Annotated in this window: 111 protein-coding genes and 3 tRNA genes (1 of these 114 running past the window's edge); 60 read left to right on the forward strand and 54 right to left on the reverse strand. The window is 64.3% G+C overall.

Features of this window, described 5'->3' with window-relative positions:
- From D618_RS0111190 to D618_RS0111205, 4 genes are all read left to right on the forward strand, one after another.
- The coding region (locus tag D618_RS0111190; protein ID WP_017671608.1) for a phosphomannomutase/phosphoglucomutase at positions 1-1,083 on the forward strand (1,083 nt) is incomplete at its 5' end.
- Between the two features lie 11 nt (positions 1,084-1,094).
- The gene (gene galE / locus D618_RS0111195; RefSeq protein WP_017671609.1) at positions 1,095-2,117 is read left to right on the forward strand and encodes a UDP-glucose 4-epimerase GalE; all 1,023 of its coding nucleotides are present in this window, start codon (positions 1,095-1,097) and stop codon (positions 2,115-2,117) included.
- Positions 2,114-2,953 (forward strand): class I mannose-6-phosphate isomerase, encoded by an 840-nt coding sequence (locus D618_RS0111200; RefSeq protein WP_017671610.1) that lies wholly within the window; start codon positions 2,114-2,116, stop codon positions 2,951-2,953. The genes galE and D618_RS0111200 overlap by 4 nt, the downstream gene beginning before the upstream one ends.
- Positions 2,950-4,008, forward strand: a complete 1,059-nt coding sequence (locus tag D618_RS0111205) for a mannose-1-phosphate guanylyltransferase/mannose-6-phosphate isomerase (protein WP_017671611.1) — start codon at positions 2,950-2,952, stop codon at positions 4,006-4,008. Before D618_RS0111200 ends, D618_RS0111205 begins: the two co-directional genes overlap by 4 nt.
- A gap of 457 nt (positions 4,009-4,465) precedes the next feature.
- Here the strand turns inward: D618_RS0111205 and D618_RS0111215 are convergent, their stop codons facing one another.
- From D618_RS0111215 to D618_RS0111225, 3 genes are all read right to left on the reverse strand, one after another.
- Positions 4,466-6,301: a methyl-accepting chemotaxis protein gene (locus tag D618_RS0111215; protein WP_152414670.1), complete on the reverse strand. Its 1,836-nt coding sequence runs from the start codon at positions 6,299-6,301 to the stop codon at positions 4,466-4,468.
- 151 nt (positions 6,302-6,452) lie between these two features.
- A complete protein-coding gene (locus D618_RS0111220) occupies positions 6,453-8,939 on the reverse strand; it encodes a TonB-dependent receptor (RefSeq protein WP_040370633.1) in 2,487 nt (828 codons plus the stop codon).
- A gap of 268 nt (positions 8,940-9,207) precedes the next feature.
- The gene (locus D618_RS0111225; protein WP_238550660.1) at positions 9,208-11,688 is read right to left on the reverse strand and encodes a TonB-dependent receptor; all 2,481 of its coding nucleotides are present in this window, start codon (positions 11,686-11,688) and stop codon (positions 9,208-9,210) included.
- A gap of 677 nt (positions 11,689-12,365) precedes the next feature.
- Here D618_RS0111225 and D618_RS0111235 point away from each other — a divergent pair.
- Positions 12,366-13,403: a DUF2332 family protein gene (locus tag D618_RS0111235; RefSeq protein ID WP_017671617.1), complete on the forward strand. Its 1,038-nt coding sequence runs from the start codon at positions 12,366-12,368 to the stop codon at positions 13,401-13,403.
- 1 nt (position 13,404) lies between these two features.
- Here D618_RS0111235 and D618_RS0111240 read toward each other — a convergent pair.
- Positions 13,405-13,491, reverse strand: a tRNA-Leu gene (locus D618_RS0111240).
- A gap of 136 nt (positions 13,492-13,627) precedes the next feature.
- Positions 13,628-14,533: an MJ0042-type zinc finger domain-containing protein gene (locus D618_RS19400; protein ID WP_026091574.1), complete on the reverse strand. Its 906-nt coding sequence runs from the start codon at positions 14,531-14,533 to the stop codon at positions 13,628-13,630.
- Positions 14,534-14,752: 219 nt separating this feature from the next.
- Here D618_RS19400 and ftsE point away from each other — a divergent pair, with 219 nt between their 5' ends.
- The 4 genes from ftsE to D618_RS0111265 are packed head-to-tail and all read left to right on the forward strand — an operon-like array spanning position 14,753 to position 17,638.
- On the forward strand, positions 14,753-15,484 hold the full coding sequence (ftsE, locus tag D618_RS0111250) for a cell division ATP-binding protein FtsE (protein WP_040370649.1): 732 nt from the start codon (positions 14,753-14,755) through the stop codon (positions 15,482-15,484).
- Complete coding sequence (locus tag D618_RS0111255; protein ID WP_017671620.1) at positions 15,484-16,380, forward strand: FtsX-like permease family protein; 897 nt, start codon at positions 15,484-15,486, stop codon at positions 16,378-16,380. The genes ftsE and D618_RS0111255 overlap by 1 nt, the downstream gene beginning before the upstream one ends.
- A complete protein-coding gene (locus tag D618_RS0111260; protein ID WP_017671621.1) occupies positions 16,377-16,907 on the forward strand; it encodes a YdcF family protein in 531 nt (176 codons plus the stop codon). Before D618_RS0111255 ends, D618_RS0111260 begins: the two co-directional genes overlap by 4 nt.
- 8 nt (positions 16,908-16,915) lie before the next feature.
- Complete coding sequence (locus D618_RS0111265; protein WP_343207531.1) at positions 16,916-17,638, forward strand: lysophospholipid acyltransferase family protein; 723 nt, start codon at positions 16,916-16,918, stop codon at positions 17,636-17,638.
- A 13-nt stretch (positions 17,639-17,651) separates the two neighbouring features.
- On the opposite strand, the gene D618_RS0111270 is transcribed toward D618_RS0111265, so the two are convergent.
- The 6 genes from D618_RS0111270 to D618_RS18255 all read right to left on the reverse strand — a co-directional run bounded on the left by D618_RS0111270 (position 17,652) and on the right by D618_RS18255 (position 23,616).
- Positions 17,652-18,626, reverse strand: a complete 975-nt coding sequence (locus tag D618_RS0111270) for a ParB/RepB/Spo0J family partition protein (protein ID WP_017671623.1) — start codon at positions 18,624-18,626, stop codon at positions 17,652-17,654.
- Positions 18,626-19,411 (reverse strand): ParA family protein, encoded by a 786-nt coding sequence (locus D618_RS0111275; RefSeq protein WP_017671624.1) that lies wholly within the window; start codon positions 19,409-19,411, stop codon positions 18,626-18,628. The genes D618_RS0111270 and D618_RS0111275 overlap by 1 nt, the downstream gene beginning before the upstream one ends.
- Positions 19,408-20,106, reverse strand: a complete 699-nt coding sequence (gene rsmG, locus D618_RS0111280) for a 16S rRNA (guanine(527)-N(7))-methyltransferase RsmG (RefSeq protein WP_017671625.1) — start codon at positions 20,104-20,106, stop codon at positions 19,408-19,410. Before rsmG ends, D618_RS0111275 begins: the two co-directional genes overlap by 4 nt.
- The gene (gene mnmG / locus D618_RS0111285; protein WP_026091575.1) at positions 20,106-21,956 is read right to left on the reverse strand and encodes a tRNA uridine-5-carboxymethylaminomethyl(34) synthesis enzyme MnmG; all 1,851 of its coding nucleotides are present in this window, start codon (positions 21,954-21,956) and stop codon (positions 20,106-20,108) included. The genes rsmG and mnmG overlap by 1 nt, the downstream gene beginning before the upstream one ends.
- An 89-nt stretch (positions 21,957-22,045) precedes the next feature.
- A complete protein-coding gene (gene mnmE / locus D618_RS0111290; protein ID WP_017671627.1) occupies positions 22,046-23,347 on the reverse strand; it encodes a tRNA uridine-5-carboxymethylaminomethyl(34) synthesis GTPase MnmE in 1,302 nt (433 codons plus the stop codon).
- A gap of 14 nt (positions 23,348-23,361) precedes the next feature.
- A complete protein-coding gene (locus tag D618_RS18255; protein ID WP_017671628.1) occupies positions 23,362-23,616 on the reverse strand; it encodes a DUF6489 family protein in 255 nt (84 codons plus the stop codon).
- 116 nt (positions 23,617-23,732) lie between these two features.
- On the opposite strand from D618_RS18255, the gene D618_RS0111300 reads away from it, so the two are divergent.
- Together D618_RS0111300 and D618_RS0111305 are read left to right on the forward strand one after the other, a co-directional pair.
- On the forward strand, positions 23,733-24,443 hold the full coding sequence (locus D618_RS0111300; protein ID WP_026091576.1) for a dienelactone hydrolase family protein: 711 nt from the start codon (positions 23,733-23,735) through the stop codon (positions 24,441-24,443).
- The gene (locus D618_RS0111305; protein ID WP_017671630.1) at positions 24,440-24,838 is read left to right on the forward strand and encodes a nuclear transport factor 2 family protein; all 399 of its coding nucleotides are present in this window, start codon (positions 24,440-24,442) and stop codon (positions 24,836-24,838) included. Before D618_RS0111300 ends, D618_RS0111305 begins: the two co-directional genes overlap by 4 nt.
- A gap of 41 nt (positions 24,839-24,879) precedes the next feature.
- Here the strand turns inward: D618_RS0111305 and D618_RS0111310 are convergent, their stop codons facing one another.
- From D618_RS0111310 to hemE, 6 genes are all read right to left on the reverse strand, one after another.
- The gene (locus tag D618_RS0111310) at positions 24,880-25,251 is read right to left on the reverse strand and encodes a hypothetical protein (RefSeq protein WP_017671631.1); all 372 of its coding nucleotides are present in this window, start codon (positions 25,249-25,251) and stop codon (positions 24,880-24,882) included.
- Positions 25,248-26,258 carry a hypothetical protein gene (locus D618_RS0111315; RefSeq protein ID WP_017671632.1) on the reverse strand — a complete coding sequence of 337 codons (1,011 nt, stop codon included), beginning with the start codon at positions 26,256-26,258 and terminating at the stop codon, positions 25,248-25,250. The genes D618_RS0111310 and D618_RS0111315 overlap by 4 nt, the downstream gene beginning before the upstream one ends.
- A 76-nt stretch (positions 26,259-26,334) precedes the next feature.
- Positions 26,335-27,006, reverse strand: a complete 672-nt coding sequence (locus D618_RS0111320; RefSeq protein WP_017671633.1) for a TerC family protein — start codon at positions 27,004-27,006, stop codon at positions 26,335-26,337.
- A gap of 37 nt (positions 27,007-27,043) precedes the next feature.
- A complete protein-coding gene (gene rho / locus D618_RS0111325) occupies positions 27,044-28,300 on the reverse strand; it encodes a transcription termination factor Rho (RefSeq protein ID WP_017671634.1) in 1,257 nt (418 codons plus the stop codon).
- 258 nt (positions 28,301-28,558) lie between these two features.
- Entirely contained in the window at positions 28,559-29,023 is a 465-nt protein-coding gene (locus tag D618_RS0111330; RefSeq protein WP_017671635.1) for a CopD family protein, read from the reverse strand.
- 57 nt (positions 29,024-29,080) lie between these two features.
- Positions 29,081-30,112: a uroporphyrinogen decarboxylase gene (gene hemE / locus D618_RS0111335; protein ID WP_040370658.1), complete on the reverse strand. Its 1,032-nt coding sequence runs from the start codon at positions 30,110-30,112 to the stop codon at positions 29,081-29,083.
- Positions 30,113-30,416: 304 nt separating this feature from the next.
- Here hemE and D618_RS0111340 point away from each other — a divergent pair, with 304 nt between their 5' ends.
- The 10 genes from D618_RS0111340 to D618_RS0111385 all read left to right on the forward strand — a co-directional run bounded on the left by D618_RS0111340 (position 30,417) and on the right by D618_RS0111385 (position 37,116).
- Positions 30,417-31,271, forward strand: a complete 855-nt coding sequence (locus tag D618_RS0111340) for a pyruvate, water dikinase regulatory protein (protein WP_017671637.1) — start codon at positions 30,417-30,419, stop codon at positions 31,269-31,271.
- A gap of 12 nt (positions 31,272-31,283) precedes the next feature.
- Positions 31,284-31,877, forward strand: a complete 594-nt coding sequence (locus D618_RS0111345) for a nucleoside triphosphate pyrophosphatase (RefSeq protein WP_017671638.1) — start codon at positions 31,284-31,286, stop codon at positions 31,875-31,877.
- 10 nt (positions 31,878-31,887) lie between these two features.
- The gene (gene aroE, locus D618_RS0111350; RefSeq protein WP_017671639.1) at positions 31,888-32,709 is read left to right on the forward strand and encodes a shikimate dehydrogenase; all 822 of its coding nucleotides are present in this window, start codon (positions 31,888-31,890) and stop codon (positions 32,707-32,709) included.
- Positions 32,706-33,344 carry a dephospho-CoA kinase gene (gene coaE / locus D618_RS0111355; RefSeq protein ID WP_017671640.1) on the forward strand — a complete coding sequence of 213 codons (639 nt, stop codon included), beginning with the start codon at positions 32,706-32,708 and terminating at the stop codon, positions 33,342-33,344. The genes aroE and coaE overlap by 4 nt, the downstream gene beginning before the upstream one ends.
- Positions 33,345-33,369: 25 nt before the next feature.
- Entirely contained in the window at positions 33,370-34,071 is a 702-nt protein-coding gene (gene dnaQ, locus D618_RS0111360; protein WP_017671641.1) for a DNA polymerase III subunit epsilon, read from the forward strand.
- A gap of 135 nt (positions 34,072-34,206) precedes the next feature.
- The gene (gene raiA, locus D618_RS0111365) at positions 34,207-34,770 is read left to right on the forward strand and encodes a ribosome-associated translation inhibitor RaiA (protein WP_026091579.1); all 564 of its coding nucleotides are present in this window, start codon (positions 34,207-34,209) and stop codon (positions 34,768-34,770) included.
- 206 nt (positions 34,771-34,976) lie between these two features.
- Complete coding sequence (locus D618_RS0111370; protein WP_017671643.1) at positions 34,977-35,438, forward strand: PTS sugar transporter subunit IIA; 462 nt, start codon at positions 34,977-34,979, stop codon at positions 35,436-35,438.
- Positions 35,425-35,907, forward strand: a complete 483-nt coding sequence (locus tag D618_RS0111375; RefSeq protein WP_017671644.1) for a PaaI family thioesterase — start codon at positions 35,425-35,427, stop codon at positions 35,905-35,907. Before D618_RS0111370 ends, D618_RS0111375 begins: the two co-directional genes overlap by 14 nt.
- Entirely contained in the window at positions 35,904-36,257 is a 354-nt protein-coding gene (locus D618_RS0111380) for a DUF1491 family protein (RefSeq protein WP_017671645.1), read from the forward strand. The genes D618_RS0111375 and D618_RS0111380 overlap by 4 nt, the downstream gene beginning before the upstream one ends.
- 199 nt (positions 36,258-36,456) lie before the next feature.
- Entirely contained in the window at positions 36,457-37,116 is a 660-nt protein-coding gene (locus D618_RS0111385; protein WP_026091581.1) for a cell wall hydrolase, read from the forward strand.
- Between the two features lie 367 nt (positions 37,117-37,483).
- Here the strand turns inward: D618_RS0111385 and D618_RS0111390 are convergent, their stop codons facing one another.
- The 3 genes from D618_RS0111390 to D618_RS0111400 form a co-directional block, all read right to left on the reverse strand.
- Positions 37,484-37,873 (reverse strand): UrcA family protein, encoded by a 390-nt coding sequence (locus tag D618_RS0111390; protein WP_017671648.1) that lies wholly within the window; start codon positions 37,871-37,873, stop codon positions 37,484-37,486.
- Positions 37,874-38,294: 421 nt separating this feature from the next.
- Positions 38,295-39,311: a sulfur carrier protein ThiS gene (thiS, locus tag D618_RS18260; protein ID WP_017671649.1), complete on the reverse strand. Its 1,017-nt coding sequence runs from the start codon at positions 39,309-39,311 to the stop codon at positions 38,295-38,297.
- A 66-nt stretch (positions 39,312-39,377) separates the two neighbouring features.
- Positions 39,378-39,755 (reverse strand): MerC domain-containing protein, encoded by a 378-nt coding sequence (locus D618_RS0111400; RefSeq protein WP_017671650.1) that lies wholly within the window; start codon positions 39,753-39,755, stop codon positions 39,378-39,380.
- 128 nt (positions 39,756-39,883) lie between these two features.
- Between D618_RS0111400 and D618_RS0111405 the strand changes: the two genes are divergently transcribed.
- The 13 genes from D618_RS0111405 (at position 39,884) to rplL (ending at position 48,149) form a co-directional block, all read left to right on the forward strand.
- On the forward strand, positions 39,884-40,951 hold the full coding sequence (locus D618_RS0111405) for a COX15/CtaA family protein (protein WP_017671651.1): 1,068 nt from the start codon (positions 39,884-39,886) through the stop codon (positions 40,949-40,951).
- Positions 40,948-41,298, forward strand: a complete 351-nt coding sequence (gene cutA / locus D618_RS0111410) for a divalent-cation tolerance protein CutA (RefSeq protein ID WP_017671652.1) — start codon at positions 40,948-40,950, stop codon at positions 41,296-41,298. The genes D618_RS0111405 and cutA overlap by 4 nt, the downstream gene beginning before the upstream one ends.
- Positions 41,298-42,101, forward strand: coding sequence for a hypothetical protein (locus D618_RS0111415; protein ID WP_017671653.1), 804 nt, complete (start codon positions 41,298-41,300; stop codon positions 42,099-42,101). Before cutA ends, D618_RS0111415 begins: the two co-directional genes overlap by 1 nt.
- Before the next feature lie 190 nt (positions 42,102-42,291).
- Positions 42,292-42,771: a 50S ribosomal protein L13 gene (rplM, locus tag D618_RS0111420; RefSeq protein WP_017671654.1), complete on the forward strand. Its 480-nt coding sequence runs from the start codon at positions 42,292-42,294 to the stop codon at positions 42,769-42,771.
- On the forward strand, positions 42,771-43,277 hold the full coding sequence (gene rpsI / locus D618_RS0111425; RefSeq protein WP_017671655.1) for a 30S ribosomal protein S9: 507 nt from the start codon (positions 42,771-42,773) through the stop codon (positions 43,275-43,277). Before rplM ends, rpsI begins: the two co-directional genes overlap by 1 nt.
- Before the next feature lie 202 nt (positions 43,278-43,479).
- Positions 43,480-43,555 (forward strand) — tRNA-Trp (locus D618_RS0111430).
- 199 nt (positions 43,556-43,754) lie between these two features.
- A complete protein-coding gene (gene secE, locus D618_RS0111435; protein WP_017671656.1) occupies positions 43,755-43,961 on the forward strand; it encodes a preprotein translocase subunit SecE in 207 nt (68 codons plus the stop codon).
- A gap of 45 nt (positions 43,962-44,006) precedes the next feature.
- On the forward strand, positions 44,007-44,543 hold the full coding sequence (gene nusG, locus D618_RS0111440; RefSeq protein WP_017671657.1) for a transcription termination/antitermination protein NusG: 537 nt from the start codon (positions 44,007-44,009) through the stop codon (positions 44,541-44,543).
- A gap of 255 nt (positions 44,544-44,798) precedes the next feature.
- Positions 44,799-45,230, forward strand: coding sequence for a 50S ribosomal protein L11 (rplK, locus tag D618_RS0111445; protein WP_017671658.1), 432 nt, complete (start codon positions 44,799-44,801; stop codon positions 45,228-45,230).
- Positions 45,231-45,235: 5 nt separating this feature from the next.
- Positions 45,236-45,934, forward strand: a complete 699-nt coding sequence (gene rplA / locus D618_RS0111450) for a 50S ribosomal protein L1 (RefSeq protein WP_017671659.1) — start codon at positions 45,236-45,238, stop codon at positions 45,932-45,934.
- 110 nt (positions 45,935-46,044) lie between these two features.
- Positions 46,045-46,851, forward strand: coding sequence for a transglutaminase family protein (locus tag D618_RS0111455; RefSeq protein ID WP_017671660.1), 807 nt, complete (start codon positions 46,045-46,047; stop codon positions 46,849-46,851).
- Positions 46,852-47,182: 331 nt separating this feature from the next.
- Positions 47,183-47,698 carry a 50S ribosomal protein L10 gene (gene rplJ / locus D618_RS0111460; protein WP_026091584.1) on the forward strand — a complete coding sequence of 172 codons (516 nt, stop codon included), beginning with the start codon at positions 47,183-47,185 and terminating at the stop codon, positions 47,696-47,698.
- A gap of 79 nt (positions 47,699-47,777) precedes the next feature.
- On the forward strand, positions 47,778-48,149 hold the full coding sequence (gene rplL / locus D618_RS0111465) for a 50S ribosomal protein L7/L12 (RefSeq protein WP_017671662.1): 372 nt from the start codon (positions 47,778-47,780) through the stop codon (positions 48,147-48,149).
- Between the two features lie 354 nt (positions 48,150-48,503).
- Here rplL and dapD read toward each other — a convergent pair whose 3' ends face one another.
- Genes dapD through queG form a run of 3 tightly spaced genes read right to left on the reverse strand, consistent with a single transcriptional unit; the run spans position 48,504 to position 51,176 of the window.
- Positions 48,504-49,346: a 2,3,4,5-tetrahydropyridine-2,6-dicarboxylate N-succinyltransferase gene (gene dapD / locus D618_RS0111470; protein WP_017671663.1), complete on the reverse strand. Its 843-nt coding sequence runs from the start codon at positions 49,344-49,346 to the stop codon at positions 48,504-48,506.
- On the reverse strand, positions 49,343-50,017 hold the full coding sequence (locus D618_RS0111475; RefSeq protein ID WP_017671664.1) for a pyrimidine 5'-nucleotidase: 675 nt from the start codon (positions 50,015-50,017) through the stop codon (positions 49,343-49,345). Before D618_RS0111475 ends, dapD begins: the two co-directional genes overlap by 4 nt.
- 13 nt (positions 50,018-50,030) lie before the next feature.
- Positions 50,031-51,176, reverse strand: a complete 1,146-nt coding sequence (queG, locus tag D618_RS0111480; RefSeq protein ID WP_017671665.1) for a tRNA epoxyqueuosine(34) reductase QueG — start codon at positions 51,174-51,176, stop codon at positions 50,031-50,033.
- A gap of 78 nt (positions 51,177-51,254) precedes the next feature.
- On the opposite strand from queG, the gene D618_RS0111485 reads away from it, so the two are divergent.
- Together D618_RS0111485 and D618_RS0111490 are read left to right on the forward strand one after the other, a co-directional pair.
- Positions 51,255-52,196, forward strand: coding sequence for an ATP-binding cassette domain-containing protein (locus D618_RS0111485; RefSeq protein WP_017671666.1), 942 nt, complete (start codon positions 51,255-51,257; stop codon positions 52,194-52,196).
- Entirely contained in the window at positions 52,189-53,382 is a 1,194-nt protein-coding gene (locus D618_RS0111490) for an ABC transporter permease (protein WP_026091585.1), read from the forward strand. Before D618_RS0111485 ends, D618_RS0111490 begins: the two co-directional genes overlap by 8 nt.
- A 59-nt stretch (positions 53,383-53,441) precedes the next feature.
- On the opposite strand, the gene phbB is transcribed toward D618_RS0111490, so the two are convergent.
- From phbB to D618_RS0111510, 4 genes are all read right to left on the reverse strand, one after another.
- Complete coding sequence (gene phbB / locus D618_RS0111495; RefSeq protein WP_017671668.1) at positions 53,442-54,164, reverse strand: acetoacetyl-CoA reductase; 723 nt, start codon at positions 54,162-54,164, stop codon at positions 53,442-53,444.
- 187 nt (positions 54,165-54,351) lie between these two features.
- Positions 54,352-55,884, reverse strand: coding sequence for a Do family serine endopeptidase (locus tag D618_RS0111500; protein ID WP_193746712.1), 1,533 nt, complete (start codon positions 55,882-55,884; stop codon positions 54,352-54,354).
- A gap of 142 nt (positions 55,885-56,026) precedes the next feature.
- Positions 56,027-56,878, reverse strand: coding sequence for a protease modulator HflC (locus D618_RS0111505; protein ID WP_017671670.1), 852 nt, complete (start codon positions 56,876-56,878; stop codon positions 56,027-56,029).
- Positions 56,878-58,014 (reverse strand): protease modulator HflK, encoded by a 1,137-nt coding sequence (locus tag D618_RS0111510; RefSeq protein WP_026091586.1) that lies wholly within the window; start codon positions 58,012-58,014, stop codon positions 56,878-56,880. The genes D618_RS0111505 and D618_RS0111510 overlap by 1 nt, the downstream gene beginning before the upstream one ends.
- A 362-nt stretch (positions 58,015-58,376) precedes the next feature.
- On the opposite strand from D618_RS0111510, the gene D618_RS0111515 reads away from it, so the two are divergent.
- From D618_RS0111515 to D618_RS0111530, 4 genes are read left to right on the forward strand one after another with little or no spacing between them, the layout of a single operon-like run.
- Positions 58,377-59,156, forward strand: a complete 780-nt coding sequence (locus D618_RS0111515; RefSeq protein WP_238550665.1) for an Mrp/NBP35 family ATP-binding protein — start codon at positions 58,377-58,379, stop codon at positions 59,154-59,156.
- A 2-nt stretch (positions 59,157-59,158) separates the two neighbouring features.
- Complete coding sequence (locus D618_RS0111520; RefSeq protein WP_017671673.1) at positions 59,159-61,462, forward strand: molybdopterin cofactor-binding domain-containing protein; 2,304 nt, start codon at positions 59,159-59,161, stop codon at positions 61,460-61,462.
- Positions 61,463-61,488: 26 nt separating this feature from the next.
- On the forward strand, positions 61,489-62,487 hold the full coding sequence (hemH, locus tag D618_RS0111525) for a ferrochelatase (RefSeq protein WP_026091588.1): 999 nt from the start codon (positions 61,489-61,491) through the stop codon (positions 62,485-62,487).
- Positions 62,478-63,254, forward strand: a complete 777-nt coding sequence (locus tag D618_RS0111530; RefSeq protein ID WP_017671675.1) for an alpha/beta hydrolase — start codon at positions 62,478-62,480, stop codon at positions 63,252-63,254. Before hemH ends, D618_RS0111530 begins: the two co-directional genes overlap by 10 nt.
- Here the strand turns inward: D618_RS0111530 and D618_RS0111535 are convergent.
- Entirely contained in the window at positions 63,251-63,658 is a 408-nt protein-coding gene (locus tag D618_RS0111535; protein WP_017671676.1) for an acyl-CoA thioesterase, read from the reverse strand. The two genes, D618_RS0111530 and D618_RS0111535, sit on opposite strands and share 4 nt — an antisense overlap.
- Positions 63,659-63,672: 14 nt before the next feature.
- Complete coding sequence (locus D618_RS0111540) at positions 63,673-63,999, reverse strand: hypothetical protein (protein WP_343207532.1); 327 nt, start codon at positions 63,997-63,999, stop codon at positions 63,673-63,675.
- Positions 64,000-64,103: 104 nt separating this feature from the next.
- Between D618_RS0111540 and D618_RS0111545 the strand changes: the two genes are divergently transcribed.
- Positions 64,104-64,532 carry a CBS domain-containing protein gene (locus D618_RS0111545; protein WP_017671678.1) on the forward strand — a complete coding sequence of 143 codons (429 nt, stop codon included), beginning with the start codon at positions 64,104-64,106 and terminating at the stop codon, positions 64,530-64,532.
- 186 nt (positions 64,533-64,718) lie between these two features.
- On the opposite strand, the gene D618_RS0111550 is transcribed toward D618_RS0111545, so the two are convergent.
- The 6 genes from D618_RS0111550 to D618_RS19885 form a co-directional block, all read right to left on the reverse strand.
- A complete protein-coding gene (locus tag D618_RS0111550) occupies positions 64,719-66,302 on the reverse strand; it encodes a helicase HerA-like domain-containing protein (RefSeq protein ID WP_017671679.1) in 1,584 nt (527 codons plus the stop codon).
- A gap of 133 nt (positions 66,303-66,435) precedes the next feature.
- Positions 66,436-67,353: an alpha/beta hydrolase gene (locus tag D618_RS0111555; RefSeq protein WP_152414676.1), complete on the reverse strand. Its 918-nt coding sequence runs from the start codon at positions 67,351-67,353 to the stop codon at positions 66,436-66,438.
- A gap of 46 nt (positions 67,354-67,399) precedes the next feature.
- Positions 67,400-67,591: a helix-turn-helix transcriptional regulator gene (locus D618_RS0111560; RefSeq protein WP_026091591.1), complete on the reverse strand. Its 192-nt coding sequence runs from the start codon at positions 67,589-67,591 to the stop codon at positions 67,400-67,402.
- Positions 67,588-67,992 carry a hypothetical protein gene (locus tag D618_RS18265; protein WP_017671682.1) on the reverse strand — a complete coding sequence of 135 codons (405 nt, stop codon included), beginning with the start codon at positions 67,990-67,992 and terminating at the stop codon, positions 67,588-67,590. The genes D618_RS0111560 and D618_RS18265 overlap by 4 nt, the downstream gene beginning before the upstream one ends.
- A 1-nt stretch (position 67,993) precedes the next feature.
- On the reverse strand, positions 67,994-68,431 hold the full coding sequence (locus D618_RS0111570; protein WP_017671683.1) for a hypothetical protein: 438 nt from the start codon (positions 68,429-68,431) through the stop codon (positions 67,994-67,996).
- 3 nt (positions 68,432-68,434) lie between these two features.
- Entirely contained in the window at positions 68,435-68,611 is a 177-nt protein-coding gene (locus tag D618_RS19885) for a hypothetical protein (RefSeq protein ID WP_017671684.1), read from the reverse strand.
- Positions 68,612-69,024: 413 nt separating this feature from the next.
- Between D618_RS19885 and thrS the strand changes: the two genes are divergently transcribed.
- On the forward strand, positions 69,025-71,037 hold the full coding sequence (gene thrS / locus D618_RS0111580) for a threonine--tRNA ligase (protein ID WP_017671685.1): 2,013 nt from the start codon (positions 69,025-69,027) through the stop codon (positions 71,035-71,037).
- A gap of 157 nt (positions 71,038-71,194) precedes the next feature.
- Here the strand turns inward: thrS and D618_RS0111585 are convergent, their stop codons facing one another.
- The 4 genes from D618_RS0111585 to D618_RS0111600 all read right to left on the reverse strand — a co-directional run bounded on the left by D618_RS0111585 (position 71,195) and on the right by D618_RS0111600 (position 78,437).
- Positions 71,195-74,425, reverse strand: a complete 3,231-nt coding sequence (locus D618_RS0111585) for a TonB-dependent receptor (protein ID WP_017671686.1) — start codon at positions 74,423-74,425, stop codon at positions 71,195-71,197.
- Positions 74,426-74,869: 444 nt separating this feature from the next.
- Positions 74,870-76,144, reverse strand: a complete 1,275-nt coding sequence (gene clpX / locus D618_RS0111590) for an ATP-dependent Clp protease ATP-binding subunit ClpX (protein ID WP_017671687.1) — start codon at positions 76,142-76,144, stop codon at positions 74,870-74,872.
- Between the two features lie 164 nt (positions 76,145-76,308).
- Positions 76,309-76,935 carry an ATP-dependent Clp endopeptidase proteolytic subunit ClpP gene (clpP, locus tag D618_RS0111595; protein WP_017671688.1) on the reverse strand — a complete coding sequence of 209 codons (627 nt, stop codon included), beginning with the start codon at positions 76,933-76,935 and terminating at the stop codon, positions 76,309-76,311.
- 122 nt (positions 76,936-77,057) lie between these two features.
- Positions 77,058-78,437 (reverse strand): MFS transporter, encoded by a 1,380-nt coding sequence (locus tag D618_RS0111600; RefSeq protein ID WP_238550661.1) that lies wholly within the window; start codon positions 78,435-78,437, stop codon positions 77,058-77,060.
- Positions 78,438-78,618: 181 nt separating this feature from the next.
- Here D618_RS0111600 and D618_RS0111605 point away from each other — a divergent pair, with 181 nt between their 5' ends.
- From D618_RS0111605 to D618_RS0111615, 3 genes are read left to right on the forward strand one after another with little or no spacing between them, the layout of a single operon-like run.
- Positions 78,619-81,093: a TonB-dependent receptor gene (locus D618_RS0111605; RefSeq protein ID WP_051041387.1), complete on the forward strand. Its 2,475-nt coding sequence runs from the start codon at positions 78,619-78,621 to the stop codon at positions 81,091-81,093.
- 8 nt (positions 81,094-81,101) lie between these two features.
- The gene (locus D618_RS0111610) at positions 81,102-82,238 is read left to right on the forward strand and encodes a glycoside hydrolase family 68 protein (RefSeq protein WP_017671691.1); all 1,137 of its coding nucleotides are present in this window, start codon (positions 81,102-81,104) and stop codon (positions 82,236-82,238) included.
- Complete coding sequence (locus D618_RS0111615) at positions 82,228-83,109, forward strand: ROK family protein (RefSeq protein WP_017671692.1); 882 nt, start codon at positions 82,228-82,230, stop codon at positions 83,107-83,109. The genes D618_RS0111610 and D618_RS0111615 overlap by 11 nt, the downstream gene beginning before the upstream one ends.
- On the opposite strand, the gene yghU is transcribed toward D618_RS0111615, so the two are convergent.
- The 3 genes from yghU to D618_RS0111630 all read right to left on the reverse strand — a co-directional run bounded on the left by yghU (position 83,110) and on the right by D618_RS0111630 (position 85,236).
- The gene (yghU, locus tag D618_RS0111620) at positions 83,110-83,997 is read right to left on the reverse strand and encodes a glutathione-dependent disulfide-bond oxidoreductase (RefSeq protein ID WP_017671693.1); all 888 of its coding nucleotides are present in this window, start codon (positions 83,995-83,997) and stop codon (positions 83,110-83,112) included.
- 196 nt (positions 83,998-84,193) lie between these two features.
- Positions 84,194-84,418 (reverse strand): hypothetical protein, encoded by a 225-nt coding sequence (locus tag D618_RS0111625; protein WP_017671694.1) that lies wholly within the window; start codon positions 84,416-84,418, stop codon positions 84,194-84,196.
- 122 nt (positions 84,419-84,540) lie between these two features.
- Entirely contained in the window at positions 84,541-85,236 is a 696-nt protein-coding gene (locus D618_RS0111630; RefSeq protein WP_238550662.1) for an alpha/beta hydrolase, read from the reverse strand.
- A gap of 254 nt (positions 85,237-85,490) precedes the next feature.
- Between D618_RS0111630 and D618_RS0111635 the strand changes: the two genes are divergently transcribed.
- Positions 85,491-87,002, forward strand: coding sequence for a YifB family Mg chelatase-like AAA ATPase (locus tag D618_RS0111635; protein ID WP_017671696.1), 1,512 nt, complete (start codon positions 85,491-85,493; stop codon positions 87,000-87,002).
- Positions 87,003-87,039: 37 nt separating this feature from the next.
- Here the strand turns inward: D618_RS0111635 and D618_RS0111640 are convergent, their stop codons facing one another.
- The 5 genes from D618_RS0111640 to D618_RS0111660 form a co-directional block, all read right to left on the reverse strand.
- A complete protein-coding gene (locus tag D618_RS0111640; protein WP_017671697.1) occupies positions 87,040-87,822 on the reverse strand; it encodes a 3-hydroxybutyrate dehydrogenase in 783 nt (260 codons plus the stop codon).
- Positions 87,823-87,940: 118 nt separating this feature from the next.
- Positions 87,941-88,294: an arsenate reductase (glutaredoxin) gene (arsC, locus tag D618_RS0111645; RefSeq protein WP_017671698.1), complete on the reverse strand. Its 354-nt coding sequence runs from the start codon at positions 88,292-88,294 to the stop codon at positions 87,941-87,943.
- Between the two features lie 15 nt (positions 88,295-88,309).
- Positions 88,310-88,852 carry a single-stranded DNA-binding protein gene (gene ssb / locus D618_RS0111650; RefSeq protein ID WP_017671699.1) on the reverse strand — a complete coding sequence of 181 codons (543 nt, stop codon included), beginning with the start codon at positions 88,850-88,852 and terminating at the stop codon, positions 88,310-88,312.
- Between the two features lie 70 nt (positions 88,853-88,922).
- Complete coding sequence (locus D618_RS0111655) at positions 88,923-90,779, reverse strand: ferrous iron transporter B (protein ID WP_017671700.1); 1,857 nt, start codon at positions 90,777-90,779, stop codon at positions 88,923-88,925.
- Positions 90,776-91,027 carry a FeoA family protein gene (locus D618_RS0111660; protein WP_017671701.1) on the reverse strand — a complete coding sequence of 84 codons (252 nt, stop codon included), beginning with the start codon at positions 91,025-91,027 and terminating at the stop codon, positions 90,776-90,778. The genes D618_RS0111655 and D618_RS0111660 overlap by 4 nt, the downstream gene beginning before the upstream one ends.
- A gap of 112 nt (positions 91,028-91,139) precedes the next feature.
- On the opposite strand from D618_RS0111660, the gene D618_RS0111665 reads away from it, so the two are divergent.
- Positions 91,140-92,735 (forward strand): NAD(P)/FAD-dependent oxidoreductase, encoded by a 1,596-nt coding sequence (locus D618_RS0111665; protein ID WP_017671702.1) that lies wholly within the window; start codon positions 91,140-91,142, stop codon positions 92,733-92,735.
- Between the two features lie 83 nt (positions 92,736-92,818).
- On the opposite strand, the gene tig is transcribed toward D618_RS0111665, so the two are convergent.
- Positions 92,819-94,417 (reverse strand): trigger factor, encoded by a 1,599-nt coding sequence (tig, locus tag D618_RS0111670; protein WP_017671703.1) that lies wholly within the window; start codon positions 94,415-94,417, stop codon positions 92,819-92,821.
- A 66-nt stretch (positions 94,418-94,483) separates the two neighbouring features.
- Positions 94,484-94,568: transfer RNA gene (locus tag D618_RS0111675), tRNA-Leu, on the reverse strand.
- Positions 94,569-94,697: 129 nt separating this feature from the next.
- Here D618_RS0111675 and D618_RS0111680 point away from each other — a divergent pair.
- Entirely contained in the window at positions 94,698-94,889 is a 192-nt protein-coding gene (locus D618_RS0111680; protein ID WP_026091593.1) for a hypothetical protein, read from the forward strand.
- Between the two features lie 7 nt (positions 94,890-94,896).
- On the opposite strand, the gene D618_RS0111685 is transcribed toward D618_RS0111680, so the two are convergent.
- Positions 94,897-97,827 (reverse strand): insulinase family protein, encoded by a 2,931-nt coding sequence (locus D618_RS0111685; protein WP_017671704.1) that lies wholly within the window; start codon positions 97,825-97,827, stop codon positions 94,897-94,899.
- A gap of 148 nt (positions 97,828-97,975) precedes the next feature.
- On the opposite strand from D618_RS0111685, the gene D618_RS0111690 reads away from it, so the two are divergent.
- From D618_RS0111690 to D618_RS0111745, 12 genes are all read left to right on the forward strand, one after another.
- On the forward strand, positions 97,976-98,551 hold the full coding sequence (locus tag D618_RS0111690; protein WP_017671705.1) for a NifU family protein: 576 nt from the start codon (positions 97,976-97,978) through the stop codon (positions 98,549-98,551).
- Positions 98,552-98,587: 36 nt separating this feature from the next.
- The gene (locus D618_RS0111695; RefSeq protein WP_017671706.1) at positions 98,588-99,187 is read left to right on the forward strand and encodes a malonic semialdehyde reductase; all 600 of its coding nucleotides are present in this window, start codon (positions 98,588-98,590) and stop codon (positions 99,185-99,187) included.
- Between the two features lie 11 nt (positions 99,188-99,198).
- Positions 99,199-99,858 (forward strand): tRNA (adenosine(37)-N6)-threonylcarbamoyltransferase complex dimerization subunit type 1 TsaB, encoded by a 660-nt coding sequence (gene tsaB / locus D618_RS0111700; RefSeq protein ID WP_017671707.1) that lies wholly within the window; start codon positions 99,199-99,201, stop codon positions 99,856-99,858.
- Between the two features lie 4 nt (positions 99,859-99,862).
- Positions 99,863-100,384, forward strand: a complete 522-nt coding sequence (locus D618_RS0111705) for a GNAT family N-acetyltransferase (RefSeq protein WP_017671708.1) — start codon at positions 99,863-99,865, stop codon at positions 100,382-100,384.
- A 169-nt stretch (positions 100,385-100,553) separates the two neighbouring features.
- A complete protein-coding gene (locus tag D618_RS0111710) occupies positions 100,554-100,982 on the forward strand; it encodes a MucR family transcriptional regulator (protein WP_017671709.1) in 429 nt (142 codons plus the stop codon).
- 164 nt (positions 100,983-101,146) lie between these two features.
- Complete coding sequence (locus tag D618_RS0111715) at positions 101,147-101,569, forward strand: Fur family transcriptional regulator (protein ID WP_026091595.1); 423 nt, start codon at positions 101,147-101,149, stop codon at positions 101,567-101,569.
- 7 nt (positions 101,570-101,576) lie between these two features.
- On the forward strand, positions 101,577-102,416 hold the full coding sequence (locus D618_RS0111720; protein ID WP_017671711.1) for a lysophospholipid acyltransferase family protein: 840 nt from the start codon (positions 101,577-101,579) through the stop codon (positions 102,414-102,416).
- A gap of 11 nt (positions 102,417-102,427) precedes the next feature.
- A complete protein-coding gene (miaB, locus tag D618_RS0111725) occupies positions 102,428-103,807 on the forward strand; it encodes a tRNA (N6-isopentenyl adenosine(37)-C2)-methylthiotransferase MiaB (RefSeq protein ID WP_017671712.1) in 1,380 nt (459 codons plus the stop codon).
- Positions 103,807-104,913: a PhoH family protein gene (locus tag D618_RS0111730; RefSeq protein WP_017671713.1), complete on the forward strand. Its 1,107-nt coding sequence runs from the start codon at positions 103,807-103,809 to the stop codon at positions 104,911-104,913. The genes miaB and D618_RS0111730 overlap by 1 nt, the downstream gene beginning before the upstream one ends.
- Positions 104,914-105,045: 132 nt before the next feature.
- Positions 105,046-105,540 carry an rRNA maturation RNase YbeY gene (gene ybeY, locus D618_RS0111735; protein ID WP_017671714.1) on the forward strand — a complete coding sequence of 165 codons (495 nt, stop codon included), beginning with the start codon at positions 105,046-105,048 and terminating at the stop codon, positions 105,538-105,540.
- A gap of 63 nt (positions 105,541-105,603) precedes the next feature.
- The gene (locus D618_RS0111740; protein WP_026091597.1) at positions 105,604-106,536 is read left to right on the forward strand and encodes a hemolysin family protein; all 933 of its coding nucleotides are present in this window, start codon (positions 105,604-105,606) and stop codon (positions 106,534-106,536) included.
- A gap of 49 nt (positions 106,537-106,585) precedes the next feature.
- Positions 106,586-107,767, forward strand: a complete 1,182-nt coding sequence (locus tag D618_RS0111745; protein WP_017671716.1) for a glycosyltransferase family 1 protein — start codon at positions 106,586-106,588, stop codon at positions 107,765-107,767.
- Between the two features lie 52 nt (positions 107,768-107,819).
- Here the strand turns inward: D618_RS0111745 and D618_RS0111750 are convergent, their stop codons facing one another.
- The 4 genes from D618_RS0111750 to pepN form a co-directional block, all read right to left on the reverse strand.
- Positions 107,820-109,145 carry a cystathionine gamma-synthase family protein gene (locus D618_RS0111750; RefSeq protein WP_017671717.1) on the reverse strand — a complete coding sequence of 442 codons (1,326 nt, stop codon included), beginning with the start codon at positions 109,143-109,145 and terminating at the stop codon, positions 107,820-107,822.
- A 197-nt stretch (positions 109,146-109,342) separates the two neighbouring features.
- Complete coding sequence (locus D618_RS0111755) at positions 109,343-110,746, reverse strand: DASS family sodium-coupled anion symporter (protein ID WP_017671718.1); 1,404 nt, start codon at positions 110,744-110,746, stop codon at positions 109,343-109,345.
- 163 nt (positions 110,747-110,909) lie between these two features.
- Positions 110,910-111,686, reverse strand: a complete 777-nt coding sequence (gene pgeF, locus D618_RS0111760; RefSeq protein ID WP_051041388.1) for a peptidoglycan editing factor PgeF — start codon at positions 111,684-111,686, stop codon at positions 110,910-110,912.
- On the reverse strand, positions 111,679-113,432 hold the 3' portion of the coding sequence (pepN, locus tag D618_RS0111765) for an aminopeptidase N (protein WP_017671720.1). 877 nt of this gene lie beyond the right edge of the window; 1,754 of the gene's 2,631 nt are visible here — the last part of the coding sequence; the start codon falls outside the window, past its right edge; it ends in the stop codon at positions 111,679-111,681. The genes pgeF and pepN overlap by 8 nt, the downstream gene beginning before the upstream one ends.

Genomic DNA, 113,432 nt, shown 5'->3' on the forward strand with positions numbered 1-113,432 from the left:
ATAACCGGCAGCCATAACCCCGCCAATTACAACGGCTTCAAGATGGTCTTTCAGGGCCGCCCTTTCTTCGGCGCGGATATCCGCAAGCTGGGCGAGATGGCGGCGAGCGGAGACTGGGACAGCGGCACGGGCACGTCGCGCTCGGTCGATATCCTCGACCGGTATATCGACCGACTGGTCGAGGATTTCGGTGGCACGGCCGCCCGTGTCGGCTGGGACTGCGGCAACGGCGCTGCGGGCCCTGCCGTCGAGAAGCTGATCAAGCGCCTTCCGGGCGAACACTTCACCCTGTTCACGGACGTCGACGGCAATTTTCCCAACCATCATCCTGACCCCACCGAGGAAAAGAATCTCGCGGACCTCAAGGCGCTTGTCGCCGAAAAGAAGCTCGATTTCGGAGTGGCTTTCGATGGCGATGGCGACCGGATCGGCGCGATCGACGGCCAGGGCCGCGTGATCTGGGGCGATCAGCTCTTGAGCATTTACGCCGAAGTGGTTCTGAAAGACCTTCCGGGCGCAACCATCATCGCCGATGTGAAGGCCAGCCAGGCTCTGTTCGATCGGGTCAGCGAACTGGGCGGCGTTCCGCTGATGTGGAAGACCGGGCACAGCCTGATCAAGTCGAAGATGAAGGAAACCGGCTGTCCGCTTGCAGGCGAGATGAGCGGCCATGTGTTCTTCAAGCACCGCTATTACGGGTTCGACGATGCGCTGTACGCCGCTGTCCGGCTAATCGAGGCGCAGACCGTGCTGGGCAAGTCTGTGACCGACATGCGCGGCGACATGGCCCCGATGATCAACACTCCCGAAATGCGCTTCCAGGTCGACGAGACGCGCAAGTTCGCGGTGGTGGACGAGATCCTGGCACGGCTGTCGGCGAGCGGCGCGGACGTCAACGCCACCGATGGCGCGCGGGTCAATACCGCCGACGGCTGGTGGCTGCTGCGCGCCTCCAACACGCAGGACGTTCTGGTCGCCCGCGCTGAAGCGCGTGATGCCGAGGGTCTGCAACGGTTGATGGAACAGATCGACGCGCAGCTGGCCGCATCGGGCCTGATACGCGGCGAGCAGGCCGGCCACTGAGGCACGCGCCCATGTCGGCCATCGCACAGTTTCGCACAACGCGCGGCATCCTGGTCACCGGGGGCGCTGGCTATATCGGCAGCCATGCCGTGCTGGCGCTCAAGGATGCCGGCTGGAAAGTCTGCGTGATCGACAATCTGGTCACCGGCTTTGCCTGGGCCGTGCCCGAGGACGTGCCCTTTTATCAGGGTGATATCGCCGATGGCGCGCTGGTCGCCCGGATCATCGCCGAGCAGGACATCGGCGCCATCCTGCATTTCGCAGGATCGGTGGTGGTGCCCGAATCGGTCAGCGATCCGCTCAAATATTACAGCAACAACACCGCCAAGAGCCGCGCGCTGATCGAATCGGCGGTGACGGGCGGGGTGAAGCATTTCATCTTCTCGTCCACCGCAGCGACCTATGGCACGCCCAACGTGGAAGGTCCGATCCCCGAGACCACGCCGCAGGTGCCGATCAATCCTTATGGCACATCCAAGCTGATGACCGAGTGGATGCTGCGCGATGTCGCCTTTGCGCATGATTTCAACTATTGCGCGCTGCGCTATTTCAACGTCGCAGGCGCCGATCCGCAGGGGCGCACCGGCCAGTCGACCGCAGGCGCAACGCATCTGATCAAGGTTGCGGTCGAGGCGGCATTGGGCAAGCGCGAGAGCGTTGCGGTGTTTGGCACCGATTTCGACACGCCCGATGGCACCGGCGTGCGCGATTACATCCATGTCAGCGATCTGGCGCACGCCCATGTGCTGGCGCTGGAGGCGCTGATCGACCAGCCCGACCAGTCGCATTTTCTCAACTGCGGCTATGGCCATGGCTATTCGGTGATCGAGGTGCTCGATGCGGTCGACCGGGTCACCAACCGGACGATCACACGGGAGTTTTCCGGTCGCCGCGCCGGTGACCCCGCCTCGCTCACCGCAGATAGCAGGGCGATCCGCAGCCGTTTCGGCTGGACCCCGGCGCATGACGATCTCGACACCATCGTGAGCCATGCGCTGGCATGGGAACGTCATCTGGGCGAACGATCGGCATGATTTCGCCCGCCACCGCCATCAAGCTGGCCACGCGGCACGTGGCCAAGCCCTGGGGCCGCACCAGCCTGCCCCAGCCCTTCGACAAGCCCGGCAGCGAGCGTATCGGCGAAATTTGGTTCGAGCCGGACGCCGATCTGGTGCTGCCGCTAATGGTGAAATACATTTTCACCAGCGAGAAACTGTCGATCCAGGTCCATCCCGACGACGGCCAGGCGCGCGAACGCGGCAGCAGCAGCGGTAAGGAAGAATGCTGGCTGGTGCTGGATGCCGAACCCGGCGCGCGGCTGGGTATCGGCACGCAGCGCGCGCTGAGCGCGCCCGAACTGCGCGAAGCGGCGCTGCACGGCGAGATCGAGGCGCTGATGGACTGGAAGCCGGTCGCTCGCGGCGATTTCTATTACATCCCCGCAGGCACCGTCCACGCGATCGGTGCAGGAATCAGCCTGATCGAGGTCCAGCAGAACGCCGACATTACCTATCGTCTGTACGATTACGGCCGCCCGCGCGAGCTGCATCTCGACGATGGCGTCGCCGTTTCGAACGCTGTGCCTTATGCCGACGCGCTGCATCGCACGGTGGATTTTGCTGCCGACCAGATGCTGGTCGACGGGCCGCATTTTCGCCTGATGCTGACCGGGAACGCGACGGCCGATCTCGAGGGTTACGGCCCGGTGATGGTCGTGCCGGTCGAAGGCAGCGTGGAAGTGGCCGAGGCCGATGGCATGATCCGTGCCGAAGCCGGAGAGTGTCTCGCGGTGGCCCCCGGCGCGCAGCTCCACGCCAGCGCCGACGCCCGGCTGCTGCTGGCACGGGCGTGCAAGGGAGCAGACGCATGAGCAAGATCACGCCCGTCATCCTGTCCGGCGGATCGGGCACGCGGCTTTGGCCGCTGTCGACCGATGCCAGCCCCAAGCAGTTCCTGGCGCTCGCGTCCTGCGCCACCATGTTCGCCGATACGCTGGCACGAACCGCGGATGCCGACCGGTTCGGTCCGGCGCTGATCATCGGGGCTGAGCGGCACAGCGCGCTGATGGAGACCGAGCTGTCGCAGCCCGGCTTTGCCGATGCACGGATCATTCTGGAGCCCAGCGCGCGCAACACCGCGCCTGCCATCGCGCTCGCCGCACTGGCCGCAGGCAGCGGCGATGCGGTGATGCTGGTGATGCCCAGCGACCATGTGATCCTCGATCTGCCCGCCTTTCTCGCTGCGGTCGATACGGCGCTGCCGGCCGCGCTCGCGGGATGGCTGGTTACCTTCGGCATCGAGCCGACGGGGCCGGAAACCGGCTTTGGCTATATCCGCATGGGCGATGTCCTTGGTGACGCGCCCGGCGTGCGGCAGGTGGAACGCTTCATCGAAAAGCCCCCCCGCGACAAGGCAGAGGCGATGCTCGCCGAGGGCAGCCATGCGTGGAACGCGGGCATCTTCCTGATGCGCGCCGACCGCTATCTGGCCGAGCTGGCGGAACACGCGCCCGAAATGGACCGCACCGCACGCGCCGCGCTCGACGGCGTGGACCTGTCCGACCGGTACATCCGCCCGCATGCCGATCGGTTTGCCGCCTGCCCTTCGGATTCGATCGACTATGCCGTGATGGAGCGCGCAACGCAGGTTGCCATCGTGCCCGTCGCCTGTGGCTGGTCCGACGTCGGCAGCTGGGATGCGCTGGCCGAGATCGGCACGCCCGATGACGCGGGCAACACGCTGTCGGGCGATGTCGTGGTGCTGGACACGCGCAACAGCCATATCCATGCCGATGGCATCACGGTGACCGCATCGGGCATCGACGACCTGATCATCATCGCCAATGGCCGCCATGTGATGATCGTCCCCAAGGGCCGCTCGCAGGATGTGAAGGCGCTGGTCGCGGAGCTGAAGGCGCGCGACTAATTGGCGGCGTCGCAGCGCTGAAAGCGCTCGCTTACAGCCAGCCCTCACGACGCAGCACAGGCTGCATCGCGCGGTTCACCGGCGCGGTCTGGCCACCGGCGAGATGCAGCTCCATCCGCCAGAACTGCACCGCCACCACCACGATCTCCAGCCAGCGAAGCGCCTGCGATGACAGCTTCGATTTCGGGGCGCGTCAGCTGGTCGAGGAGTTCGTTCCTGCAGTACGCTATCTGATCGGCACCACGCTCGATCTCGATGCCCGCGCCACCGAACTGCATGTGTTCGATAGCCGTCGCATCGCCGATGGCCGGTGGTCAGCTGCCGCAGCTCCGTGCCACTGCCGCTCAGCTTTCACGGCAGCTGGGTCTAGCGCGGCTTTCGCTTCAAGTCCGGACTGCCGAACGCAAAAACAACTGCGCCGATCGGGACCCCAAGGTCCGGATCGGCGCGGCTGTGATCAGAATTCGCTCCAGTCGTCCTCGTCGGCCTGCGGACTGAGCGCCAGGTTGCCGACTACCCTGGGTGCCGGGCGGGACTTGGCGACAGGGCGCGCGCTGCGCGATGGCGGGGCCGACCGGTTGATATGCGCCTGGCCCGATTTGAGCCGGAAGCGACCCACCAGCGAGGCCAGTTCGTCGGCCTCCGATGCCAGCGTGCGCGCGGCAGCCGTGGTCTGTTCGACCATCGCGGCATTCTGCTGGGTCATCTTGTCCATGTCGTTGACCGAGGTGTTGACACTGCGCAGGTTGGCAGACTGGGTTTCGGCCCCGTCGGCGATTTCTGCGATCAGCGTGCTCACCTCGCCAATGCGGCCCATGATGCGATCGAACATCTTGCCGGTTTCGGCGACCAGTCCAACGCCTTCCTGCACCTGTTCGGACGATGCGTTGATCAAGGCCTTGATGTCCTTGGCGGCATCGGCGGAACGCTGCGCCAGGCTGCGGACCTCGTTGGCGACCACGGCAAAGCCCTTGCCCGATTCGCCCGCGCGCGCCGCCTCGACACCTGCGTTGAGTGCCAGCAGGTTGGTCTGGAAGGCGATCGCGTCGATCACGTTGATGATCTGGCTGATCTCCTGCGAGCTCTTCTCGATCGCATCCATCGCGTTGACCGCCATGCCGACCACCCGTCCGCCCTCGTTGGCATCCTTGTGCACGGTGTCGATCTCGCTGCGCGCATTCTTGGCGCCGTTGGCCGATTCGCCGACCATGCCGGTGACCTTGTTCATCGCGCTCGATGCACCTTCCAGGCTGGCTGCCTGCGCTTCGGTGCGGTTCGACAGATCTTCCGACGCCGCGCGGATTTCCGACGAGCCGTTGTGCACGCTCTGGGCCGAAGCCGAGACACTCGACAGGCTGGTTTCCAGGCCTTCCACCGTGCGGTTGAAGGTGTGACGCAGCGCATCATATTCGGCCGCGAAAGGCTCGGCGATGGTGTAGGTCATGTCACCCGAAGCAAGGGCCTCAAGCCCCTTGCCCAAGGCTGCAACAACATTGGCCTGGTTCTGGTCGGATTTCGACTTGGCGACCGCGGCATCGCGGAACACGGTGACGGCGCGGGCCATATCGCCCAGTTCGTCTGCGCGGTCGACGTTGACGTCGATCTCGTTCTTGCCGGCAGCCAGGCTGTTCATCGCTGCCGTCAGGCGAGTGATGGGCAGCGCGATGCTGCGGCTCAGGGCGACGGCCAGACCGATGGCGATGCCGATCAGGGCGATCCCGCCGATGACCAGCGCCAGGACAGCCGAGGTGATCGCCGATTCCTGCCGCGCCGAGTTGCTTTCGATGCCCTTGAGCTCGTCATCGCGAATGTCGCGCAGCGGCAGCACGGCATTGCTGACCAGAACCGCCTTGCCTGCATTCTGCACGGCGGCGACAGCGTCTTCACGGCGACCCTTCTGGGTCCAGCCGATCAGCCGGTCGCCCCAGTTCTTGCGCCACGCCAGCGTTTCATCGCGCGATTCGTTGAGCAGCGACTTGTGCTTGGCGCTGGTCAGCAGCTTGTCCAGCTCCGAGGCCGCCGCATCATATTCGTCGCGGCCTTCGTAATAGGACTTCAGATAGCTGTCATCGCCGGTGACCAGATAGCCGCGGAACTGGCTGTTCTGGCGCAGCAGCGACGTTTCCAGCGTCTGGACCTTGCCATAGATGAGCTGGGAATAATTGTTCTCGTCCGTTGAAGACTGGATCATCCACAGGTTCACCGCAAACACGATCATCATGAGCGCGGCCGAGCTGCAGATCAGCAGGAAGGACAGGCTGAGCTTCCTTGGAATGTTCAATTTGGTCAGCATGATCAACCCTTTGTGACTTTGATTTGTTGAGTGCTACCCGCGAGGGGGAGACAGAGTGAACCAGGTACAAGCGTGCGAGCGCACCCCCTGCCCGCAAGGCGAACCGGCTTTCGGCGACCACGCGCCGGCAAGCCCTGCGAGCACGGACGCATCAGAAGAAGAACCGTGCGGAAGCAGAGACCGTGCGACCGTACATCGTCCGGCCCATGACCACGCCAGAGGCAGGGATCGCGCCTTCCGAAATGCTGGTGATGGCGCGTTCGTTCAGCAGGTTGCTGGCATTCACGCTCAGTTCGACCCGTTCCATCGGACGAAACTGGGCAAATGCCCCGACCGTCGTGAAGGCCGGCAGCCGCAGGACATTGACGTCCTGAGCAAAGCTGCCGGTGGTGCCGATGATATTCGCCCCGATCGAGAACTGATCGCTGTCGAATTGCGGACGCAGACCCCAGAGCAGCTTGGGCTGCTGACGGGGAATGTTGCCGACCAATGCGGGGTTTTCAGCCGCATCGATCTCCGCTTCGGTATAGGTGGCATGCGCGGTCAGACTGAACGGACCGCGACGGATGCCGCCCTCGAACTCAAGGCCATAGGCCTTGTACGAGCGCGCCACGGTGGCCAGCTGGGTGAGCCCGGTCACGGGGTTTGTCGTGATCTGCGAGTTGGTCTCGTCGGTCAGCGCATAGAAGCCCGTGAGGTTCAGCACGATGCCGTCCTGACGGAACTTCAGACCCAGTTCCGCCTGACGCAGCGTGTCGTTGCCCGCCACGCTGTTGACCAGCGCGCCGGTGACGGTGCTGACCGCGGGCGTGAACAGGATCTTGTCCGCCCCGGCGCGTCCGCCCCGGCTGTACCGGGCAAAGACCGCGAACGGTTCCGACATGCGATAGTTCATGCTCAACGAGTACGACAGATAGTCGTGGTTGTAGTTGACCGGGAAGGACACGCCAACCGGGATGAAGGTGACGCGGCTCTCGGGCACCGAGAGCGCACCGTTGCCATTGATGTCAAACGGCTTGCTGCCTGAATCGTTGATGATGTTGCCGCGCACGCGCAGTTTGTCCCAGCGCATTGATCCGCCGATGGCGAACTTGCCCTTGGCGAAGTTGAACGAACCAAAAGGTGCGGTGACCTGATAGTTCAGATCGGTGTTCTTGGAGTTTCCAAAGCCCCCGGCGCTGCCATAGACCAGAACACCGCCCTGGGTGACGGGAATGCCCGTTGCCGTGGTCAGGTTGACCGGAACCGACTGGCCGCCGCCGATCGTATCCTGGAAAAAGGTCGTGAAGCCGATTTCCGACACATATTCCTGGCTCGACCGGTACAGACCGGCCGTCGTGGTGAGATCACCGCCACCAACATTCCACACCCGGCTGAGGCGCAGGTCGTTGGTCATGTTGCTGACATCCGACGCATCGGAGTCCGCGATGAACGACAAGGTCAGCAGACCATTGCCGCTGGCATCGAACGGCTGGCCAGCGCGCGCGCCGGCCGCATAGGTGAGCCGCGCGCCGGGGCCGCCGAAGCGGGTCGCAAACGCTGCTGCGGGAGCTGCTGCCGAGGGGAACAGGATGACGTTGCGCATCGACTGGTCGGCGTAGCGGAAGCGGTTGGTGACCGACCATTCGCCCAAGCTGAACTGCGCATCGAAGCCCAGCGACTTGGCCTTGGCCCGCGTCCCTTCGCTCAGGTCGATTTCCGTGGGCGTACCCGACGCTCCCAGACGCAGCGATGCCGGCAGATTGGGCGACAGCGGCGACGAGGTACGGCTGTCGAGGCCGATGGGATCGGCAAAGGACGGATCGCCGTTCGTGCCGGTCACCAGCAGCGGCGTGTTGATGAAGCCGGGCACCTTGTCATCGAGCAGCTTGCCGTAAACGCGGATGTAACCGCCATCGAACTGCTTGGTGACGTTGAACTTCACCTGGCCGCCGCGCATCGAGTTCATGCCGGTTTCGCGCGGACCTTCGCCTTCGCGATAGAAACCGCCGACATGGAAGCGCCAGCCGTTGCCAAGCTTTGCACCATAGTCGAAATCGGTGCGGTAGCTTTCAAAGTCGACGCCGATGGTAGCCATCACCGATCCACCCTCGACCTCGCCGGTCTTGGAGATCAGGTTGATCACGCCGCCAGGCGCATTCGATGCAAAGGTCGACGCCGAGCCGCCGCGAATCGATTCGACCTGCGCGACGTTGAGGTCGGCGCGCACGAACGTGTCCGGGGTCAGCGTCAACAGATCGCCGAACTCCAGAACCGGCAGGCCGTCTTCCTGGATCTGGATGTACTTGCTGCCATCATTGACCAGAGGCAGGCCGCGAACCGTGTAGCTGTTGCCGACTTCACCGGTGCTGGCGTTGACGCGGATGCCCGGAATGTTGCGGAACAGCTCGGCCAGCGAACGCGGCGCGATGCTGATGATGTCGTTTTCCTTGATCGCGCTGGTCGATGTCGCGCTGTTCAGGCGATCGCGGCCACGCGCCACGCCGGTGGTGACCATGTCGCCCTCGTCAACCGTGCGGCTGGCCTCCCATGCGGTCATCGGCTTGGCGTCCTGTGCCGCCACCGGCACCGCAAAGGTGCACACCGCAATTGCGGCAACGGATACGCAAGTAGATACTCGACTCTTGAAGAAATTCATGGATTGCCCCTGCTATAAAAGCTTACCTGCTGGGCCTATTTGATTCCGATTAAAGCGTGGTTAACGCCAATTATGGCCGAACTTAACTCTGTGTGGCGGGGCTGTTTTCGGCCTGGAGGCGAACCACGCCTTCACACGCCCGGTCGCCATCGCCCGCCTCCCCCACACGCAAAACCGCCCGGATCGCGCGTCTGGCGGCCCGGGCGGTCGGATTGCGCGTGGCCGATGACAGCTGCCATCGGCCACGGTGTGTTCAAGTACAGGCGGATCAGAAGAAGAAGCGCGCCGATGCCGAGATGTTGCGGCCAAACAGCGGCCGCGCCATGACAACACCCGATGCCGGCAAGGCGCCTTCGGAGATACCGGTGATGGCACGCTCGTTGAGCACGTTGTTGGCATTGATGCTCAACTCGACCCGCTCCATCGGACGGACCTGCGCAAACAGACCGACGGTGGTGTAGCCCGGCATCCGCAGCTGGTTCACATCCTGGCTGAAGCTTTCGGTGACGCCGATGATGTTGGCACCCACGGTGAACGTGTCGGTGTCGAACTGCGGTGTCAGGCCGAACAGCAGCTTGGGCTGGTTGCGCGGAATGTTGCCTTCCAGCGCCGGGTTTTCCGCGCTGCGGATCTCGGCCTCGGTATAGGTGGCATGCGCCGTGACGCTGAACGGACCACGGCGGAAGCCGCCTTCGAACTCGAGCCCGTACGCTTCGTAAGCGCGAGTCACCGAGTTCAGCTCGAGCTGACCGGTCACCGGGTTGGTCAGGATCTGCGAGTTGGTGTCATCGGTCTTCGCGTGGAAACCGGTGAGGTTCAGCACCAGCCCATCCTTGCGATACTTCAGGCCGATCTCCGCCTGCCGCACGCTGTCATCGCCGGCACCGCTGTCGAGCAGCGCGCCGGTCGACCGGCTGAGTGCAGCAGTGAACAGGATCTTGTCCGCCGCGGCCCGGCCACCCAGGCTGTACCGCGCAAACGCCGCAAACGGCTCTGACACGCGGTAGTTCACGCTCACCGAGTAAGACAGATAGTCGTGGCTGTAGTTGACCGGCTGGGTCACGCCGACCGGAACGAACGAAACGAGCGTTTCGGGTGCCGAGATCACGCCATCGCCATTCATGTCGAACCGCCGGACGGCGCCGTCGTTCATGATGTTGCCCTGCGCCCGGCTGTTGTCCCAGCGCACCGACCCGCCCAGTGCAATCTTGCCCTTGGCAAAGTTGACCGAGGCAAAAGGTGCGGTGGTGGTGTAGGTGACATCATTGTCCCTGATGTTGCCTGCAGCACCGGGGCCGCCAAAGTTGCGGTAGCCGCCTTCGGTCAACGGCACGCCAGCCAGGGTCGTCAGGTTGAGCGGCACGGCCTGTCCACCGCCCACGACATCCTGGAAGAAGGTCGCAAAGCCGATTTCAGAAACGAAATTCTGGCTCGACCGGTACAGACCGGCGGTCGTCGTCAGGTTACCGCCGCCCACTTCCCAAACGCGGCTGACACGAAAATCATTGGTCATGTTGCTGACGTCCGGGGCGTCGTTGTCCGAATAGAAGGACAAGGCGACCAGTCCGTTGCCACCGGCGGCATCGAATGCCTGGCCTGCGCGCGGCCCTGCCGCGTAACGGAAGGTCGCACCTGCACCGCCGAAGCGAGTCGCAAACTGACCTGCTGGCGCAGCAGACGAAACCACCAGAGTGGTGTTGCGCGTCGACTGGTCCGCATAGCGGAAGCGGTTGGTGACCGACCATTCGCCGAGGCTGAACTGGGCGTCAAAGCCCAGCGACTTGGCCTGGACCTCTACACCGTCGTTGAAGTTGCGGCGACGCACCTGCCCGGATGAACCGAGGGTCAGAACGACAGGAAGATTGGGCGAGAGCAACGAATCGGTCCGGCTGCTGACGCCGCGCGGATCGGCAAACGAGGGGTCATCATTGGTGCCGGTGATGAGCAGCGGCGTGCCGGTGAACGTCGGGACGCGGTCATCGAGCACCTTGGCGTAGACGCGGATATAGCCGCCATCGAACTGCTTGGTGACGTTCATCTTCACCTGGCCACCGCGCGATGCGTTGAAGCCGGTTTCCCGCACGCCTTCGCCTTCGCGATAGAAACCGCCGACGTGGAAGCGCCAGCCATCACCCAGACGGCCACCATAATCGAAATCGGTGCGATAGCTCTCGAAGTCGACACCGACGGTGGCCATGATCGACCCGCCTTCGACTTCACCGGTCTTGGAGATCAGGTTGATGACGCCGCCGGGCGCGTTCGAGGCAAAGGTCGACGCCGAGCCGCCACGAATGGATTCGACCTGACCGACGTTGAAGTCCGGGCGGACGAACAGATCGGGGGTCAGGCGCATCAGGTCCCCGAATTCCATGACGGGCAGACCGTCTTCCTGGATCTGGATGTACTTGCTGGCGCCGTTGACCATGGGCAAGCCGCGCACCGTGTAGTTGTTCTGCGCCTCACCGGCACCTGCTTCGATACGGATGCCCGGAATGTTGCGGAACAGCTCGGCCACCGAACGCGGCGCAAGACGGATGATCTCGTTTTCCTTGATCGCGCTGGTCGAAGTTGCGCTGTTTAGCCGATCGCGGCCCCGCGCCACACCGGTGGTGACCATATCGCCTTCATCGACGGTCCGGCTCGCTTCCCATGCGGTCAGCGGCTCGGCCTCCTGCGCTGCGGCGGGTGCCGACAGCGCGCACACAGCAAGAACGACAACCGATGCACAGGTAAATTTCGTGGAATTCAAAGTAATCATTTGCGCCCCCAATAAGCACTGCTTGGATGAGGAGGCGAACTAGGGTTCGTAAATTAACGCGAAGTTAAACACGAACAAGATGTCTGTAACTGTGACAAAACCTTTTGCCGATTGAGTCATCACGCCCAATAGATCAAGAAATAAAGCAGGTTTCTCAATGATCTGCAGGCCAGCTGCCGTTGCTTGCGACAATGGAACCCCGCCAAGCCGGATTTTGGCAAACGGTTGCATCTTGTTGAAAAACAATCGTTATACCGCGCTCTGCCGAAACAGCGATGCTTGACGCTTTTTTCGCCGCTGCCATGTGAAAAATCACGAATCTGATCGCAGATCTACCCCTGAGGCTTGCCAGGACACCTGGGAGAATCGCCTTTGGAGTTGGTGGGCGGCAGGCGATTCGCCGCAATTGTCAGGAACGGCCGAAACAGGGCCCATCGCTCGGTCGCGATGCCGCCGGGATGCCTGCCGGTCAAAACCCTCAGATTTCGGGGGTCCTGGCGGTCGATGTTAACTTCTTGTTTACGCTGACTGCCTAATTTTTGGCCAAAGGTCGGGTGTCCTTGCCGACTTGTCCATTGGCGAGAACCATGACTGCATTAGCGTTACAAGTAATACCCGAAATTCTTGATCCAGCGCGTGCGGATGCAAGTAAAGGCGCGGCTGCGCTGGTGATACCGCCCCAGGGCGATGGCCGCACCGAACTGACCCGCCAGGCCGACATCTGCCAGTCGCTGGGATCGGACTTTGTCGCGCAGGTTCTCAAGGCGGCGTCGCGACAGCTTCACCAGGCACCGATGACCGAGGCGGTGATCGCCAGCTGGCCGGGTGACCGCGCGGCAGCTGCCATCGCCATGCGGCTCAACGGCGCATTGCACGCCATCGCACGACGCGGAGCCGTCGCCGACCTTTCGGCGCTCTATCGCGGTGAACATGCCGCGTTCGACCGGGCGATCGGCACCGCACTGCGCGCGTGCGATGCCTTCATCATCGAATGGCTGCGTGACCCCACCCAGACCAACGAGGTTGGCCGTTCTGCCGCGCTGATGGCAGCGCTGATGGTTGCGGCAGATCGATTCGGCCTGCCCTTCGACCTCAACGAGCTGGGGACGAGCTGCGGCCTCAACCTCAACCTGGGGCGCTACAGCTTTGACCTGGGCGGCACCGCCGTCGGCGAATCCGGCTCGGCGCTCCACATCGCGCCGGAATGGCGCGGGCCCCAGCCCAAGGCCGCTCCAGTCGAGATCGCGTCGGCCTGTGGCGTCGATCGCCATCCGCTCGATGCCCGCAATACCGATTCGTGCGAGCGACTGCTGGCCTTTATCTGGGCCGATCAGCACAACCGGACCCGTCGCCTGGAACGGGCGCTCGAGATCGCGCGTGCCCATCCGCCGCGTATCGATGAAGGCGAAGCCATCGACTGGATTTCCGGCAAGCTCGCCACCCCGCAACAGGCCGGTGTGTGCCGCGTCGTGTTTCATTCGATGTTCCGGCAGTATCTGCCCGGTCCAGAGCAGGCGAGGCTCACCGAACTGATCGTGGAGGCTGCGGCCCACGCCACAGACGAACGGCCTTTGGCCTGGATCAGTCTGGAATGGACGCCCAACCGCACCGAGGTGCAGCTGTCGCTAACCTGCTGGCCCGGAGGCCAGACCCAGGTACTGGCGACCTGCCATCCTTATGGGGAATGGATTGCCTGGAAAGGCTGATTGGTGCGGTCAAGAAGACTCGAACTTCCACGGGCTTTCGCCCACAACGACCTCAACGTTGCGCGTCTACCAATTCCGCCATGACCGCACAGTCCAGCAATTCGCGGGGCACTCAGTAAGGGGCTTTCGCCCCTCTGCCCGCGTGGCAGGCCGCGCCATTAGCAAAGCGGCAGGCCCATAGCAACAAGCGATTATCAGCTATATGGCAACGGCTGTCGGCGCGTTCAGCGACGCTTGGCCCAGGCGATCTCGGCCGAGGTGGCAGAACGGGGCACATCGACCATCGCCTGGCGGAAATCCGCCTTCTGGCCCGGCTCCAGCCGGTCGACCGGCGGATTGATGATCCAGTTGAACACCACCCGATCCTGCGCATCGCGCAGCACCACCAGCATCGGCGGCACATCCTGCGCGCGCTGGCTCAGATTGCGGATCGTGCCCGACGCGCTGAAATATTCGGTGCCGTTGGGCAAGGTGCGCCGTTCCTGCTTGTCGGGCGGAAAGTCGATCTTCAGATCAGGCTCCACCTCGGCGAAGGGTAGGCTGTAGTCGGTGATGAACCCTGGCAGACCGAAGGTCTGGATGGCCACGGCAGCGCCCGATGCGATCAACGCAAATGCCACTGCGCCGATCATCCAGTATTTCGCCGGGTTGCGCCGCGGACGAAAGGGCGGTTCGTGGCCGAAGCTGCTGGGCCGGTCCGCCAGCGCATCATCGGCATAGCTCGCCACGATCGGGCGGTGGATCGGCGGCACGGGCCGGGGCAGCGGGGGCAGATCAGCCTGGGGCTCTGGGGATGCGGGCCGGGGCGCGGGCTGAGGCGCAGCATCTGCCGGCGGTGCCTGCTCGGTCGTCGGCACAGGCTCGGTTGGCGGCGGCGAAGCTGGCGGGGATGCGGGTGGCGCTGCTGGTGGAGGTGCTGGGGCATCGACTGGGGCCGCAGCGGGTGCCGGCGGCGGCGCGGCATCGGGGCTGGACACGGCTTCTGCTGGCGCAGTCTGCGGCGCAAGCTCTGGTCCATGCTGAAACCAGCTGTGCCCGCACTTGGCGCACCGTACCGACCGGCCATCGATGCCGATGGCAGAATCCGGAACCGCATAGCGGGTGTTGCACGCGGGGCACGCAATAATCATGGCGTTTCTAACCACGCCGGACGAATCGCTGCAAGGGGCTTGCAGGTCCCGCCACGTTGCACTTGCCCTTTTTCCACCATTGATTGCACGCTATGGCATTTTTTCAACGGCTTGGGACATCAGGGGGCACCGCGCGGATGGCGAACGAGAGCGTGATACGCATTCCCATTGCTTGGTCGGGCCACAGCGGGCTATCGCGATGCCATGAGCGCCCCCAGCATGGATAGCATCGTCCAGTTCGAAAATGTCGGGCTGCGCTATGGCACCGGGCCAGAGGTGCTGTCGAATCTGTCGTTCACGCTGTTTTCCGGCCAGTTCTACTTCCTCACCGGTCCATCGGGGGCCGGAAAGTCATCGCTGCTCAAGCTGTTGTATCTGGCGCAACGCCCAAGCCGGGGCCTTGTCCGCCTGTTCGACAGCGATCTGATGACGCTCGGCCAGGATCGCCTGCCCGGGTTCCGCCGCCGCATCGGCGTGGTGTTTCAGGACTTCCGGCTGGTGCCGCACCTTTCCGCGTTCGACAACATCGCCCTTCCATTGCGGATTGCCGGGATGCGCGATGCCGATATCATCACCCCGGTGCGCGAGATCCTCGACTGGGTGGGGCTCACCGCGCGTGGCGATGCACTTCCCGCGACACTGTCGGGCGGTGAACAGCAGCGCGTTGCCATCGCGCGCGCGGTCATCACCCGGCCCGATATCCTGGTGGCAGACGAGCCCACCGGCAATGTCGATCCGGACATGGCAGTCAAGCTGCTGCGGCTCTTCGAGGCACTGAACCGGATGGGCACGACGATCATCGTCGCCACCCATGACGTGCACCTGATGACCCGGATCAAGCGCGCGCAGATGATGCGGCTGGAAGCGGGCCAGCTTTCCGACCCCACCGGCGCGCTGCGCTATCCCCCGCGTCCGGCAGACCTGACCGGCTGGGCGGGCGAGCAGAGCTGATGCTGGGCCTGATCTTCCCCACCGGCCACGACCGCCGCTTGATTCCGCAGGCGCGGCTGACAGGACCCATGCCTTGGGTCATGGCCATCATGCTGTTCCTCACGATGCTGGCAACCGCCGCAGCGCTCGCGCTGGGCAGCGCCGGGCAACAGATCAACGCCGATCTCGCCGGACGGGCCACCGTGCAGATCGTCAACGCAGATGCCCAGGCACGCCAGACCCAGGCGGTGGCGGCAGAGGCCGTGCTGCGATCCGACCGGGCGGTGGCGGCGGTTACACAGGTGAGCGAAACCGAGGTCCGCGACCTGCTGGCCCCCTGGCTGGGCAGCGGCGCGGTGAGCGACGACATTCCCCTGCCCGCGCTGATCGATGTCGATTTCAGAACCAGGGCGGATGCCGCTGCGCTGGCGCGGCTGCGCGGTGCGCTGAGCCGCGCCGCACCCGATGCGCGGATCGATGCGCATGGCCAATGGCTGCGACCGGTGTTCGATCTGATCGCCACTTTGCGCTGGCTGGCGGTGGGGCTGGTCGCGCTGCTGGTGCTGGCCAGCATGGCATCGGTCATGCTGTCGGCGCGCAGCAGCTTTGCCGCGCATTCCGAAACGATCGACATCATGCACCTGCTGGGCAGCACCCATGCGCAGATCGCACGATTGTTCCAGCGCCGGATTGCGCTCGACGCGGCACTCGGCGCGCTGTTCGGTTGCCTGCTTGCCGCGCCGGTGCTGTGGATGCTGGGTCAGGCGGCTGGGCGGCTCGATTCGGGGCTGGTGTCTGCCGGGTCTTTCGGGCTGGTCGACTGGCTGCTGCTTGCAACCGTGCCGATTGCAGGTATTGCGCTGGCAGTGATTACCGCGCGCATCACCGTACTCAGCGCGCTCAGGAAGAAGCTGTGATCGTCCGTTTTGTGTCATCGGTGCTGCTGGCCTGGATCCTGGGCTTTGCGTGGTTTGCCATCCTGCTGCCGCAGCCGCTGGGCGACCAGCAGACCGATGCGGTGGTGGTGCCCACCGGCGGGCCGCTGCGGATCGATCGCGGGCTTCAGGTGCTGCGCGAGCAATGGGCCGACCGGATGCTGATATCGGGTGTCGATCGCGATGTTCGCCCCGCAGAGCTGAGCGCGCAATATCCCGGATCGGTGGCACTGTTCGACTGCTGTGTCGACCTAGGCTTCCGGGCCTATGACACGCGCTCCAACGGACTGGAAACCGCACGCTGGGCCAAGCAGCGCAAGGTCGAATCGGTTCGGCTGGTCACGACCGACTGGCACATGCGCCGCGCCGAATACGAATTGCGCCGCTCGCTGCCCGAAGGGGTGCTCATCTATACCGACGCGGTGGTCAGCAAGCCCAGTCTGATGACGTTGTGGCGCGAGTATAACAAGCTGGTGCTGCGCTGGCTGGCGGGGCTGTTCGGGGTCTGATGGTTCTCTTGCGCACATTGCTGGCGGTGTTCCGCTCGATCCTGTTCACGATCGCCTTTTACGGCGGATCGGTGCCGATCGTGATTGTCGCGTTCATCGTGCTGCCCTTCTCGCGCCACCGGCTCCAGGGCATGGCGCGCGGCTGGGGCATGTACCATTTCTGGTGTGCATGGCTGTTCCTGGGCATTCGCGTCCGCATCGAAGGGCCAAAGCCCCAGGGCCAGGTGCTCTATGCGATCAAGCACGAGAGCTTTTTCGAGACGATCGAACTGCTACGCATCTTCAACCGACCGGCGGTGGTCGCCAAGATCGAACTGTCGCGCATTCCGTTGTGGAGCCAGATCGCGCGCGCTTATGGAATGATCTTCATCGACCGGGCCGGTGGCGCGGCGGCACTGCGCGCCATGATGACCGAGGTGCGCCGCTTCGTCGCCGATGGCCGATCGATCGTCATCTATCCCGAGGGCACCAGCACCCCGCCGGGCGAACAGCCGCCGCTGCAGGCAGGATTTGCCGGGCTGTACAAACTGGCCAAACTGCCGGTGGTGCCGATCGCGCTCGACAGCGGGCACCTCTATCCCCGGCGCGGCTTCATCAAACGGCCAGGCGTGGTCACCTACCGCTTTGGCGAGGTGATTCCCGCCGGGCTGCCGCGCGAGGAGATCGAGGCACGGGTGCACGCTGCCATCAACGTGCTGAACGACCCGGCGCGGCTCGAAAACCATACCTAACCGGTTGATTTAATTATATAGATTCGCCCGAAAGGCGTTGGCAGATCAGGTCAAGCTGATCGAGATTCCCGTACCGCACCGTGACGCTGCCGCTGCGCTGGTTGGCGTCCGAGGATATCTTGACCTTGAGACCCAACAGGTCCTCCAGATGCCGCTCGACCGCTGCGATATCAGCGTTGCTGTTCGCATCACCACCGGTCTTGACGCGCGGCGGGCCATCCGACTTGCCCGTCGCCTCGCTGCGCGCGCGGCGGACCAGCTTTTCGACATCGCGTACCGAAAGCCCCCGATCGACCACCTCGGCCGCGATGCTCTCACAATCGGCGACGTTGATCAGCGCGCGGGCGTGCCCCATGCTGAGGCTGCGATCGGCGACCATCTTGAGGACCGTCTGCGGGAGCGCGAGCAACCGCATGAGATTGGCGATATGGCTGCGCGACTTGTCGACCATCCGTGCGACCTCGACCGGCGAATAGCCCTGGTCCCCCACCAGCCGCTGATAGGCTTCGGCCTCTTCCACCGGGTTGAGGTCTTCGCGCTGGATATTCTCGATCAGTGCGAGCGCAAAGGTGTCGGGATCGCTGAGTTCGCGGACGATGGCGGGAATTTCGTGCAGCCGGGCGCGCTGCGCCGCACGCCAGCGGCGTTCACCCGCCACCAGTTCATAGCCGCCGCCCTTGCGCGGGCGCACGATGACCGGCTGGATGACTCCACGCTGCGAGATCGACCGCGCCAGATCGTCGAGCGCTTCTTCATCGAAATAGCGGCGCGGCTGACCGGGGTGCGGACGAATGTCGGCGAGCGGCAGCGATCGCAGACCTGTCGTCACCGGGCTGTCCTGCCCGTCGCTTCCGCCGTCGCGGCGGACGAGCGGCTCCTCGCGGCCCGCTTCGCCCAGCAGCGCGTTGAGCCCGCGGCCAAGCCCCGTCGGGCGCTTGCGGCCAATGGCCTTGGCCATGTCGGTCAGATCGCTCGGGTCCTGGGCCATCAGGCGGCTTCCTCTTCCATACGGGGCATGCGGGAAATGAACTCGCGGGCCAGCGCGATATACGCTTCGGACCCGACGCAGCGATGATCGTAGATCAGCGCGGGCATGCCATGGCTGGGTGCTTCCGACAGCCGGACATTGCGCGGGATGACCGTATCAAACACCAGCTTGCCCAGCACCGCGCGAACATCGTCCGATACCTGATCGGTCAGCCGGTTACGCCGGTCGTACATGGTGAGCACCACACCGATGATCGACAGATCGGGATTGAAGCGTTGCTGCACGCGCTCGACCGTCTGCAGCAGCTGGCTCAGGCCTTCGAGCGCGAAGAACTCGCACTGCAGCGGCACCAGCACCTGATCGGTCGCGACCAATGCGTTCAGCGTCAGCAACCCCAGCGACGGCGGGCAATCGATCAGGCACACCTGCCAGCGCCCCGGAGGTGCGCCATCCATCGGCGTCTTCAGCCGGTGGGTGCGGTGTTCCAGATCGACCATCTCGATCTCCGCGCCCGAGAGATCGACCGTCGCCGGGACGATATCGAGCCCCGGAATCTGCGTCGGCACGCAGCATTGCGCGAGCGAGCAATTGTCGGTGAGCAGATCGTAGCTCGAATATTCGCGGTCGTTGCGCGCAATCCCCAGCCCGGTCGAGGCGTTGCCTTGCGGATCGAGATCGATAAGCAGCACCGACAGCCCCGTCGCCGCGAGCGCCGTTGCCAGGTTGATCGCGGTGGTGGTCTTGCCCACCCCACCCTTCTGATTCGCAATCGCGATGCGGATCATGATCTGCTCCTGTTCCGGCGCACTCGCCGATCACGTGCTGGTTGCGGAAGGATAGCGGGAGAGGCCCGCCCGGTGCCGACGAGGATGGCCGCGTCGGGATCGGTCAGGCTCTGTTCCACGTGAAACACATGCTGCCACGCGGACGACACGCTTTCCAGTTCCATCGCCGCATTTCGTCCCTTTGGCAGCAGCCAGCGCGTCTTTTCTGTGGAAAAGCGGGCAGCGCCCTCCAGCAATCGCGGCAAAGGCGCAAACGCGCGCGCAGAGATATAATCCGCAGGCTCAGCCTCCATCCGATCGAGTGCCATGCCCGCAACCATCACCCGGTCCGCCAGTCCCAGATGCTCGATCGCCCGTTCCAGATAATCGATTCGCAAGGCTCGCGATTCGACCAGCAACACCTTGCAGGGGGCCAGCAGCCCGATCACCAGCCCTGGAAAGCCTGCCCCGCTGCCCAGGTCGATCCAGAGCTCTTGCGGTTGCGGGTCGGCGAAGCGCAGCAACTGCGCGCTGTCGACGATATGCCGTTGCCACATCTGTGCCAGCGTCGCTGCCGAAACGAGATTCTGATGGCGCGCCTCGTCCGCGACGAATGCCGCGAGCCGGTCGAGCGCCTCCATTGTTTCACGTGAAACACCGGGCTGTGCGGCCATCCAGTCGCGGGCGCTCACTTCGCTATCGATGATGTCCGGCATCAGGCGGCGCGCTTGCGGGCGTGGACCAGAATGGCGGCGAGCGCGGCGGGCGTCACACCGCGAACCCGCCCTGCCTCGGCCAGCGTTTCGGGCTGGGCGAGCGAGAGCCGCTCGACCATCTCGTTGGATAGCCCGGTAATCGCCCGATAGTCGATCCCGCCCCCCAGCCTGACACGCTCGTTGGCGCGCAGGTCACGCAACTCCGCATCCTGCCGCGCCAGATAGGGCGCATACACTGCGTCCTCTTCGATCTCGGCGATCAGATCGTCGGCCAGACCGTCAAGGTCATCCCCCAGCAACGGCGACAGTGATGCCAGAGAAATCGCTGGAAACCGCAGCCAGTCATACAGGCTCTGGCGGCTGCCATCGGCCTTTACCGACAGCCCGAGCGCAGCCAGTTCGTTGCAGCTCGCCACGCGGCCAAGCGCGCCGCTCACCCGCGCCTTGTCGGCCTGACGCTGCTCGAACCATGCCCGGCGTTCCGCACCGACCGCGCCATTGGCAATTGCAATGCCCGTCAGCCGATCCGATGCGTTGTTCGCACGAAGCCGCAACCGATACTCGGCGCGCGCGGTGAGCATGCGATACGGCTCGGTCACGCCCTGCAGCACGAGGTCGTCGATCATCACCGCCAGATAGCTGCTCGCCCGGTCGGGCAGCGATATCTCGCGACCCAGCACCTCACCCGCCGCTGCCATGCCGGCGACCAGGCCTTGGGCGGCAGCCTCTTCATAGCCGGTGGTGCCATTGATCTGCCCAGCGCAATACAGGCCCGGTATCGCTCGCACCTCCAGCCGGTGATCGAGCGCACGCGGATCGATATGATCATATTCGACCGCATAGCCGGGCACGACGATCTCGGCGCGCTCAAGACCCGCCATCGACCGGACGAACGCGAGCTGGACATCGGTGGGAAGCGAGGTCGAAATGCCATTCGGATAGACGAGCGGTGTATCCAGACCCTCGGGTTCGAGGAACACCTGATGCCCGTCGCGGTCCCCGAAGCGGTGGATCTTGTCCTCGATCGAGGGGCAGTAACGCGGCCCCTGCGCGCCGATGGCGCCGCTGAACAACGGTGAGCGATCGAGATTGGCGCGGATGATATCGTGCGTCGTCTGCGTCGTGCGGGTGATCGCACAAAAAACCTGCGGCACGCTGCGGCGCTTGCTCAATGGCGACATCGTCCAGGGTTCGTCATCGCTGGGCTGCTCGTCCAGCATTGCCCAATCGATCGTACGCCCGTCAATCCGTGGCGGTGTCCCCGTCTTGAGCCGCGCCATCGGCAGATCGGCCGCGCGCAGCTGTTGCGCCAGTCGGCTCGCGCCCGGTTCACCGATGCGGCCGCCCTCAAGCCGCTCTTCACCGCGAAATAATCTGCCACCCAGGAACGTGCCTGTCGCCAGGACCACCGCCCCTGCCCCGATCGCCCTGCCATCGGCCAGATCGACCCCAGCGACCTTGCCACCCGACAGACGCAGCGCGGCGACCTCGCCTTCGATGATCGACAGGTTGGGTTGGCTTGCAAGCATGGCCTGGATCGCAGCCTTGTACAGCGTGCGATCGGCCTGCACGCGCGGCCCCTGTACGGCACTGCCCTTCGAGCTGTTGAGCATCCGGTAGTGGATCGCCGCCGCATCGGCCGCGCGCGCGATCAGCCCGTCGAAGGCATCGACCTCGCGCACCAGATGGCCCTTGCCCAGACCGCCGATCGCGGGGTTGCACGACATCGCGCCGATCGCTTCGCGCGTGAAGCTGACCAAAGCGACGCGCGCGCCCATCCGCGCGGCCACGGCCGCTGCCTCGCATCCGGCATGACCGCCGCCGACAACCAGAACATCAAATTGCTGCATGCCAGCGCCCATAGCGCAATTGCCGGATTCGGTCGAGGGGTTGGTCGTTCCGCTTGGCCGCTTCGCCCGCGCAGCGCAGACGGGTGCCCCTATTTGCCGATGCAGAATGCACCGAAGAGGGAATCGAGCATGTCCTCGACATGCGTCCGGCCCAGAAGCCGATCCAGCGCTAGCCGAGCGAGCCGCAACGTTTCCGCGCGCAACAGCAGATCGTCAAGGGCGATGGCGGACTCCAGCGCAGCCGCACATTCCTCCAGCAGGCGATGCTGCCGCGCGTTCAGCGCGACCTCACCTGCCCCCGGCAGCAAGGTCTGTGCCGTCGCGACAAGATCACCGATCAGCGCTTCAAGCCCCTCGCCGGTATGGGCGGAGATCCGGTGCCGCGCCGACGTTTTTGTTTCACGTGAAACACCCGCCCGATCGATCTGCGGTTCGAGCTCCCAGACCTGCGCATGCGCTGGCCCCTCGCCCTCTGCGCCAAGCCACAGAATGATGTCCGCCGCCGCCATAGCATCGCGCGCGCGACCGATCCCGATCGCCTCAATGGCTTCGGCGCCCTCGTCGCGCAAACCGGCGGTGTCGGTCAGCACGAACGGAACCCCGCCCAGCGCCACCGGTGCCTCGATCACGTCGCGCGTTGTGCCGGCGATATCCGACACGATCGCCGCGTCGCGTTGCAGCAGCGCGTTGAGCAGCGTGGACTTGCCGCTATTGGGAGCTCCTGCCAGAACGACCCGAATGCCATCGCGCAGCCGCTCGGCGCGAGGTCGTGAAAGCGCGGCGCGCAGATCGGCGACGAGCGCCACCAGCGCCTCACCCACCGGATCGGCTGCCCCTGCCCCGACATCGTCCTCGTCCGAAAAATCGAGCTCGGCCTCGATCAGCGCCGACAGCCGCAGAACATCGTGCCGCCACCCCTCGACCTGGCGCGACAGATGGCCGCTCGCCATGCGGATCGCCGCAATGCGCTGCGCCTCGGTTTCGGCGAACAGCAGATCGGAAAGCCCTTCGGCTTCGGCGAGATCTATCCGTCCGTTCAGGAATGCGCGGCGGGTGAATTCGCCAGGCTCGGCCAGTCGCAGACCGGGCAGCCCTGCCAGCGCCATCTCGACCGCACGAACCACGGCGCGGCCGCCATGCAGATGCAGCTCGCCCAAGTCTTCGCCGGTGGCTGTGTTGGGACCTGGGAACCAGAGAACGACACCGCGGTCGAGCACATCGCCAGTTTCAGGGTGACGCAGGCTGCGCAAGGAGGCGCGGCGTGGCGCAGGCAAGGCGCCGCACAACGCTTGCAGCGCAGGGCCTGCCTGCCCTCCGCTGATCCGGATGATGGCCAAAGCGGCGGGCGGCGCGCCGCTCGACAGCGCGTAGATCGTTTCGCCCGCCTGCATGGTTCAGGGAAGGATCAGTCCGACGACTTGGGCTTGCCGCTGGCGCCCGAGGCCGCGGCATCCATGATCTGCTGGAAGAAGCGCAGCCCCATCTCGCCCATCGGCGCAATGTTCTTGGCAATGGTCTGCAGCTGGTCGACGTTGCTGGTGCCCTTCATCGCGTTCACGACACCATCGACATAGGTCTTGTTGACATCGGACACGTCGGGCAGCCCCATGAAACGACGCATTTCTTCGGGGGAGCAATCGACTTCGATATTCACTTTCATGGCATTCCACCTTGTTGCAGCGCAAAGGCCCCCAAGCCCCAGTTTCACGCTTATCAGCCATGGCAAAGTGGGTATAAATGCGCCCCAAAGCAATCGATTTGATGATGGAGAGCAAAATGGGATCGACACACAGCATCCAGACCTTCGACCAGAACGCCAGCTTCAACGCCTATGTGGCGCAACCGCAAGGCACGCCCAAGGCTGCGATCATCGTCATCCAGGAAATCTTCGGGGTCAACGAAGGCATCCGGAGCAAGTGCGATGGCTGGGCGCAGCAGGGCTATCTGGCGGTCGCGCCCGACCTGTTCTGGCGGATCAAGCCGGGAATCGAACTCGACGCCGATGTCGAGGCCGAGCTGCAGGAAGCGTTCGGCTATTTCGGCCAGTATGATCCCAATGACGGCGTCAAGGACATCGAGGCCACCATCGGCGCGATCCGCGCAGGAGTGGGCGGGCTGGACGGTGTCGCCAAGGTGGGCGCGGTCGGATACTGCCTGGGTGGCAAGCTGGCCTATATGGTCGCAGCACGCACCGATGTGGATGCCAGCGTCGGCTATTATGGCGTGATGATCGACCAGATGCTCGATGAATCGCACGCCATCGCCAATCCGCTGATGCTGCATATCCCCACCGCCGACCATCTGGTGGGCCCCGAGGCGCAGGCTGCGGTCCACGCCGGGCTCGACGATCACCCGCGCGTGACGCTGCACGATTATGACGGGCTCGATCATGGCTTTGCCGCCGAGATGGGCAATCGCCGCGACGACGCCGGCGCGCAGCTCGCCGATGGTCGCACCGCCGCCTTCTTTGCGGAGCATCTGGCATGAGCGCGGCGCAGGCAGGCATTGCCGCCTGGCATGACTATATGCACGGCGGCTCGACCCCCGAAAAGCTGAGCGCGATGCTGGCAGATGATGCGGTGTTCCACTCTCCCGTCGTGCACACGCCGCAGGAAGGCAAGGCCAAGGTCTTCGCCTATCTCCATGCCGCCGCTCACGTGCTGGGCAATGACAGCTTCCACTATGTCCGCGAGATCGTCGATGGCGATACTGCGGTCCTGGAGTTTGCGCTGGAGCTCGACGGCATCCAGGTCAACGGTGTGGACATGATCCGCTGGAACGGTGCGGGCCAGATCGAGGACTTCAAGGTCATGGTCCGCCCGATGAAGGCGATGAACAAGGTGTGGGAAAAGATGGGCGAGATGCTGGCAAAGGCGGGCTAGGCTGAACGCCCCACTGGCGACCGGACTTATAACCCCAACGGTTATTTCTTGTTCAGGATATAGCCGATGATTGCGGTCCGCTCCCTTGCGTCCTTCAGCCCGAAAAAGCCCATCTGGTTGCCGGGCACCACCGCCTCCGGGTCGGTCAGGAAGCGATCGAGCAGTTCCGGAGTCCAGCGCTGATTGCGGGATGCGAAGGTCTTGAAGGCCTTCGAATAATCGAAATCCGGATCGGCAGCGATCGCGCGCCGATCCAGCGCGTGCAGACTGGGCCCGCTCAGTCCCTTGTCCCCCCTGGTCACCGAATGGCAGCTGTAGCAGCGCTGGAAGGCGCGTTCACCAGAAAGGTTCGCCGGCTGCGCGAGGGCGGGCACAGACCCCAGCAGCGCGATCGCGCACAGCCAGCGAATCATCGGCCGTCCGTGCGGATGACCATCAGCCGTTCGGTGCCCGATTCGGGCAGGAACACCGCACCCTTGCGGCCGAGGATCTGGCGGACGTTCGCCCCCTCGCCGCTGCCCGGATAGCGCGCAGTGAACTTCTGCGTTTTCGGATCGAAGACGCGGGTGGAATTGTCGCCGAAATCGCTGACCCACACATGATCGCGCTCGTCGACATAGACCGCATAGGCCTTGGGCGCGTCGCCTGGAAGCTTCCACGTTTTCCAGCTCCTGTTCGATGGCCGGTAGCGATAGAGCTCGCCACTGTTCCATCCGGTGATCCACAGATCACCCTTGCTGTCTGCCCAGACGCGGCGCAGGCCCGCGTTCGGTGTAGGCGGTTCGATGACGCTGATCTGGCCCCTGGCGCTATCGATCCGCGCGAGGTGGCTGCCGGCGAGCGAGACATACCACACGGTGCCGTCGGGTGCGGTAGCGATGCCATAGGGGCCGCGGCCCTTGGGATCCTTCCACACATCCAGCTTGCCGGTGGCAGCATCGATCCGGCCATAGATGCCGTTCTGACCGGTGAACCAGTGCACGCCCTGGCCATCGAACGCGCCGGTATTAAGGTTGGTGTAGCCGGTGCCTTCGGGCAGCTTCCACCGGTCGATCTTGCCGTTTGCGGGGTTGTAGCGGACAATCGCGTTCTGACCGCCATCGGTGATCCACGCCATGCCGTCAGGGCCCTGGATGACGCCATGCGGTGCCGATTCCGGCCCCAGCGGCACCTGCACCACCTTGCCGCTCACCGGATCGAGAATGCCGAGCGCACCCTGGCGCTGGGCAGTGTACCAGATCTTGCCATCGGGTGCGGGCGCAACGTCATGCGGGCGCGAACCCTTGGGCAGTTCGAACAGCTGGATATTGCGGCCGATCTCGGCCGATGCGGCGATCTGGCCTCGCTCATCGGCCCAGAAGGCAGTGCTGGTGCTGGCGGCGAAAGTCAGGCCAAGGACAGTCAGGAACAGGCTTTTCATGCAAAAATCCTCCCATGCGATGGATCGATCCTAACAGGGATCGAACACCGGATGGGAGGAAATGTTGCAGTCGCGATCAGCTGAAGAGGGTGGCGACCCCAACGCTGGGATCGACGAACCCGTCGTAGATCATCTTGCCCGCGACATAGAGGATCACGGCAAGGCCGACATAGGCGATCCAGCGATAGCGTTCGATATATTTGGCGATGAAGTTGGCCGCGATGCCCATCAGCGCAACCGACAGGATCAGGCCGACGATCAGGATGCCGGGATGGTCGCGTGCTGCGCCAGCGACGGCGAGCACGTTGTCGAGGCTCATGCTGACATCGGCGACGGCCACTGCCCAGGCGGCAGCCGCAAAGCTCTTGGCCGGTTTGACACCGCTATGCTCATCGCCCTCGATCTCGGGCGAACCCCCCGAGGCGCCGGCAGGCTGCAGTTCGCGGTACATTTTCCACGAAACCCACAGCAGCAGGAGCCCACCAGCGAAAATCAGGCCAACGACCTGCATCAACTGGGTCACCACCAGCGCAAACGCGATGCGCAGGACCAGCGCCGCGATGATCCCGATCAGGATCACCTTGCGGCGCTGTTCGGCAGGCAGGCCTGCCGCCAGTGCACCGACGACAATGGCGTTGTCGCCTGCCAGCAGCACGTCGATCATCAGCACCTGGCCGAAAGCGGCAAGGGCAGCGGGAGAGCCGATATTCGAAAAATCGGCAACGATATGATTCCAAAGTTCCATCATGGCAGGTCGCAGGCCTTCAACAGAGTCTCTGGGAAAATTACTGGTTCATCGAATCGAAGAAGTCTTCGTTGGTCTTCGAATCCTTCATCTTGTCGAGCAGGAACTCCATCGCATCGATGGTGCCCATCTGCATGAGGATGCGGCGCAGCACCCACATTTTCGAGAGGATATCCTTCTCCACCAGCAACTCTTCCTTGCGGGTGCCGGACTTTCCGACATCCAGTGCAGGGAAGATACGCTTGTCGGCGACCTTGCGATCCAGAACGATTTCCGAGTTGCCCGTGCCCTTGAACTCTTCGAAGATGACCTCGTCCATGCGGCTGCCGGTATCGATCAGCGCGGTGGCGATGATCGAGAGCGAACCGCCCTCCTCGATGTTGCGTGCTGCACCGAAGAAGCGCTTGGGACGCTGCAATGCGTTGGCATCGACGCCGCCGGTCAGCACCTTGCCCGATGACGGGACCACGGTGTTGTAGGCGCGGCCCAGACGCGTGATGGAGTCGAGCAGGATGACGACATCCTTCTTGTGCTCGACCAGACGCTTGGCCTTTTCGATCACCATTTCGGCAACCTGGACGTGTCGCTGCGCGGGTTCGTCGAAGGTCGAGGAGATGACCTCGCCCTTCACGCTGCGCTGCATGTCGGTGACTTCCTCGGGGCGCTCGTCGATGAGCAGCACGATCAGGAAGACCTCCGGATGGTTGTCGGTGATCGCCTTGGCGATGTTCTGCAACAGCACCGTCTTACCCACGCGTGGCGGGGCAACGATTAGCGCGCGCTGGCCCTTGCCCTGCGGCGAGACGATGTCGATGACGCGGGCCGACTTGTCCTTGACCGTCGGATCGAGCGTGTCGAGCTTCAGCTTCTCGTCGGGATAGAGCGGGGTGAGGTTGTCGAAATTGACGCGGTGACGCACGACATCGGGATCGTCGAAGTTGACTGCGGTCAGCTTGGTCAGCGCGAAATAGCGCTCGCCATCGCGCGGCGCGCGGATTTCGCCTTCCACCGTATCACCGGTGCGCAGGCCGAAGCGGCGCACCTGGTTGGGGCTGACATAGATGTCATCGGGTCCGGCGAGATAGTTCGCCTCCGGGCTGCGTAGGAAACCGAAGCCATCGGACAGCACCTCGATGGTGCCCAGACCCATGATCTGCTCGCCATCTTCGGCCAGTTCCTTGAGGATCGCGAACATCAGGTCCTGGCGGCGGAGCGTCGATGCGCTCTCGACGCCCAGCTCTTCAGCCATGGTGACGAGTTCAGCGGGGGTTTTCTGCTTGAGTTCTTTAAGGTGCATGAGGTGCAGGAATCCGTGAAGTGGTGCCGCAAAAATTGATGAGCGGCAGGTATGGGAAGATGTTCGAAAGCGCCCAACCGGTGATCCGGCCAATAAGTCAGTGGGTCGTCGAAAGGTCCCGGACGGGACGCAAGCGAAATAAGCGCCGCCTTGGGCAAAGTCAATCCGCGCTGCGACAGGGCGAGTGGGGGCTTCTAGCCGCTTGCCAACCTCGTCCGCTCAGGCTGAGCGGAGGGGGTTAGGCTAAAAACGCCGCCGTCAGAAAGGTTTGACGATCACCAGGATCACGATGACCGCAGCGGCAATGCCGGGCACCTCGTTGATCAGCCGCAGCTGCTTGCCGGTCAGCTTGCGCTCGCCCTTGGCGAGCTTGCGCGCATAGCCGATCATCCAGCCATGATAGCCGCTGAGCACCAGCACGAGCAGCAGCTTGGCATGGAACCAGCCCTGCTGGAACGCGCCGATCTGCACGGCGAGCACCAGCCCGAGCAGCCAGACGACGATCAGCGAGGGGTTGAGGATGATATTTTTGAGCTTGGATTCGCGGTCGATCCAGCGGGTCGCCTCTTCGGAGCCATGTTCGGCCTCCTGATGATAGACCAGGAACCGCGGCATCATGAAAAGGCCCGCCATCCAGAAGATGACGAAGATGAGGTGCGCCGCTTTGAGCCAGAGATAGAGCATTGAAAAGACGTAATCCGCTGTCAGGAGGAGCTCGTTCATGGTGCCATGCCGTGTGCGCGGACCGGTGTGACGCGGGCCGCTCGTGAGGCAGCGCGATTATGCGCCCTGCTTCACCAGTGTAAGCAGTGCGTGAACATGTTCAATGGGCGTCTGCTGCAATATGCCATGGCCCAGGTTGAAAATGTGCGGCCGCCCCTCGAAGGTGCGGATGATGTGCCGGACCGCGCTTTCCATCTGCTCGCCGCCGGCCAGCAGCGCAAGCGGATCGAGATTGCCCTGCACCGGCAGATGCGCGGGGATGTTGGCCGCAGCCCAGACCGGGTCGATCGTCTCGTCGAGCCCCAGCGCATCGACACCGGTCTCGCGCGCATAGGCGGCCAGCTTTTCGCCTGCGCCCTTGGGGAAACCGATGACCGGAATGCCGGGCCGTGCTTCATGGATGGCAGCGGCGATCCGCGCGTTGGGCGCGATGACCCAGCGTTCGAACTGTGCCGGCGACAGTGATCCGGCCCAGCTGTCGAAGATCTGTACCGCATCGACCCCGGCATCGATCTGACCGATGAGATAGGTGATGGTCAGATCGACGATGGCGTCGATCAACACCTGGAAAGCCTGCGGATCTCTATAGGCATAGGCACGGGTGGCGTGCTGGTCCTTGCTGCCCTCGCCGTTGACCATATAGGTCGCCACCGTCCAGGCAGACCCTGCAAAGCCCAAAAACGCCTTCTCAGGCGCAAGCTCGGCTTTGACCAGACGTACGGTCTCGTAGATCGCATCGAGGCGCTCATAGGCCGGGACAAGGCTCTCCAGCGCATGATCGACCAGAGTGGGAGACAAATGCGGACCTTCGCCCACCAGAAACTGAAGGTTCTGCCCCATCGCATAAGGCACGATCAGAATGTCGGAAAACAGGATCGCGGCATCGAGATCGAACCGGCGCAGCGGCTGCAGCGTGATCTCGGCAGCCGAGGGACTGTCATACACCAGTTCCAGAAAGCCGCCCTTGTCTGCCCTGAGCGCGCGATACTCGGGCAGGTAGCGCCCGGCCTGTCGCATCATCCACATCGGTGGAACATCGTGCACCTTGCCTGCCAGGCAATCGAGCAATGGTGCGTTTCGCGTCGTCATCTCGGCTGTGTCCCCACCCATCTTTATTCTTTTAACCTTTATATAAGGAATCTGTTGAAGAAGGCCGCTGGATAACCGGCACGACCATCTCTTGCCTTATGTATCGACAGATTGACAGTCGGCAAGTGACCTCACAGCCGCGAGTCGGCAAAATTATCCCGCCTTTCAACAGCCTGTGGGTAACCTTGTCCCGTGTGGATAAAGCCTGTGATGACTCTTCGGTCAGGGGGCATCGAATCCATCCCCGCTTTTGCCCACAACATCATGCCTTGATTTATCCCCGCTCTGCCCACAGACCAGAGCCATGAGCCGCTTTCACCTCCATCTGCTGTCGGATTCCACCGGGGAGACGCTGGAAAACATCGCCAAGGCGGCACTGGCGCAGTTCGATGCGATCGAGATCATCAAGCATTTCTGGCCGATGGTCCGGTCCGAAACGCATCTCGACCGGATTCTGGACGAGGTCGCGGCCAATCCGGGGCTGGTGCTGTTCACTCTGGTCAATCCCGACATCCGCGCCAAGTTGGAACGGCGCTGCCGGGTGCTGGGCCTGCCGATGGTGCCCGCGCTCGATGCCGTCACCGATGCTTTGTCCAACTTGCTGGGCCAGGCAGCCAAGGCGCGCCCAGGTCGTCAGCATGTGCTCGATGCCGCCTATTTCGCGCGCGTCGAGGCGATCCAGTTCACGATCGCGCATGATGACGGCCAGAACTGGGAAAACTGGGAGACGGCAGACATCGTGCTGGCGGGGGTCTCGCGATCGTCCAAGACCCCGACCTCGATCTATCTCGCCAACCGGGGCTATCGCACCGCGAACATCCCGATCGTCGTCGAATCTCCGCCGCCGCCGTGCCTGTTCACGCTGAAACATCCTCTGGTGGTCGGGCTGACGACCAATCCCGAACGGTTGATCGCGGTACGCCGCAACCGCCTGTTGTCCTTGAACCAGGCCCCCGAAACCGACTATGTCAATGACGAGAAGGTGAAGGCCGAGCTGGCTTTTGCGCGACGGATGTTTGCGGATAATGGTTGGCCGGTCATCGATGTGACCCGCAGGTCGATCGAGGAATCGGCGGCAGCGATCATCAATCTGTTCAACGAGCGCGAAGCTGCACGCGAGAGCGGAAGACAGGCAGGGCTCTCGGCCGATGAAGTGTAAGGACACAATGAAATGCTGATACTCGCATCGCAAAGCGCCTCGCGCCGAACCATGCTGGACAAGGCCGACGTTCCCTTTTCGGTGGTGGCAGCGCATGTCGATGAATCGGCGATCCGCGCTTCGCTGCACGCCGATGGCACGTCGCCGCGCGATATCGCCGATGCGCTGGCCGAAGCCAAGGCGATGCGCGTGGGCACCAAGCGCACCGAGGCCATGGTGCTGGGCTCCGACCAGATCCTGGAAACCGCATCGGGCGAGATGCTGAGCAAGCCGCAGACGCCCGAAGACGCGATCCGTCAGCTTGAAACACTGTCGGGCAAGCCGCACCGTTTGTGGAGCGCGGCGGTGATCGTCGAGGGCGGCCGGCCGATCTGGCGGCATGTCGACAAGGCGGTGATGCACGTGCGCCCGCTGGGCAGCGCCTTTGTGCGTGAGTATGTGGAAAAACACTGGGAAACCATTGGATACACGGTGGGCTGCTACGAGATCGAGGGCGCGGGAGCCCAGCTTTTCAGCCATATCGAGGGCAATCACTTCACCGTGCTGGGCATGCCGCTGCTTCCATTGCTCGGGTTCCTGCGCGAACGCGAACTGATGCCGAGCTGAGCCTGATTTGATGTCCAGCACAGCCCTGCCCTATGCCGAGGTAATCGGCGACCCGATCGCGCACAGCAAGTCGCCGCTGATCCATGGCTTCTGGCTGAAGGCGCTGGGGATGGAGGCGGAGTATCGCGCCTGCCATGTCACGCCCGATGGCCTTGCGGATTATATCGCCGCGCGCCGTGACGATCCGCTCTGGCGCGGGTGCAATGTCACCATTCCGCACAAGCTGGCGGTGATGGAGCATGTCGGCGATCCGGGAGATGTGCGCGCCTCGATCGGTGCGATGAACACGATCGCGCGTGACGCGCAGGGCGCATTGTTCGGCACCAACACCGATGCAGGCGGTTTCTATGCGCCCTTGGGGCAAAGCGATTTTGCCGGCGCGGATATCGCGGTGATCGGCGCAGGCGGGGCCGCACGCGCGGTGCTGTTCGCGCTGTCGCGGATGGATGTCGCCAGCGTCACCATCCATGCACGCAGTCCCTTGAAGGCGATGGGGCTGCTCGCGGCCTTCGGGCTCAAAGGCCAGGTGCGCGGCATGGCCGATGCGCTGGGCGAGGTCGATCTGCTGGTCAACACCAGTCCATTGGGGATGAAGGACTTCGATCCGCTCGAGATCGACCTGTCGCCGCTGCCGACAAGCGCTCTGGTCTATGACATCGTCTACAACCCGCTCGAAACCGGGCTGCTCAAGGCGGCGCGGGCGCGCGGGCTGGAAACGGTCGACGGGCTGGAGATGCTGATCGGCCAGGCGGCTTTGGCGTTCGAGATCTTCTTCGATGCCGCCCCGCCGCGCGAGCGCGATGACGAACTGCGCGCGCTGCTGACCGCATGACCGCGCACGTCAAGCGGCTGCCCCCCCATCACCGCCACCGCCCGATGGTGCTGGGGCTGACCGGATCGATCGGCATGGGCAAATCGGCGGTGGCCAGGATGCTGCGGGCCGAAGGTGTTCCGGTGTTCGATGCCGATGCCGAGGTGCACCTGTTGCAGGGACCGGGCGGGGCATTGCTGCCGAAGATCGAGGCGGAATTCCCTGGCACCACCGGACCGCAGGGCGTGGACCGGGCGAAGCTGGGTGCGGCGGTGTTCGGCAATCCGGCGGCGCTCAGGCGGCTCGAACATATCGTGCATCCGGCGGTGGGCCGATCGCGCGCGGCGTTTGTCCGCGCCAATCGCGCACGGCGCATCATCGTGTTCGATATCCCGCTACTGTTCGAGAAAGGCGGCACGCAGAATGTCGATGGCATCATCGTCGTGTCTGCCGCCTTGTGGCAGCAGCGCAAGCGGGTGATGGCGCGGCCCGGGATGACAGCGGCGCGGTTGCGGCACATCCGTCACCTGCAGATGGCCGATCATCACAAGCGCGCCCATGCCGATTGGGTGATCCCCACCGGCGGGACCAAGCTGGCAACGCGGCAGGCGGTGCGAAAGCTGCTGGGGAATTTGCGCTCGTCTCTTGCGCGATGATCAAATCGGTCCAATACTAGTTGGAATGAGAGAGATCATTTTCGATACCGAAACCACCGGCCTGTCCCCCGATGAAGGACACAGGATGGTGGAAATCGGGTGTATCGAGATGGTCGGACGAATGGCCACGGGCCGCACCTTCCACGCCTTTTTCAACCCCGAAATGCCGATGCCGCCCGAGGCCGAGCGTGTCCACGGCCACAGCGATGCCTTTCTGGCCGACAAGCCGCTGTTTGCCGCCGGGGTCGATGATCTGCTCGAATTTCTGGGCGACGCCGTGCTGGTTGCGCACAATGCCGGTTTCGACATGCGCTTCCTGAATGCAGAGCTCGCGCGGGTCGACAGGCCTGCGATTCCCATGACGCGCGTGGTCGATACCGTGGCCATGGCGCGCACGCGCTTTCCCGGATCGCCCGCCAGCCTGGATGCGCTGTGCAAGCGGTTCGGGGTCGATCGCAGCCACCGCGTGCTGCACGGCGCGCTGCTCGATGCCGAATTGCTCGCGCAGGTCTATATCGAGCTGACCGGCGGACGGCAGATCGGGCTGGGGCTGGCCGACGATGCGGCGAGCGATGCCGCCCAGGCTTCAGGCCGCCCCCGGCTGATACCGCTGGTGCAGCGTCCGCGCCGCCAACCCCGGCAGTTTGCCGCCAGCGAAGCGGAACTTGCCACGCACCGCGAATTTCTGGGCAAGATCAAGCAGCCACTCTGGCTGTCCAAACGTTAGCTCTTGATATCCCTAACTTCCACGAAAGGAGGTTCATTCACCCACGCTCACAACATCCCAGGCACCCCAGCCAGGGACATATTTGTCCGGCCTGTCGCGGGATTGCCGCGATCGGCCCTAGTCATGGAGAAGATCATGGACATTCGTATTTCAGGTCATCAGGTCGATACGGGCGAGGCACTCAAGGTGCATGTTGCCGACCGGCTCAATGCGATTGTCGAAAAGTATTTTTCCAAGGCGATATCCAGTCAGGTCACTTTCGGGCGAGGGCCGCACGACCAGTTCCAGTGCGATATCGTGACCCATGTGATGCAGGGTCTGATCCTCAAGGGCCATGGCATGGCACCCGACGCGCATGTCGCGTTCGATGGTGCCGCTGAAAAGATCGACAAGCAGCTGCGCCGCTACATGGGCCGCCTGAAGGGTCGCCAGGAGCAGGTCCAGCACGCGCTGGCCGAGGAAGAGGCCGCCTATACGGTGTTCGACACCGGCAGCGAAGAAGAGGAAGTGATCGAGTTTCCGGTGGTGATTGCCGAAACCCGGGTCGACGTGCCCGAGGCGACCGTATCGGATGCCGTGATGATGCTCGATCTGCGCAATACCAACGCGCTGTTCTTCAAGAATGCCGGCACCGGGCGGCACAACATGGTCTATCGCCGCCAGGATGGTTCGATCGGATGGGTTGAACCGAGCGCATAAGCGACGGGAAAACTGCGGCACTGTGCGCCACAGCATCGCGCGGCTTGGTTTTTTGCGTGATCTGGTGCATGGGCGCCGCAGCAACGCGTCGGCGGGAAGAGCAACAGCCCTTCCCGGCAGGACCGACGACAATATGATGACCATTCGAGCGCGCCGTTTTCGCAACGATCGGCAGCGGCGCGACAGAATTGAGATTTTTGATTATCATGGCATGGTTCGAACTCGACAAGCAGGCGGTGCTGACCTCGGCACGCGTCGCTGACAAGCACCAGGCACTGGAACTCGCCGCCGAACAGTTCGGCCATTGCTATGGTCTGGATGCAGACGAGGTGCTGGCATGTCTGCTCGAACGCGAGGAGCTGGGTTCGACCGGCTTCGGACGCCGCGTGGCAATCCCGCACGGCAAGCTTGAAGGGCTCGATCATTCGGTGGCGGTGCTGCTGCGACTGGGCAAGCCGATCGAGTTCGGATCGATCGACAATCTGCCGGTCGACCTCGTCATCGCCTTGCTCTCGCCATTGGCGACCGGTGCCATGCACCTGCAGGCGCTGGCACATATCTCGCGGCTCACGCGTGATGAAAAGACGCTCGCCAAGATCAAGGGGGCAGACGATCCCGACGCGATCTATGCGCTGGTGACCGCCGAGCTGGACCGTGACGCTGCCTGAGCCGGGTACGGGGGAAGGCGCGCATTTTCGCGCGCTCGAACGGCTCTATGCCGCTGCGTCGATCAACCGGCTGTTCCCGTCGCGGCTGACGATCACCGGCGCTGGCCGGGCGAGAATCGATTTCGACGTGACGCAGGAGCACTTCCACGCGGCGGGCGCAGCGCATGGCACATTGTATTTCAAGATGCTCGATGATGCGGCGTTCTATGCCTGCAATGCGCTGGTCACCGACCGGTTTTTGCTGACCACCGCCTTCAACCTGCATTTCACCGCACCGGTGCGTGAAGGTCCGGTCTATGCCGAAGGCCATTGGGTCAGCGGCAAGCGGCGGGTATTCGTGGGTGAATCGCGGCTGGTCGACAGCCATGGCGAAGAGATCGCGCGCGGCACCGGCACGTTCATGCGCTCGCATATCGGCCTGTCCGGGCTTGCAGGCTATGCTGGCCCTGCTGCGGACCGCACCGGGTGATCGAGCCCCGGCTGACAGCGCACATCCGCATCGAGGTGCTCAAAAGACTGACAGCGGCCGCAGGGGGTTTCGCAACGGTGCTGGCCAGGGGCGACCCGGTTTCGGGCATCATCCTGATCGCGCGCACGGTCCGCGGGCAGGACAATGCGTTGCTGGAAGGCATGTCCGCGTTCGATGGCAGCACCGACTGGCAGGAAATCTGGGCCGACGACGCGGCGACAGTCGCGCGCAAGGGAAGCCAGGCCGAATACATCGCGCGGCGGCGTGCAAACGATGGCGATTTGTGGGTCATCGAACTGGATGTCGCCAGCCGCGCACAGTTCGACGCGATAATCGGTGCGACGAGTTGACTCGAACGGCCCGCTGCTAGAGGGGCGCGTTCAGTTCAACGCGCAGGCGGCCACGCTGGTTCCAGCCCTTTTTTCAAAAGGCGACGAACCGAAGGCAAGCACGCAGACGGGGGGTAACCCGTCGGAACCGGTTGGCAGTTCCAGATCTGCCTCGTCCGCGTTCCGGCCATGGTGATCCACCGCACAGTCAAAGACTTTGATGAGTAAGATCCTTAAGGCAGCCAGCATGGCCGCCGTGGCAATCTATTCGGTTGCTACCCTGACTTTCACCGACGTTTCAGCCGCCTTTGCATCGCCGCTGATCGCCGACATGATCCAGCCGGTTCCCGTCCAGACCAGCGAAGAAGCGATTTCCAGCGCGCCCGAGGCCGCTGTCGAGACCTCCGCCCAGGCCGAAGCTGCCCCCCTTCAGATCGACACCCAGACCGCGCAGCCGCCGCTCAAGGCCGATAGCCTGGCGCAGTTGGTGTCGATGCACGAAACTCCCGCCAATCTTGACGAAGAGACCCGGTGCCTTGCCGGCGCGGTCTATTTCGAATCGAAGGGTGAAACGCTCAACGGCCAGCTCGCGGTCGCCAAGGTCGTGATCGCGCGGCGTGATTCGGGCCGCTTTGCCAGCAGCCTGTGCGGCGTCGTCTATCAGCCCAGCCAGTTCTCGTTTGTCCGTGGCGGACGGATGCCCACCATTCCCGCCACCAGCCAGGATTGGAAAGAGGCCGTCGCCATCGCGCAGATCGCGATGAAGGATGCCTGGGAAAGCCCCGTGGAAGGCGCACTGTTCTTTCACGCGCGCCATGTTTCGCCGGGCTGGCGCATGCAGCGCCTGGCCGCGGTTGACAATCACATTTTCTATCGCTGATCCGTCCGGGTCCGGTGCGCACACCGGGCCTGAACCGCCAGCTGCTGCATAGTCCTTTGGGTCGCAAAGGACTGAGGCGGGCACACTTGGTGTGCCCGCTTCGACCTTTTGCCTCGACCTTTTTGCATGCGGCGCGCCTGCTGGCCTGACGATGTGCAAGGCGTGTCGTTCGTGTGGCGATCGGGTCGCCGGATCGAAGGGTTATCGCGGTCATGGAAGCGGTCGGCGCTTCCATGACCAGATGTGTGTCATCAGGCAGGAAATCGCGCCCGACTCGTGACAGCAAGGAACCGGCGTCCCTTGCAGGCCGCCGGTTCAGTCGATCTCATCATAATTTGACTAACCAGACGTTGGCAGAAGGGTAACCTCAGCTGCCGACGGCAATGCGCTCGCCAGGCTTGAAGTTCTCGCCAGCTTCGGCGCGGGCGATCAGGGTGACCATGGCGCGGCTGCTGCTTGCCAGCGATTCGGTGATGCATTCGCGGTGCGCTGCACGTTCGCGCAGGGCAGGTCCGGTCGGTGCACCGCAGACCATCTTCGATGCGCTTTTCAGGCGCGCTTCCAGCGTGGCTGCGCCCTGAGCGGTGGTGAGGTCCAGATCGGTGAACGGCACTTCGACGGTGCGCACCATGCGGCCATCGGCGGTGTTGACCGAGGTGACCGGCTTGGCCTGAACCGAGGCGGAAAACAGGATGGCGGAAGCTGCAGCGGCAGCCAGGGTGCGGGAAACGGCGGAGCGGGTGGCGGTGGCGAACATGGGGGGGGGTCCTTTCGATGGGTTGCGAACTGAACGATCGACCGGCCCTGGCGGGTAAGGGCCCTTCAGGACCGGTCTTTCTGGTTCGCCGCCGATGTCCGGCCTGGGGAGCTAAGGAGCATCGGCGACATCATCTGGATAGGACGCCACACCGCGCTGGTCGCGCCATGCTCGACCAGCCTCCGCAATGTGTCGGTCAACGACTACGCCTGTCGACGAACGACAGAGGCGCATCGACGAGTGCAACATGTGTAAAGTTTCTGTCACCGAATCGGCAACTTCCTGTCATGCTTTCCGTTACGGAACACGGCCACTGGCGAGATCCGGGCTACCCTTCGACCTGCGGCACCGCACCGGGTGCAGCCGTGTCCGGAGAGCCGCACCAGGCTTTGGCGCGGACGCCGGTTTCACGTGGAACCGGTCAGATCAGTCCGGCAAGCGGGCTTGAAGGGTCGGCATATTTGCGCGTGCTCATGCGCCCGGCGAGATAGGCGTCGCGCCCCGCCTGCACCGCCAGCTTCATCGCGCGCGCCATGCGGATCGGATCCCTGGCCTCGGCGATGGCGGTGTTCATCAGCACGCCGTCGCAGCCCAGTTCCATTGCGATCGCGGCATCCGATGCGGTGCCCACGCCTGCATCGACCAGCACCGGCACCTTGGCGTTTTCGACGATCAGCCGGATGGTGACCCGGTTCTGGATGCCCAGACCCGATCCGATCGGCGCGCCCAGCGGCATGATCGCGACGGCCCCTGCGTCCTCCAGACGCTTGGCGCCGATGGGATCATCGACGCAATAGACCATCGGCTTGAAGCCTTCCTTCGCCAGGATCTCGGTGGCACGCAGCGTCTCGTGCATGTCGGGGTAGAGCGTCTTTGCCTCGCCCAGCACCTCGAGCTTCACCAGCTCCCAGCCGCCGGCCTCGCGCGCCAGCCGCAGCGTGCGGATGGCCTCTTCCCCGGTAAAGCAGCCTGCGGTGTTGGGCAGGTAGGTCACCTTCTTGGGGTCGATGAAATCGGTCAGCATCGGTGCACTGGGATCGGACACATTGACCCGGCGGACCGCCACGGTGACAATCTCGGCACCCGACGCTTCGAGCGCTGCGGCGTTCTGGGCGAAGTCCTTGTATTTGCCGGTGCCGACGATGAGCCGCGAGTGAAAGGTGTGGCCTGCCACGGTCCAGCTGTCGTCAGCCGGCGCATGATCGCCGCCGCCGACGAAATGGACGATCTCCAGCGTGTCGCCATCGCTCACCATGACATCGGCCAGCGTCGATTTGGGTACGATTTCCAGATTGCGTTCCACGGCCACCTTGGCCGGATTGAGCCCCAGGGTCTCGACAACCGCAGCGATGCTGAGCCCGGCAGGCACGCGGCGCGGTTCGCCATTGATATGGATGCTGATCTGAGCGGTGATGCTGGGGGAGGAAATGTTTGTCATAGGCCGCGACTCTTGGCGCGGATGAAGGGGCAAGGGCAACCCCTTATGTTGCAATCCGGCTTCGGTTTAACGCTGCCTTGCAGCGCGGTAGTTGAGCAGATGCGCAATGCTGAGCGCAGCGACGCCCACCAGGGTGAGCGCATATTCATAGGCGCCGCCATGTGGTACTGTCATGGCGGCGAGCATCGAGCCGATGCCCACCACGCCGATCGCCAGCGGCAGACGCGCACCGTGCAGCCGGACGCCATGGCCCAGCGCCAGGGCCGCCATGATCGCAGCCAGCACGAAGCCGATTTCATGCACCCAGGGCGAGAGGAAAAGTCCGCCCAATGAGGCAAAGCCCGCCATCAGCCAGATGCCGGCAGCGCAATGGACCATGCACAGCGCCGACAGGGCGATAGCGGCCGAATCGAGCTGGCCTGACCGGGTGATACGAGACAACATGCCGCCTACATAGGTGATATGATATCATTGCGCAATCCGCGATCCTGCCGGTCGTGCAGAAACATCGTTGAAGTCGATGCAAAAAACCCCTTGCAAGGCGGGGCCTGTCACCCGAAATGCGGCAAGTCATGACCAGCATTTCGCACCCTCCCCTGTCCACGGCACCTTCGCAGCATCGTGCCGCGCCGGATGCCATTGCGCACTGGCTGCTGGGCGTCGCGCTGCTGGTGTTCTGCATGGTGGTGGTCGGCGGGATCACCCGGCTAACCGAATCGGGCCTGTCGATCACCGAATGGAATGTCGTGGCCGGCACGCTGCCGCCGCTGTCCGAAGCGGCGTGGGTCGTGGAGTTCGAGAAGTACAAGCAGATCCCCGAATATACCGAGGTCAACGTCGGCATGACGCTGGCGGAGTTCAAGAACATCTTCTTCTGGGAATATGTCCACCGGCTGCTCGGGCGGCTGGTGGGTGTGGCCTTTGCCCTGCCCTTTGCCTGGTTCGCGATCCGCCGTGCGATACCCAAAGGCTATGGCTGGCGCTTGACCGCCCTGTTCGCGCTGGGCGGACTGCAGGGCGCGATCGGCTGGTGGATGGTCGCATCGGGCCTGTCCGAGCGCACCGATGTCAGCCATTTCCGGCTGGCGGTCCACCTGCTCAACGCGCTGTTCATTATGGCCGGGCTGGTGTGGACCGCGCGCGACCTCAAGGCATTAGCGCGCAACCCTCAGGCGCGTCCGGCGCGGATGACCGGCTTGGCCTTCGCGACAATCCTCGTGCTGTTCGTGCAGCTGCTGCTGGGGGCCTGGGTCGCCGGGCTGAACGCGGGCTATGCTGCCAAGAGCTGGCCGCTGATGAACGGATCGTTCTTTCCGGTCGATGTCGACTGGTCGCAGGGCGCGCTCCATGCGCTGACCTATGACCCGTTCCTGCTGCACTTCCTCCACCGCTGGTGGGCGTTCGTCGCCGTTGCCGCGCTGGTGGTGATGGCGCGCGCGGTGCGCAAGGTTGATCGGCGCGCTTCGCTGGCCATCCACAGCGCGTTCGGCGTTCAGGTGCTGCTGGGAATCGCCACGGTGATGACCAGCGTCGATCTGAACCTGGCGGTCCTGCACCAGGCGGTGGGGGCCATTCTGGTCGCGACCGTGGCCTGGGGCGCGCACCGGCTGGGCGAGACGCCGCCCCTGCGGTCTGCATGATCGTCGGGTCCGTCGGCGAGACCAGCGACATCCGCCTGGTCTACTGCCTGTTTTCCGATGAAGAGGAAGCGCGGACGATTGCCCGCACCATCGTTCGCGAACAGCTGGCGGCCTGCGCCAACGTGCTGTCGCCGTCGCTGTCGATCTATCACTGGAACGATGAACTGGCCGAACAGCCCGAGGTACCGGTGCTGTTCAAGACTGCCCTTCCCCAGTGCAAGGCGCTGGTCGCGCGGATCGTTCATCTGCACAGTTACGACGAGCCTGCGGTGCTGGTGCTCCCGGTCGAATATTGCCCGCCCAGCTTTCGCTCCTGGGTGCTCGGCCAGACTCTGGCGACCGACTGATGGCTTGGGCGGCGGCGTTGCTGCTGGCCACGCCCATCCTGCCTGCCGCCCCCTGCCCTGCCCCCGTCATCGCGTTTGCGCCGCCGCTTGATGTACCGATGACCTTGCGCCGGCGGGTCGAGCGCGAGCTGGGCCATGGCGTGTTCGTGCAGGACACCACCTACAGACTCGAATTTGCACAGGCCGGGCGCGGCTATCGGATGCGCTGGCAGCAGATGGACGAGCAGTCCGAAGGGCCCGCTGAGCTGCTGCGGCTGCTCGAACTGCAGGAGCGCAGCGTTTCTGCCGAGTCGATCGACGTGACGCTGGATGCCCAGGGCCGGGTGCTGGGCATCAGCGAATCGGCCGATTCGTCCGCGCGGCTGGTGCAGGCGATCGACCGATTGCGCACCGATGCCGCGCTGGCCGCGCGCCCGGCACAGCAGCGCGCGCAAATCATGGCGCTGCTCGATCGTCTTTCGGACATGCCCGGCGAAGAGCGCCTGGCGCTGCAACGCCCCCGGCTGGAGCGGCCGGTGATGCTGGCCGGGCGGGGGTGCGGTGCGGGCGAGGTGCAGACCGGCGAGGGGGTGGCCTATCGAATCGTCGCGAACTCGGGAGAGGCGCTGAAGCTTGTATCGCACCACGAATCCGGGCGCGGATCCGGCCAGACGGTCACGGTGACCGATGTGGTGATGCTGTCCAGGGGCAGCGGACTGGTGCAGACATTCGACCGAACGACGGTGACCACCGTGGCCGGGACCGTGCGCAAATCGCGCGAAACGCACGTCCTGGAGCCCGGTCCGGACGGGGCGAAAAGGTGATGGTATCATGATACCTCTCGCCAAAACCCCCAATTTGCTTGACTAAAACGCCCTCCATCGTCATTAGCCCGGCTTCGTTCAGGACCGCTGCGTGCGGCCTGTCGTATCAAGAAACGCTGTCAGCCGTTTGCAGGCCTGCCCCAGAAGGGTCTGGTCCTCAGGCGGGTGACGTTTTGGAAGGTTGAAGGCCATGAAGGCTTTGCTCAAGACCACCAAGTCGATCAAGCCGGCTGACGTGGAAAAGAAATGGCATATTATCGATGCCGACGGACTGGTGGTTGGCCGCGTTGCGGTGATCATCGCCAACATCCTGCGCGGCAAGAACAAGCCGAGCTACACCCCGCACGTCGATTGCGGTGACCATGTCATCGTCATCAACGCCGGCAAGGTGCAGCTGACGGGCAACAAGCGCGACAAGAAGGTCTATTACAAGCACACCGGTTATATCGGTGGCATCAAGGAAGTGACCGCAGCCAAGGTGCTGGACGGCCGCTTCCCCGAGCGCGTGCTGGAAAAGGCTGTCGAGCGCATGGTTCCCCGTGGTCCGCTGGGTCGTCAGCAGATGCGCAACCTGCACCTCTTCACCGGAACCGAACACCCGCACGCAGGCCAGCAGCCTGAAGTGCTCGATGTTGCCTCGCTCAACCGCAAGAACAAGGTGGGTGCATAATGTCTGATACCGTGCAATCCCTGTCCGACCTCAAGGACATCGCCGCCGACATCGAAACCCCCGGCGCACCCGCCGTCAAGGTTTCGAACGCACCGCTGCGCGAGCAGGAACTGGACAAGCAGGGCCGTGCCTATGCCACCGGTCGCCGCAAGGACGCCGTGGCCCGCGTGTGGCTGAAGCCCGGCACCGGCAAGATCATCATCAACAAGCGCGACCAGGAAGTGTATTTCGCACGTCCCACGCTGCGTCTGGTGATCAACCAGGTGTTCGACATCACTGACCGCAAGGGCCAGTACGATGTCATCTGCACCGTCAAGGGTGGTGGCCTTTCGGGCCAGGCCGGCGCCGTCAAGCATGGCATCAGCCAGGCGCTGAGCAAGTACGAGCCCGCGCTGCGCGGCACTGTCAAGCAGGCAGGCTTCCTGACCCGCGACAGCCGCACGGTCGAGCGTAAGAAGTACGGCAAGGCCAAGGCGCGCAAGAGCTTCCAGTTCTCGAAGCGTTGATGCGTCTGCACAGAGCCGTTTGCCGGTTCCGTGCATTGCCGATCTACACGAAAACGGGGTGATCGCCCCCTTTGGAAACCTCGCCTTTCGGCGGCTTCCATCGGGCAAGCGGTCACCCCGCTTTTCGTTTTGGCGCAACTTCGCTGCACGCCAGCGCTTGCACAGCGCATCGCCAGCGGCTAAGGGCGTCGCCTGCCTGCGAAGGAGTGTAGCTCAGCTGGTAGAGCGTCGGTCTCCAAAACCGAATGCCGGGGGTTCGAATCCCTCCACTCCTGCCAGCGGCCCGAAAGTCCTCCCCGAACCGGGGAGACGCCCTCCCCCAATGGTGAATCCCCTTGCCTCTGCGGTTTTCCAAGGCTATGGGGCTGTCTTTCTCCGACAGGGTGCATATATCGTGTTTCAGCCAAGCAGGGCTGGCGGCGATGTGCCTGCAACAGCAGTTGCGCCCGTCTATCGGAAACAGGAAAGTTGAAGGCCATGGCCACCGAAGGAAAGAAGACCACTCCTGGTGAATTCGTGCGGCAGGTCCGTACCGAAGCATCCAAGGTCGTCTGGCCGACCCGTCAGGAAACCGTGACCACCTCGATCATGGTGTTCATCCTGATGACGATCCTGGCGATCTTCTTCCTGGCCGTCGATTCGGTCTTCGGTGGCATCGTCAAATGGCTGCTCACGCTGGCGTGATCGCGCCATGTGCTTGTTGGCCCCTGCTTGTTGAAAGAGAGTTGAATGTCGCGCTGGTACATCATTCACGCTTATTCCGGCTTTGAAAACAAGGTCCGCGACGCGATTCTCGCCGATGCCGAGCGCATGGGCCTGTCGGCTCTGGTCGAGCAGGTCGAGGTGCCCACCGAAACCGTGACCGAAGTGCGTCGCGGCAAGAAGGTGCAGACCGAACGCAAGTTCTTCCCCGGCTATGTGCTGGCCAAGCTGGCGATGACCGACGATGTCTATCACGTCGTCAAGAACACGCCCAAGGTTACCGGCTTCCTGGGCCCCAACGGCAAGCCTCAGGCGATCAGCGATGCCGAGGCTGCGCGCATCCTCAACACCAAGGAAGAAGCCGCCAACGCGCCGCGCGCCCGCATCGACGTCGATTACGAAATCGGCGATTCGGTCAAGGTGCTCGAAGGCCCGTTCGCCAGCTTCAACGGCATCGTCGAGGAACTCGATTTCGACAAGGCCCGCGTCAAGGTCTCGGTCTCGATCTTCGGCCGCGCCACGCCGGTCGATCTCGACTTCGAGCATGTCGAGCTGGCGAAGTAAGAATTTATCCTCTCCCTTTACGGGAGAGGGACAGCTTCGCGTAAGCGAAGCAGGGAGAGGGCCGGGAGCACAATTGGCGCCCGGACACGCCCTCTCCAACTCCGCCTAGGCAGCAAAGCTGCCAAGGCTCCATATCCTCTCCCGTAAAGGGAGAGGATAATCGTTGCGGGAGGCACATCTTCGGGTGCGCCGTCTGACCGCTTAATTTGAGGGGACAAGCATCCGCTGCCCCCGACAGAATGAAGGAGTGCCATCGTGGCAAAAAAGATTGAAGGCTATATCAAGCTGCAGGTGCCTGCGGGCTCTGCCAACCCCTCGCCGCCGATCGGCCCGGCTCTGGGTCAGCGCGGCGTGAACATCATGGAATTCTGCAAGCAGTTCAACGCTGCGACGCAGGAAATGGAAAAGGGCACGCCCCTTCCGACCGTGATCACCGTGTACGGCGACCGCAGCTTCACGTTCGTGACCAAGACCCCGCCTGCCAGCTATCTGATCAAGAAGGCCGCCGGCCTGAAGAGCGGATCGAAACTGCCGGGCAAGGAAAGCGCCGGAACCATCAAGCGTTCGCAGCTGGCGGAAATCGCCCAGACGAAGATGGCCGACCTCAATGCCAACGACATTGAAGCAGCAACGAAGATTATCGAAGGCTCGGCGACGTCGATGGGCCTTGAAGTGGTGGAGGGCTGAGTATCATGGCAAAAGTGACCAAGAAGGCAAAGGCTCTCTCCGCCAAGCTCGACGCTGAAAAGCTGTACGGCGTGGATGAAGCCATCAAGACCATCAAGGAACTGGCAACGTCGAAGTTCGACGAAACCATCGAAGTCGCGCTGAACCTGGGCGTTGACCCGCGTCATGCCGACCAGATGGTCCGCGGCGTCGTGTCGCTGCCTTCGGGCACCGGCAAGGACGTTCGCGTCGCCGTGTTCGCACGCGGTGACAAGGCCGAAGCGGCCCTGGCTGCTGGTGCCGAGCGCGCGGGCGCCGAAGACCTGATGGAAGAGATCCAGAACGGCAAGATCGATTACGATCGCATCATCGCCACCCCCGACATGATGGGTGTGGTCGGCCGTCTGGGCAAGCTGCTGGGCCCCAAGGGCCTGATGCCGAACCCCAAGCTGGGCACCGTGACGCCGAACGTCGCTGAAGCGGTCAAGGCAGCCAAGGGCGGCCAGGTGGAATTCCGCGTCGAAAAGGCCGGCATCATCCACTCGGGCATCGGCAAGGCGAGCTTCACCGACGAGGCGCTGCGCGCCAATTTCGATGCGTTCGTCGATGCGATCATCCGTGCCAAGCCCTCGGGCTCCAAGGGCAAGTATCTGCGCAAGATCTCGGTCAGCTCGTCGATGGGCCCTGGCCTGAAGGTTGACGTGGCACAGGTCCACGCCGGCTGAACGACGTAACATAGTGCTGCTAAGCCCAATTCAGGGGCCGGGGGGAACCTCGGCCCCTTTTTGGTGTCTGGCTTGCACAGACCCGTTCCTCTCGCGCCGGAGCATCGTTCATGACCCTCGATCTGCATATCACGCTGACCTACGACATGGCGGTGCCGACCGACATCCTGCTGCAGGTGGAAGCAGCGGACATCCCCGAGCAGCGGATCGAATGGGCGCATATCGAAGCATCGCGGTGCGACCATTTCGTCCGCGTCGCAGCATTGGACGGCATCGGCGACCGCATCTGGCTGCGCACCAGCGGGCGGCTGAGCATCGATTATCGCGCGCGGATGACGGTGCTGCGTGATCTGGCCGATGTCGCGACCCTGCCGCAGATGCCGCTGCACCTGCTGCCGGGCGAGACGGTGCAGTATCTGTTCGATTCACATTACTGCCCCGCCACCAAGTTTCATGCGTTCGTCGATACCGAGTTCGGCGATCTGACCGGCGGTGCCCGCATCGCGGCGATGCGCGACTGGATCGCCGAGCATTTCATCTATCAGCCGGGAAGCTCCGACGGCACGACCACCGCGCTCGACAGTTTCGTGATGCGCCAGGGCGTGTGCCGCGACTATGCGCATGTGATGATCGTGCTGGCGCGCGCCTGTTCGATCCCCGCGCGCTTTGCCAGCGTCTACGCGCCTGGCGTGTCGCCGCCCGATTTCCACGCGGTGGCAGAGGTGTTCCTCGCCGATCCTGCTGGAGAAGGCGGTGCGTGGCACCTGATCGACCCCACCGGCATGGCGAGTGCTGCCGACATGGTGAAGATCGGCGTCGGCCGCGACGCGCTCGACGTCGCGTTCCTCACCGCCTTCGGCACCGTCGAACTGGTCGAGCAGAGTGTGAGCGTGATCGAGGTTCCCGCCCCAGCTTGACTCTGCGCACGCACCTGCTATTAGCCGCCGCTGACCGGAACGGCTGCAAGGCCTGTCCGATCGCCGTCCGAGACAGTTGGTGCGGGGAATTTGCCCTGCTTAATGTCCAGCCTAGACGGGGAACTGTTTTTCACTGACCCTGATTCGATCAGGGCAGACGCTGCCATTTTAGCCCCCCTGCTCAGGCATGGGGCAACGGCTCGGCAAACACCCCCACGGACTGATCTGCAGTGCTTGACCCTGAAAGGGCAAGGGCGCTGCGCAATGAACCGGGCGCACCGGCGGGCCGCGCAAGCGGCGCTTCGATGCGCTCATGTGGAAGGAGACCAGCATGGATCGTGCTGATAAAAAAGCCGCTGTTGCCTCGCTGAACGCAACCTTCGGTGAAGCCGGTGTGGTGGTGGTGACCCGTAATCTGGGTCTGACCGTTGCCAAGTCGACCGAGCTTCGCACGAAGATGCGCGCAGAAGGCGCCAGCTACAAAGTCACCAAGAATCGCCTGGCCAAGCTGGCTGCGGTGGGCACTCCCTACGAGGCCATCGCTGACCTGCTGACCGGTCCGATTGCCCTTGCTACCTCGTCCGATCCGGTCGCGGCAGCCAAGGTTGCGGTGAATTTCGCCAAGGACAATGAAAAGCTTGAGATTGTCGGCGGCGCAATGGGTGACGTTGTTCTGGATGCCGAAGGAATCAAGGCGCTCGCCTCGATGCCCTCGCTCGACGAACTGCGTGCCAAGATCATTGGTCTCGTCAATGCCCCGGCAACCAAGGTTGTCCAGGTCATTCAGGCTCCCGCCGGGCAGCTCGCCCGCGTGTTCGGCGCCTATGCGACCAAGGAAGACGCATAAGCTTTTCAAACCTTTGCCGCATCGCTGCCGGTTCGTGGCAGCCGCGGCGTGAATATGATTTAGAAACTGGAGACTTAAAATGGCAGATATCGCAAACCTGGTCGAAGAACTCTCGAAGCTGACCGTTCTGGAAGCCGCTGAACTCTCGAAGGCCCTGGAAGAAGCATGGGGCGTTTCGGCCGCTGCTGCTGTGGCTGTTGCTGCACCTGCCGGTGCCGCTGCACCGGCTGCTGAAGAGCAGACTGAATTCGACGTCATCCTGACCGGCGACGGCGGCAAGAAGATCCAGGTCATCAAGGAAGTCCGCGCCATCACCTCGCTCGGCCTGACCGAAGCGAAGACCCTGGTGGAAAGCGCTCCCAAGGCGATCAAGGAAGGCGTCAGCAAGGCTGAAGCCGAAGACATCAAGGCGAAGATCGAAGCAGCCGGCGGCACCGTCGAGCTCAAGTAATCTTGCCGCTCCCGCGCCCTCGTGGCGCGGGGATGGAAAAAAGGGCGGTCTGCTTCGCGCAGGCCGCCCTTTTTCGTGTCTGGTGGTGGGGGAGTTCACGTGAAGCCGCGAAGGCGCGAAGATTTTCGCTTTCCGGCAATAGCGCGCAGCTTGCACAAGCGGTGCACAACGTCCCTCGACTTCGCTCGGGAACACGGGATGTGGGTACGGCCCCGCAGTGTGCTGTGCTCAGGTGGATACACCACGAAAACCCGGGCCCGCATTCCCTTGGCCGCCTGTCCCGAGCGAAGTCGAGGGACGTTTAGCCAAGGGATTGGGATTACATTTTCTTCGCGTCTTTGCGTGAAACCAGACTTAACTGCGCAGCAGTTCGTTGATGCCGGTCTTCGAGCGCGTCTGCGCATCGACCGTCTTGACGATGACCGCGCAATAGAGCGACGGGCCGGGCGTGCCATCGGGCAGCGGCTTGCCGGGCATCGCGCCGGGAACGACCACCGAATAGGGCGGAACCTTGCCGTAATGCACTTCGCCGGTGGCGCGGTCGACGATGCGGGTCGATGCGCCCAGATACACGCCCATCGACAGCACCGCGCCCTCGCCGACGATCACGCCTTCGGCGACTTCCGAACGCGCACCGATGAAGCAATTGTCCTCGATGATCACCGGGCCCGCCTGCAACGGCTCGAGCACGCCGCCGATGCCGACGCCGCCCGAGATGTGCACATTGCGGCCGATCTGCGCGCAGCTGCCCACGGTCACCCAGGTGTCGACCATCGTGCCTTCACCGACCGATGCGCCGATGTTGACGAAGCTGGGCATCAGCACCGCATCCTTGGCGATGTAGGCTCCGCGGCGGACGATCGAACCGGGGACGGCGCGGAAGCCCGCCTGACGGAATTGTGCGCTGGTCCAGCCATCGAACTTGCTGGGCACCTTGTCCCACCAGTGCGCGCCGCCGGGGCCGCCGCTGATCTCTGCCATCGGGTTGAGCCGGAACGAGAGCAGCACCGCTTTCTTGAGCCACTGGTTGACCTGCCAGCCGCCATTGCCATCGGGCTCGGCGACGCGCGCTGCGCCGCTGTCGAGCAGATTGAGCGCCTCTGCGACGTCCTGGCCGATTGCGCTGCCGGGGCTGGTGTCGAGGCTGTCGCGGCCATCCCAGGCGGCTTCGATGCGGCTTTGAAGGGTATCGGTCATCCTGCAGTCTCCTGTGTCAGCGCCGCGAGCCAGTCGCCCAGCGCGGTGATTTCATGGTCGATAAAGCTGTGATCGGCATCGTGCGTGCCGCCGTCCGATCCGTTGTTCATCCACACCGTCGTCATGCCCAGCTGCTTGGCGGGCTTGAGGTTGCGCGCGAGATCGTCGACGAACAGGGCGGTGGCGGGATCGACGCCCAGGCTTTCCACCAGCCCCGCATAGGCCGCCGCGTGCGGCTTGGGCTGGTACTGCATCGCATGGATGTCGTGAATCGCCTCGAACTGGTCGCCCAGCCCCAATTTGTCGAGCACCCGGCTGGCATAGGTCACATCGCCGTTGGTGAAGATCAGCTTGCGCCCCGGCAAGCGCGCCAGCCCGCTTGCGGTGACGGCGCAGGGCACGATGCGGCCCATGTCGATATCGTGGACGTAATCGAGGAAATGGTGCGGATCGACGCCATGATCGAGCATCAGCCCCATCAGCGTGGTGCCGTGCTGATAGTAATAGGCTTTCTGGATTTCCCGCGCCTCGACCAGATCGACCTTCATCAGATCGGCGACATAGCTGCCCATGCGCTCGTCGATCAGCGCGAACAGGTCGGTTTCCGCCGGGTAGAGCGTGTTATCCAGATCGAAGATCCAGGTGCGGACGTGGTCGAAGGGCGGGCGCATATCGAACCTGCGCCTAGACGCGCAGCGGCGCGCGGGCAAGCTGCCATTCGGCCAGCACGCCTGCGTCTTCTTCGCCTGCAAGACTCGCAGCGCTCTCGGCGGCGAACCGCGCCGGATCAAGCTGCGCCAGCGCCCACACCGCCGCGCCGCGCACCACGGGCTCTGCATCGTCCAGCAGCGCCGCCACCGGAGCGGTGAGGGCAGGGTCGCCGCTGTTTCCCGCCGCGATCAGAGCGTTGCGCACCATCCGTACCCGCCCGCTGCGCTTGATCGGCGATCCGGCAAAAACGCTGCGAAACTGCGCATCGTCGAGCGCGAGCAGATCAGCCAGCGACGGTGCGGCAAGCTCTGCGCGCGGCAGGAACGCCTGGTTGCGGTGCGCGCTGTCCGCAAACTTGTTCCAGGGGCAGACGGCCAGGCAATCGTCGCAGCCATAGACATGGTTGCCGATGCCGCGCCTGAGCTCTGCGGGGATAGGCCCTGCATGCTCGATCGTCAGGTACGAGATGCAGCGCCGCGCATCGAGCCTGTAGGGTGCGGGGAAGGCGTTGGTCGGGCACACATCCTGGCAGGCGGTGCACGATCCGCAGCGGTCCTGCCCTGCGCCGCTCGGCTCGAGCTCCAGCGTCGTGTAGATCGCGCCCAGGAACAGCCAGCTGCCGTGGGTACGGCTGACGAGGTTGGTGTGCTTGCCCTGCCAGCCCAGGCCCGCGGCCATCGCCAGCGGCTTTTCCATCACCGGTGCGGTATCGACGAACACCTTGACCTGAATGTCATCGGCCTGATCGACGATCCAGCGGGCCAGCGCCTTGAGCGCGGTCTTGACCGTCTTGTGATAGTCGCCGCCCTGGGAATAGACCGATATCCGGCCCCGGTCGGGATGGTCGGCGAGCGCGAACGGATCGCGTGCAGGCGCATAGCTCATCCCCAGCATGATCACCGATCGCACCTCGCTCCACAGTACCTGCGGCTCGGCGCGCTGGTCGGCGCGCGCCTCCATCCACAGCATGTCGCCATGGCAGCCATCGGCCAGCCAGCGTTGCAGCCGGGCAGCGGTCTGCGGGCCCAGCGAAGCGGGCGCGATGGCGCAATCGGCAAAGCCCAGCCGGGTCGCCTCGGTCGCGATCGCTGCTTCAAGGTTTCGCTTGCCGCTGGCCATCGTTCTCCGCTACCCGATTGTTCGACCGCGACCAAGCTGGACGCCACTTTTCCTGCCCGATATGCCGAAGGACCGACCGTGACCGCCAACGCCATCGAAGCGCATGGGTTGGTGAAAATCTTCGGACGTCAGCGCGCGGTGGACGGGGTTGACCTCACCGTGCCTGCGGGCAGCATCTTCGGCATTCTCGGCCCCAACGGCGCAGGGAAAACCACCACCTTGCGGATGCTGCTCGGCATCGTCGATCCCGACGAGGGCACGCGCACTTTGCTGGGCACCGACCATCCGCTCGATGTGGCCAGGCGCGTGGGCTATCTGCCCGAGGAACGCGGGCTCTACCCCTCGATGAAAGCCTATGACGCGATCGCCTTCATGGGCGCGCTGCGCGGGCTGCCGCTCGCCGAAGGGCGCAAGCGGGGCAGGGCGATGCTCGAGGAGCATGGCCTGGGCAAGGCGGCGGACAAGGAGGTGCGCACATTGTCGAAGGGCATGGCGCAGACCGTCCAGCTGCTCGGCACCCTGGTGCACGATCCCGAACTGATCGTGCTCGACGAGCCGTTCTCCGGCCTCGACGCGCTCAACCAGGCCAAGCTCGAGCGGCTGATCCGCGCGCAGGCCGACCGGGGCGTCACCGTGATCTTTTCCACGCACGTCATCGCGCATGCCGAACGGCTGTGCGAGCGCATCGCGATCATCGCGAACGGCAAGGTGCCGTTCACCGGCTCGGTATCGGATGCGCGCGACCGGCTCCGCCCGCAGGTGCGGCTCGAGACGCGCGCGCTCGACGGACCGTGGCGCGCAGCGCTGCCCGCCGATGCCGCGCCCGAGGGGCATTTCTGGCACTTCACCCTGCCCGAGACCGGGGTCGAGCCGCTGTTGCGCGCATTGATCGAGGGTGAGGCGGGCATCCAGTCGCTGTCGATCGAACGCCCCGGGCTGCACGATGCCTTTGTCGCGATCGCAGGCGCGGATGCTGCGCGCCAGCTCGAAGCCGATCAGCAGGAGGCCGCCGATGCCTGAGTTGTTGCGCGCCGCTTGGGTCATCGCCCGGCGCGATTTTGCCGCGATCATCTTTTCCAAGGCGTTCTTCTTCTTCCTGCTGGGACCCGTCTTTCCGCTGGCCATCGGCATCGCGGCGGGGAGCATCGGCGGGCAGGTTGCCCGCGATATCGACCAGCCCAGCTTCGCCCTGGTGATGAGTGCAGGCGAAACCCAGGCCGTTCTCAAGGCACGCGCGGCGCTGGCGCAGCAGCTGGGCGAGAGCCGGGTGCCGATGCTGGCCGCGGTGGAAACCGACGATCCGCAAAGCGCGCTCGATTCGGGCAACGACAGCCGTTTCCTCGGCGTGCTCACCGGCAGCCTGGCCAAGCCGCAGCTGATCGGCACCGAATCCGAAATCATGCGGTGGAAGGGTCCGCTCGAACTGCTGGTCGAACGCGCGCGGGCAGGGGGGGCAGCTGCGCCCGCTACGCTCGAGACGCGCACCGTGGCGCAGAGCGCCGGGTCGCAGGAGCAGGGGCGGCTGGTGACGGCGCAGGTCGGCCAGGCGCTGCTGGTGCTGCTCACCATGCTGCTGGCCGGCATGGTGCTCTCCAACCTCGTCGAGGAAAAGACGAACAAGATCATCGAGATTCTCGCCGCTGCCGTGCCGATCGACGCGATCTTCCTGGGCAAATTGTTCGCGATGCTGGGCATGGCGCTGATCGGCATCGCCTGCTGGACCGCGCTGGCTTTGGGGGCGATCCTGATTGCTGCCAATGGCCTGCCGGCATTGCCCACGCCCGCCACTGGCTGGCCGCTGTTCCTGGCGCTGGGCGTTGGCTATTTCGCGATGGCCTATCTGCTGCTCGGCTCGCTGTTCCTCGGCATCGGCGCGATGGCGAGCACGGTGCGCGAGGTGCAGACGCTGTCGATGCCCGCCACCATGGGCCAGCTGCTGTTCTTCTTCCTCGCGTCCTATTCGGTGACGCGGCTGGGTGAACCGATCGAGCTGGTTGCGGTGGCGTTCCCGTTCAGCTCGCCCTTTGCGATGCTGGCGCGCGCCGCGCAGCAGGATGGCCTGTGGCAGCATCTGCTGGCCTTGGGCTGGCAGGCGTTCTGGGTGCTGCTGCTGATCCGCTTCGGCGCGAAGCTGTTCCGCCGCAATGTGCTGAAATCCGGCAGCGGCAAGCGCGGGCTGATCGCCGGGCTGTTCGCCAGGCCCTGATACGCAAAAGGGCCGCGCATCACTGCGCGACCCCCTGGCGATGCAGGCTGGACGCCAGCTCAATACATATGCTGGCCGCCGTTGATCGACAGCGTCGATCCGGTGACGAAGGCGGCTTCCTCGGCGGTGAGGAACACCACGCCGCGTGCGATTTCCTCGGCCTGGCCCAGCCGCCCGACCGGAATCTGCGCGACGATCTTGTCCATCACGTTCTGGGGAATGGTCGAGAGCATCTCGGTGGCGATATAGCCCGGCGCAATGGCGTTGGCGGTCACGCCATAGCGTGCGCCTTCCATCGCCAACGACTTGGTGAAGCCGTGGATGCCCGACTTGGCGGCGGCATAGTTGACCTGGCCGATCTGTCCGCCCTGGCCGTTGACCGATCCGATGTTGACGATGCGGCCCCAGCCACGCGTGCGCATGCCGGGGAAGCAGGCCTTGGCCATGTTGAAGCAGCCGGTCAGGTCGACGCGGATCACCTCGTCCCACTGTTCCCAGGTCATCTTCATCATCGTGGCATCGCGGGTGATGCCGGCATTGTTGACCAGGATGTCGACCGGGCCGTGGTCGGCCTCGATCTTGGCGGTGGCATCCAGGCACTGCTGGTGATCGCCCACATCCCATTTCTGCACGGCGATGCCGGTGCGGTCGGAAAAGGCGCGTGCAGCATCGTCATTGCCGCCATAGCTGGCGACGACGTGTGCACCGGCATCCTTGAGGGCAAGGCTGATTGCCTCGCCAATGCCGCGTGTTCCGCCAGTTACGATCGCGATTCGGGCCATCCATAGTCTCCTGTGTTGCCCATGAATCAGGGCTTTCACGGCCACACTAGGAAGGCGGCGCAATCAAGACAAGTTGACGCTTGCGAAAAGCGTGCGCGGTGCCGGTTTTGGCAAAGGACGGCGAGCGGGCACGAAAAAGGGCGGCACCATCGGTACCGCCCCTGTTCGTTGTTGCTCGCAGCGGCGCTTACTTGGTGCGCAGGCGGACCGGCAGGAACTGCGGCTGGCCGGCACGACGCTGGACGCGCAGCAGCACGGCCTCGCGGTTGGCAGCACGCGCCTCGGCGATCACCCGGTCGACATCCGCCGGGGTCACCACCGGGCGGTTGTTGATCGACAGGATCACGTCACCGCGGCGGATCCCCTTGGTCGCCGAATCGCCCGACGGGTCGACCGCCGCGACAACCACGCCCTTCAGGTCGGCGGGCACGCCGATCTGGCGCGCGATCTGCGGCGTCAGTTCGGTCACGGCCATGCCCAGCGCCTGGCGGGTCGCCTGCTCGCTGTCCTGCTCGTCTTGATCGGAGAAATCCTCGGCCGCTTCAGGATTGAAGGCCTGCGCGTTCAGTTCCTCTTCGCTCGGGCGCTTGCCCACCGTCGCGGTCACCGTCACCCGCTCGCCATTGCGGACCAGCACGATCGGGATACGCTTGCCGGGCGCAGTATTGGCGACGATGAACGACAGAGTCTGTTCGGGCGTCACATCCTTGCCATCGACGCTGACGACGACATCGCCCGCCTTGATTCCGGCCTTTTCAGCCGCTTCGCCCGGCTCGACGCGCTGCACGAACTCGCCGCGCTTCTTGGGCAGGCCCAGAGAGGCTGCCAGATCGTCGGTCAGCGGGTTGATGCCGATGCCCAGATAGCCGCGCTCGATTGCTGCACCGCTGCGCAGCTTCTCGACGATCGGCGCTGCAACCTCTGCGGGGATCGCAAAGCCGATGCCGACGCTGCCGCCGGTGGGCGAGATGATGGCATTGTTGATGCCGATGACATTGCCGTTGAGGTCGAACATCGGGCCGCCCGAATTGCCCCGGTTGATCGCGGCATCGGTCTGTAGATAGCGGTCATACGCGCCGCCCTGGCCGGTGTTGCGATACACCGCCGAGATGATGCCCGAGGTCACCGTGCCGCCGAGGCCGAACGGGTTGCCGATCGCGAGAATCCAGTCGCCGACGCGCGCCTTGGTCGAATCGCCGAAGCGTACGAACGGGAACGGCTTGGTGCCCGAGATCTTGAGCACGGCAAGGTCGGACTGCGGATCGCGACCGATCAGCCGGGCAGGATATTCGGTGCCATCGGGCATGGTCACGGTGATCGATTCGACCGAGGCATTGCCCTCGGCGGCGATCACGTGGTTGTTGGTGACGACATAGCCATCGGCCGAGATGATGAAGCCCGATCCGAGCGACTGCGCCTCGCGGGTACCGCCGCCGCCGCCTTCGGGTGCACCGAACAGGCCGCCGAAAGGGGTTCCGGCAAACGGATTGTTGGGCACGCGCACCCGCTGGCGGGTGGAGATGTTGACGACCGCCGGTTGCAGCTGCTCGGTCAGGTCGGCAAAGCTCATCGGCGCGCCGGGGCGCGGCGCTGCGGCCATCATCGCGCTCTGGTCGTTCTGGGCAACCTGGGCGCCCAGCGGCTGGCCGGTGGCCAGCACCACGGCGCTGCCACCCAGCAAAAGGGCTGACGTCACTGCATAAGCGTATCGCACGTACATATCCTCTTCATCTCTCAAGACGCGTCCACCAGACTGCCCCAGGCCGCCGCATCTACGGCGCAAACGATGGCAATCCCGGTTTGCAATCCACGCCTGAACGCAGATTGAATGGTGCGGCGCATGTTACCCGCGCCGCACGGATTCAGCGATTTCCCCGACCCTGGAATTCGCGCAGATACTCGTTGTTCGGCGACAGGATGATCGAGGTTTCGCCCGATCCACCCAGGAACGTCCGTTCATAGCTCTGCATTGCACGGTAGAATTCGTAGAACGAGGCATCCTTGCCGAAGCTGTTCGCATAGGTCCGCGAAGCGGATGCATCGGCCTCGGCGCGGATGATCTGCGCGTTCTTCTGGCCCTGCGCGGTGATGGTGCGCGCCTCCTGCTCGCGCGCGGTGCGCATCCGCTGGAACGCGCTCTGCAGCGGCGTGCCCTGCGGCAGGTCGGCGCGCTTGATCTGCACATCGACGATCTGCGCGCCATACTGGGCCGCGATCCGGTCAAGCCCTGCCTGGATGCGGTCCATGATGCCGCCACGCTCGGGGCTCAGCAGGGCCGCGAACTGACGCTTGCCCAGCTCGTTGCGCAGCGCTGAACCCAGGATCGGGCGAAGCTCTGCCGCGACGCGTTCGACGCTGCCGGCGGACACGTACATCCGTTCGGGATCGACAATACGGAAGCGGGCATAGGCATCGACCTCGAGCCGCAGCTGGTCGGTGGAGAGCACCTGCTGCTGCTCCATCTCGACCGCGATCACGCGCTTGTCGATCCAGACGATCTGCTCGGCAAAGGGAATGCGCGCGATCAGGCCTGCGCCGGTCTGGCCGAACTCCTCATTCTCGCGATAGACGTTGAAGGTGCGCACCGGCTGGCCGAAGCGAACGATCACCGCCTGCTTGGTTTCGGGGACGACCGCGATCGAGCTGGCCAGCACGATCAGCAGCAGCGCGAGCAGGCCCAGCAGCAGCATGGGGCGTTGGATCATGCCGTTCATCAGCGTGCCTCCCCGCTGGTGGCCGGCGCGGCAGGCGCAGGCGTTGCCTCCACCCGCTTGCGCAGTTCCGGCAGCGGCAGATAGGGGACGACATTGCCCGGTTCGATGATCGTCTTGTCAAGCTTGGACAGCACGCGCTCCATGGTTTCGTAATACATGCGCCGACGGGTCACCTCGGGGGCCATGCGATATTCTTCGTAGACCTTGTCGAACGCGGCGGCCTCACCCTGCGCGGCAGCGGTCAGCTGCTGGGCATAGGCGCGCGCCTCGTTGAGGAAAGTCTGCGCTTCCTGCTGCGCGGCGGACACCGCCTTGAACGCCTCGTTCACCGCTTCGGGCGGGTCGGCCTTCTTGATCGCGACGCCCTGCACCTGGATGCCCGAACGATAGCTGTCGAGCAGCTCCTTCATCCGCTGTTCCACCTTCTGCTCGACCTCGATACGGCCTGGACCGATCGCGTCGTCCAGCGTCACTTCGGCGACGCTGGCGCGCATCGCGGCTTCTGCCGCTTCGCGGATGGTGGCTTCAGGATCTGCCAGCTGGAACAGGTAAAGCGTCGGGTCCTTGATCGTCCAGCGCACCGAATAGGCCAGGTCGACAAGATTCTGGTCGCCGGTGAGGATCAGGTTTTCCTGCGTGCCTGCGGTGGGAATATCGATGGTGCGGATGTTCTGGACATCGACCGCCTCGAACGATTCGAGCGGCGAGGGGAGGGTCAGCGCGATGCCGGGTTCCAGCGTTCGCGAATAGGAGCCCAGGAACGAGACGACGCCGCGTTCCTGCGGACCGACGCGATGAAAGCTTGTCAGTACCAGCCACAGTACCAGGATCACGCCGATGGCGATCGGCAGATAGCTCTTGCCATTGGGCCGCCGGGGCAGGCCGCCGAAGCCGCCGCCACCAAAGCCGCCGCCGCCACCGCCGCGCCGCTTGAACAGCTCTTCGATGTTCGACGCCTTGCGGCCACCCGTCGGGCTGGAACCTGCAGGTTGCCAGGGATTGCGCGGGCCGCCCCCGCCATCGCTTCCATCGGAACCGGAATCGCCGGAGCCGCCCGAACCTCCCGATCCGTTGCCCCAGGGGCTGTTATTGGCCATCGTCAATATGCGGGGAAACCAGCCGGTCAATCTTGTCATGCCTTCTTTATAGGGCGTGAATGCGCAAAAAACAGGGGTTACATGCGCATCTGTTTTGCGTGGGCGATCATTTCGTCTAGGCGAAGTACGAACTACGGGCCGGTGCACCGGGCAGCAAGGCTTGCCTGATGACGGCGCGCCGCATTATGCGCGAGGGAACTATGGCAGAGCTGAACGACATTGCCGCTACAGCAGCGGCCGCCAGCGAGGGCAGGGCGAGCGCGGTCAAGCTGCGCGAGGGCGGCGTCGTATCGCTGGTGCTCGACGTGGCGGGGCTCGACAGCCTGGCCCGCGACCGGATGGAAATCGCGCTCAAGGGCACGCTTCTCAAGCTCGACGGGGTTACCAGGGTGCAGGTGGCGATGACCGCCGAGCGCCGCCCGCCCCGGCTGATCGCGGTCGGCTCGGGCAAGGGCGGGGTCGGCAAATCGACCTTCTCGGCCAATCTGGCGGTCGCGCTGCACCGCGCCGGGCGCAAGGTCGGGCTGGTCGATGCCGATATCTACGGGCCCTCGCAGCCGCGCCTGTTCGATTGCGAGGATGTGAAGCCCACCGCGCGCGACGAGAAGCTGGTCCCGGTGGCCAATGATTATGGCGTGCCGTTGCTGTCGATGGGGCATATCGTGCCGCAGGGCCAGGCAATCGCGTGGCGCGGGCCGATGGCGGGCAAGGCGCTCGACCAATTGATCAACGCGCATTGGGGCGATGTCACCGACATCATCGTCGATCTGCCGCCGGGCACCGGCGATGTGCAGCTCTCGATGCTGCAGAAGCACAAGCCGGCAGGCGCGGTGATCGTCTCCACGCCGCAGGATCTGGCACTGATGGATGCGGTGCGCGCGATCAGCCTGTTCGAACAGGGCAGTGTCCCGATCATCGGGCTGATCGAGAACATGGCGGGCTATGTCTGCCCGCATTGCGGCGAACTCTCCGACCCGTTCGGCATCGGCGGTGCGGAAGCGGCGGCGAAATCGATGAACCTGCCGTTCCTGGGCCGCGTGCCGCTCGACATGGTGATCCGCCGGTCGAGCGATGCGGGCGTGCCGCCGGCCTCGGGCGAGGGGCTGATCTCCGACAGCTTTGCCGCCATCGCCGCGCGCATTTCCACCTGGATCGATCATCGGTTCGGGACGGCAGGCTAGGCATGGTGCAGATCACGCGGCGCGGGCTGCTGGTCACGGCGGCCGCGGGTACCGGCCTGACGATCGCGTGGGCGCTATGGCCGCGCCAGTACGACAATCCGCCCGCGTTGGTCGATGACGAGGCCGTGTTCGGCGCGTATCTGCGCATCGCCGCCAACGGCACCGTGATCGTCAGCAACCCACATTGCGAGATGGGGCAGGGCGTGGGCACCGTGCTCGCGCAGATCGTCGCCGAAGAGCTGGGCGCGGACTGGCGCACCATCGCGCTGGAGCCTGCGCCGCCCGCTCCGGTGTTCGCCAACACAAGCCTTGCCAGTCAATGGGCGCCGCTGCTGCTGCCCCCGGTGCCCGCGCTGCGGCCTGACGAGAATGACATATTGGTGCGCCGCTGGGCGACGATGCGCGATTTCGTGGTGACGGCGGGCGATACCGAGGTCACCGCGTACGAAGCCAGCTATCGCGCCGCTGCTGCGACCGCGCGCTCGCTGCTGTGCCAGGCAGCGGCAGACCGCTGGGGCGCGGCGGTCGAGGAAACCGATACGCGCGACGGCTTTGTCGTGTGGGGCAACGAGAGATTGCGCTTTGCCGAGCTTGCCGCCGAGGCGGTGGACTATCCGGTGCCCGATCCTGCGCCGTTGCGCACCACCTTGCCGGGCAATGTCCGCGCCGAACCCATCGGCGATGCGCCACCGTTCGCGCGGCTCGATCTGCCCGGCAAGGTCGATGGCAGCGCAAGCTTTGCCGGTGACATTCGCCTGCCTGACATGGTCTATGCCGCGATCCGCCAGGGTCCGCTGGGCGCGGTGGCGCTGGTCAGCGTCGACCGCAAGCCCGCCGAGGGCATCACCGGGCTGATCGACATCGTCAAGGGCAGTGACTGGGTGGCGGCGGTCGCGACCAGCTGGTGGGCGGCGGATACGGCCGTGCGTGCCTTGCGCCCGCGTTTTCGCCATATCGGCAAGCGGCGCAGTGGCGAGGAGGTGGCAGAGCAGCTCGACAAGGCGCTCGACGGGCCGGAGAAGGGCGGCGGGACCGGCTATCGCCTGATTGCGCGCGGCGCAGGGGATGCAGGCTTTGCCGGTGGCAAGGGGCTCGCGGCACGCTATGCCATCGCCGCCGCGCCGCATGCCACGCCCGAGACCGGTGCGGTGACCGCGCGCTTTGCCGACAACCGCCTCGAACTGTGGGTGGCCAGCCAGGCCCCGCAGGTCGCGCGTCGCCGCGCGGCTGCCGCGCTGGGCATCCCGGTCGCCAATGTGCAGATCTACCCGATGCCTGCCGGCGGATCGTTCGACCGGCGGCTCGATGACGACCTTGTCGCCGCCGCCGCAGTGATGGCGCGCGATCTGCGCCGTCCGGTGCAGCTCATCCGATCGCGCCAGGAAGAGGCGGTGCGCGACCCCGTGCGCACGCCCGTCGCCGCGCGCGTCGCCGCGCTCACCGATCAGCAGGCCAATATCTCTGCGCTATCGGTCAAGATCGCCTGCCCGCCCAGCGCGCGCGAATTTGCCCAGCGATTGTTCAATGATGTGCACGGGCCCGATGCGATCGATGCGACCAGCGGCGAGGCGGACCTGATGGCGGTCGCAGGCGCGATGGTGCCTTACGATATCCCCAACCTGGCGATCGATCATTATCCGGTGCAAATCGACATCCCCACCGGGCGCTGGCGCGGCAATTCGGCGAGCTACGGCGTGTTCGTCACCGAATCGTTCATCGACGAGCTCGCAGGCCGCGCGCGGCGCGAACCTCTGTCGTACCGGGTGCAGATGCTGGGGCAGAACATCCGTCTCGCCAACTGCCTCACCCGCGTCGCTGGCCTTGCCGAATGGGACGGCGGGCTCGACAACAGCGGCCAGGGCGTCGCCTGCTGCAGCTGGAACGGGGCCCATATTGCGGTGATCGCCAGCGCCTCGCGCGCCAGCGACGGGGCCGGGGGCGGAGCGGCGCGGGGCGGCTTCCAGGTGGAGCGGCTTTCGGCGGTGGTCGATGCCGGACGCATCATCAATCACGACATAGCCTTGCAACAGATCGAGGGCGGCATGATATTCGGCCTTGCCATGGCGATGGGCTGTGCCACCGGCTGGACCGGCGGCTATCCCGATGCCCGCACCTTGAGAGACCTTTCCCTGCCGCTACTGGCCGACATTCCGGAGATCCGTGTGGACTTTATCGAAAGCCAGGAGTCGCCCGCGGGGCTGGGCGAGATCGGCGTGCCCGCCGTCGCCCCTGCTATCGCCAATGCGCTCGCGTCCGCGACCGGCCTGCGCTTCCGCCAACTTCCGCTGCTCTCGGGTGGCCTGTGAGCGAGATCGAGATATCGATGTCGGGCATGGCCCCGCCCGCCGACCACCCGCCCATTATCAAGCCGCGCATCGGCGTGCTGCTGATCAACTTAGGGACCCCGGCGGCGCCCACCACCAAGGCGGTGCGCGACTATCTGGGCGAGTTCCTCTCCGACAAGCGCGTGGTCGAAATCCCCGCGATCGTCTGGCAGCCGTTGCTGCGCGGGGTAATTCTCAACACCCGCCCGCAGAAGTCCGCTGCCGCCTATGCCGAGGTGTGGACCGACCAGGGCTCGCCGCTCGCGGTCTATTCGCGCAGGCAGGCCGAGGCGCTGAAAGTCCGGCTGGGCGATGCGGTGCTGACCGATTACGCGATGCGCTATGGCCAGCCGTCGATCGAATCGCGGATCAAGGCGATGAAGGACGCCGGATGCGACCGCATCCTGCTCGCGCCGCTCTATCCGCAATATTCGGGCGCGACCACCGGCACCGCCAACGACAAGGCGTTCGAGGTGCTTCAGGCAATGCGCTGGCAGCCCGCGATCCGCACATTGCCCCCCTATCACGACGATCCCGCGCATATCGATGCGCTCAAGCGCAATGTCGAACATGCCATCGCCTCGCTCGATTTCGAGCCGGAGGAAATCGTCACCAGCTTCCACGGCATGCCGCTGCGCACGCTGCATCTGGGCGATCCCTATCACTGTCAGTGCCGCAAGACCGCGCGGCTGCTGTCCGAGGCGATGGGGCGCAACCTCGTCGTCTCGTTCCAGTCGCGCTTCGGCCGGGCCAAATGGCTCGAGCCTGCGACCGACGCGACGCTCGAAGCGCTGGGCAAGAAGGGCGTGAAGCGCATCGCCGTGATCGCGCCGGGCTTTTCGGTCGATTGCCTCGAAACGCTGGAAGAGCTGGCGATCCAGGGCCGCGAGCAGTTCGAGGAGGCCGGCGGCGAGAAGTTTGCCTATCTGCCCTGCCTGAACGCCAGCACCGAAGGCATGGACATGCTCGAGACGCTGATCCGCCGCGAACTGGGGGGATGGATATGAGCGATCCTTCCATCAGCTTTCTCGATCGCGCCGAGCGGCCGCGTCTCGTGTATCATCACCGCCGCGCCAGCGCCGAGCGCGCCGCTGCGCCGACGCTCGTCTTCCTGCCCGGCTATGCCAGCGACATGACCGGCACCAAGGCGCTGGCGCTCGATGCCTGGGCGCAGGGGCAGGGGCTGGCAATGCTGCGCTTCGATTATGCCGGATGTGGCGCGAGCAGCGGCACGTTCGAGGATCAGGCTTTGGCCGACTGGCTGGGCGATGTGCTGGCGCTGATCGACAGCGTGGTCAGCGGCCCGGTCGTGCTGATCGGATCGTCGATGGGCGGCTGGCTGGCGTTGCTGGCGGCGCTGGCGCGGCCGCAGCGCGTGGTGGGGCTCGTCGGCATCGCTGCCGCGCCCGATTTCACGATGTGGGGCTTTTCCCAGGAAGAGAAGATGACCATCCTCACCGAAGGACGGCTCGAGCGGGCGAGCGAATACGGCCCCGAGCCGATGGTCACCACGCGCCGCTTCTGGCAATCGGGCGAGGGCAACCGCGTGCTGATCGGCGAGATCGCGTTCGATGGCCCGGTGCGGCTGATCCATGGCCAGGCCGATGCCGATGTGCCGTGGCAATATGCGCTGGAAACGCAAAAGCAGCTGCGCAGCAATGATGTGCAGTTGCTGCTGATCAAGGATGGCGACCACCGCCTGTCGCGCGATGCCGATATCGCGCTGCTGATCCAGACGGTGGGCAATCTGCTCGCGCAGATCGAACAGGGCTAGACCAGTTTCGCTTCGCGCACGATCGGGCGGGGGCGATGGTTCTCGTCCAGGGCGACGAAGGTGAACAGCCCGCTGGTGACGCGCACCTCTTCCGCATTGCGCCCGCGCGTGGCGATGACGTCGAGCCGGATCGCGATCGAGGTGCGGCCGACACGCTCGACCTCGCCATAGATCGAGATGATGTCGCGCAGCAGGATGGGCGCGAGGAACTGCATCGTCTCGATGGCGACCGTGGCGCACGGCCCCTGCACTTCGCGGCCGGCGATGATGCCGCCGGCGATATCCATCTGCGCGAGCACCCAGCCGCCGAAGATATGGCCGTTGGAATTGATGTCCGACGGCGCGGGCACGACGCGCAATATGGGTTCGCGGCCCGCAGCCAGCGTTCCGGTCAGTTCAGCCATGGATCAGTCCCCCCTCAAGGCGCGTCGGGATCGAGCGCGTCGTCTATCGATTCGTCATGCCCGGTGCCGCTGGAGAGGAACACCAGCCCCATCAGTGCTGCAGTCAGCATCATGGTAAAGCCGACGCCCAGCGCTGCAGCGATATACAGGTGGATCGACACGGTGCCGTGCAGCAGGAACAGGCCGACCAGGGTCAGCACCACCGCAAGACCGGTAACGCTCCCCATCCAGCCCATCACCCGCCAGTAGCGGCGCCAGGCAAAGCGGGCATAATCGGGATCATCGAGATTGGAAAAGCGTGGCATGATCGCGATATAGGGCTTGCGCGCTTTTCTTTCCAAGCATTTCGTGGGACCATCGTTCGAGCTTGAGTCGCCATGGCGGCCTGCATGCATGCGGTACCGCCGACCAAGGTGACCGGGCCTTGCCAAGGAGAGCGCATGCCATGACCATTGCCACCATCCTGTCGAAACGTGACGGTATCGTGCACCAGTGCACCTGCACCGCCACGGTGCGCGACGCTGCCAATCTACTGGCGGAAAGGCGCATCGGTGCGCTGCCGATCGTGCGCGATGGCGAGGTTGTCGGCATCTTTTCCGAACGTGACCTTGTCTATAGGCTGAACTCCGATGGGCCCGGCATCCTCGACCAACCGGTCGAAGCGGCGATGACCGCGCCGCCGATCACGGTCACCCCCGATACGCCGGTGATGTCTGCACTGTCGCTGATGACCCGCAGGCGGATCCGCCACTTGCCGGTGGTCGAAGGCACGACGCTGATCGGCTTCGTCTCGATCGGCGATCTGGTGAAGTACCGCATCGACAAGATCGAAAGCGAAGCTGCGGCGCTGAGGGATTACATCCAGAGCGTTTGAGGGCTGAAGTCGGCGCGTACGTCCCTCGACTTCAGCTTGTTGCTGAAGTTTATCCTGAGCGTCGCCGACAGGCGGCGTCGAAGGGCTCGGGACAGACGGGGAGGGGTGCACTACGCGGAAAGGCACTATCCTCTCCGCGTTCCCGAGCGAAGTCGAGGGACGTACGCGCGAGCCTCTCGAACACCGCTAGCGCATCAACCCGCCCAGCAGGTTGCGCGCGAATCGTCCCAGACCCGGAAAGCCGAACGCCTTGCCGATCTCGGTCGCGACCGTGCCTGCAGCCGCACTGGCTGCGCTGGCACCAGGCCGGGCGCTGCTTTTCTTGCCGCGAATTGCGCCCGCGATCACCGCGCCTGCCGATGCCGCGGCCGCGCCTGCTGCCGCATTGCCAGCCTTCGCCCAGATCGATGTTGTCTTGCGCGGCTGCTTGGCGACGGTTTCCTTGCCCTTGACCTCTACCTCCTCGGCCACGGCAGCCGCATCAGCGGCCTTTTGCGCCAGAACTTCCATCGCCGATTCGCGCTCGATCCGGGTGTCGTACTTGCCGTCATAGGGCGAGACCGACTGGATGATCGCGCGCTCCTTCGGCGTCAGCGGGCCCAGCCGCGAGCGCGGCGGCCGGATCAGCGTGCGCTGGGTGATCGAGGGCGATCCGTCCTCGAGCAGTACTGAGACCAGAGCCTCGCCGGTTTTCAATTCCGTGATCGCGGTCTCGACATCGAGCTCGGGGTTGATGCGGAAGGTATCCGCCGCAGCCTTGATCGCCTTCTGGTCGCGCGGGGTGAAGGCGCGCAGCGCGTGCTGCACCCGGTTGCCCAGCTGTCCTGCGACCTTTTCAGGGATATCGATCGGGTTCTGGGTAACGAAATAGACGCCCACGCCCTTAGAGCGGATCAGGCGGACGACCTGCTCGATCTTCTCCTCCAGCGCCTTGGGTACATCGTCGAACAGCAGATGCGCCTCGTCGAAGAAGAAGACCAGCTTCGGTTTTTCGGGATCGCCCACCTCGGGCAGCGTCTCGAACAGTTCGGACAGCAGCCACAGCAGGAAGGTGGCGTAGAGCTTGGGGCTCTGCATCAGCTTGTCGGCGGCGAGCACGTTGATATAGCCACGCCCCTGGTCGTCGCAGCACAGGAAATCGTCGATCTCGAGCGCCGGTTCGCCGAAAAATTCGCCCGCGCCCTGGCTTTCCAGCTGGAGCAGCTGCCGCTGGATGGTGCCGACGCTGGCCTTGGTGACATTGCCGAAGCGTGCGGACAGCTCGCTCGCGTTTTCGGCCGTGTAGGCGAGCACTGCTTGCAGGTCGGCGAGGTCGAGCAGCAGCAGCCCCTTCTCGTCGGCATAGCGAAAGGCGATGTTGAGCACGCCTTCCTGCGTGTCATTGAGCCCCATCAGCCGCGCGAGCAGCAGCGGCCCCATCTCGCTGATCGTGGTGCGAATCGGGTGGCCCTGTTCGCCGTAAAGGTCCCAGAAGATCGCCGGATTGTCCGAATAGGCATAGCCTTCGAGCCCGATCTCCGCCGCGCGTGCGACCAATTTGTCGTGGTGCTTGAACGTCGGCGATCCGGGCATCGCGATGCCGGCGAGATCGCCCTTCACGTCGGCGACGAACACCGGTACGCCCGCTGCGGAAAAACTCTCGGCAATGCCCTGCAAGGTCACTGTCTTGCCGGTGCCGGTGGCGCCTGCGACCATGCCGTGGCGGTTGGCGCGGGCCAGTACCAGGTTCTGCCGCTCGCCGCCGCCCAGGCCAAGAAAGAGTTCGGTCATGTAAGGATGCTCCCCCGCAGCGCCGTGCTGTTTGCGCCGGTATAACCGGGCGCGGCGCGCAAAGTCGAGGGAGCAGCGATGTAAACTGTCGCGCCGGGGCAGGCAGCGGGGAGCGCCCCCGGCGCGATCGGCGTCAGCTGCCGTGGCCGGACAGAAAGGCCTCTACCGCCTCGGCAAAACGTTCGGGCTGGTCCAGCATGATGAAGTGGCGGCTGTTGTCGATCCGCTTCAGCTGCACGCCGGCGAGACCCGAATAGGCCCCGGCATAAAGGCTGTCGACATAAGCGACCGGCCCCACCACGGTGTCATGGGGGTAGAGCACGGTCACAGGGACGCTGATTCTGCCCAGCACGGGCCGGATATCGGTGAGCAGGACATCGTGAAAGACCTGCGCGGTCACGCGATGGTCTGCTCCTGCGCTCCACGCCATCACCTGCTTGCGGCCCTCTGGTGTGGCGGACATGGTCGCCAGTGTCGGGTCATCGGAACTTTGTGGCTGCGGTCCTGCCGCCAGTGCTGCCCTGAGCAACGCCTCGGCCTGCGGGCGCACGGCATCGACGGTCGCCAGAGGCGAGAAGATCAGGCCGATGAATGGCAGGCTGTCCTCGATCAGCACCCGGCCCAGCAGATCCGGGTGGCGCGCGGCGATCATCGCTGCGGTCAGACCCCCCATCGAATGGCCGATGACCGCCGGTTTCTTGAGGCCCGAATCACGAATGTAACTGGCAACATCTTCGACGAACGGCTCCAGCACCGGGCCGCTGGCATTGGCTCCGGCAGCATCGCCAAAGCCACGGATCTGCACCAGATGCAGGCGGTATCGGCCCTTGAGCTGTTCAACCGTCGGGTCCCACACGCTGCGCGGACTGGCAAGGCCGGGGATGAGAATGACGTCGGGGCCATTGCCGACCACGGTTACGGTCATGCGGGTTCGTTCAGCCTGCGCGGTCGGTCGCGGGGCCTGTGGGTCTGCCGGGCGAGCCAGGGCTGGCACGTTCAGGGCAGCAGCAAGGGTGGCCGCCGCAAGAGCAGCACGCAAGAGAGTCTTCATGTCGGTGTCCTTAGTTTGGGCAGGGAGGGCGGCGGGCACCGCCAGATCAGTCGCGCAGGAAGATCGCCTCGATCGGCAGATTGAACAGATCGGCGATGCGGAAGGCAAGCGGGAGCGAGGGGTCGTATTTGCCCGTCTCGATCGCGTTGATGCTCTGCCGCGAGATTTCCAGCGCATCGGCGAGATCGCCCTGCGTCCAGTCGCGCTCGGCGCGCAGTACCTTGAGCCGGTTCTTCATGCGCGCCACCTTACGACAGGGGCCGCCAGCCCCCACATCGCAAACCAGACCGCTCCCACCCATTGCGGGCCGGTGTCGATCACATCGAACACCTGCAGGAACTGCCAGACGGTGACGATGGCCAGGGTCAGCGCGGTAGCGAGCAGCGTCTGCTTGATCAGCAGCAACCGCTGATATTCGTCATCCGCCTCGACCAGCAGTCGGAAGATCGCCCAGAAGACGCCGATGATCGGAAAGGCGCTGATCAGCGCGAGCCCGATCAGCGTGCCCTGGGCATGGTCGCCGCCATTGTTGGCAAAGATCAGGCTACCGGTCAGGGCGGCCACATAAGCCCCCATGAACAGCAGCAGCCGCGCGGCGTAGCGGCGCATATAGGCGGGCATGGTCTTGTGCGTGGTCATGTCACGCGTCCTCCGAAGGCTGGCAGCTGTCCTGGTCGCCAAAGGCAAAGCGGTTGACCAGCTGGCCCAGCGTCAGCCCGATGCACCACATCGGGAAGACGAAGAAGACTGCCAGCTTCGGAACCTCGGGCGAGAAGAGTTCGAGCACGCCCCATACGCTGGTGATCGCCAGCGTCGCCCCGGTGGCGACCAGAAATTTGCGCACCTCGAGCATGCGCAGATACTCGTCGTCGAGCTCGATCAGCAGCCGCCCCATCGCCCAGAGCCAGCCGAGCGCGGCGATGCCGGGAAGCAATGCGAGCCCTATCGTCAGCGCGCTGGCAGGTGCATCGTCGGGCAGCAGTGCGGCCGCCAGGGTAATCGCGCCGACATAGGCGGAGGTGATCGGGATGATGCGCCGCGTGTAGCGGCGGATTGCGGGATGATCCTTGGCCTGCACGGGTCAGCAGCCCTTGCGGCGCGCGCACCGGTCGCGCTGCGTGACCGAGATGACGGCGAGGATCGGCAGCGTGGTGAACAGCGCCTGCGCGGTGCCATCGGAGATCACGTCCAGCACGTTCAGCACCGCCAGCGCCATGATGGCGAGCGCCCAGCACAGGGCATGGAGATAAGCATTCATGGTCAAGCTCCCTTGATTCGATGTAAAGGAACATTGTCTTTTGGTGCTGCGAATGTCAAGTACCCTTGATAAAAGGATTGGGGAACTTGTCGTTTACAGGTTGGGGAGGGTCGCTCCATCTCTCTCCCCTCCCGCAGGCGGGTGGGGAGAGAGGTATAGTGACTCCGTCACCATTCGCCGCTATATCAGGCCCATGGCGAGCATCCGCACCCTGACCAGCACTAGCACCACTCCGGGCAACCGGGGGCGGGCAAGCGCGGGCTGACTTTCGCGATTGCCAGCCACCCCGGTGCGGGTGGCTTTGGCGTCAGCCCCTCGCACTTTCCCTGATCATCGACGCTGAAAACTGGCCCTTTTGGGCTGCGCCGGATTGTGCCATGGCGCAGGAACAAGCGACAAGAAAGACACATGATATGTCCCAGCTTCTGAAGATCAGCCTGCCCGATGGTTCGGTGCGCGAAATGCCGCAAGGGTCGACCCCGGCAGATGTCGCCGCCGCGATCGGCCCCGGCCTTGCCAAGGCGGCGATCGCCGCGCGGGTCGATGGCGAGCTGCGCGATATCATGCGGCCGTTCGAGGGCGATGCCCAGCTGGCTTTGGTCACCGCGCGCGACGAGGCCGATGCGCTCGAGCTGGCACGACACGATTTCGCGCATGTGCTCGCAGAGGCGGTGCAGAGCCTGTTTCCCGGAACGCAGATCACCTTCGGGCCTTCGACCGACGACGGCTTTTACTACGACTTCGCGCCCAAGGAACGCCCGTTCACCGACGAGGACCTGCCCGCGATCGAAGCCGAGATGCGCCGCATCATCGCCGCCGATCTGCCGCTGGTGCGCGAGGTGTGGAGCCGCAGCGACCTGATCGCGCGCTGGCAGGCGGCGGGCGAAAGCTTCAAGGCAGAATGGGCCGCCGAGCTTCCCGACAACGAGGAGCTGACGGTCTACTGGTCGGGCGAACCGGGGCGTCCCGGCGCGTGGATGGACATGTGCCGCGGTCCGCATCTGGCTTCGACCGGCAAGCTCGATCCGCAGGCATTCAAGCTGACGCGCGTCTCGGGCGCATACTGGCGCGGCGACCAGCGCAACCCGCAGCTCAGCCGTATCTACGGCACCGGCTGGCTCAACAAGAAGCAGCTCGATGCGCATCTGGTGCGGCTCGAAGAAGCCGCCAAGCGCGACCACCGCAAGATCGGCGCGGAGATGGACCTGTTCCACCTCCAGGCCGAAGCGCACGGATCGGTGTTCTGGCATCCGCGCGGTTTCGTGATCTATCGCGCGCTCGAAGCCTATATGCGCCGCCGGCTCGACGCCGCCGGTTATCTGGAGGTGAAAACGCCGCAGGTGATGGACGCGCGCCAGTGGGAGCAGTCCGGCCACTGGGGCAAGTATCGCGAGAACATGTTCGTCATCCCCGACGAGGTGCCCAACACCGAGGACGAGGGCCCGGTGGTGTCGAACGACGCCGCCTGGATGGCGCTCAAGCCGATGAACTGCCCCGCGCACGTTCTGATCTTCCGCCAGGGCATCAAGAGCTATCGCGACCTGCCGCTGCGGCTCGCCGAGATGGGCTGCTGCCACCGCAACGAGCCGCACGGCGCGCTGCATGGGCTGATGCGCGTGCGCCAGTTCACGCAGGACGATGCGCACATCTTCTGCCGCGAAGACCAGATCGTCGACGAGATCGCCAAGTTCTGCGACCTGCTCGACACGGTCTACAAGGATCTGGGCTTTGGCGACTATGCCATCAAGCTCGCGCTGCGGCCTGAAAAGCGGTTCGGCACCGACGAAATGTGGGACTGGTCCGAACAGTCGATGCGCGATGCCGTCGCAGCCACAGGCCGCAACACCGCAGAATGGGGCTGGGAAGAGCTGCCCGGTGAAGGTGCGTTCTATGCGCCCAAGCTCGAGTTCCACCTGACCGACGCGATCGGCCGCACCTGGCAGGTCGGCACCATCCAGACCGATACCGTGCTGCCCGAGCGATTGGACGCAGGCTATATCGCCGAGGATGGCAACCGCCACCGCCCGATCATGCTGCACCGCGCGATCCTGGGCAGCTACGAACGCTTCATCGGCATCCTGATCGAGCATTATGCGGGCAAGTTCCCGCTGTGGCTCGCGCCGGTGCAGGCAGTGGTGGCGACGATCGTCTCGGACGCCGATGATTATGCGCGTGAAGTCGTCGCAACGCTGCAGGCGGCGGGAATTCGCGTCGAGGAGGATCTGCGCAACGAGAAGATCAACTACAAGGTGCGCGAGCATTCGGTCGGCCGGGTGCCCAACATCCTGGTCGTTGGCAAGCAGGAGGCCGAAAAGCGCACCGTCGCGCTGCGCCGCCTGGGCCAGCAGCAGCAGGAGTTCCTGTCGCTGGACGAGGTCGTCGCGATGCTCAAGAGCGAGGCGCTGCCGCCTGATCTTAAGGGCTGAATCCAAGCATTATCAGACGCAAAAAGCCCCCTGTTCCAGCATCGGAACAGGGGGCTTTTTTGTGCCTGCAGCGTGCGGTGCTGCGGCACAAGAAAAAGGGCGCGATGGCCGAAACCACCGCGCCCTGTTTATCTCCCCCGACAGGGAAGACGTTAGATCAGAACTTCACACGGACACCCAGGCGGATACCGTAGAGCGACGGCCGCGTGACCAGCGCCTCGTTCGGCAACAGAACGTTCGAATAACGGTACTGCGTGCAGCTATTGCCATTGGCCTGCGCGCAGGTCGCCTGAACCAGCGTCGAGGTCTGCGGGAAGCCAACCTGGCGCAGCGAACCCCAGTCGCTGTCGATCAGGTTCAGTACGTTTTCGATGTCTGCAAAGACCGAGAGCTTCGATCCGAACAACAGCGGTACTTCCTGTTCGAGATGGAGATCCACCTTGAAGAAGTCGGGCGACTGCTGCGTATTCTTCGAAACAACACCGCCACGGAACTTTTCGAGGCCCAGCTGGGCAACCGCGTTGTTGAATGCGGTTTCCGTTGCAGCATTCGCGAAGGTGACGCGAGGATCGTTGCCGGCGGTCGGGATGTACAGCAGGGTCCGGTTGTTGTTGCCGATGGTACCCGTCAGAGCCGGGCGGCCATTGGCATCATTGACGTTGTCGAACATCGTGATGCTGTAAGGACGGCCCGAACGATATTCACCAAACAGGCTGATGCGCGTGTTGTGGGTATCGTCAAACAACGGCTTGTTGAAATCGATGCCGAACTTCCACTGGTCCTTGATCTCGTAAATCGAGCGGCCGAGGGCGACGTTGTTCGGATCGAAAAACGCGTTGTTGCCGTACAGCGAACTCGAGGTCGACGAGGTGATCGCATTGACATCGGTCACGTCAGAACGGGTGTAGCTACCCGAAATGCTCAGACCCCAATCCCAGCTCTTTTCTACCTGGAACGAACCAATCCACGAACGTCCATCGGTGGTGTTGGTCATCACCAGGTCACGGTTGTTGGTCGGCGTTCCACCAATCGGGCCATAGCGCAGACGGCCATCGGGCAGGGTGCCGATGGGAACCGAGCGTGCGTCGATCCAGTTGTAGCCATAAACCTGCTGGCCATACAGGACCGTTGCACCGAACAACCAGCCATCACCCAGCGGACCAAGGTCGGCTTCGTAGCTCGCCGACAGAGTTGCGCGCATCTGGCGGGCCAGCTTGAGATCGGGATCGACAGCGTCGGTTGGTGCACCAGCCAGCGAGGCCACGTTCGTCGTCAGGAAGCTTTCCACGCTGGGCGCGAAACTCGTCAGGTTCACGTTGTTCAGACCGGCAGCACACAGCGATCCAGCCGTGTTGCACTGGGCGGTCCGATTGATCGTGATCTGGTTGGTCAGCTGACCCGTGTTGGAGAAGCTGTTCGAGAGGAACACGTCAGGCGTGCCGCCTGCAAAGATCCCTGCGCCGCCGCGGATTACCAGACGGTTGGTAGCATTCCAGGTAAACCCGAAGCGAGGCTGGACTGCGCCAAGGCCGTTGAAGGTGAACTGGTTCGAAAAGCCAGTCCGCGCCAGGAAGTTGGCATTGGCCGCCGGGCGATCGGGAACGTTCAGAAGGTCATAACGAACGCCATAGCTGATCTGCAGGGTATCGGTTGCCTGCCAATCGTCCTGGAAACCGAAGGTGAAGGTCTGGCTGCTGAAGCGAGCGGCACCGTCATTCGGGTCGAGCGACGGTACAGCATTGTTCAACTGCAGCTGGCCTGCGTTGCGGTTCTGGAAATCGGTGATCGAGTCGAAATAGAACTGACCCAGTGAGCGAGGCACAAAGAGGTTGAACGTGCTCTGATCGGTGTAACCAACCGTCAGGCGCAGGTCATGATCACCGACGCTGAGACGACCGGTGAAATCGAGCGACAGATTTTCGGTGTTCAAGGCGTTGGCATGACGGAACACGTCAGGACCGAACACGATCTGGGGGACGCCAGTGGAGCAGTTGGTTGCCGATCCGGCTGCCACTTCGTCCAGACAAACCGAAACCTGGCCGATGTTGTTGTCGCCAAACGCGGTCTGACCGCGGTTATAATCGCGATAGGATGCACGAAACTCTGTCGACAGATTGTCGGCCCACTGGCTGTTCAGCTGGAAAACGCCCGAATTGACTTCTTCGGTCAGTTCGTAACCGTTCGAGAACAGGCCAAGGCGTGGCGAAGACAGGCTGGTCGAAGTGTTCTGCTGGAACTGCTGATTGCCCACGTTGCGGACATAGGTAACCGAAGCGCGGTGGCCATCGGTGATGTTCCAGTCCAGCTTGGCAACCAACTTTTCGTCTTCTTCGACGGCGTTCTGGATCTGGCCCAGCGTGTCATAGTTGTAGATCGACTGAGCGAGCTGGCTGACCCGGTCAATCTGCGCCTGGCTCAGGTTGGGGATCGGGGCGGAGAAGCCGGCACCGACGCCATTGTCGAAGGGATCGCTCTCTTCGGTCTTTTCATAGGCGAACATGAAGAACAATTTGTCCTTGATGAGCGGGCCGCTGATGTTGCCGCCATATTGCTTCGAATCGAAGTCGAGCGACACGTCCCGTCCACGCGTCCTGTTACCCGTCAGGCTGTCATCGGTGTAGGTGAAGAATGCGCCGCCATGGAAATCGTTGGAACCCGAGCGCAGCACAACGTTGATCGCGCCACCCTGGAAATCGCCCTCAGCGATGTCGAAAGGAGCAACCTTGACCGAGAACTGCTCGATCGCATCGAAAGGCACGGGGCCACGCGAAGTCGGGAGGCCGCCGTTGTTCAGGCCGAAATCGTCCGAGAACTGGACGCCATCGACCGAGAAGCGGTTCAGGCGGCCGTTGGTCCCGGCGATCTCGATCGTCCGGCTGTTGGAAAGATCCATGGTGACGAACGGGTCACGGCGAGCAAGGTCGCGGATGTCGCGGTTGATCGAAGCAACGCCATCGATTTCTTCACGGCTCAGCGCGGTGATCGGGCCCTTGCTGGTTTCGAGCGAGTTGCGCACCGAGGAGGCGGATACGACGATCACGGCTTGCGACTGCAGCTCGATGGGCAAGCGAAGCGGCTGGCCAGCCTGCAGGAAAATGTCGGTGACAGAGGACTGTTCAAAACCGTCCGCGTTGATTTCGATGACGAACGGGCCGCCGACACGAAGGCCGTTGGCACTGAAGTTGCCCTGTGCATCCGTGGTCGAGCTCGACACGGTACCAGAAGGCGTGTGGATCACGCGGACCTGTGCGCCTGCGAGCGGTGCTCCGTCGCCGGTGACGGAACCGCGGATCGCCGAGGTCGTTTCCTGGGCGTATGCTGGCGTCGCCATGACGGTAGCCAACGAAAGCGCGGCCGCACTGGCCGCGAGATAATAGCGAATATGCATGTGTCTTTCCCCGTTTCTTGCCGCCCATTGGACACTGGCGGCTATGAAAGCGCTCTCACAACTCAAGAGATGAGCGGCGCACTAGTCGGCGCTAAGGACACAAAAGCGAAAGCAATGTGAAAGATATGTGACAGTTATAAGTCACAATATGACACCGGGAGTGCTCTCACGGGCGAGTGAGTGCAAAGTGTTGATAAATATAACAAAAAAGGGATGTTGAGCCACAGCCGGGTGGCGGGGACGGCCGGGCCTGATCTGGGTGGATGACGATTTGTTCGCAACTGCGGCATAAATGACACGCTCATTTGCGGGATGATTGTCACAAATGTGTTGCAGCGCAGCGAACCGGGTGGTCGCCGCGCGACTCGCCGGAAAGGCAGCAAAAAGGGCGCGGAAACCAGTTCCGCGCCCCGTTTGTCGGTCGAATATGCGAACGTCAGCCGGTCAGGCGGCGTCGCCTGCCTCGATCTTGTCCTTGGCGGCAAACACCTGGATCGGGTCCTTGCGGCCCTCGACCACGTCCTTGTCGACGACGATCTCGGCAACGCCCTTCATGCCGGGCAGTTCGAACATGGTGTCGAGCAGCATCGCCTCGACGATCGACCGCAGGCCGCGTGCGCCGGTCTTGCGCTCGATGGCCTTCTTGGCGATCGCCTCGAGCGCGTCCTCGGTGAAGCTCAGCTCCACGTCCTCCAGCTCGAACAGCTTCTGATACTGCTTGATCAGCGCGTTCTTGGGCTCCTTCAGGATCTGCACCAATGCGGTGATATCCAGGTCTTCCAGCGTGGCGATGACCGGCAGGCGGCCGACGAATTCGGGAATCAGGCCGAACTTGAGCAGATCCTCAGGCTCGGTCTTGGTCAGCATCTCGCCGGTCTTGCGTTCCTCGGGCGAGGCGACATGCGCGCCAAAGCCGATCGACTTGCCCTGCAGACGGTCACCGATGATCTTTTCCAGACCCGCAAACGCTCCGCCGCAGATGAACAGGATGTTGGTGGTGTCGACCTGCAGGAATTCCTGCTGCGGATGCTTGCGCCCGCCCTGCGGCGGAACCGAAGCGGTGGTGCCTTCCATCAGTTTGAGCAGAGCCTGCTGTACGCCCTCGCCCGACACGTCGCGCGTGATCGAGGGGTTTTCGGCCTTGCGGCTGATCTTGTCGATCTCGTCGATATAGACGATGCCGCGCTGGGCCTTTTCGACATTATAGTCGGACGCCTGGAGCAGCTTGAGGATGATGTTCTCGACATCCTCGCCGACATAGCCGGCTTCGGTCAGCGTCGTTGCATCGGCCATCGTGAACGGCACGTCGAACGTCTTGGCGAGCGTCTGCGCGAGCAAAGTCTTGCCGCAGCCAGTGGGGCCGACGAGCAGGATGTTCGACTTGGCGAGTTCAACCTCGCCCGAACCCTTGCCAGAATGATTGAGGCGCTTGTAGTGATTGTGCACCGCGACCGAAAGCACGCGCTTGGCGCGGTTCTGGCCGATGACATAATCGTTGAGGACATCGCAGATCTCCTGCGGCGTAGGCACGCCGCCATCCTTCTTGCCGGCCAGGCCAGCTTTCGATTCCTCGCGGATGATGTCGTTGCACAGCTCCACGCACTCGTCGCAAATGAACACCGTAGGTCCGGCGATCAGTTTGCGCACCTCATGCTGCGATTTGCCGCAGAAAGAGCAGTACAGGGTGCTCTTCGAATCGGAACCGCTCAGCTTGGTCATAGCTCTTCCTTCTGTTCCGGCGCCTTCTTGCCCGGAACGTGACGTTTCAGCCTAATGCCTAAAATGCGAAATTCAACACGCAACACCGATGCATAGCCCCGGTGGCGCGATGAATCCCGCAGCGGATAAGGCTGCGAGGCACTCGTGATAGAATGCAATCGTTGTTAATTCCCTGCTTCGTCGGACGGAGCGGGGCGTTTTTCCATCACATGATCGACCAGACCGAATTCCTTGGCCTCGTGCGCTTCCAGGAAGGTATCGCGGTCCATCGCCTTTTCGATGGTCGCCAGATCCTTGCCGGTGAACTGCACGTACAGGTCGTTCATGCGCTTGCGGATGCGCAGGATCTCGCGCGCCTGGATCTCGATGTCCGATGCCATGCCACGCGCGCCGCCCGAAGGCTGATGCACCATGATGCGGGCGTTCGACAGCGCGGTGCGCATGCCGGGTTCACCGGCGGCGAGCAGGAAGCTGCCCATCGATGCGGCCTGGCCGATGCACACGGTGGCCACGCGCGGACGGATGTACTGCATCGTGTCGTAGATCGCCATGCCCGCTGTCACCACGCCGCCGGGCGAGTTGATGTACATCGAGATGTCCTTCTTCGGATTTTCCGATTCGAGGAACAACAGCTGCGCCACGATCAGCGAGGCCATGTTGTCCTCGACCTCGCCGGTCACGAAGACGATCCGTTCACGCAGCAGCCGCGAGAAAATGTCAAAGCTGCGCTCTCCCCGGTTCGACTGTTCGATAACAATCGGGACCAGAGCATCGCGGACGGTATCGTACATAAAGGGCCTTCTTTCTGCTCTTGTATATGAGCCGCCTAAATCGGCCTGTTTGCGCAAGAGTTCAAGCCCCGATGCATGGGGGCAGGGCGAATGGTCCGGTCCGGACCTGCCGAATCGGGTTTTCAGCCCTGCGAGGTGAGCGGCGAGGCCGCCGGACGCCCGCCTGCGCGGACCATCAGCGTTGCCACCGCGCCGCCCAGCATCAATACGCCGGCCAGCACAATCGCGTTGCGCGGATCGGACCCCAGCAGCGGCGCGTAGATCAGCGGCATGGTGACTGTCTCGATCAGCATCGGCACGACGATGAACATGTTGAAGATGCCCATATAGACGCCGGTGCGTTCCGGCGGAATGCAGTCGGCGAGCATGACATAGGTGTTGCCCATCATTCCGGCCCAGCCCAGGCCGATGCCGATCATCGGTATGAACATCGCGGTGCGGCTGTCGATCATCGGCAGGCTGAGCATCGCCAGGCCCGATGCGACGAGGCAGAAGGCGTGCACCGGCCTTGCCCCCAATCGGCGCACGATCGGGATCAGCAGCAGTGCGGACACGAAGGCAACGGCATTGTAAGCCACGCCCATCTGTTGCGCGGTGAGCGAGGCGGAGATGAAGTCCGCGCTGCCTGCGCGCTCGCCACCGGGGAACAGGGTCCGCGACACCGACAGCGAGATGAACTGCCAATAGACGAACATCGCATACCATTGGCACAGCATTGCCCAGGCGAGCTGGCGCATGGGCTTTGGCATGGCGATGAACGCGTCGCGGATTTCGGCGAGCGCAGCGAAAGCGCCTGAGGGCTTTGCCGCCATCTCGGCCAGTTCGGCCTCGCTCAGCTTCAGCTCAGGGACGCGGACCACCGACCAGACGATCGTCGAGATCGAGAGGATCGCACCGATCACGAAGGCGATTCGCACGATTACCGGAATGCCATTGATATCGACCAGGTTCTGGCTGATGCCGAACCCGACGAGCAGGCTGGGCGTCGCGTAGGACAGGCATTGCGCAAGCCCGGTGAACGCGCTCTGCACCAGAAAGCCCGCCGGTCTTTGCCCCGGCTCGAGCCGGTCGGCGACATAGGCGCGATAGGGTTCCATCGTGATGTTGTTGCCTGCATCGAGCAGCCACAGCAGGCTCGCGGCCATCCACAGCGTGCTCGAATAGGGCATCAGGAACAGGCACAGCGAGCAGATCACCGCGCCGATCAGGAAATAGGGTGTGCGCCGCCCGAGCCTGGACCGCGTGCGATCGGACAGGGCGCCGACCAAAGGCTGGATCAGCAGCCCGGTCATCGGGCCTGCCAGCCACAACAAGGGCATCGTCGCCTCGTCCGCACCCAGAAAGGTGTAGATCGGCGTCATGTTGGCCTGTTGCAGGCCAAAGCTGAACTGAAGGCCGAAGAAGCCGAGATTCATTTCGACGATTCGCGCGAGCGAAAGCCGCGGTGCGGAGGGCGCACGGCCCATGGAGCTGGTCTGCGGGGCGTGCGTGGCGCTGGTCATGGGCCGGTCCTTCATCCTCGATTGGCGTCTTGCCTTGCGCCTTGGATAGCATGCTATGCTTGCGGCAGCCTGCTTGGCAAGCCTTTTTGCAAACGATTGCAGAATGGGTATTGCAATCGTTTGCGGTCGTGGTAGCATAAGCGATCAAAGCCGACTAACCGGCAGGTTCAGGAGAGATGTGATGTCGATTTCAAAGGCCTTGCGCGTACGCAGCGCATATGCAGCACTCGCCGCTGCTAGCTTGAGTTTCTCTTCCAACGCTTTCGCGCAGGACGCTGCCGCCGCTGAAGGCGAGCAGGACGATGTCATCATCGTCACCGCCGTGGCGCGCGGCGCCAACGTGCTCGACAGCTCGGTCTCGGTCAGCGCGCTCGATGCCGATCAGATCGCCACCGCCGCCCCGCGCAGCGCTGCAGAAATCTTCCGCAACATCCCCGGCATCCGCTCCGAATCGTCGGGCGGCGAAGGCAACGCCAACATTGCCGTGCGCGGCCTGCCGATCGCATCGGGCGGCGCCAAGTTCCTGCAGTTGCAGGAAGACGGCCTTCCGATCCTCGAATTTGGCGACATCACCTTCGGCAACGCAGACATCTTCCTGCGCGCCGACCTTAACATTGCCCGCGTCGAGGCGATTCGCGGCGGCTCTGCCTCGACCTTCGCCTCCAACTCGCCCGGCGGCGTGATCAACATGATCTCCAAGACCGGCAAGGACCAGAATGGCGGCACCATCCAGGCGACGCTCGGCCTCGATTTCGACGAGAAGCGCTTCGACTTCGATTATGGCGGTTCGCTCGGCCAGGATCTGTATTTCCACATGGGCGGCTTCGTGCGCCAGGGTGAAGGCCCGCGCGACATTGGCTATGACGGCAACCGCGGCGGCCAGATCAAGGTCAACATCACCAAGGAATTCACCGGCGGTTACGTCCGTTTCTACGGCAAGTACCTGAACGACCGGGCGGTCGCCTATCTGCCCAATCCGGTGCAGGTGACCGGCACCAATGCCGACCCCGTCTATTCCAATGTCCCCGGCTTCAACATCAGCGGCGACAGCCTGCACTCGCGCTTCTTCCGCTCGGCGCAGAGCCTCGACGGCAACAACCAGCCGCAGCGATACGACATCACCGCTGGCCAGCGTCCGCTGGTCAAGGCATTCGGGCTTGAAGGCGAGTTCGAGGTCGCCGATGGCTGGACGCTCACCAACCGTTTCCGCTTCTCCGATGTGTCGGGCAGCTTTGCCTCGCCCTTCCCCGGATCGATCGACACCGCCGCCAACACGGCGACTGCGCTCGCCGGTGCAGGGTCACGTCTGGTGTTCGCCAATGGCCTGCAGGCAGGTCAGAACGTTCCGGGCAACGCGCTGGTCGCCAGTGTCGTGCTGTTCAACACCCGGCTGAACAACCTGGACAACATCACCAACGATCTGCGCATCACCGGCGACTTTGCCGTGGGCAGCGGCACCGCAACGCTCACCGCAGGCTTCTACAAGTCGCGTCAGGAAATCAACACCGACTGGCTGTGGACATCGCACCTTCTGGAAGTGCGTGGCGGCGGTGATGCCGCGCTGATCGACGTGGTCAACGCCGCAGGCGCGCGGCGCAGCGACTTTGGCACCGTGGCGTACAGTGCCAGCTTCTTCGGCAATTGCTGCCGTCGGACCTATGATCTGCAATATGATACCAACGCCCCGTTCGCCTCGCTGTCGATGGCGTTCGACAAGCTGACCATCGATGGCAGCATCCGCTATGACTTCGGCGATGCCTCGGGCCGCACCTTCGGATCGGACCTCGGCGGTGGCCGTGTGGGCATCACCAGCTTCGATTTCAACCGCGACGGCGCGATCAGCGCCGCAGAAGCACAGACCGCAACAATTCCGCGGGGTGCGTCGGCGCTGGTCGATTACAGCTACGACTATTTCAGCTACTCGTTCGGCGTGAACTACCGGGTGAGCAACGATCTGGCGCTGTTCGCACGCTACAGCAAGGGCGGCCGCGCCAATGCCGATCGCATCCTGTTCAACAACGACAACGTCAATTTCGTCACCGGTGCCATCGCCAACGAAGGCCTGGCGATCGATTTCGTCAAGCAGGCCGAAGCGGGCGTCAAGTACCGCTCGGGCGGCCTGGCGCTCTATGCCACCGGCTTCTATGCCGAGACCGAGGAAACCAATTTCGAAGCGACCAGCCGCCAGACCTTCGACCGCCAGTTCAAGGCGCACGGCATCGAGCTCGAAGCCTCGTACCGTACCGGCGGCTTCACGCTGAGCGCGGGCGGCACCTATACCGATGCGGAAATCAGCCGCGACCGGATCAGCCCCGCCAACCAGGGCAACACCCCGCGTCGTCAGGCCGATTTCATCTATCAGCTGAGCGGCCAGTACGAGCAGGACATGTTCACTCTGGGTGCGAACATGGTCGGCACGACGGATAGCTATGCGCAGGACAACAACCTGCTGGTGCTTCCCGGCTTTGCCCAGGTCAACGCGTTCGTCGCGGTGCGTCCGATCGACCGGGTGCAGCTGTCGGTCAACGCCAACAACCTGTTCGACACCCGCGGCTTCACCGAAGCGGAAGAGGGCGCGATCCCGGCCAATGGCATCGTGCGCGCGCGCTCGATCAACGGCCGCACCATCTCTGCCACGCTGCGTTACGACTTCTGACGCAACCGATGACCACTGCCTGGACCGCCGCGCATGTTGCCACCCTTCCCGATCAGCCGCTGCCCGCGCTGGGGCTGATCGGAGCGCAGGATGTGCAGCGGGTCCTGCCTGATCTGCTGCTGTGGGACATGTGGCCCCTGCAGCTGGCCGATGGCCGGTTGGCTCCGGTGCGCGGCGGCAGCCTGTGGATGGTGCTCGCCGCGCCCGACCGGGGCGATCCCATCCTGCGGCATTTCGAGGCAAAGATCCGTCTGCTGCATCTCGATGCATCGGGCTGGCACGATCTGGGCGACATGCTGCCCTCGGGGCTGGGCGATTTCGAGCGCGAATGGTCTGGCTCGGCCGTGCTGGAAGAGGGCAAGGTCACGCTCTACTTCACGGCGGCGGGCTATGCCGACCGGCCCGGCGGCTTTCAGCAGCGGCTTGCCGAGACCAGCGGCACACTGCAGGAGGATGGCCGGATCACCGGTTGGTCACAGGTGCGCGAGAGCATCGTTGCCGATGGCACGGTCTATCTTCCCGCAGACAGGCACGATGGCGCACCCGGCACGGTCAAGGCCTTCCGCGATCCGGCATTCTTCATCGACCCTGCCGATGGCGCGCGCTACCTGGTGTTCACCGCCTCGCTCGCCGCATCGGACAGCGCCTTCAACGGCGCGGTCGGGCTGGCACGGCTGGATGCGGATGGCCAGTGGCAGTTGCTGCCTCCGATCATCCACGCCGACACGCTGAACAACGAGCTTGAGCGCGCGCAGATCATCGCGCATCAGGGGCTGTATTATGCCTTCTGGTCGACCCAAGCCTCTGTGTTCAATCCCGATGGCCCGACCGGGCCGACCGGATTTTATGGCATGGTGGCAGAGCAGCTCACCGGCCCCTGGGCGCCGCTCAATGGCAGCGGACTCGTGATCGCCAACCCCGATGCAGAGCCGATGCAGGCCTATAGCTGGTTTGCCAGTGCCGAGCTTTGGGTGTGCAGCTTTGTCGATCACTGGGGGCTGAAAGGCCGCCGGCCCACCGATAGCGCCTTTGTCGCTGCCGAGACCTTCGGCGGCGTGCCCGCGCCTGCGGTTCGCATCGCGCTGGATGGTGATCGTTCGCGCATCGTCGAAAGTCGTCCGATGGACCGGCTGCATGCCGACTGACCGCCCGCTGCTCGGCGCCATCGAGGCGGGCGGCACCAAGTTCGTGCTGGGTGTCGGCTATGGCCCTGGCGAGATCATCGACCAGCGGCAGATCGCGACGCGCGACCCGGAAACGACTCTGGCCGAGACGATCGCATTCCTTGGCGAGCACGCGGGCCTTGCCGCGATCGGCATTGGCTCGTTCGGCCCGTTGGAGCGCGATTCGCGCGACCCGCGATGGGGGCATATCCTCGCCACGCCCAAGCCTGGCTGGAGCGATTGCGACCTTGCCGGACACGTGGCACGCGCGCTTGGCGTGCCGGTCGCGTTCGATACCGATGTCAACGCAGCCGCCCTGGCCGAAGCGCGGGCCGGCGCGGCCCGCGATACCCAGGTCAGCGTCTATGTGACCATCGGCACCGGGATCGGCGGCGGTGTGATCGCCGATGGCCGGATCGTCGGCGGCAAAGGTCATCCGGAGCTGGGCCATATGCGCCCGCGCCGTGCAGCCGATGACAGCGATTTCGAAGGTGTCTGCCCTTTCCATGGCGATTGCCTGGAAGGGCTTGCGAGCGGCCCTGCGATCATCGCGCGCTGGGGCCAGTCGCTGTCGCATCTGGCTGCCGATCATCCGGCGCACGCCATCATCGCGGGATATCTGGCGGAAATGTGCAACACGCTGCGCGCGGCACTTGCGCCCGATGCGATCGTGCTGGGCGGCGGTGTGATGGGCACGCCGGGCCTGTTCGATTCCATCGTCGAGACAGCGCATGCCACCGATGGCGGCTATTTCGCGCTGCCGGCTGCCCAGGTGATCCGCCGCCCGGCGCTCGCCCCGGTCTCGGGGCTGGCAGGTGCCTTCCTGCTGGCGGCGGACCTTCTGGACGGCTGATTATTCTGCCGGGGCAGCGGCGAGCCTGTCCTGGGTGCGCAGATCGAAGTCCGATGCGTCGTGCCGCTCGTGCAGCTGTTCGCTCAGATCATCGCCCCATGTGCGATTGACGATCTTGCCGCGCTTGACCGCAGGCCGCTGGGCGATCTGATCTGTCCAGCGCAACAGGTGCGGATATTCCTGCACCTGCAGGAACTCCGCCGCGTTATACACCGCGCCACTCGCCACGCCACCATACCAGGGCCAGATCGCGATATCGGCAATCGAATATTCGCCGCCCGCCATAAATTCATTGTCGGCCAGATGGCGGTTCAGCACATCCATCTGCCGCTTGGTCTCCATGGTGAAGCGGTCGATGCAATATTCGATCTTGATCGGCGCATAGGCATAGAAATGGCCAAAACCGCCGCCCAGATACGGCGCGCTGCCCATCTGCCAGAACAGCCAGTTCATCACTTCGGCGCGACGGGCAGGATCGGTCGGCAGGAACGCGCCGAACTTTTCTGCCAGGTACAGCAGGATCGAGCCCGATTCGAACAACCGCACCGGCTGGGCACCGCTGCGATCCATCAGTGCAGGGATCTTGCTGTTGGGGTTGATCGCGACAAAATCGCTGCCGAACTGGCCGCCACTGCGGATGTCGATCAGCCACGCGTCATATTCGGCGCCCGCATGGCCTGCAGCGAGCAGCTCCTCGAGCATCACGGTGACCTTCACGCCATTGGGCGTTGCCATCGAATACAGCTGCAGCGGGTGCTTGCCGACGGGCAGCTCCTTGTCGTGCGTGGGGCCCGCGACGGGTCGGTTGATGTTGGCAAATGCCCCGCCATTGTCCTTGTCCCAGGTCCAGACGGCAGGGGGCGTGTAATCGGCGGGGAAGTTGGTCATGATCGGGCCTTTCTTGAAAGGATCGGCGCGCGCGGCGGGTTTGCCGCAATGCGTGTCTCAGCGATCAACATGGCGGCCCCTCGGCCCCAGTCAAGGGCGCAGCGCGGACTAGGCCGTGCTGATAAGGCGCGCACGAAAAAGGGCGACCATCGCTGGCCGCCCTTTCCCGAATCAGTACCTGAAATTCCCGAAGGAATCAGGGGCTGTTGGGCTCATCATCGTCAGCGATGACGATGATGCCGCCAACAACAGCGGCAGCGGCCACGACACCAATGATGATGCCGGTGCTGCCTTCTGCGTCGCTCTCTTCGCTCGAAGCGCTGGACACGCGGGCTGCGGAAGTCGCAGCCTGTGCCAGAACCGGAGCGCCGACCATCGTGGTCAGAGCAAGCGCAGCCAGTGCGGTCTTTGCAATTTTCATAAGATTGTCCCTTCAGACGTGCTGCTAGCCCGTGCCGTATTCCACAGACTGTGAGCAATTGCAACATGCGCCGGACGCAACCCCCAAGGGTTTCGTCGCTCTTTTCAGGCAGTTCGCAGCACTTAGTCAACTTCGAGCAATCCCATGTCGGCCAGATGTAACGGGGCGACATAGAGCGCATCATCAAAGGCGACGCTGCTGGTCAGAGCATAGAATCGCTGTGCGTCAACCGCGCTCAAACCCATTTCACGGTAAAATTCAATGTATTCGCCGTGCACGGGGTCATCGGGTGATACGTCCGCTGCCTCGCGGCCAAGCTCGTCACGCCAGCTGTGAACCGCAAACTCGGCGCGCGAATCGGCCGTTCGCCGGACACCGGCGAGAAACAGCTCGACCGCACCCGATCGCACCGATCCACCCGCCGGAACGAAGGTTGCGATTCGCGCTGCCCGCAGCATGCGGCCCAGCGCCAGATTCGCCGCGTCATCTTCTGAGCCGGGGCAATCGATCATCTCCAGCGTCTGGATGTCCGGCCATGCGCGCAGCATCGCGGCAAACTGCGCCGGCGTCCCCGTGCCGACGACCCCGCGCATTTGTGCATTGTGCCGATCGATCACATGAAACGGCCCGAAGCGCGCCAGCACCGGTGCCGCCATATCGGCTCCCCTGTCCTTCGCGCGCGCGCCTGCAAGATTGTCCTCCCACGTGATCTCGATGGTTTCGATATAGGGAAGTCCTGCCTCGTGCCCCTCGACCGGCCCAGCACAAAGAGCGGCGCCGAGTGCGACAAGGGCAGATAGACGGCGCAGGTCAGGCATCATTGGGTTCCATCGGCAGCAGCGGTAACGCTCTGTCCGCGATGCGCGCCGGGCATGAGCAAAGCCTTTCCAAAGATGGTCAGCGAACGGCGTTAAGCGCAGGTTACCCTTGGCCGCCTTGCGCGCCGTCGCAGCGGTCATCGTCGTTACCGTTGCGGCAATTGCCTCCGGAATGAACCGATCATTCGGATTTCCCTCGACTCGGGTAGCGCGGCGCTTCAGTCTGCAGCGAGGGAACAAACAGGGGGCAGCGCATGGTCGCCATCGTTCAGACCGTGGCCTATCTGGGGCTGGAGGCACGCAGCGTCGAGGCGCAGGTGCAGATCTCGCCCGGCGTGAACAAGGGCATCGCGGTGGTCGGCCTGCCCGACAAGGCAGTGGGCGAAAGCCGCGAACGCGTCCGCGCCGCCATCGCCTCGCTGGGCCTGTCGCTTCCGCCCAAGCGCATCACCGTCAACCTCTCGCCCGCCGACCTGCCCAAGGAGGGGTCGCATTACGATCTGCCGATCGCGCTCGCGCTGCTCGCGGCAATGGGGATCATCGATGCCGAACTCGCCAGCGAATATGTCGCGGTGGGCGAGCTCGCGCTCGACGGACGGATCGCCGCCTCGCCGGGCGTGCTGCTCGCAGCCTTGCATGCCTCGGCGACCGGGCGCGGGCTGATCTGCCCGGCAGCGCAAGGCGCAGAAGCCGCGTGGGCAGGCGGCATCGACGTGATCGCCGCGCCCGATCTGCTCACCCTGCTCAACCACCTCAAGGGCAACGGCCGGCTGAGCCCGCCCAAGCCTGGGATCGCCGAAGAGTCCGCACCGGGGCCGGACCTGCGCCAGGTCAAGGGGCAGGAAACCGCCAAGCGCGCGCTCGAGATCGCGGCTGCCGGGGGGCATAACATGGTGATGACCGGGCCTCCAGGCGCGGGCAAGTCGCTGATGGCCTCATGCCTGCCGGGCATCCTGCCGCCGCTGACGCCGGAGGAGGCGCTCGAGGTTTCGATGGTGGCGTCGGTTGCGGGAACGCTCACCGACGGCCGGATCAGCCGCGCGCGCCCGTTCCGCGCGCCCCATCACAGCGCCTCGATGGCGGCGCTCGTTGGCGGCGGGTTGAAAGTGCGGCCCGGCGAGGTCTCCATGGCGCATCTGGGCGTGCTGTTTCTCGACGAACTGCCCGAGTTTCAGCGCACCGTGCTCGATTCGCTGCGACAGCCGCTCGAAACCGGCGAAGTCAGCGTCGCGCGCGCCAATGCGCATGTCACCTTTCCGGCGCGGGTTCAGATGATCGCGGCGATGAACCCGTATCGCTGCGGGCATCTGGGCGATCCCGCGCTGGGCTGCTCGCGCGCGCCGCGCTGCGCGGCGGACTATCAGGCCAAGGTCTCCGGGCCGTTGCTCGACCGCATCGACCTGCATGTCGAAGTGGAGGCGGTGACCGCCGCCGACCTCACGTTGCCGCCGCCCGCCGAAGGTTCGGCTGAGGTCGCCGCCAGAGTCGCCGCCGCCCGCGCGCTGCAGACCGCGCGCTATGCCGACATCAAGGCGCGCACCAATGCCGAGATCGACGGCGAAGCGCTCGAACGCTTTGCCACCCCCGACGAACCTGCGCGCCAGCTTCTCGCGCGCGCTGCCGAGGCGATGCGTCTCTCGGCGCGGGGCTATACGCGGGTGCTCAGGGTTTCGCGCACGATCGCGGACCTCAGCGGTGCCCAGACCGTAGGCCGGGTGCATGTGGCCGAGGCGCTGAGCTATCGCAGGCGCGCACCGGTGGGGTGAGCGGGAGCGGGGCCCAGGCCCGTTTCCCCTCCCATCATCACTGCGCGGTCCAGCCACCGTCGATCGGCAGGGCGATGCCGGTGATCTGCGCGGCGGCCGGGCTGCACAGGAAGGCGGCAAGTTCGCCGATCTGCTCCGGCGTGACGAACTGGCCCGAAGGCTGCTTGGCGCACAGCAGCTTGTCGCTGGCCTCCTCGATGCTGATGCCCTGTTCGCTCGCCATCGCCTCGATCTGCTTTTGCACCAATGGCGTGTGGACCCAGCCGGGGCAGATGGTGTTGCAGGTGATGCCGGTGCCCGCGGTTTCCAGCGCGACCACCTTGCTGATGCCGACCACGCCGTGCTTGGCCGCGACATAGGCGACCTTGTGGGCGCTGGCCACCAGGCCGTGCGCCGAGCCGATGTTGATGATGCGGCCAAAGCCCTTCTGGCGCATGTGCGGCAGCGCGGCCTGGATCGAGAAGAACGCGCTCGACAGGTTGATCGCCAGGATCGCGTGCCACTTTTCCGCCGGGAAATCCTCGACCGGTGCGGTGTGCTGGATGCCGGCATTGTTGACCAGGATATCGACCGTGCCAAAGCTGCTGACGCACAGGTCGACCATCGCTGCGATCTCGTCGGGCTTGGTCATGTCGGCGCTGCTGTACACCGCCTTGATGCCATAGTCCGCTTCCAGTCCGGCGCGCTCCTGCTCGATCGCCTCGGCATCGCCGAAACCGTTGAGCACCAGGTTGGCGCCCTTGGCGGCGAGCATCTTGGCGATGCCCAGGCCGATCCCGCTGGTCGATCCGGTGACAATGGCGTTCAGTCCGTTGAGCATCGCAATAACTCCCTTGATGGCATGTGACGGCCGGAAAACGGGCAACAGGCCGGTCTTGTCCGACCAACCGTCACCCGATGCTCATGTTGCACATGCGAACGGAAAAAGCACGGCCCGATCAGGCGGTGAGCAGCTCGGCCACCGTCTCGCTGGGGCGGCACAGCTTCACCGCCTGCTCGGTCACCACGATCGGGCGATTGATCAATATCGGGTGCGCCATCATCGCATCGACGATCTGCGCGTCGGTGACGTCCGCAGCATCGAGCCCCAGTTCCGCGACCAAAGGCTCCTTGGCGCGCAGCAGGCCGCGCGCGCCATGCCCTGCGCGCGCGATCAGGCTTTCCAGCGTGCCGCGCGACGGCGGCGTCTTGAGGTATTCGATCACCTCAGGCTCGTGCCCGGCCTCGCGGATCGCCGCCAGCACGTTGCGCGAGGTGCCGCATCTGGGATTGTGATAGACGGTGAACTGCATCGCCTTCAGGTCCGATCAGAACGGAACGTCGTCGTTGAGATCGTCGTCGAAGCCGCCACCGCCGCCGCCCCAGCTGCCGCCGCCAGCGCCGCCGCCCGACGCCCCACCGTCATTGAAACCGCGCGATCCGCCGCCCGAAGATCCGCCGCTGCTGCGACCGCCGCCGTAATCGCCGCCGCCGCCGCCCATTCCGCCGCCGCCACCGGGCTTGCCGTCGAGCATGGTCATCACCGCGCCGGGGCCCTGCAGCACCACTTCGGTGGTGTAGCGATCAGCGCCCGACTGGTCCTGCCACTTGCGGGTGCGCAGCTGGCCTTCGACATAGATCTTGCTGCCCTTGCGCAGGAAGCGTTCGGCCACGCCGACCAGGCCTTCACCGAAGATCGCGACGGTGTGCCAGTCGGTGCGCTCCTGCTTTTCGCCGCTGTTGCGGTCCTTCCACGATTCGGTGGTGGCGAGCCGCAGATTGGCAACCTTGCCGCCGTTCTGGAAGCTGCGGACTTCGGGGTCGGCACCCAGATTGCCGATCAGAATGACCTTGTTGACGCTGCCCGACATATGCTTTCCCCGGATTTCTGTGATGTGGTGATTGGTTGCCCGGCAATATGCCGACGGCAGGTTGCCGCGTCTATAGCCCGAAAGCCGTCGCGGTCCAGAAGGTAATCCCGGCGGCAATCCACGCCAGGCCGAACAGGTAAACGAGCATGAAGATCGGCCATTTCCAGCCGTTGGTCTCGCGCCGTGTCACCGCGATCGTCGAGATGCACTGCGGCGCGAACACGAACCAGGCGAGGAACGCAAGCGCGGTGGGCAGCGACCAGCGCCCGGCGAGCCGCTCGCCCAGCGCCTGCGCCTGTTCATCCTCGTCGGTGGCGTCGATCGCATAGGTCGTGGCCAGCGCCGAGACGGCGACCTCGCGCGCCGCCATCGCCGGGATCAGCGCCAGCGCGATGTCGCGGCTGAAGCCGATCGGCGCGACGACGGGTTCGATCACGCCTGCAATGCGCCCGGCGGCGGAATAATCGAGCTGGCTCATGCCGCTGCCTTCGGGCGCCTGCGGATAGGTGAGCAGCAGCCACAGGCCGATGGTGACGGCAAAGATGATCGTGCCCGCGCGGCGCAGGAACAGCGCGGCGCGCTGCCACAGGCCGAGCGCCAGGTCGCCGATTCGCGGCAACTGGTACTTGGGCATTTCCATCAGGAAGCCGCTCGCGCCGCCCTTGGCCACGGTCGAGCGCAGCACCAGCGCCACCACCATCGCGCCGATGATGCCGAAGACATAGAGGCCGAACAGCACCAGCCCTTGCAGGCCGACGCCGGGGCCCACGGTGATCTGCGGGATGAACGCGGCGATGATCACGGTGTACACCGGCAGCCGCGCCGAGCAGGTCATCAGCGGCGCGATGAGGATGGTGGTGAGCCGGTCCTTCTCGTCCGAGATGCTGCGCGTCGCCATGATGCCGGGGATTGCGCAGGCGAACGAGGACAGAAGCGGGATGAACGATCGACCCGACAGGCCGACGCTCGCCATCATCCGGTCCATGATGAACGCGGCGCGGGCCATGTAGCCGGTCGCCTCCATCAGCAGGATGAAGAAGAACAGGATGATGATCTGCGGCAGGAAGACGACCACCGACCCCACGCCGGCAATGATGCCGTCGACGATCATCGAGCGGAAGAAGCCGTCTGGAATGGTGGCGGTGGCCAGGTCTCCCAAAGCCGCCGCGCCGGCTTCCAGTGCGTCGGCAAAGGGGGTGGCCCAGCTGAACACCGCCTGGAAGATGATGAACAGCAAGCCGAGCAGGATCACCGGCCCGGCAAAGGGGTGCAGCAGCACACTGTCGGCGCGGTCGGTCCAGCGGCGGCTTTGCGTCTGGCTGACGATGGCGGCGTTGGCGATATGCTCCGCGCGCCTGCGCCGTGCGCGCATGTCGGGCTCGCCCAGCGGCGCATGCGGCACCTGCCTGGCGACGATCACCGCATCGAGCGCTTCGGCAAGTTCGGTGAGCCCCCGGCGGCGCACCGCGACGGTGGGGATGACCGGAACGCCCAGATCTGCCGCCAGCCGCGCCGCATCGAGCGTCAGCCCGTCGCGTTCGGCAAGGTCCACCATGTTGAGTGCGATCACGGTGGGCAGGCCCAGAGCCAGCAGTTCGAGCGCGAACACCAGATGCTGGTCGAGATTGGCCGAATCGAGCACGATGATCAGCGCATCGGGCTGGCGCTCGCCCGTCTGGCGGCCCATCACCACGTCGCGGGTCACCGCCTCGTCGGGGCTGGTGGGGTCGAGGCTGTAGCTGCCGGGCAGGTCGATGAGTTCGGCAGGCCGGCCATCGGCAAAGGCAAAGCGACCCGATTTGCGCTCGACGGTGACGCCAGGATAATTGGCGATCTTCTGCCGCGCGCCGGTCAGCGCATTGAACAGCGCGCTCTTGCCCGCATTGGGATTGCCGACCAGCGCGATCAGCGGCTGATGGCGAGTCATGCGGTCGCTCCCGGTTCGCGCAGCGTGATGGCGCGGGCATGGGCGCGGCGGATCGCCACCGTCATCCGCCCGATGCTGAGTGCAATCGGATCACGCCCGAAAAAGATGCCGCGATGCTGGATCGAGACCATCGCGCCCTCGTCCACGCCCAGGGCACGCAGCCGCTTGCCTTCGTCTGGGGGCAGGACGCTCCAGTCGATCGCGGCTATTTCCGCGCGCTGGTTGTTGGGGAGCTGGTCAAGAAGCATGGTTTTGCGAACCGCTATCAATATCCGCTCACGCGCGCCAGTGATTTCTTGGTGTTTTCAGCCTGACCGGTCGGTCTTGGCGGGGGCGGCGTGCTGGGCTACGCCTCGGGCGATGGGCACCAGCAGCACAGCACCTGACGCGATCATCATCGGTGGCGGTCACAATGGCCTGACCTGCGCCTTTTATCTGGCACGCGCGGGGCTCAAGGTGCGCGTGCTGGAGGCGCGCGGCGTGGTCGGCGGCGCGGCGGTGACGCAGGAATTCCACCCCGGTTTCCGCAATTCGGTGGCGAGCTACACTGTCAGCTTGCTCCAGCCGCGCGTCATCGCCGATATGGCGCTGGTGCAGCGCGGCTACCGGGTGATCGAGCGGCCGGTGTCGAACTTCCTGCCTTTGCTCGATGGCGATCATCTCATCCTCGGCGGCGGGCTCGAGCGCACGCAGGCCGAGTTCGCCCGCTTTTCGCGCGCCGATGCCGAGGCGTTGCCCGCGTACTACGCGATGCTCGATCGGGTCGCTGATGTGCTGCGCGATCTGGCGCTGCGCCCGCCGCCCAATATCGGCAGCGGCCTGGCCGGGCTGGTCGAGGCGCTGAGCACCGGGCGGCTGCTGTCGCGACGGTCGCGCGAGGTGCAGCGCGACATGCTCGATCTGTTCACCAAGTCGGCGCGCGAGTTCCTGGGCGGCTGGTTCGAGAGCGATCCGGTGCAGGCAGCGTTCGGATTCGATGCCGTGGTCGGCAATTACGCCAGCCCCGATACGCCGGGCTCGGCCTATGTGCTGCTGCACCATGTCTTTGGTGAGGTGAACGGTAACAAGGGAAGCTGGGGCCATGTGCTGGGCGGCATGGGCAGCATCACCCGGATGATGGCCGAGGCGTCCCTGGAGCAGGGGGTGGAGATTTCGCTGAATGCGCCTGTCGAGCAGGTGCTGGTCGAGGGTGGCCGCGCGGTGGGCGTGCGGCTGGCAAGCGGCGAGGAGCTGCGCAGCCCCCGGATCATCGCCAATGTCGGGCCGAAGCTGCTCTACACAAAGCTGGTGGCGCCAGACGCGCTGCCCGAGGATTTCGCCCGCCGGATGCGCTGCTATGTCACCGGATCGGGCAGCTTCCGGATGAATGTCGCGCTGGATCGGTTGCCCGATTTTTCGGCACTTCGTGGGGACGGTGAACACCTTCGCGCGGGCATCGTCATCGCGCCCAGCCTCGATTACATGGACCGCGCGTTCACCGATGCGAAGGCGCACGGCTGGTCGCGCGCGCCGATCGTCGAGATGCTGATTCCCTCGATCGTCGATGACAGCCTCGCGCCTGCGGGACACCATGTCGCCAGCCTGTTCTGCCAGCAGTTCGACCCTGCGCTCGACTGGACGCCCGAGCAGGAAGCCGCCGCTGCCGACACGATCATCGCCACGGTGGAAGCGCATGCACCGGGCTTTCGCGCATCGATCCTCGGCAAGCAGGTGCTCAGTCCCAAAGGGCTGGAACGCACCTTCGGGCTGATCGGCGGCGATATCTTCCATGGCCGGATGAGCCTCGACCAATTGTGGGCGGCGCGGCCGGTGCTGGGCCACGCCGATTATCGCGGGCCTTTGAAAGGCCTGTACATGTGCGGATCGGGCACGCATCCGGGCGGCGGCGTGACCGGCGCGCCGGGGCACAATGCGGCCAGGGTCGTTCTTTCAGACCGGCGCTGGCGGCGCGGCTGACCCCGAATTATCAGCGGGCAAGAAAAAGCCCCCGCAAGGCGAACCTGGCGGGGGCTGAATTCTTTCGCGCCAAGGGCTGAAGATCAGTCCTTCTTGGCTGCTGCCTTCTTGGCCGGAGCCTTCTTTGCAGCAGGCTTGGCGTCTTCGGCGGCTTCTGCCGGAGCGTCTTCCTTCTTGGCAGCGGCCTTCTTGGGCGCAGCCTTTTTCGCGGGCTTTTCAGCCGCTTCAGGCGCTGCTTCGGTTTCGGCTTCCTTCTTCACCGCAGCCTTTTTCGGCGCGGCCTTCTTGGCCTTGGGCTTTTCGTCATGACCATGATCATGGCCGCAATCGGGGCCATGGACGTGGCCGCCGTCTTCTTCAGCCTCGATCGCCGCTTCCAGCTCTTCGCGGGTCACGGTGCGTTCGGTGATCGTCGCCTTGTCGAACAGGAAGTCGACGACCTTGTCTTCGTACATCGGTGCACGCAGCTGGGCGGCGGCCATCGGGGTCTGGCGGATGTATTCCGCGAAACGCTGACGGTCTTCCTGGCGATACTGCTGCGCGGCCTGCGCGATCAGCATGTTCATTTCCTGTGCGGAAACTTCAACGCCATTGGCCTGGCCGATTTCGGAGAGCAGCAGACCCAGACGCACGCGGCGAACGGCGATCGAGCGATACTCTTCGCGGTCCTTTTCCATCTCGGCGCGGGCGGACTCGGCGTCCTCTTCCTGCGCGGCTTCCTGTTCCAGCTGCGCCCAGATCTGGTTGAACTCGGCCTCGACCATCGAGGGCGGAACTTCGAAATCATGGCTTTCAGCGAGCTGGTCGAGCAGGCGACGCTTCATGTGGGTGCGGGTGAGGCCGCCCAGTTCCTGCTCGAGCTGGCCCTTGATCAGGCCGGTCAGCTGTTCCAGGCTTTCCAGCCCCAGCGACTTGGCAAAATCGTCGTCCAGCTTCGTTTCGCCGGGCTTTTTCACTTCGCCCACGACGATGTCGAAGGTCGCAGCCTTGCCGGCGAGGTCCTTGGCACCGTATTCGGTGGGGAAGGTCACGTTGATGACCGCTTCGTCATTGGCCTTCAGGCCGACGAGCTGGTCTTCGAAACCGGGGATGAGCTGGCCCGAACCGATGACGACGGCCATGCCTTCGCCCTTGCCGCCTTCGAACGGAACGCCATCGACCTTGCCTTCGAAGTCGATGACAACCTGGTCGCCGTCCTTGGCCTTGTAGGTCTTGGGTGCGGCGGTGTAGCTCTTCTGGCCATCGGCGATGCGCTGCAGCGCTTCGGTCACGGCTTCGTCACCGGGCTCGACGATCAGACGCTCGAGCGTGATCGAATCGATCGACGGGGTCGGCACCTGCGGCAGCACTTCCAGCGCCATCTTGACCTGTGCATCCAGGCCCTGGGCATAATCCTCGTTGAGGTCGACCGAAGGCTGGATGGCGGGGCGCAGGTTGTTGTCGCGGATCGCCTTGTCGACGCTTTCCTGGATCGATGCATTCAGCGCGTCGGCATGGATCGATTCGCCGTGCATCTTGCGAATCAGGTTGGCGGGCACCTTGCCGGGGCGGAAGCCGGGCATGCGTACCTGCGGCGCAATCTTCTTCACTTCCGCATCCACCCGCGCTTCCAGATCCTGGGCGGGGATGGTGATGGTGTAGGCCCGCTTCAGGCCCTCGTTCAGCGTCTCGACAATCTGCATCGGCTTAAACTCTTGTCTTTCCATAAAAAGAAGGGAATTTTTTCCCCTTCCCGGCCATCCATGCGATGGTGCGGGCGAAGGGACTTGAACCCCCACATCTTGCGATACCAGAACCTAAATCTGGCGCGTCTACCAGTTTCGCCACGCCCGCGTCGCGGTAATCAAGCGTGCGCGTCTAAAGAAGGTTGCCGAAAAGGGCAAGGGGGGCGTGACCGGCGCGGTGCCAGCTCCGCAACCTGCTGAACACGCAGGCGTAGGTGAGGTGAAAGGAGCCTTTGCCATGGCTACACGTCCTGAAGATCCTGCGATCCCTGCCCCTGACCGGATCGAGCCCCAGAGCCCGACCGAACTTCCGGTGAACGATCCGCCGATGGAAGACCCGATTCAGCAGCCGCCCGAGATCGATCCGGTGGGCCCCGACATCATCGAGCCCGATCGCGGGCCCGACGAGATGCCGACTCAACCGATGTGATTCCCATTCAGCGGCCCGGGGACGCAGCCGCGTCCTCGGGCAGCACCACGAACGACCATGCCTTGTCCTTCAGCAGATATTTCGCCGCCAGCGCCTGCATCCGTTCGGGTGTCGTGACGGTGTAATCGGGCAGGATCGTGCGCAGCGCCGAGACACGGCGCGGATCGCGCGATGCCCCCTGGAGCTGGTTCAGCCAGAAGTTGTTGCCCGTGCTGGCGCGTGAGACCAGCTGCCGTAGCGGCTCGGTTGCCCGCGCCAGTTCATCCGCACTCACCGGCGTCGCGGCGAGGTCCGCTGCAATCGAATTGGCGATCTCGAAGAACTTGCCCACATTTTCGGGTGCCAGCTGGCCAATGACGCCGACATAACCGCCCTTGTCGAACGCGATTGGCCAGTTGTTCAGCACCTGCGGGGCGTAGCTGGCCCCCGCCTGCGCGCGGAGCTGATCGAACAGGCGGCTGTTGAAGATGGCGGTCAGGATCTCGAGCTGACGGCTTTCCTGGATATCGGCCAGCCCGCCGCCGGTCGGCCAGCCCAGAAAGGCTGCGGCCTGATCGGGCGCACCTTCGTGGCGGACGACAACCGGTTCGCTGTTGGGGGCGGGGAAGGCAACGGTATCGGGGCCTGCCACCACGGGTGCAGGCTCGCGCGGCGGCAGCGCGCCGAAGGTCTTTTCCAGCGCCGCGATTGCCGCTGGCTTGTCGAAGTCACCAAACAGCATCACCTCGATCGGCCCCTTGGTCAGCAGCGGCTCCCAGGTGGCGCGGAACGCTTCCGGGGTCAGCTGTGCGGCATCCTGCGGATCGGGCACCTTCCAGCGCGGATCGCGGTTGCGGGTGAGGTAATTGAGGTCGCGTTCCAGCACCGTCTGCGGCGACATCGAGAAGCTGCGATAGGCCAGCTCGGTCCCTGCCCTGGCGCGGCGGACCGGGTTGGCATCCCAGCGCGGGCTGGCCAGCTTGGTGGCGAACAGCTTGAGCTGATCTTCCAGATCGGCGCGGCGGGTATCGGCGGAGAACGAGAATGCATCATTCTCGACCTCGAAGCCGAAGCCGATGCGACGGCCGTTGGTCAGGCGGTCGAGCCCTTCCTGGCCGATCTCGCCGATGCCGCTGGCGACCAGAGCCGCCTGGCCCGACCAGACGAGAGAGGGCTTGTCCGCCGGGAAGGCCTGATAACCGCTGCCGAAGCGCACCTTGACCATGATCTTCGAAACTTCGGCATCATTGGGATACAGGATCGCCTTCACGCCGTTCGACAGTTCGATCATCTCGATGCCGAGCAGGCGAAGATCAGTGGTCGCGGTGACCGATCCAGGCGCGCCCAGCGCAGGCAGATCGTCGAAGGTCACGGCGGCGGCAGCCAGCCGCGCGCTGGCATCGGCGCTGACATCGCGGGTCAGCGCGGCGGCGAGCAGCTGCTCGCCTTCGGGAACCGCCTTGGGCGAGACCAGGATCGCGCGGGTGGCAACCCCGCTGAACTGACGCTGCGTCGATTCTAGCAGCCGTTCGGGCGTGTACATGTCCTTCATGCCGCGGAACACGTCGAGCGCGGTCTGCGGCGCGGCAATGGTCTCGCGAATGTCGACCGCGCCGATGATGTCATCGGCCTGCTTGGCGCCGGCCTCGGTGTCGGCGCTTTCCACGCGCACCGCGAGCGCGGCGTCGAATTCGGCCATCTCGCGCGCGATTTCCTCGGGCGTCGGCGCGGTGGTGGTGGCATCGGCGAGCACGCCGCGCACATCGGCGAGCGCTGCCTGCCAGTCATCGCCGATGGGCACGACCGAGATGAAAGTGCCATCGACCGAGCGGCTGACATCCTCGGAGTTCACCTGCGCCTGCAGAAAGCTGCCGCCGCCGCGCGCGCGGCCCTCGAGCCGCCGGTTGATCAGCTGGGTCGCGACCAGATCGATCAGCAGCTGCTGATTGTATTCGATGGTATCGTTGACCGGCTTCCACGGGCGCAAAATGCCCATGCTCACGAGATAGGGAAAGCCGGGCTCGACGATGGTGCGGGCCACGGGGGCCGCCGGGTCGGGCGCGCCGAAGCCTGGATAGGGCGCCTGTTTGCCCCTGACCTTCCAGTCGCCATAATGCGTCTTGATCAACGCCTCGAGCGTGGCCGGATCGACATCGCCGGCAATCGCGATGACGGTGTTTTCAGGGCGGTACCAGCGCTGGTGGAACGCGCGCACGACATCCGATGTTGCCGCGTTCAGCGTCTCGGGCCTGCCGATCGGCGAGCGTTCAGCCAGCTTCTGGCCGGCAAAGAACAGTTGCCGCGTGGCATCGCCAACGCGCACCTGTGCGCCCGATCGTTCACGCAGTTCGGCCAGCACCACCGGCACCTCGGCCTTCACCGCTTCGCCGGTCAGGCCCGGTTCGCGGATCATGCCCGAGAGGATCTTCATGCTCTCATCGAGCCCGGCAGGCGTCGCGGCGGGCAGATCCAGCTTGTAGACGGTGTGCGTCGGCGTCGTTTCGGCGTTGCTATCGCTGCCGAAGCTCGCGCCCAGCCGCTGCCAGATGCGGATCGCCTCGCCATCGGGAACATATTTGGAGCCGCGGAAGGTCAGATGCTCGAGCAGATGGGCAAAGCCCTGCTCTGCGTCAGTTTCCATCATCGATCCGGCATCGATTCGCACGCGGATCGAGACCTGACCCGGCGGAACACCGTTGCGGCGGACGGCATAGCGCACGCCATTGCTCAGCTCGCCAAAGGTCCAGCCCTTGTCGACCGGCACGTTGCTGCGTTCGTACAGCCAGGGAGTCTTCTCGCCCGGTTCCAGATTGGGCGGGCGCAGTGGCTTGCCGTTGGCATCCTTGCCGCTGGCCACCGGTTCGCCAGGCAAGTTGGCAAGCAGCGGCGGCGAGATCACAAGCGAGACAGCTGCCAGCATGGCGGCCACGGGCGCACAGCGCATCAGGGGAAAGGTCATGGGCAATCTATAGGCAGGCCCAATCTGACTGGCCAGTGAATATGCGGCAGACATGCAGCCATGGCCGCGTCGTCGGCGCAGTCACGGATTGGCGGTGGAATAGAAAAACTGCCTTGCGCGCGCGGCGGTGCTGCACCAGATACCACATATGTTGATCGAAACCGAAACCACTCCGAACCCGTCCACGCTCAAGTTCCTGCCCGGCTGCAAGGTCATGGACATGGGCACGCGCGATTTCGCCTCGCCCGAAGAGGCCGAGGCCTCGCCACTGGCAGAGGCGATCTTCGGCCTGGGCGATGTGACCGGCGTGTTCTTCGGCCACAATTTCATTTCGGTGACGGCAGGTCCCGGGGCCGACTGGTCCTCGCTGCGCCCCGAGGTGCTGTCTGTCCTGCTCGACCATTTCTCGGCGGATATGCCCTTGTTCCGCGCCGCCACGGCTGCGGGCATCGCGGTTCCGGCAGAAGACGCCGACTGGCCGACCAATCCCGAGGATGCCGACATCGTCGCGCAGATCAAGGACCTGATCGAGACGCGGGTCCGCCCGGCCGTGGCCAATGATGGCGGCGATATCCTCTATCGCGGGTTCGACAAGGGCGTGGTGTATCTGCAGATGCAGGGTGCCTGCTCGGGCTGCCCGTCGTCGAGCGCGACGCTCAAGCACGGCATCGAGTCCCTGCTGAAGCATTACGTGCCCGAAGTGATCGAAGTCCGCGCCGCCTGAGGCGCGCCGTTTCTCCCTGCTCAGAAAGTCCTATCCATGACTGCACCGCTCGACGATGCCGCGCTCGACCAGCTGTTCCGCACGGCCCGCACGTATAACGGCTATACCGACCAGCCGGTCAGCCCCGAGCAGCTGCATGGCATCTGGGATCTGATGAAGATGGGCCCGACATCGGCCAACATGCTGCCTGCGCGCATGGTGTGGTGCGTGTCGGACGAGGCCAAGCAGAAGCTGGCGGCCTGCTGCATGGAGGCCAATGCCAAGAAGATCCTTGCCGCGCCGGTCAGCGTCGTGATCGGCATGGACCTCGAATTCTACGAACTGCTGCCTGAACTCTTCCCGCACACCGATGCGCGCAGCTGGTTCGTCGGTGAAGGCAAGGAACAGTTCCGCCGCGATTCCGCGCTGCGCAATTCATCGTTGCAGGGCGCCTATTTCATCCTCGCCGCGCGCGCGTTGGGCCTTGATACCGGGCCGATGTCGGGCTTCGACAATGCAGCCGTCGACAAGGCGTTCTTTGCCGACACGCCCAATGTGACGTCGAATTTCATTTCGACGTTGGGTTATGGCGATCCGACGACGATTTTCGATCGCAGTCCGCGTCCGGGTTTTGACCGGTTCAACACAATCAGCTAGCGGCGTCGGGTATGACGCCCGATCTGCCCGACCTGCTTGTCATCGACACCGCGACCGAAGCCTGTTCGGTGGCGCTGTTCGATGGTGCGCATCTGCTCGCTTCCGATCACGCGGTGATGGGGCGCGGCCATGCCGAACGGCTGGTTCCGATGATTGCAGGCCTGCCCGGCAGGGGGCGCGCTCAGGCCATCCTCGTCAATTGCGGGCCTGGCAGCTTTACCGGGGTTCGCGTCGGGCTGGCGGCAGCGCGGGCATTGGCGCTGGCCTGGAGCGTTCCGGTCAGCGGCTATTCCACCCTCCGGCTGATTGCGGCGATGGCGCTTGATCAGACGCCCGGCGCGGCTGGCGTTGACGTTGTGATGACCGGCGGGCACGGCGAATATTTTACACAGAGCTTTGATGGCATGGGCGAACCCGTTGCTGCGCTGGAATCACTGACGCCCGACGCCGCGCTGGCAGCCTGCGCGCAGGCGCTCGTCGCTGGCAGCATGGCCGAGGCGCTGGTCGCAGCGCGCGGCGGCAGTGAAGGTGGCGGCGGCGAGGCGCTCGCGCTGCTGCCCGATGCGCGCAAGGCGCTGTTACTGCCCGCCTCGGCGCGCGCGCTGCCTGCCGATCCCTTGTATGGGCGTGGCGCCGATGCCAAGCCCATGGCTGCTGCAGCGTCTACATAGCATCATGGTCAGCCAGCCTCCTGATTCCGGTCATCGACCGTTTTTTCAGCTGATTTCCGGGCTGGCGGCGGAAGACGCGATCGGTCCGGTGATGCAGGTGATGGAACAGGCGTTCGATCCGCGGTTTGGCGAGGCGTGGAACCACAGCCAGACCCGTTCGATGCTGGCCATGCCGCTGACCCGCGTGCTTCTGGCCGAGGCGCGCGGTCCCCTGCATTCAGCAGGGCAGGGCGATGCCATTGGATTTGCCATGACCCGGCGTGTGGCAGACGAGGAAGAATTGCTGCTGATCGCGGTAGCCCCAAAATGGCGTCAATTCGGTGTAGCCTCGGCCCTTCTGGCCGAAGTGATTGACGATGCTCAAGAAGCGGGCGTCCAACGACTGCACCTTGAGATGAGAAGTAACAATTCAGCCATTCATCTTTATCAAAAATTCGGTTTTGCTCAGGTCGGTTTGCGGCGCGATTACTATAAAGGCGTGGACTCTCAACACTATGATGCGTTGACACTGGCAATTGACATCTGAGCAAGAATGTTGATTTTTACTATCGAAACTTCGATAAAGACAATCTTGGGGCGATGTACCCCAACAAATGACATTGACGATGACACAGTCATCTTGCATATCGCCCGCGTCCCGCTACTCGGCAGGACAACGGGCCGCTAATCAAAACATCAACATGGGATCAATTGAAATGGCAGAAGCAGATTTGGAAATGCACGAGACGCTGATAACCCTGACCGCAGATATCGTCGCCGCCCATGTCAGCAACAACAGCGTTGCTGTCTCGGACATTCCTGGCCTGATTGAAAATGTTCATCGTGCTCTCAATGGTTTGACCCCGGGTGAAGCCCCCGTGGAAGCAGAATTGCCTGAGCCTGCCGTTTCCGTACGCGCATCGATCAAGCCCGATTATATCGTCTGCCTGGAAGACGGCAAAAAGCTGAAGATGCTCAAGCGCCATCTGATGACGCATTACAACATGACCCCCGATGAATATCGCGCACGCTGGAACCTGCCTGCCGATTATCCGATGGTTGCCCCGAATTACGCAGCGACACGCCGCGAACTGGCCAAGAAGATCGGCCTGGGTCGCAAGCCGGGCAAGCGCCCGGTCAAGTAAGCACGTTTGACGCGCCGCACCCGCCCGCAGCGGTTGCAATTGCGGCGGCGCACTATAGATTGGCTGGCAGGTGTGTGGCGCAAGCCCGCGCTGGCCAGTCATCGCGTGTCATATGCCCAGTGTTTGGGCCCGAACAGAACAACAACGGCATTCAAAGGGGCATCATGCGCCAGAAAATCGACCTCGAGGCGTTGTGCGCCGAACGTGGTCTCAGGATCACCGATCAGCGGCGCGTCATTGCGCGTGTCCTGTCGGAGGCGGATGACCATCCCGATGTCGAACGGCTGCACGAACGTGCGTCGGCCATCGACTCGCGCATCTCGATCGCGACCGTCTATCGCACCGTTCGCCTGTTCGAAGAGGCCGGTATTCTGGATCGCCACGATTTCGGTGACGGTCGCGCGCGCTACGAAGCCGCGCCCGAAGCGCATCACGACCATCTGATCGACGTAGAAACCGGCAAGGTGCTCGAATTCGTCGATCCCGAGCTGGAAGCCCTGCAAAAGCTGATTGCCGAGCGTCTGGGCTATCGTCTGGTCGATCACCGTATGGAGCTTTACGGCGTCTCGCTCGAACGCAAGGACTGACTTGGCGATGAGCGAGGCTGAAGCCGCCGCGCCTGCGCCGCTGCCGCTTTATCCTGACACGCCGGATATGGCGCATCTGCATTGGCGCGATCCGGGCCTTGCGGGGCGTGTGCGTCTGGCGTTCCGGGCGCTGCTGATCGTTCTGGCGCTGGTCGCCTGTGTGCCGCTCTACTACATCTGGCGTGGGCTGAGGCTCTCCAATCCCTGGCCCAAGCTGTTCCTGCGCAGCGTCGGCCGTGCCTGCGGGGCCAGGGTGCGCGTGGTCGGCACGCCGCTCAAGCGCGATGTCTTCTATATTTCCAACCATCTGAGCTGGCTGGATATTCCGGTGATCGCGGGGCGCAATGGCAGCGCCTTTGTCGCGCAGGATGGCATCAAGAGCTGGCCGGTGGTCGGCTGGCTGTGCAAGCTCAACGATACCGTCTTCGTCTCGCGCACCAACCGCCTGGGCATTGCAGAACAGATCAACGAGCTGCGTGATGCGCTGGCCGAGACCTGGGCGATCACCATCTTCCCCGAAGGCACCACCACCGATGGCAGCAAGCTGCTGCCGTTCAAGTCGCCTTTGCTCCAGGTGCTCGACCCGCCACCGCCCGGCGTGCTGGTGCAGCCGATGTACCTTGATTATGGCGACAACGCGCACGACATCGCCTGGGTGGGGGAGGAGACCGCGCCGCACAACGCGCTCAGGCTGTTCACCCGCCAGCACAGCTTCTGGGTCACGCTGCATTTTCTGGAGCCCTTCAGCCCCGCCGATTTTCCGGGGCGCAAGGCGATCGCGGCAGAGGCGCGGCGGCGGATCGACGCGGCGCTTTGTGCTTCCTTGGGCCGAGAACCGGCTGTATAGCTGTGTCACCCATGAACCATCCCACCGATAACACCAATGTGCCCGCGCCCGCCCCGACCGGCGACGCGCCCAGCCGCTATTTCGTCACCTCGTTCGGCTGTCAGATGAATGTCTATGACGGCGAGCGGATGGGCGAAATGCTGAATGCCCAGGGCATGCAGGCTGCCGCCACCCGCGAAGATGCCGATCTGGTCATCCTCAACACCTGCCATATCCGCGAAAAGGCAGTGGCACGGGTGTATTCTGACATCGGCCGGCTCAAGCGCGAGGACGGATCCAAGCCGATGATCGCGGTCGCCGGCTGCGTTGCGCAGGCCGAGGGCGGCGAAATCGCGCGGCGCGCGCCGAGCGTCGACATCGTCGTGGGACCGCAGGCCTATCACCGGCTGCCGCAGTTGATCGAACAGGCGCGGTCCGGCAAGGCTGCGGTCGATACCGACATGCCTGCGGTGACCAAGTTCGGTGCGCTTCCTGCGCGTTCCAAGCAACCGCGCCCGAGCGCGTTTCTCACCGTGCAGGAAGGCTGCGACAAGTTCTGCACCTATTGCGTGGTGCCCTATACGCGCGGCGCGGAAATCAGCCGGCCATTTGCGGATCTGGTTGAAGAGGCCAGGGCACTGGTCGATGGCGGCGTGAAGGAAATCACGCTGCTGGGCCAGAACGTCAATGCGTGGACGGGCAACGATGGCAAGGGACGCTTGCAGGGTCTGGAAGGCCTGATCGAGGTTCTGGCCGATCTGTCGGGGCTGGAGCGAATCCGCTACACCACCAGCCATCCCAACGACATGACCGATGGGCTGATCGCCGCGCACCGCGATGTGCCCAAGCTGATGCCCTATCTGCATCTGCCGGTGCAATCGGGCTCCGACCGCATATTGAAGGCGATGAACCGCAGCCACAGTGCCGCAAGCTATCTCGCGATCATCGACAAGGTGCGCGCTGCCCGCCCCGATATCGCCTTGTCGGGCGACTTCATCGTCGGCTTCCCGGGCGAGACCGAGGCGGACTTCGAGGCGACGCTCGATATCGTCCGCAACGCCCGCTACGCCCAGGCGTACAGCTTCAAATACTCGTCCCGCCCAGGCACCCCTGCCGCCGATATGGAGGATCAGATCAGCCCCGAAATCATGGACGAGCGCCTGCAGCGCCTGCAGGATCTGCTCAATGCGCAGCAACGCGAGTTCAACCAGGGCTCGGTCGGAGAGCGCACGCGCGTGCTGCTCGAACGCCAGGGCCGCAGGGCCGACCAGCTGGTCGGCAAATCGCCCTGGCTGCAATCTGTCCATGTCGTCGACCCCAATGCGCGGATCGGCGATCTGATCGATGTCGAAATCCTGTCTGCCGGGCCGAACAGCCTGGAAGGCACTTCGCTCTCGATGGTGACCGCCTGATGGCGCGCAAGCAGGGTGGCGGCGGCGACCGGCGCAGCACCGATGGCGGCAACAAGTTCCGCAGCAAGCCCGAACCGCAGAGCGCCAGGCTCTCCCCGGTCTATGGCACCGACTTCCCGTTCAACCGGCCCGAACCTGCCAACAAGGCGCGGATCGGGGTGGAGTTCGATGAACCCACTTTGCTTGGGCCTTTGTTCGGCCAGTTCGACAAGAACCTCGTGGCGATCGAGAACCGGCTGGGCGTGTATATCGCCGCACGCGGCAACCGCATCCAGATCGAGGGCGAGGCCGAAAGCGCGGCGCGCGCGCGCGACGTTCTGGTGGGGCTGCACAAGAGGATCGAACAGGGCTTGGATATCGATGAAGGCGCGGTCGAGGCGTTGATCAGCATGTCGGCGGAACCGACGCTCGAGGGCATTGTCCGCAGCGATGTGGTCGATGCGCCCGGGATCATGATCCGTACGCGCAAGAAGACCATCGTGCCGCGGTCGGCGACGCAGACCGAATACATGAAGTCGCTAGTCCGCGATGACATCATCTTCGCGCTGGGTCCGGCGGGTACCGGCAAGACCTATCTCGCGGTGGCGCAGGCGGTCAGCCAGCTGATCACCGGCAGCGTCAACCGGCTGATCCTGTCGCGTCCTGCCGTCGAGGCGGGCGAGCGGCTCGGCTTCCTGCCCGGCGACATGAAGGAGAAGGTCGATCCCTATCTCCGCCCACTGTACGATGCATTGTACGACACTTTGCCTGCCGAACAGGTCGAGCGCCGAATCGCCAGCGGCGAGATCGAAATCGCGCCGCTCGCCTTCATGCGCGGCCGCACATTGGCCGACAGCTTCATCATCCTCGACGAGGCGCAGAACACCACGCCGGCGCAGATGAAGATGTTCCTCACCCGTTTTGGCATGAACAGCCGGATGGTGATCTGCGGCGATCCCAAGCAGGTCGATCTGCCCGGCGGCGTCGGTGCCTCGGGGCTGGCCGATGCAGTCAGCCGTTTGGAAGGCGTGCAAGGCATCGGCACCGTGCGCTTCACTGCAGCCGATGTGGTGCGCCACCCGATCGTCGGGCGCATCGTGGAGGCCTATGAGGGCAAGGATGCCTGAGGTTTTCGCGCCTCACCCGTGCAACATTTCCGAGTTCCCGAGCGAAGTCGAGGGACCAATGCGTATCCGGTCGCGCGCGCGTCCCTCGACTTCGCTTGGGAAAGCGGGTTGGGTTAGGTCTGATTCAACGAAATGATCGAAACCGAGACCTCCACCGACCCGCTGTGGCCCGCTGATACCGACTGGGAGGCGCTCGCCACCCGCGCCGTCGCCGCAGCGCTGGCCGTCAGCCCTTATGGCAGTCTCGCCGATGCACGCTTTGCGGTTTCGGTCAGCGTGCATTTCGGCACCGATGATGAGGTGCAGGCGCTCAATCGCGACTATCGCGGCAAGGACAAGCCGACCAACGTGCTGTCCTTCCCGATGCTCGCGCCCGACATGCTCGATGCGCTGGCCAATACCGATGATGGCGAGGTGCTGCTGGGCGATATCATGCTCGCGTTCCAGACCTGCGCGGCCGAAGCGGCGGAAAAGGGCATCACGGTTGCAGCCCACGCCACCCATCTGATCGCGCATGGTGCGCTGCATCTGGTGGGCTATGATCATATCGAAGAGGCCGATGCGGTGCACATGGAGGCACTGGAAGTGAAAGCACTTGCCAATTTGGGGTTGGACAATCCATATTGACGTCGCGTAATCGCATGCTGCCTTCACTCATCAACCAACAGCGGGGTTAAGATACAGCCAGTCATGGCAGACGGAGACAGTAATGGCGGTGGTAAATCCACCGCAAGCGACGAGGGTTCGGGGCGAATATGGCGGGGCTTGAAGGCCCTGCTGTTCGGAGAACACCACGACCAGTCGCTGCGCGCCCAGCTTGAAGAGGCGATCGACGAGCACGAGGATGACGACGACGACAACGGGACGTCGGCAAAGGGCGACCTGTCGCGCGTCGAACGCGAGATGCTGCGCAATCTGCTGCATTTCAGCGAGCATGACGTCGACGACGTCGCCGTGCCGCGCAGCGACATCATCGCGATCGACAAGGACGCCAGCTTCGATGCTCTGGTGCAGATCTTCGCCGAGCACGGCCACAGCCGCGTTCCGGTCTATGACGGGTCGCTCGATCACATCGTCGGCATGGTCCATATCAAGGACGTTTTCCCGATCATCGCGGCAGATGGCCCGCGCCCGGACACTTGGGACAGCCTGATCCGCCAACCGCGCTTCGTGCCCGAAACCATGGGCGTGCTCGATCTGCTTGCCGAGATGCGCCAGACGCGCACCCACCTTGCCATCGTCATCGACGAATATTCGGGCACCGAAGGGCTGGTGACGATCGAGGACCTGGTCGAGGAAATCGTCGGCGACATCGAGGACGAGCATGACGACGAGCCCGAGACAATGGTCACGCAAAGCGAGGACGGCAGCTGGGATGCCGACGCGCGGGCCGAACTGGACGATGTCGCCAAGCTGATCGATGTCGCGCTGGGCGAAATCGACGAGGATGTCGATACGCTCGGCGGGCTGGCCTTCGTGCTGGCGGGCGAGGTGCCTGCGCCGGGCAGGGTGCTCGACCATGAAAGCGGCTGGCAGCTGGAGATCATCGATGGAGACGAACGCCGGGTCACCCGTATCCGGCTGTTGCCGCCGCCGCAGCAACCGGTCGCGGCAGAAGCCTGAACGGCGGGCTCTGGCTTTTCGGCCCGAGCGCGCCTAAGGCGACCCGATCATGGACATTTCCGACCTTCGTATCGCGCTGTTCAGCGGCAATTACAATTATGTGCGCGACGGTGCCAACCAGGCGCTGAACCGGCTGGTTTCCTGGCTGCTGGAAAACGGCGCGCAGGTGCGGATCTATTCGCCGACCACCAAGACTCCCGCGTTCGAACCGGCAGGCGATCTGGTCAGCCTGCCGTCGATCGCCATTCCGGGGCGCAGCGAATATCGTGCCACGACCATATTGCCGCCGTCGATCAAGAAAGACCTGGCGCGTTTCGCCCCCAATATCGTGCACGTCTCCAGCCCGGACAGCGCGGGGCACAGCGCCGTGCGCTGGGCCAAGAAGCATAATCTGCCGATCCTGGGATCGGTGCACACCCGGTTTGAAACCTATCCGCGCTATTACAACATGGCGTTTCTCGAGCCGCTGCTCGAAGCCTTCCTGCGCCGCCTGTACCGCAAGTGCGACGCGATCGTCGCGCCTTCCGACTCCATGGCGCAGGTGCTGCGCGAACAGCGGATGAGTTATGACGTCGGCATCTGGTCGCGCGGGGTCGACAAGCACATCTTCAACCCCCAGGTCCGCGACATGGACTGGCGGCGCTCATTGGGGCTGACAGACGATGTGCCGGTCATCGGCTTTCTGGGCCGGCTGGTGATGGAAAAGGGACTCGACGTCTTTTCCGATTCGATCGATCGTCTAATCCGCCGCCAGATTCCACATCAGGTGCTGGTGGTGGGTGAGGGGCCAGCGCGCGGCTGGTTCGAATCGCGGCTGCCCGGGGCAGTGTTCGCAGGCTTCCAGGGCGGTACCGATCTGGGCCGCGCGGTCGCCAGCATGGACCTTTTCTTCAACCCGTCGATCACCGAAACCTTCGGCAACGTGACGCTGGAAGCGATGGCGTGCGGCCTGCCGGTGGTGGCGGCGCGCGCGACAGGCAGCGAAAGCCTGGTCGAACACAATGTCACCGGCCAGCTCGTCCGCCCCGGTGCGACGGTGGAATTTGCCGATGCGCTGCAGGCCTATTGCGGCAACCCCGAGCTGCGCCATCTGCACGGCCAGGCTGGCATCAAGCGCAGCGAGAAATACAGCTGGGACCGGATCAACCGGGGCCTGGCTGAAACCTATATCCGCCTGATCCGCCAGCGCCAGGCGGGCACTGGCGGCGTGCCGTACCGCGCCATCCGCTGAGAGGTGGTACCGGACGTCCGGCCCCCGGCGCTGCCGAGGGCCTAAGCAGGCATCACACCGCGTCGAGCGCCTGTTCGAAATCGGCGATCAGATCGTCGGGGTCTTCCACGCCGATCGAAATCCGCACCAGATTGTCGGTGATGCCCAAAGCCGCCTTGCGCGCATCGGGCACCGACAGGTGCGTCATCGCAGCCGGATGGCTGGCGAGCGTTTCGGTGCCGCCCAGGCTGACCGCCAGCTTGGCGATGCGCAGGGTATCGAGGAAGCGGAAGCTCTCTGCCTCACCGCCCTTGATGAACAGCGAAAAGGTCGATCCCGCGCCCGAGCAATGCCGGTCGAAAATGTCCTGCTGGCGCGCATCGTGGATCATGCCGAGATAGCCCAGCCCATCGACCTTGGGATGCTGCGCCAGATATTCGCAGACCTTGGCGGCGTTCTCGCCCGCGCGGTTCATGCGCAGCTCGACCGTTTCCAATGAGCGCATCAGCATCCAGGCCGTATTGGGGTCGCAGATCGTGCCGATGGTGTTGCGCAGCGCGCGCACCGGATCCATCCACTTCTTGGGACCTGACAGGCCGCCTGCGACCAGATCGCTGTGCCCGCCGACATATTTGGTCAGGCTGTAGACCACGATGTCCGCGCCGTGGTGCAACGGCTGCTGCCACAAGGGCCCCAGGAACGTGTTGTCGATCGCAAACGGCGTCGGGGTGTCACCGCCCAGCACCGCGTCGCGCGAAGCTGACACCGCCTCGATATCGACCAGCGCGTTGGTCGGGTTGGCGGGGCTTTCCAGATAGATCATCGCGACCCGGCCACCTTGTTTGGTCGCCATGTCTTTCGCCTGCTCCATCACGCTGTCGATCTCCTCGCGCGTCGCGCCTGCGGGGAAATCGAGATAGGTGATGCCGAAGCGCGAGAGGATGCGCGCGATCATCGTTTCGGTCGCCGCATACAACGGGCCGGAATGGACGATGACATCGTTGTTGCTGCAATAGGCGAGCAGCAATGTCGCGATTGCCGACATGCCGCTGGAAAACACCAGCGAATCCTCGGCATCGTCCCAGATGCTCAGGCGATCCTCCAGGATTTCCTGGTTGGGGCCGTTGAAACGCGAATAGACCAGGCCTTCCGCGCCGCCCGGTCGCTTGCCGGTCAGCCCCTCGAAATGGCGCTTGCCCGCCGCCGCATTCTCGAACGCGAAGGTGGAGGTGAGGAAGATCGGCGCTTTGAGCGATCCTTCGGACAATACGGGGTCAAAGCCATGGCCCATCATCAGCGTGGCGGGCTTCAGCTTGCGTCCGCCCAGGGTCTCGACCTTGGGCTTGGGCTTGCGGCGCGGCGTGGGGGTGGTGATCGGCTTGATCGGGGTGTCGGTCATATGCGGGGTTCCTGCGTTGCGGAAGTCCGGTCGGCTCGCGTCAACATCCGCACCACATCCGCTCAGCCTGAGCCTGTCGAAGGCCCCGCTATGACGCTGGCGGTTTCCCGTGGCCTTCGACAAGCTCAGGCTGAGCGGGCTTGGGTTGAAGCGGGGTGACTGGCTCCCTTGTTATGCCGGCAATCATGCCGCACCGCTCAACTGATTACAAAGGAAACCATCCAGATCGTGCCGACCATGAGAGGAACGCCCGCGATGTCGAGCATCAGCCCGGCTTTCAGCTGGCGCGGCAGCGATATGTTGCCGCTCGCCCAGGCGATGGCATTGGGGCCGGTACCCGAGGGCAGCATGAAGCCCCAGCTCGCCGCCATCGCCACCGGCATCGCGAGCAGCACCGGATCGACCCCCAGGGTGACGATCAGCGCGGCGACCACCGGCATCACTCCGCTGGCGGTGGCGACGTTGCTGGCAAACTCGGTGACCAGCACCACCAGTCCGGTCAGCGCCAGCGCGATGACGATCAGCGGCACGCCCGCCAGCGGCTCGAGTGCAGTGCCGATCCAGCTGTCCAGCCCCGATGCGCCGATACCCGCCGCGAGCGCCAGCCCGCCGCCGAACATCATGATGACGTCCCACGGCGCACGGTTGGCCTCTTTCCACACCAGCATCGGCCGGCCGGTGCCATCGGGCAGGACGAACAGGGCGATGCCTGCGATCACCGCGATGCTGCCATCGGTGAGCGCGCCTGCAGGCAGCATGTCGCTGAACCAGGGCTGCAGGATCCAGGCGAGGACGACGAGCGCGATCACTGGCATCAGCCGCCGCTCGGGAATGCTCCACTCGGGCTGCCGCGCAATGGCGCTGCGCGCGGCATCGACATCGAACGGATGGTCGGCGAGCTTCTGCACGCGCGCCAGAATGTACGCCGCGATCGGCACCGAGAGGATCACGATCGGCATGCCGTAGGCCGCCCATTCGGCAAAGCCGATCTGCAGCCCGGTGGTTTTCTCGAGCAATCCTGCGGCGATCGCGTTGGTCGGCGATCCGACGAGCGTGCCCAGCCCGCCGATCGAAGCGGCAAAGGCGATGCCCATCATCAGAGCGCCGGGCAGCCCGTCGGTCTCGCCCTCGGCCACATTGCCCGCGAGCAGCACCGCGCTGGCGATCGGCACCATGATCAAGGTGGTCGAGGTGTTCGAGATCAGCAGCGACAATGTCGCGGTGGCGATCATGAACGCGAACAGCAATTGCGCCGAGGTGTGGCCCGATCGGTTGACGATGGCGAGCGCGAGCCGCTTGTGCAGCCCGACCCGCTCGATCGCCAGCGCGAGGAACGCGCCGCCCAGGATCAGGAACAGGATCGGCGAGTAATATTCGGCGGCGATATCGTTGGCGCTCATCACCCCGGTCAGCGGAAGCACCACGAACGGCAGCAATGCGGTGACGGTCAGCGGCACGACCTGCGTCATCCACCACGCCGCCATCCAGAACACGAGGCCTGCAGTGGTCCAGGCCTGCGCTTCCATGCCTGCGGGGGCGGGCGTGACGAGGGTCAGCGCAAAGCCGAGCACGCCGATGATAAGGCCCCAGATTTTCTGCAAAGCGAAGATATCCCCTCTCGCCTGTCCCAAACTCCCCTCCCTTTGAGGGAGGGGCTGGGGGTGGGTAGGCCGTTACCAGGCCACCGTGTGCTCAATATCGCTTCGACCCACCCCTGACCCCTCCATTCCAGGGAGGGGAACAACTATTGCGGGAGGGGAGATGCTATCCCCTCAGCCCGATCGCGCCCATCTGCCGCCCGTAATCGGGCTCGCCGCGATACGTCGCGCGGCGGAAGCTGTAATAGCCGTCTGCGTCCGAATAGGTATCCACGCCGCTGGTGTGCACCGTGCCGATGCCGCAGGCGGCGAGGCGCGACGCGATGAAGCCTTCGAGGTCGAACTGATAGTGGTCGGGCTTGCCCTCGCGGAAAAAGCGCTCGTGCTCCGGATCGGCCTCGCAGAAGCGCTGGAAGAAGCCTGCATCGACCTCATAGCTCTTCTGCTGGATGCACGGGCCGATCGCGGCGACGATACGCGCACGGTTCGCGCCCAGCCGCTCCATCGCGGCGACGGTCGCCTCGCCCACGCCGGCAAACGCGCCCTTCCAGCCCGAATGCGCAGCACCAATGACGCCTGCGGCTTCGTCCGCGAACAGGATTGGCGGGCAGTCCGCACCCAGTACGCCGAGCAGCAGGCCAGGCCGGTCGGTGACCATGGCGTCGGCCTTGGGGCGGTCTTCGATCGGAAAGGCGGCGTTGACGCGGATCACATCGGCGCTGTGCACCTGATGCAGCGTCACCAGCGTCGCGCCGGGCAGGATCGCCTCGGCTGCGCGCCTGCGGTTCTCGTGCACCGCTTCCGGATGATCATCCGAGCCCAGCCCGACGTTCAATCCAGCGACCAATCCGGTCGAAACTCCGCCACGACGGCCGGTAAAGCCATGCGCGATGGCGCCGAGCGCGGGGGATGTGAGGATGGGCACGTGCTGTGTGTTACTCAAGACTCTTCACCACCTGTTCGGTCACATCCTTCGAAAGCCCCGGCTTTGACAAAATCCGCTCCAGGCACCCGCGCATCCTGGCTGCACGCGCCTCGTCAAACCGCCGCCAGCGCCCCAGCGGCGCGATGAACCGCGCGGTGGTCTGCGGGTTGATCGCATCGAGCCTCAGGACAAGGTCGGTCAGCAGGTCATAGCCGCGCCCGCTGGCCTCGTGGAACGCGGCCTGGTTGGAGACGAACGGCCAGTACAGCGCGCGCACCCGATTGGGGTTGGTCAGCGTGAAATCCTTGTGGCGGATCAGCTCGAGCGTCTGGTCGTACACCTGGGGGTGCGCCGAGCCGGACTGCAGCGAGAACCATTTGTCGATGACCAGCGCATTGCCCTGATAGCGGTTGTAGAAGCTGTCGAGCGCGGTCTCGCGCACGTCGGCCTGCATGCTGGCGAGCACCGCCATGGCGCCCTGCCGGTCGGTCATGTTGTCGGCGCGCGCGAACTGTTCGAACGCAATTGTGCCAGCATCCGCTGCTTCGGCCGAAGCGATATAGCCTAGAGCCAGCGACTTGATCTTGCGCGCACCGCGCGCTTCGCGGCTGAGCGAATAGGGAACCGCACTGGCGCGTTCGTGCGCGATCCGCCACGGATCGAGCAAGCGCGACCCGATCGCCTTGCGCAAGGCCCGGCGCGCCGCATGGATCGCCTCGGGCCGCACCACCAGCATCTGCTCGCCTAGAAACGCCTCGGTCGGCAGGCTGAGGATCTCGGCGCGCATCGAATCATCGAGCCGCTGGTCGCTGACCAGATCGCCGAACACCGCGATGATCTCGTCGAGCGACACCGCATGGCTTTGCGCCGCACCGGGGCCGTCCATGTCGGCGATATCCGCGATCAGCCGGTCGATGACGAGCTGCTGCAGCGCCTCGTAGCGCGCGAAGGGATCATCGTCGTGTCGCACCAGGAACGGCAGGTCACCCGCTGATCGCGCCACATCGAGATTCACCGGCGCGGAAAAGCCGCGATTGATCGACAGCACCGGCGCGCGGGCGAAGCCGGCGAATTCCACCGATTGCTCGGCCTCCGTCAGCACCACCAGAGTCTCGCCGCGATGCGCCTTCATGTCGCGGTCGATCAGCGCGGTGCGCAGCGGGATCGGCATCAGCGGCTTGTCCGCCTGGCCCGGCGTGGCGGCGAAGTTCTGTCGCAGGTGGAGTGTCGCGGTGCCGCTGGCGGCGTCATGCTCGAGCCGCGCCTGCACTTGCGGCGTGCCGGCCTGCTCGTACCAGCGACGGAATTGCGCAAGGTCCAGCCCCGCGCCATCCTCCATCGCCCGCACGAAATCCTCGCAGGTCGCAGCCTCGCCGTCATGGCGCCGGAAATACAGGTCGCAGCCCTGCCGGAACCGCTCGGGCCCCGCCATCGTCGCCATCATCCGGATGACCTCGGCGCCCTTGTTGTAGATGGTGGAGGTGTAGAAGTTGCTGATTTCCATATAGCTGTCGGGGCGGATCGGGTGCGCGAGCGGCCCGGCATCCTCGGGGAACTGCGCCGCGCGCAGCATCCGTACATCCTCGATCCGCTTGACCGGTTCAGAGCCCATGTCGGCGGAAAAGCACTGGTCGCGATAGACGGTGAAGCCTTCCTTCAGGCTCAGCTGGAACCAGTCGCGGCAGGTGACGCGGTTGCCCGACCAGTTGTGGAAGTATTCGTGCGCGACCACGCCCTCGATCGCGTCATAGTCGTAATCGGTCG

It is taken from the genome of Blastomonas sp. AAP53, assembly GCF_000331245.1.
Taxonomy (GTDB): Bacteria; Pseudomonadota; Alphaproteobacteria; order Sphingomonadales; family Sphingomonadaceae; genus Blastomonas.

Bases quoted from the DNA above. Each gene is read 5' to 3' on its own strand.
- D618_RS18255 (WP_017671628.1), bottom strand. From the start codon at position 23,616: ATGAAAGTGAATATCGAAGTCGATTGCTCCCCCGAAGAAATGCGTCGT.
- nusG (WP_017671657.1), top strand. From the start codon at position 44,007: ATGTCGCGCTGGTACATCATTCACGCTTATTCCGGCTTTGAAAACAAG.
- D618_RS0111630 (WP_238550662.1), bottom strand. From the start codon at position 85,236: ATGCCTGACCTGCGCCGTCTATCTGCCCTTGTCGCACTCGGCGCCGCT.
- D618_RS19885 (WP_017671684.1), bottom strand. From the start codon at position 68,611: ATGAATGCTTATCTCCATGCCCTGTGCTGGGCGCTCGCCATCATGGCG.
- raiA (WP_026091579.1), top strand. From the start codon at position 34,207: ATGGACATTCGTATTTCAGGTCATCAGGTCGATACGGGCGAGGCACTC.
- thiS (WP_017671649.1), bottom strand. From the start codon at position 39,311: ATGACAAACATTTCCTCCCCCAGCATCACCGCTCAGATCAGCATCCAT.
- D618_RS0111275 (WP_017671624.1), bottom strand. From the start codon at position 19,411: ATGATCCGCATCGCGATTGCGAATCAGAAGGGTGGGGTGGGCAAGACC.
- tig (WP_017671703.1), bottom strand. From the start codon at position 94,417: ATGCAGATTGTCGAGACGCTGAACGAGGGCCTGAAGCGGGCCTACACC.
- rho (WP_017671634.1), bottom strand. From the start codon at position 28,300: ATGCACCTTAAAGAACTCAAGCAGAAAACCCCCGCTGAACTCGTCACC.
- rplA (WP_017671659.1), top strand. From the start codon at position 45,236: ATGGCAAAAGTGACCAAGAAGGCAAAGGCTCTCTCCGCCAAGCTCGAC.
- D618_RS0111545 (WP_017671678.1), top strand. From the start codon at position 64,104: ATGACCATTGCCACCATCCTGTCGAAACGTGACGGTATCGTGCACCAG.
- D618_RS0111205 (WP_017671611.1), top strand. From the start codon at position 2,950: ATGAGCAAGATCACGCCCGTCATCCTGTCCGGCGGATCGGGCACGCGG.
- D618_RS0111500 (WP_193746712.1), bottom strand. From the start codon at position 55,884: ATGTACGTGCGATACGCTTATGCAGTGACGTCAGCCCTTTTGCTGGGT.
- D618_RS0111600 (WP_238550661.1), bottom strand. From the start codon at position 78,437: ATGACCAGCGCCACGCACGCCCCGCAGACCAGCTCCATGGGCCGTGCG.
- D618_RS0111405 (WP_017671651.1), top strand. From the start codon at position 39,884: ATGACCAGCATTTCGCACCCTCCCCTGTCCACGGCACCTTCGCAGCAT.
- D618_RS0111200 (WP_017671610.1), top strand. From the start codon at position 2,114: ATGATTTCGCCCGCCACCGCCATCAAGCTGGCCACGCGGCACGTGGCC.
- clpP (WP_017671688.1), bottom strand. From the start codon at position 76,935: ATGTACGATACCGTCCGCGATGCTCTGGTCCCGATTGTTATCGAACAG.
- rsmG (WP_017671625.1), bottom strand. From the start codon at position 20,106: ATGCCGGACATCATCGATAGCGAAGTGAGCGCCCGCGACTGGATGGCC.
- D618_RS0111555 (WP_152414676.1), bottom strand. From the start codon at position 67,353: ATGAAGACTCTCTTGCGTGCTGCTCTTGCGGCGGCCACCCTTGCTGCT.
- D618_RS0111310 (WP_017671631.1), bottom strand. From the start codon at position 25,251: ATGATTCGCTGGCTGTGCGCGATCGCGCTGCTGGGGTCTGTGCCCGCC.
- thrS (WP_017671685.1), top strand. From the start codon at position 69,025: ATGTCCCAGCTTCTGAAGATCAGCCTGCCCGATGGTTCGGTGCGCGAA.
- D618_RS0111605 (WP_051041387.1), top strand. From the start codon at position 78,619: ATGTCGATTTCAAAGGCCTTGCGCGTACGCAGCGCATATGCAGCACTC.
- D618_RS0111370 (WP_017671643.1), top strand. From the start codon at position 34,977: ATGGCATGGTTCGAACTCGACAAGCAGGCGGTGCTGACCTCGGCACGC.
- D618_RS0111685 (WP_017671704.1), bottom strand. From the start codon at position 97,827: ATGACCTTTCCCCTGATGCGCTGTGCGCCCGTGGCCGCCATGCTGGCA.
- phbB (WP_017671668.1), bottom strand. From the start codon at position 54,164: ATGGCCCGAATCGCGATCGTAACTGGCGGAACACGCGGCATTGGCGAG.
- D618_RS0111385 (WP_026091581.1), top strand. From the start codon at position 36,457: ATGAGTAAGATCCTTAAGGCAGCCAGCATGGCCGCCGTGGCAATCTAT.
- aroE (WP_017671639.1), top strand. From the start codon at position 31,888: ATGTCCAGCACAGCCCTGCCCTATGCCGAGGTAATCGGCGACCCGATC.
- D618_RS0111680 (WP_026091593.1), top strand. From the start codon at position 94,698: ATGGCTACACGTCCTGAAGATCCTGCGATCCCTGCCCCTGACCGGATC.
- D618_RS0111455 (WP_017671660.1), top strand. From the start codon at position 46,045: ATGACCCTCGATCTGCATATCACGCTGACCTACGACATGGCGGTGCCG.
- D618_RS0111530 (WP_017671675.1), top strand. From the start codon at position 62,478: ATGGATATGAGCGATCCTTCCATCAGCTTTCTCGATCGCGCCGAGCGG.
- D618_RS0111560 (WP_026091591.1), bottom strand. From the start codon at position 67,591: ATGAAGAACCGGCTCAAGGTACTGCGCGCCGAGCGCGACTGGACGCAG.
- rplJ (WP_026091584.1), top strand. From the start codon at position 47,183: ATGGATCGTGCTGATAAAAAAGCCGCTGTTGCCTCGCTGAACGCAACC.
- D618_RS0111610 (WP_017671691.1), top strand. From the start codon at position 81,102: ATGACCACTGCCTGGACCGCCGCGCATGTTGCCACCCTTCCCGATCAG.
- D618_RS0111330 (WP_017671635.1), bottom strand. From the start codon at position 29,023: ATGAACGAGCTCCTCCTGACAGCGGATTACGTCTTTTCAATGCTCTAT.
- D618_RS0111510 (WP_026091586.1), bottom strand. From the start codon at position 58,014: ATGACAAGATTGACCGGCTGGTTTCCCCGCATATTGACGATGGCCAAT.
- D618_RS0111665 (WP_017671702.1), top strand. From the start codon at position 91,140: ATGGGCACCAGCAGCACAGCACCTGACGCGATCATCATCGGTGGCGGT.
- D618_RS18265 (WP_017671682.1), bottom strand. From the start codon at position 67,992: ATGACCACGCACAAGACCATGCCCGCCTATATGCGCCGCTACGCCGCG.
- D618_RS0111305 (WP_017671630.1), top strand. From the start codon at position 24,440: ATGAGCGCGGCGCAGGCAGGCATTGCCGCCTGGCATGACTATATGCAC.
- D618_RS0111705 (WP_017671708.1), top strand. From the start codon at position 99,863: ATGGTCAGCCAGCCTCCTGATTCCGGTCATCGACCGTTTTTTCAGCTG.
- D618_RS0111345 (WP_017671638.1), top strand. From the start codon at position 31,284: ATGCTGATACTCGCATCGCAAAGCGCCTCGCGCCGAACCATGCTGGAC.
- D618_RS0111690 (WP_017671705.1), top strand. From the start codon at position 97,976: ATGTTGATCGAAACCGAAACCACTCCGAACCCGTCCACGCTCAAGTTC.
- D618_RS0111745 (WP_017671716.1), top strand. From the start codon at position 106,586: ATGGACATTTCCGACCTTCGTATCGCGCTGTTCAGCGGCAATTACAAT.
- D618_RS0111710 (WP_017671709.1), top strand. From the start codon at position 100,554: ATGGCAGAAGCAGATTTGGAAATGCACGAGACGCTGATAACCCTGACC.
- D618_RS0111220 (WP_040370633.1), bottom strand. From the start codon at position 8,939: ATGAATTTCTTCAAGAGTCGAGTATCTACTTGCGTATCCGTTGCCGCA.
- D618_RS0111300 (WP_026091576.1), top strand. From the start codon at position 23,733: ATGGGATCGACACACAGCATCCAGACCTTCGACCAGAACGCCAGCTTC.
- D618_RS0111635 (WP_017671696.1), top strand. From the start codon at position 85,491: ATGGTCGCCATCGTTCAGACCGTGGCCTATCTGGGGCTGGAGGCACGC.
- yghU (WP_017671693.1), bottom strand. From the start codon at position 83,997: ATGACCAACTTCCCCGCCGATTACACGCCCCCTGCCGTCTGGACCTGG.
- dapD (WP_017671663.1), bottom strand. From the start codon at position 49,346: ATGACCGATACCCTTCAAAGCCGCATCGAAGCCGCCTGGGATGGCCGC.
- D618_RS0111720 (WP_017671711.1), top strand. From the start codon at position 101,577: ATGAGCGAGGCTGAAGCCGCCGCGCCTGCGCCGCTGCCGCTTTATCCT.
- D618_RS0111415 (WP_017671653.1), top strand. From the start codon at position 41,298: ATGGCTTGGGCGGCGGCGTTGCTGCTGGCCACGCCCATCCTGCCTGCC.
- ssb (WP_017671699.1), bottom strand. From the start codon at position 88,852: ATGTCGGGCAGCGTCAACAAGGTCATTCTGATCGGCAATCTGGGTGCC.
- rpsI (WP_017671655.1), top strand. From the start codon at position 42,771: ATGTCTGATACCGTGCAATCCCTGTCCGACCTCAAGGACATCGCCGCC.
- arsC (WP_017671698.1), bottom strand. From the start codon at position 88,294: ATGCAGTTCACCGTCTATCACAATCCCAGATGCGGCACCTCGCGCAAC.
- D618_RS0111255 (WP_017671620.1), top strand. From the start codon at position 15,484: ATGCTGGGCCTGATCTTCCCCACCGGCCACGACCGCCGCTTGATTCCG.
- D618_RS0111550 (WP_017671679.1), bottom strand. From the start codon at position 66,302: ATGACCGAACTCTTTCTTGGCCTGGGCGGCGGCGAGCGGCAGAACCTG.
- D618_RS0111695 (WP_017671706.1), top strand. From the start codon at position 98,588: ATGACTGCACCGCTCGACGATGCCGCGCTCGACCAGCTGTTCCGCACG.
- D618_RS0111585 (WP_017671686.1), bottom strand. From the start codon at position 74,425: ATGCATATTCGCTATTATCTCGCGGCCAGTGCGGCCGCGCTTTCGTTG.
- D618_RS0111655 (WP_017671700.1), bottom strand. From the start codon at position 90,779: ATGACTCGCCATCAGCCGCTGATCGCGCTGGTCGGCAATCCCAATGCG.
- D618_RS0111750 (WP_017671717.1), bottom strand. From the start codon at position 109,145: ATGACCGACACCCCGATCAAGCCGATCACCACCCCCACGCCGCGCCGC.
- rplL (WP_017671662.1), top strand. From the start codon at position 47,778: ATGGCAGATATCGCAAACCTGGTCGAAGAACTCTCGAAGCTGACCGTT.
- D618_RS19400 (WP_026091574.1), bottom strand. From the start codon at position 14,533: ATGATTATTGCGTGCCCCGCGTGCAACACCCGCTATGCGGTTCCGGAT.
- ybeY (WP_017671714.1), top strand. From the start codon at position 105,046: ATGATCGAAACCGAGACCTCCACCGACCCGCTGTGGCCCGCTGATACC.
- D618_RS0111390 (WP_017671648.1), bottom strand. From the start codon at position 37,873: ATGTTCGCCACCGCCACCCGCTCCGCCGTTTCCCGCACCCTGGCTGCC.
- D618_RS0111400 (WP_017671650.1), bottom strand. From the start codon at position 39,755: ATGTTGTCTCGTATCACCCGGTCAGGCCAGCTCGATTCGGCCGCTATC.
- ftsE (WP_040370649.1), top strand. From the start codon at position 14,753: ATGGATAGCATCGTCCAGTTCGAAAATGTCGGGCTGCGCTATGGCACC.
- miaB (WP_017671712.1), top strand. From the start codon at position 102,428: ATGAACCATCCCACCGATAACACCAATGTGCCCGCGCCCGCCCCGACC.
- D618_RS0111505 (WP_017671670.1), bottom strand. From the start codon at position 56,878: ATGAACGGCATGATCCAACGCCCCATGCTGCTGCTGGGCCTGCTCGCG.
- D618_RS0111640 (WP_017671697.1), bottom strand. From the start codon at position 87,822: ATGCTCAACGGACTGAACGCCATTGTCACCGGATCGACCAGCGGGATC.
- D618_RS0111475 (WP_017671664.1), bottom strand. From the start codon at position 50,017: ATGCGCCCGCCCTTCGACCACGTCCGCACCTGGATCTTCGATCTGGAT.
- D618_RS0111340 (WP_017671637.1), top strand. From the start codon at position 30,417: ATGAGCCGCTTTCACCTCCATCTGCTGTCGGATTCCACCGGGGAGACG.
- D618_RS0111660 (WP_017671701.1), bottom strand. From the start codon at position 91,027: ATGCTTCTTGACCAGCTCCCCAACAACCAGCGCGCGGAAATAGCCGCG.
- D618_RS0111215 (WP_152414670.1), bottom strand. From the start codon at position 6,301: ATGCTGACCAAATTGAACATTCCAAGGAAGCTCAGCCTGTCCTTCCTG.
- D618_RS0111625 (WP_017671694.1), bottom strand. From the start codon at position 84,418: ATGAAAATTGCAAAGACCGCACTGGCTGCGCTTGCTCTGACCACGATG.
- D618_RS0111740 (WP_026091597.1), top strand. From the start codon at position 105,604: ATGGCAGACGGAGACAGTAATGGCGGTGGTAAATCCACCGCAAGCGAC.
- D618_RS0111730 (WP_017671713.1), top strand. From the start codon at position 103,807: ATGGCGCGCAAGCAGGGTGGCGGCGGCGACCGGCGCAGCACCGATGGC.
- hemH (WP_026091588.1), top strand. From the start codon at position 61,489: ATGGCCCCGCCCGCCGACCACCCGCCCATTATCAAGCCGCGCATCGGC.
- mnmE (WP_017671627.1), bottom strand. From the start codon at position 23,347: ATGCAGGCGGGCGAAACGATCTACGCGCTGTCGAGCGGCGCGCCGCCC.
- tsaB (WP_017671707.1), top strand. From the start codon at position 99,199: ATGACGCCCGATCTGCCCGACCTGCTTGTCATCGACACCGCGACCGAA.
- hemE (WP_040370658.1), bottom strand. From the start codon at position 30,112: ATGACGACGCGAAACGCACCATTGCTCGATTGCCTGGCAGGCAAGGTG.
- galE (WP_017671609.1), top strand. From the start codon at position 1,095: ATGTCGGCCATCGCACAGTTTCGCACAACGCGCGGCATCCTGGTCACC.
- queG (WP_017671665.1), bottom strand. From the start codon at position 51,176: ATGGCCAGCGGCAAGCGAAACCTTGAAGCAGCGATCGCGACCGAGGCG.
- secE (WP_017671656.1), top strand. From the start codon at position 43,755: ATGGCCACCGAAGGAAAGAAGACCACTCCTGGTGAATTCGTGCGGCAG.
- dnaQ (WP_017671641.1), top strand. From the start codon at position 33,370: ATGAGAGAGATCATTTTCGATACCGAAACCACCGGCCTGTCCCCCGAT.
- rplM (WP_017671654.1), top strand. From the start codon at position 42,292: ATGAAGGCTTTGCTCAAGACCACCAAGTCGATCAAGCCGGCTGACGTG.
- mnmG (WP_026091575.1), bottom strand. From the start codon at position 21,956: ATGCAGCAATTTGATGTTCTGGTTGTCGGCGGCGGTCATGCCGGATGC.
- D618_RS0111520 (WP_017671673.1), top strand. From the start codon at position 59,159: ATGGTGCAGATCACGCGGCGCGGGCTGCTGGTCACGGCGGCCGCGGGT.
- cutA (WP_017671652.1), top strand. From the start codon at position 40,948: ATGATCGTCGGGTCCGTCGGCGAGACCAGCGACATCCGCCTGGTCTAC.
- coaE (WP_017671640.1), top strand. From the start codon at position 32,706: ATGACCGCGCACGTCAAGCGGCTGCCCCCCCATCACCGCCACCGCCCG.
- D618_RS0111715 (WP_026091595.1), top strand. From the start codon at position 101,147: ATGCGCCAGAAAATCGACCTCGAGGCGTTGTGCGCCGAACGTGGTCTC.
- clpX (WP_017671687.1), bottom strand. From the start codon at position 76,144: ATGACCAAGCTGAGCGGTTCCGATTCGAAGAGCACCCTGTACTGCTCT.
- D618_RS0111490 (WP_026091585.1), top strand. From the start codon at position 52,189: ATGCCTGAGTTGTTGCGCGCCGCTTGGGTCATCGCCCGGCGCGATTTT.
- D618_RS0111315 (WP_017671632.1), bottom strand. From the start codon at position 26,258: ATGAAAAGCCTGTTCCTGACTGTCCTTGGCCTGACTTTCGCCGCCAGC.
- D618_RS0111615 (WP_017671692.1), top strand. From the start codon at position 82,228: ATGCCGACTGACCGCCCGCTGCTCGGCGCCATCGAGGCGGGCGGCACC.
- D618_RS0111320 (WP_017671633.1), bottom strand. From the start codon at position 27,006: ATGATGGAACTTTGGAATCATATCGTTGCCGATTTTTCGAATATCGGC.
- D618_RS0111515 (WP_238550665.1), top strand. From the start codon at position 58,377: ATGACCGCCGAGCGCCGCCCGCCCCGGCTGATCGCGGTCGGCTCGGGC.
- D618_RS0111535 (WP_017671676.1), bottom strand. From the start codon at position 63,658: ATGGCTGAACTGACCGGAACGCTGGCTGCGGGCCGCGAACCCATATTG.
- D618_RS0111270 (WP_017671623.1), bottom strand. From the start codon at position 18,626: ATGGCCCAGGACCCGAGCGATCTGACCGACATGGCCAAGGCCATTGGC.